The sequence below is a fragment of the Enterovibrio gelatinilyticus genome, assembly GCF_028683095.1.
Taxonomy (GTDB): domain Bacteria; phylum Pseudomonadota; class Gammaproteobacteria; order Enterobacterales; family Vibrionaceae; genus Enterovibrio; species Enterovibrio gelatinilyticus.
Genome location: NZ_JAJUBC010000009.1, coordinates 1 through 115,343, shown reverse-complemented (window position 1 = coordinate 115,343; position 115,343 = coordinate 1). Strand labels below are relative to the sequence as shown.

The following is a 115,343-nucleotide window of genomic DNA, read 5'->3' as shown; positions in this document are numbered from 1 at the left end:
TGAGGGCAAAGAGACAGCGCTTGCGAGTTCAGGCGGCTTAAGTCGCGCTGTACAGGCAGAGGCAGAAATGCTTAAACCTATGTTGTCGGATGAAGTCAATGTGAGGTTAATCGCATCCAAACATCGTTTACAAGGTGGTAATGGTTTGTTTTCTCCCGCCGTGAAATATCTCGCCGCCAAGTATAAGGTTGATTTATCGGTGATAGCAGGCCGTGGTTACGATGGGCGTATCACCAAGCGAGATATGCAGGCACATATTCAGCAGATTTCTACTCGTCTAAATCAAGACGCTTTTCGTGATCAAGAAGCATTGGCACTAGAAGATGACGTGCTGGCACAGTTGTCTCCGTCGGTGCGTCGTTTGGTCACGGAACATGGCGTGAACATCAATCACCTTGATGGCACCGGCAGATACGGGCGCATTACGGAATCTGATGTTTTATCTTATCTTGATGGTGACGCGGCACTGGCTTCACGCGCAACGCAAGCCAGTCAGACAAGTCCGGTTTCATCGTTGCCAATATTGATAAAAGGAAAAGCGGTCGCTTTCACCTTAATGCGTAAGCAAATTGCACGTCAGATGGCCTCATCGGTGCAAAATGCCGTGCATGTCGCGCAAGGGATGGAAGTCAGCTTTGATGCCGTTGAAGATGTCAGACAGGCTAACAAAATGGCGTTTAAGAAGCGTTATGGTTGCAGTTTGACGCCGCTTGCCTTCGTTGCTAGGGCTGTTGTGAAAGCACTGCAAGCGTTTCCACATCTTAATGGGCAAGTGGGGGCAGACAAGTTGGTATTGAGTGTGCCAATCCACTTGGGTATTGCTGTGGACCTTAGCCATCAAGGCTTGGTGGTTCCTGTTATTAAACATGCTGACACAATGAATGTGTTGGGATTAGCAAGACAGATTGCTGAGCTTGCCACGAAAGCACGTGAAAACCGGTTAACGCCGGATGATATGAGTGGTGCAACCTACACGCTTTCTAACAATGGCGGTTCAGGTACCGCGTTTACCACGCCGATTATCAATCACCCTGAAATTGCGATTTTGTCTATCGACAGTATTGTTCGCAAACCCGTGGTGGTGAATGTGAATGGCAGAGAAACACTGGGAATAGGCAGTGTGGGTATGCTGGTGCAATCGTTCGATCATCGGGCGGTGGATGGCGCGTATTCCGGTGCATTTTTGCAGCAAGTGAAATCAATGATTGAGTCCCACGATTGGCAGGGTGAGCTCTAGGTTGAGTATTCGATAGGGCAACAGTAACAAGCATGGGTAACAAGAGAAACAATATAGGGAGCGTGAGCTCCCTTTGTTGTTTCTAGCTTTCGGACATAAGCCTTAAACTAACATTAATGCTCATGGTGGTGAGACGGTACGTAGTCTGGATCTGTATCACCGACCAGCGCTTCTGTGGTGAGCATAAGTGCCGCGATGGAACTCGCGGTTTGCAGTGACAATCGTGTCACCTTGGCAGGGTCTATCACGCCCATCTCCAGCATAGAACCAAATTTACCATTGGCCGCGTTATATCCGAATTCGAAGGGTTGATTGCTGACTTTTTCGAGATAGACACCAGCATCGAGCCCTGCATTTTTCACAATCTGTCTAAAGGGCGATTTCATTGCATCTAGCGCGATTTGCATACCTGCTTTTTCATCATCGCTCGAGGCATCGGGCAGGGCCATGGTTTCACAGGCTCGCAGCAGGGCAATGCCGCCGCCAGGTACAATGCCTTCTTCAATTGCTGCTCGGGTGGCGTGCAAAGCATCTTCAACGCGGGCTTTCTTTTCTTTGACTTCGGTTTCGGTCGCGGCGCCCACTTCGATGAGAGCAATACCACCTGACAAACGGGCGCGTCGTTCGGTCATCTTCTGCATGTCATATTCAGAATCGGAATTTTCAATCTCGGCGTTGATTTGTGCAATGCGATCAGCAATTCGCGCTTCTGAGCCTAGGCCTTTGATTAAGGTAAACGAATCTTTAGAGAGTTCGATTTTTTCGACCTGACCAAAATCATGCTCGCTTATCTGAGCCACATCATGACCTGTTTCAGCTGACATGACGGTAGCGCCTGTTAGCGCCGCAATATCATGTAAAATCTCTTGTCGGCGAGGGCCGAACCCCGGTGTTTTTACTGCAACCACCTCTAAGGTTTTACGCATGTGGTTAACAACGAGGGTAGAGAGGGCTTCACCTTCTACATCTTCGGCCATGACAAAAAGCGGTCGTTTTTGCTTGGCAGCAATTTCCATGGCAGGTACAACTTGATCAAACTGACTTAGCTTGCCATCAACCAATAAGATCAATGGCATAACATGTTCAACGCGCATTTTTCCTCTCACGTTGACGAAATGTGGTGAGAGATAACCGCGATCAAATTGCATGCCTTTTACCACATGTAATTCGGTGTGAAAGCCTTTGCCTTCTTCAATGGTGACAACGCCATGCTCACCGACGGCACGAATCGCCTCGGCGACGATTTTGCCAATACTAGTGTCATTGTTAGCGGAGATGGTGGCGACATGTTCAATGTCTGCTTCCTGATCGCAAGGTACAGCTTCGTCTTTAAGTGCTATTACAGCGGATTGAATGGCCTTCTCGATACCGTGCTTAATATCGATGATGTTGTAGTTCGCCGCTTGCGCTTTGAACCCTTGATTAAGAATGGCTTGTGCAATCACGGTCGAGGTTGTCGTGCCATCACCCGCTTCATCGTTGGCTTTCGACGCGACGGCGCGGATCAACGATGCCCCCATTTCTTCCATTTGCCCTTTAATCGCGACCTTGCGTGCGACGGAAACACCATCTTTGGTAATGATGGGCGGTTGGTCGAAATTGCGCATGACCACATTTCTCCCTTTGGGACCGAGCGTCACCTTAACGGCATCAGCTAAAAGGTTCGCACCTATCAGTAAGCGCTTGCGTGCGTCTTCGCCAAATTCCAGATGATCTTGATGCATAGCTATCCCTCGCTTTGTTTCTTTCATTTGTATCCTATAACGTTAAACCTTTTGCAAACGTTTGCAATAAAATTGCCGTTTTTTTGCAATAAATGTGCATTTGAAAGGCTTTGTAGCAAAGTGGGTTTGTGATCAATCTTGGGGTTTTGGAAGGAATATTTATTCAATGGAAATGACGTGCTTTGAGATATTTTCTCGTTCTAACAAGGTAGTAGTAACATCTTGTTAAATATACCTACTGTTAATTCTCAAAAATGGAGCACGACAGGCTATTTTTATCGTGCATTTCTTGTTCTATGCTTGTTGCTAAATGTAAATCATACGTTAACGGAAATTCATTGCAAACGTTTGCTGTAATCGTGATGGGCAAGTATTGATTACAGCAAAATAAGGAGGGCAACTTGGATACATCGAGACTAGCGAAAAAACATGTGCTGATCACAGGGGCAGCGCGCGGCATGGGCGCGGCGATTGCTGAGAATTATGCAGAGCAGGGCGCGAAAGTTTGTGTCGCAGATGTAAATCTTGATGGCTGCCAAGAAGTTGTTGATCGCATTAAAGCGAAAGGTGGTGAAGCTATCGCCGTCAAAATGGATGTGACAAAACGTGCTGATATTGCAGCTGGCGTGAAAGCAACCGTCGATGCATTCGGTTCAATTAATGTGATGCTCAACAATGCAGGTATCAATAAGCCTCTGATGTTCCTTGATATTACAGAGGAAAATTGGCAGAAAATCATGGATGTAAATGGATTGGGTTGTTTGATGGGCATGCAAGAAGCTGCCAAGCAAATGATTGCTCAAGGCCCTGAAGATGAGCCATATAAAATTATTAACGTCGGCTCGATCGTTTCTCGCATGGCATTTGATGACGTGGTGCCGTACTCATGCAGTAAGCATGCAGTGCTTGCCATGATCAATGGAGGAGCGAAGGCATTGGTGAAACACAACATAACAGTGAACGGCTATGGCCCCGGCGTGGTGCGCACCGAACTTTGGGAGCAATTGGATAAAGATTTGGTCGCCATTGGTAAGTTTGAAAAGCCTGGTGAATCCATGGACACCTTGGCGCGTGACATGATTCTTCTCGGTCGCTATTCCTACCCTGAAGATGTGTTGGGCACTGCCAGTTTCCTCGCAAGTAAAGACTCAGATTATATGACTGGGCAGCTCATCATGATTGATGGCGGCATGGTCATGCAGTAACAGGCCGGGAAGGTCTGTCGCAACTTGAAAGCACTCTCTCATTGGGTGCACAGCAACGGAGCGGTAAGGATGAAAACAATCAGTAAAACCTTGTTAGGTCTGATGATTACGGCAAGTGCAACAGCAGTCAACGCCAAAGATTTGGTCATTGGTATTACCCAGAACAATGTTGGTGTTGATTCATACCAAACCACCTATGAAAAAGCGTTTAAAGAAGCAGCAGGAAACACGGAAGGTGTGGAAACTGTGGTTCTGGATGCTGGCGGTGATGTCGCACGTCAAATCGCGCAGATACAAGATCTCATTCAACAAAAAGTCGATGTGATCATTATTTGGCCAACCAATGGTAAAGCGGTAGTGCCTGCTATTCGTAAAGCGAAGCAGTCGGGTATTCCGGTTGTTGTTACAAACTCCAATGTAGCAGAGGAAGGCCAACAGTTTATTGAATCGTTCTCTGGGCCAAACAACATTGTTCAAGGTGCGTATTCTGCCGAGATGATGTGTGATGCATTGGATGGTAAAGGTGAGATCGTGCAAATTTCCGGTCAGCCAGGCTACACCACTGCCATCGAACGTCAGAAAGGTTTTGAAGACAGACTGGCTGTTGCGTGTCCTGATGTGAAAATTATGGAAACGCAACCGGGTGATTGGAACCGCGAGAAGTCGCAACGCGTGATGGAAAACTTCCTGACCAAGTATGACAACATTGACGGCGTTTATTCCGGTGATGACAACATGGGCGTAGGCGCATTGAATGCGGCGAAAGCAGCTGGGCGTGAAGGTATTGCGTTTATTGGCGCTACCAACTTTGCGGTTGGCTATGAGGCCATGGGCCGAGGCGAATATTGGGGCTCTGTTTACCAGTCACCGGTCGATGATGCGGAAAACGCGTTAGCGACGGCCATAGCTATCGCAAATGGCGAAGAAGTGGCGAAACTTAACTACTTTGATACACCAAAAATTACGCAAGAGAATATGGCAAATTTCACCAAGCCTGTTTTCTAGAAAGCCTATCGCCTCTCTACTCTTACTTTAGAGCGTTAATGTTGCATAAGAGTACAGAGGTGTCATTCAGCTTCTTTCTGCCTTCCGCCAAATTATGTGGGCAGAAAGGCACCTTTCAGCAAGGATTGCGACGCTCTTTCTATTCATCAAGGGATATGTATATGGCTTCAGGAACTCCAACTGATGCCACCAAAAAAGGTGGTGTGGTGGACGGGAACACGCAAGCATTCTCGGTGAAAGCACTGATGGCGCGACACGGTATTTTGGTCGCGTTCTTTATGTTTATTGTGGCGTTCTCACTTTCATCTGATCGATTTCTCAGCACGGATAATTTCATGACGGTGATCCGTCAAGCGTCCATCGTTGGCACGATTGCGCTGGGTGTCACCATTGTTGTTATTGGCGGAAATCTTGATCTGTCGGTCGGTTCGCTACTTTCTTTCTCCACCGTTCTGGTGGTTGATTTGCACGATAAGGTCGGACCCGGACAAGCCATTCTATTGATGTTCCTCTTTACGCTTCTGGTCGGCATGGTGAATGGCTTTTTGGTGGGCTATTTGCGGCTTAACTCGCTCATTGTCACTTTGGGAATGCTTTCTGCGATACAGGGCTTAACTTTGATATACACCGGTGGGCAGAACGTGGATATCGCGAACCAAGAAGACACCTGGTTTGCGTTGTTCGGACGAGGTTTTCTTGGGCCCATCGCGGTGCCTATCATCATCTTTTTAGTGCTGGCAGTGATTTATGAATTGCTGTTAAAGCGGACTGCTTATGGGAGAAAGATCTTTGCTGTGGGCGGTAACCCTATCGCGACCGCGTACTCGGGCATTCGTCGTAACAAACTGGTATTCAGTACCTATCTATTGTCGGCCTTTTCGACAGGTTGTGCCGCACTTATCTTGGGCTCGCGGGTCATGGGTTCACAGAATAATGTGGGGCAGGGCTATGAATTGCTCGTACTTGCAGGCGTTATTTTGGGAGGGACCAGTTTGTTAGGTGGCTCAGGTAGCATCACAAAAACAGTGATTGGTGTATTGATTCTGGGCTTTATTCAGAACGGCTTACTGCTGTTGGGCTTCCCGTACTACGCGCAATGGCTAGTGACATGGGCTGTGATTATTCTTGCTGTTTGGCTCGATGTGGGCACGAAACGTGGCAGTTTCTTCACCAAATTTTGACGGAAAGCCGAAGGAGATTAAATGATGGATGGAATTGTCCGCTTTCTGAAAACGCAACCGATATGGATATTCGTTGTGTTTTGTATTGTGTTGTTCAGCTTTTCGTCAGAATACTTTTTTGATATCACCAATTTTCAAAACATCTTGATACAAACCTCCACGATTGGCTTCATCGCGCTGGGGATGACGGTTGTGATGATCAACGGCAACATTGATCTGTCAGTCGGTGCTGTCGTGGCATTGGCAGCCAGCCTTGCTATTGAGTTACAAGGTTCAATCGGTATTCCTGCGGCTGTTTTGATTGCTCTGGCATCGGGCGCGTTGTTGGGAATGCTTAATGGTGTGATTGTTTGGAAGACAGGGGTGGATGCATTTATCGTGACTTTGGGGGCCATGATTGGCGTGCGCGGTTTAGTGTTTGTGTATACCGGCGAGCAATCTTTCTATGCCAGCGATTTTGCTTATTCAGATTTCGGTTCAAGTTCTGTTTTTGGTTTCCCAACGTTAGCACTGCTGTTTTTGGTCGCTACGTTAATTATGCATTTTGTTATGAAATATACAGTTCATGGACGTAACTGTTATGCCGTTGGAGGAAATCGGAAATCAGCGATTGATGCAGGGATACGAGTTGGGCCACACATGATGGTCAATTTCATGCTGGTGGGTTTTCTTGCGGCGCTTGCGGGAGTGACGCTCTCAACCCAAATGGGCGCGTCAACGCCTAATCTAGGGCGTGATTTCGAGCTTTGGACAATCACCGCAGTGGTACTTGGCGGAACCAGACTAACAGGGGGCGCGGGCAGCATCATGGGTACACTCGGCGGCGTGCTTGCTATTGGTATTTTACGAAACGGGTTGAATCTACTCCAAGTACCGGCTTTCTACGTGCTGGTGATCATGGGCTCGATACTCATTCTTGTTCTCTTTATCGATAAGAAAGTTAACCAAACTGAGCGTGGAGGCGTAAGCGCATGAATATGACAGCAAAGACAAACGCTGAAGCCGCTTCAACATCAGTCGCATCGACGCTGGAATTGAAAAATATCAAAAAGGTGTTTCCCGGTGTGGTTGCTCTGAATGGCGTGAGTTTTGATATTCGAGCAGGTGAAGTTCATGCACTGCTCGGAGAAAACGGCGCGGGTAAATCAACCCTAATGAAAGTGATGTCCGGCATTTATCAGGCAGAAGAAGGCGATATTCTGATCGATGGTGGGGTGGTTAAGCTTAAAACCCCGATGGATGCTAAGCACCACGGCATTTTGATGATCCACCAAGAGTTATCATTGGTGGAAGACATGACGGTGGCTGAAAACATCTTCCTTGGCATGATGCCCACCAAGCTGTTTGGTGTGGTGGATTACACCAAGCTTCGCGCGCGCGCCGCAGAAATTCTCGAACGTTTGAATTGCGATTTTGGGCCTGATGATCAGGTTTCGTCGTTGACCATTGCAAAAAAATACATGGTGGAAATTGCGCGTGCTTTGGTGTTCACACCCAAAATCGTGATTTTTGATGAACCAACGGCATCGCTGACAGACTATGAAAAAGTCGTGTTGTTTGAGGTGATCAAAGAGCTTCAAACCCATGGTGTCGGTATTGCTTACATTTCCCACAGAATGGAAGAAATATTCGCCATTTCTGACCGTTTATCCGTGCTGCGAGACGGTGAGTACCGTGGCACTTTGATCACAAAAGACACCAATGAACCGGAAGTGACGGCGATGATGATCGGTCGTGAACTTGAAGCGGGCAAAGTGGTTCAAATGTCGGCAAGTGGAGAGATACGGCTGGAAGTGGAAGGGTTGTCGCTTGAGCGCCACTATCAAGATATTTCATTTTCGATCCATGAAGGCGAAGTTCTCGGTATGTATGGGCTGGTAGGCGCTGGGCGTACTGAAATCGCAGAAACCTTATTCGGTTTACGTCAGCCTGATTCCGGCACTATTCGATTCGAAGGGCAAGAAACAGTAATCAATGACAGTCAAAAAGCGGTAGAGATCGGCATTGCTTTAGTGCCTGAAAACCGCAAAGAGCAAGGGTTGGTGCTGCCCATGAGCTGTCAAGACAACATCACCATGGCACAACTTGATCGCGTGTCTGTCATTGGTTGGCTCCTCGAAGGAAAAGAAAGCAAAGTCTACAAAAAATACGCCGACCAACTGTCCATTAAAGCACCAGATGGCAGCTATCCCGTGGGTAATCTCAGCGGTGGTAACCAACAAAAAGTGGTGATTGGCAAGTGGCTGTCTATTCATCCTAAAGTCCTCATTCTTGATGAGCCAACACGCGGGATTGATGTTGGATCCAAATCAGAAATTCATGCCCTGATACGAGAGCTAGCTCGTTCTGGCCTCGCTGTTCTGGTGATTTCTTCGGAAATGCCAGAGGTACTGAGTGTCAGTGATCGAATACTCGCCCTCTATGAAGGGAAAGTGATGGAAGAGTTTACGGCTGAAACGGTCACTGAGAATCGACTGGTCACCGCCATCACAGGTCAAACAGCTGAGGCAACAAGCAACCTCAGTTAACACTAAGTTTCAATTCAGTTCGTCAACAATCAGTTCAGCAACTTAGTACGTAGGTATCGCATGCACATTGGCTTTATTGGATTAGGCCGGATGGGGTGGCTGATGGCCGCCAATCTGGCTCGCGAGGGCGTTCGCCTGTCGGTTTGGAACCGAAGCGAAGACAAGTCCCGCTCTCTAACTGACGCATTTTCGAATGTGATCGCCGCGAAAACACCTGCTCAAGTCGCGTCGACCTGTGATGTGGTGTTTACCATGCTTGCCAATGATGACGCGGTGAAATCGGTATATTTGGATGAACATAGCGGCTTGGCGGCGGCAACGACTCGACACGCTACCCATTGGGTGGAAATGAGCACCATCAGTCCCGCGTTGTCAGAAAAACTTTCAGACTTTGCGAAAACAAAGGGCGTTAACTACATCGATGCTCCAGTTTCCGGCAGTTTAAACGCGGCCGAAGCGGGCGAGTTGGTTTTTATGTTGGGTTCAGATAATGCTGTGCCAGAGCGTGTTCAACGCTGTTTATCGATCATGGGGAAAGCGCAGTTTGTGGTAGGTCGCGCGGGCAGAGGACATGCGGCCAAGCTTCTCATTAACAGTGTGATTCACAGCCAGAATCAGATTGTAGGAGAAATTTTAGCCTTGGCCGCTTCTTGTCATATTGATCAGAAAATGCTGATGACGTTGTTGGGAGAAAGTGCGGCGGGTTCGCCCATGATTCGATTTCGGACACCACTTTACCTTGGTGAAAGTGACGCTGTCACTTTCTCGCTTAACTTAGCAAAAAAAGATATGGCACTTGTGGCTGACATGGCAAAGCAAAATGATTGGTCGCTGGCGCAAATCAATACGAATTTGCAGCAATTGGAAGCGGCAGAAGAACAAGGCTGGGGTGAAAGCGACATGGCGGCTATCGCCCCGTTCTTGGCGAACCAAAAGAATCAATAACTGTGTAATAAGGGAAAGGCTATGGCAAAGAAAGCGGCGTTGTTTGTGGGTGGTTGGGAAGGACATACACCTACGGTATTTTGTGATTGGGCAACACAACTGCTAGAAGAGGAGGGGTTTGAAGTCACGTCATATGACACGTTCGAACCCTTGTTAGATGCTGAAGTGACAGCCTCACTAGACCTCATTGTACCTATATGGTCTAGCGCCCGCAGTAGCCATCAGGATGAATTTGGTAATATTACGCGTGAGCAAGAGCAAGCATTGCTGAATACGATTGCAGCAGGTTGTGGCATCGCGGGTTGGCACGGACACATGGGCGACGCCTTTCGTGACCATCCTACGTACCATTTTATGATTGGTGGCCAATTTGTTGCGCATCCGCCAGGCTGGCCAGACAACCCGATTCCGTCTGATGATTTCGTCGATTATCGCGTCACGTTCACTAAAAATGACGACCCATTCATGGCGGGGTTAGAAGATTTTGATATTCATGGCGAGCAATATTACATGCTGGTCGACCCAAGTAATGATGTTCTCGCCACCACGACATTCTCTGGGGACTACCTACATTGGATTGAAGGCACTGTGATGCCGATTGCTTGGCGTCGTAGGTGGGATGAAGGAAAGGTATTTTATTGTTCGATTGGTCATACGGTCGAAGAATTGATGAACCCAATGGTGGATAGGTTAATGCGAAAAGGCTGCGTTTGGGCGGCGAGATGAATAACCACGAGTGTTCACATAACACGTTTCGGTCAATGGGCAACGCTGGCTTTTTTTCTCGCCAATGTAAGGTATGCATTGTGTGCCGTTGTCTGTGAGGTGGGCTTTCTCACCCATTCGGAATATTGCCTCATAGTTGATTCATCAAGTAAAACGCCACGCTGCATGGCGAATAGGACATCTATACTCTCGAGAATTTTGCTGAATGGTTAATAGTCGCAGTAGGAGCTACTTCGGCAAATTCTTAGGGAGGTTTGATGAAGACGAAACTATGTACATTGAAGGCCAGTACGCTTCTCGTAACCGTACTGTTGGCTCCGTATGGGCATGCGATAGAAAACAATTTCTCCGGACATCGAGACAATTATCTATTGCCTTACTATAAAGAAAGCAACGTTAATCAGGCACGTTTTGCTCCTCTAAACCCCAACAATACCCGCGCAAAAGACACGTTCGTACAATTTCAATTTAGTGTGAAGTATCAGATTTTTGAGTTTGACCAACATGGTTTATATATGGCCTATACCCAACGTTCCAATTGGGAGGCGTATGACAGCTCAGCCTACTTTCGTGACAGCAGCTATAATCCCGAATTATTTTATCGGCTGAATGTCGAGATGTGGCAATGGTCACTAGGCGCTGAGCACGAATCGAATGGTGCGGGTGGCAACAACGAAGTCAGCTGGAATCGCGCGTATGGTGAGGTGAAACGCAATTGGGAATGGGGCTACTTGAGGTTCAAGCCTTGGCTAAGGGTTGGAAGTGTTAGCTATAACCCAACGATTTCTGATTATTTGGGGTTTGGTGAAGTTGAACTTGGATGGCACCCCACGGATTCACAAGAAGTCAAAGTACTGATAGGCAATCTGTTTGCTGATGATATCGATCGAACGCTCTATAGACTGAGTTGGAATTTTCCAATTTACCAAGGATTACGAGGGTACCTCAAAGCAGAAACAGGTTACGGACTAACTGTTTCCAATTACAACTTTGATGACAGTGCTTATGGACTGGGCTTTGCGTTTAACTTTTAGACGATAATTATTCCCCAAAACGTTATCAAACTGTTGTCAATCGAGCAATTTGTTGCTTGATGAGCAAGTTTTCATCAGTTCATAGGCAATATATTGCTCGATCATTGCTTGGAGGTTAGCTAACTACTTGAAAATACATGTGTAGCTGTTGGCTTGTTAATTGCATCATGGATGTGTATCGAACAACCGCCATTACTGTTGCCCAGTAGAGGCGGTCTCATTGAACAAGGATGATATTTTATGGGAAATGCTGTTGTGCTAGGTAACATTGGAACAGATCATGATGGATTTCATCCTTCTCCGGTTATATCAGCCTCCCCAGATGTCAAAGTCGATGGCATCCCTCTTGCCCGTCAAGGTGATGCATTGGCGCCTCATGACAAACCCAAAAATCCACCTCATGGAAGAAGCATTGCTGCAGGCTCAGGGACTGTTTTCGCGAACGGAAAAGCGGTGGCGCGGACAGGCGATGCGGTTGGTTGCGGCGGAGTCGTGATAGGAGGAGGAACTGTCAATATTGGCTAAATGATGCAATAGAAAAATTAAAATGGCCGAGATTTTATTTAATATATTTTTGGTGTTTTAATAAGTGTAACCTTTAGTTTAACATAGTGATGTCAATTCCAATTAATACACCATGTCATTAATGTCTGCTTACATTATCCATTGTGATGATAAAAGTACTAGGTAATTAGCCCGCCCCAATTAAATATCCTTGTTGTCAGTAGTGAATTTCTTATGTCGTCAGATTTTAACTGTGTATTATCTCAATTATGAGATGATTGTTCTACTGATGAATATTATAGATGTAGATCTTATTTCTATATTTTTCTATGCAAAATTTCACTTCTTTTTCTTGTGGTCTGTCGGGGTCATGTTTCATGATGTGCCCAGACAAAGAATAAAAAAGTTAGTATTGGTTTTGGCAATAACTAGCTAAATAAATATAACTAAAATTAGAATGTGCTTAATTACTGTTGGGATAGAGATTTCCTTACCTGTAGTTAATGGCGCAAATTACAAAATTTAAACGTTGGTTGGCAAAGTTCTACGGTGGCACTCTTAAACATTGATGGCGATCAAAGGCATCAGTTTCCTTGATTTTTTTGAACTTGTTCTGTGGTTCAAGGTTAGCTGTTGTTTTGGTTCATCTTTTTCTGTTTTCCCTCCTGTTGTTCTCTGCTTTTATTGATAATTATGTTCGCTAGAAGTTGCTTTCTTGGTGTTGCCATGTAAGTGGGTTTCTGCTTCGTATTTTATCTAACTCAATCGCATAGTTTCTATTTTGAGACGAGTGCTTATGTTTCTAAATTATTTAAGTTGACTGATTTATTTGTGTTGAAATTGGTGAATTAAAATGTAGCAACGATTCCGTTGTACGACATCTCTAAAACGTAAAGGAGAGCAAGATAATGGCGAAAGAGGGCAGTGTTGCACCAAAAGAACGTATTAACATTAAGTATGTTCCTGCAACAGGTGACGCGCAGGCAGAAATCGAACTTCCGCTAAAAATGGTGGTTTTGGGCGACTTTAAAGGACACCCAGAAGATACATCAATTGAGGAAAGGGAAGCTGTTTCTGTAGACAAGAATAATTTCACATCAGTGATGAGAGAGAGTGGTCTTGCTATTAAAACCTCTGTTCCAAATGTTATGACTGAGGAAGAGGGACAAGAACTTCCTGTGGAATTGTCTTTTAAATCTTTGGCTGACTTTTCACCAGATGCGATTGCGAAACAAGTACCAGAACTTAATAAACTTGTGGAACTTCGTGAGGCATTGGTCGCATTGAAAGGCCCTCTTGGAAATATTCCTGCTTTTCGTGGACGTCTCCAAGAGTTGCTTGCATCAGAAGATTCCCGAGAGAAATTATTGGCTGAATTAGACCTAGTAGGTGCTGACGATAAACCAGCTCCTGACGCTTAACTCACGCAGAAGAGAAAAGGATTTTGTTAATGTCCGTACAAGAAAAAACGCTTGAGAGCTCTGTTAGCGAAACTGGCAGTCTGCTCGACGAAATCATGGCGCAAACCCGTCTTGCTCCGAGTGAAGAAGGTTATGACATTGCCAAGAAAGGCGTGGCTGCTTTTGTTGAGAACCTAATTGGTTCCGACAAAGAGCAAGAGCCAGTCAATAAGGCGCTGGTCGACCAAATGTTGGTAGAGCTCGACAAAAAAATCAGTGCTCAAATGGATGAAGTACTTCACAGCGAACCTGTGCAAGAAATGGAATCTGCTTGGCGTGGTTTGAAGCTGTTGGTCGACCGTACTGACTTTCGCGAGAACATCAAAATCGAAGTGTTGCATGCAACCAAGCAAGAGCTTCTAGATGATTTTGAATTCGCGCCAGAAACCACGCAGTCTGGTTTGTATAAACACGTTTATTCAGCAGGCTATGGACAGTTTGGTGGTGAGCCAGTGGCGGCGCTTGTGGGCAACTATGCGTTTACTCCGTCAACGCCTGATATGAAACTTCTACAGTATGTCGGTTCAGTGGGTGCGATGGCACACGCGCCATTCTTATCATCCGTTGCTCCAGAATTCTTTGGCATTGACTCGTTTGAAGAGTTGCCAAACCTGAAAGACGTGGCAGCAACATTCGAAAGCCCTCGTTACACCAAATGGCGTTCGTTGCGTGAATCTGAAGATGCACGTTATATCGGTTTAACAGCACCGCGCTTCTTGCTTCGTGTGCCGTATGACCCAGTAGAGAACCCAATCACTTCGTTTAATTACCGTGAAAATGTGAGTGAATCTCATGAAAGCTACCTGTGGGGTAACACTGCATTTGCTTTGGCATCACGCTTAACGGAGAGCTTCGCCAAGTACCGCTGGTGCCCGAACATTATCGGTCCGCAAAGTGGTGGTGCAGTGGAAGACTTGCCGGTGCATTTGTTTGAATCTCTGGGTGCATTGCAAGCCAAGATCCCAACCGAAGTGCTCGTTACTGACCGTAAAGAATTTGAACTGGCGGAAGAAGGCTTCATTTCTCTGACCATGCGTAAAGGCAGTGATAACGCAGCATTTTTCTCGGCTAACTCCATCCAGAAGCCGAAAGTCTTCCCTAATACCAAAGAAGGCAAAGAGGCCGAAACCAACTACAAGTTGGGCACTCAACTGCCGTACATGATGATCATCAACCGTTTGGCGCATTACATTAAAGTGCTACAGCGTGAGCAGATCGGTTCATGGAAAGAGCGTCAAGATCTTGAGCGTGAGCTTAATACTTGGGTTCGTCAGTATGTGGCAGATCAGGAAAACCCACCAGCAGAGGTTCGTAGCCGTCGTCCACTTCGTGCAGCGAAAGTCGAAGTATTGGACGTAGAAGGTAATCCAGGTTGGTATCAAGTGTCTTTGTCTGTGCGTCCGCACTTCAAATACATGGGTGCAAACTTTGAATTGTCACTTGTTGGTCGTTTGGATCAGGCGTAATCGATGGCAATCCCTGATGCAGATGACATCGCGTACGGCGTCAGTTTCTTTCAACGGTTAGAAACTGATGCGCCGCAACGCTCTGTGACACAAGGTCCAGATCCGGCCGACGTGCTCGACTCATTGAAAGTCAATGTTTCGAATCTGCTTAACGCGCGCATTGGGGAATCCCTCAGTGCGCCCGATTTAGGACTGATTGATTTTAACGATGCTGCACTGAGTTCACACGATCTGGCATTGCAAATTCGCCGTGCGATTCGCCGATGTATTGAGACGTATGAACCGCGTATCAAGAGCATGGATATTAATGTGCTACCTGATAACGGATCGCCGCTCAATTTACGATTTCAGATTTCAGCGTCGGTCAACCTCGGTGCAATGCACCGCAAAGTACAAATTGACCTTCTTTTAGACAGTAATCGCAAATACAGGGTAGTTTAGGTGTCAAGGAATCGATATTTCAGGGATGAACTTGCTTTCTTAAGAGAGCAGGGACTCGAGTTTACGGAAGTTTATCCGCAGCTTGCCCGTTTTCTAAATAGCCGTCACACCGACCCAGATGTTGAGCGTTTGCTTGAAGGTTTCGCGTTTCTGACAGGGAGACTTCGCCAGAAAGTCGAAGATGAATTTCCTGAGTTAACGCATTCCATTATTAACATGCTTTGGCCGAATTACCTTCGTCCAGTGCCGAGCATTAGCATTGTACAATTCTCACCAGATGAAAAGGCGCTGACTTACGCTCAAACCATTGAAAAGGGCACACAGTTGGATGCCAATCCTGTGTTTAGCACGGTTTGTCATTTTAGAACTTGTCGAGATGTCAGCATCTACCCTTTACGTCGTAATAGTGTCAGTACGGTTCATACCCGTGAAGCCTCTTTAGTCGATGTGGAACTAGGGATTTTGGGCGACCAAAGTGTCGGACAAATTGGCCTTAAGTCCCTGAGATTCTTCTTAAGTGGCGAAACTTACAGCGCTGAAATGCTGTACCTATGGCTCAGCCACTACCTTGAAAAAGTGGAAGTGGTTGTGGGTGATAAAATCGTCACCTTACCAAAGAATTGCTTCAGAGCGGTTGGCTTTGAAGGGGATGATGCGATTCTCCCGTACCCTAAAAATGTCTACGAAGGATATAGGATTTTACAAGAGTACTTGTCGTTTCCAGAGGCATTCCTCTTCTTCGATGTGGCAGATTTAGGGCGTTATGTCCCTGCGGATGTGACGGGGAAATTCACATTGCGCTTTAGCTTTTCGAAGACCTTGCCGCCAGATGTCAGAGTCAAAGATGAAACGTTTGAGCTCAACTGTACTCCCGTGATCAATCTGTTTGAGCATGACGCCGATCCAATTGATCTCAATGGCAAAAGTGCAGAATACAAAATCACGCCATCGAGCCGCTACGCTGCGCATTATGAAATTTTCAGTGTAGATACTGTTCAGGGATGGCAAGAAAATAACGTTGGGCGTATACGCGGTCAAATTCGAACCTATACCCCGTTTGAAAGCTTCCAACACGAAATTGAACGTGCGCGAGATCGTAAAGCGCTTTACTACCGAGTTCGTGTCAAAGACAGTATTCACAACGATGGTTTTGACCATCATATTTCGTTTGTCCGCAGCGACGAAACGGAATGCACAGGGTTTAGTGAAGCCATTTCACTGTCGTTAACCTGCACTAACAGACAATTGCCGGTTGAGTTGGGTAAGGGTGACATTTGCGTACCGACAGATTCGTCGCCAGCTTATGCCAGTTTTAGCAATTTGACGGAACCCACTGCGCCAATGCGTCCCATGTTGGACGGTACGTTGTTATGGACGCTTATCTCGAACTTATCTCTTAATTATTTATCTTTGCTTTCAAAAGATGCGCTGTCTTCAGTGTTGCGTGCTTACGACTTTCGCGCCTTGGTTGACAGGCAAGCCGAGCGTGTATCACGCCACCGACTAGATGGCATTGTTGAGATCAATTCCTCTCCAATTGAAAAGCTTATTCGTGGCTTACCTGTTAGGGGCTTAAGGTCAGAAATTACGTTGTCTCAAGCCTCTTTTGGCTCAGAAGGTGAACTCTATATTTTCGGCACAGTGCTAAGCCGTTTTTTCTCGCTCTACGCCAGCATTAATTCGTTTCACGAACTTGTCGTGATAAACGCAGACAACCAGGAAAGGTATACATGGGGTCTACAAAACGGACAACAGCCACTGATTTAGAGGCTTCCGTCGCTCCAGGTATATCTGACGATATGGGGAGCGACAATGTCGATAGTTTGCTGCCCAAAAATGTGCGTGGCTACAACTTCTATCAATTGGTGGAATTGCTGCACAACATTGGCGACCTCGATCCAGAAGACGAGGTTTCGACATCGAGCAAAATTTTGTTTGGAGCCAATCCAGGGTTGGGGTTTGCAGCCAGTGATGTTTCTGCACTGGATGCGGTAGAAGGCGACCGTTTGCGTCTTGAAACCACGTTCTTTGGTATGAGTGGTGCTCAGTCACCACTACCGGGTTTTTTCATTGAAGACATCCTGACAGAAAGCGAAGAAACGGGGCTGAGAAAACCGTTTTTGGATTTTTTCAATCACCGTCTTTTGACCTTGGTTTATCAAGTTTGGCGCAAGTACCGCTACTACATTCGTTTTCGTGAAGGCGCGACTGATGCCTTTTCCGCGCAGCTTTTCGCATTGGTGGGTTTGGCTGATGAAAACCTACGGGGTGAGACCCCCATTAACTGGTGCAAGATGCTTTCTTACGCTGGTGTATTGGCCGGAAGAAGCCGTTCACCACAGGTAGTGGCAGGCATCATCGCTCATTGCTTCGATCTCGACGATGTGTCTATTCGGCAGTGGGAATTGCGTCATGTTGATATTCCAGAAGAACAAAAAATGCGCTTGGGCATGGCCAATGCCGCCATTGGCATGGATTCAGTGATCGGCAGCAAAGTGGGTGACAGGAGTGGAAAGTTTGTCATTTGTATCAATGGTCTTACTCAAGCTCGTTTTCGTGATTTCTTGCCATCAGGCAAGGAATATCTGCCGCTTATCACGCTCGTAGAATTTGTGTTGCGAGAGCAGATGGCATTCGATTTAGAGCTTGGTATTAAGCATGACGAAGCTCCACCCATGCAACTAAGCCAAAGCAAGCCTGCATCATTGGGGTGGTCATCATTCACGGGTGTGACTGATAAGCCTCGTATCGTGCGTATCCAAATCAGGCAATAGAGGGAACTATGTCACAACACTATTCGGGCACGGAAAGTGAACGTCAAGAAGCACGTTTGCAAGCGACGTTTGTTGTTACGAACACTCAGCACCTTGAGGCGGGTTTGTCGGCCTCTCACACGTTTTCACAGAGTGGTGGAACTCTGGGCGCTAGCCCTTCAGATGATTGGCACCTTCGTGACCGTGAAGGTCGCGTGTTTTCTCATCATGCCGAGATTGTTGAAGTGGATGGTCAATTGTGTCTCTTGGATGCCCGTGGTGCGAGCTATATGAATGGGGCAACCATGCCAGTTGGTGCACGAAGAACAGTGCGTCTGAACGATAACGACATGGTCCTTATTGGCCCTTACGAAATCCGGATTCACTTAACTGAAGAAGGTATGGCCGTCGGGCAACATGGCTTGGAAAATGTGTTCTTACATCAGCATCGAGCAGAAGACATTGGTTCTGATATAGAAAACGATGACGATGAGATACAAGAAGATGATGCCATTGACGACCCTCTTGCTGCACTAGACGCCATACAAGCATCTAACACGTCCACGATCGACCCTTTGAGCGATCAAACGGAATCACCAACCCCACACCAAGAACGCGAAGACTATTTGCTCGCTCGTGACAAAGAATGGCATGGAAGTGAAAGGACTGTTCACGCCGACAGCGAATATGAAATGAGTTCTGCCATCACTTTGAAAAAGACTTTAACCAACGAGGATTCCCTTATGGATGACAAAACACTTGAGCGCCTTGAACGAGCAGTCGGGCAAGACTATGCAAAGCAGGACGCCGCGGAACAGGGTCATGGTGAGCAAGCGTTTACTGGTTACTCAGGTAGTGATTACAGTGCAAACGTATCCGCTGATGACACTAACCACTTAGTGGTTGGGCCTATGTTAAGGGGGTTGGGTGCGCAAGCTGGAAACACCAACAACATGGCTGAAATGCAAGCACTATCAGAAGAGTTAGGAGCGTCACTTCAAGCTGCGGTTCGAGGTTTGTTGGAGTTGCATGGTCAAGTGCAAGAAAGCCGCTACGGGGTGATGAATAAAAACCTTCAACCGATTGAAGACAACCCACTTCGTCTTGGTCTGCCATATCAAGAAACGGTTGAGACGATGTTCGACCGTGATCGTAGTGCCGTACATTTGTCTGCCCCCTCGGCGATTAGTGAGAGCCTGACTAACGTGCGTCATCATAACGAGGCCGTTCAAATCGCGACAATCGAAGCACTCGGTCAGATACTTCGTGCCTTCTCACCCGATGTGTTGATGCGTCGATTTAGTGCATATCGCCGCCCTGGACAAGTGACTCCAGAGTCCGCTGATGCATGGGCGTGGAACATGTACAAAAGCTATTACAACGAATTGACGTCAGATAGGCAGAAAGGGTTCGAGAAACTGTTTTGGGAAGTGTTCGATCAAGCCTATGACCGCAAGCTTCGTGAGAAGCAGTTGGAGGTCTAACGTGATGTTACGTCTGATTGCCTTACTGGTCTTGCTACAACTCGCGGGTTGTGCGGGGTCAGATCTCCCGCAAGATCAGCCGACTACGGTGACATTTAGCATCGTGGCGACAGGGAACGTAAACCCAAACATTAGTGGTGACGCGACGCCAGTTGAAGTGCAGGTCTTTGAGCTAGAAGACGACTCCATGTTCTTGTCGTCAGATTTTGAGCAATTGGCGGAAGACGCTGAGGGCGCACTGAAAAGCAATTACGTCGACCATCGTGATTATTCAATGGTTCCGGGCCAGTTCAAATTCGTCGATGAATTTGAGATTGAAGATGACACCCGCTACATCGCCACCATGGTGCGGTATTCCGACCCTGATGTGAGTGAATGGAAGAAAGTCGTCAAGATCCTCCCAATCGGCAGGAAGTATCACCTGCTTTTCTTCATCGACACGAACGAAGTCATACTCGATAAAGTGGAATAAAGATGTCAGCGAGAAACCGTGTTGTATGGAACGAGGGGCTGTTCGTTAAGCCACAGCATTTTCAACAGCAACAACGCAATATGGAATATGTGTTAGACGAAAGGATTTCGGCGGTTAGTCGTTACCTCTATGGTATTTCTGAAATGACGTTAAATGCGGAATACCTAAGCTTTGGCCGCATCGCGTTGGACAGTGCGACAGGCATTATGCCCGACGGCACCGTATTTCGAATTCCTCAGGAAGACATTCAACCTGAAGCGTTAGAAGTGGCAGATAGCTCACTCGCAAATCAGATTGTTTATCTGGCAATCCCACTGCGAAGCGATTCGATCACCGAAGTCAGTTGGCCAGAAGGCGCGGGCTCTGGCCGTTATGTGTCGACGAGCCAAGAAGTACGAGACATTCACACCTACCAAGGCGACATGGCTCCAATTGATGTCAGCCCTGTTAGCCTGCGTTTGATGCTGGAAAAAGAAGATCGCAGTGCGTATGCGTCAATTGCGATCGCTCGTATTCTTGAGAAACGTCCTGATGGCAGTGTGCTGCTGGATGAAAGCTTTCTTCCTTGTCACATCAATGTGAGTGCCGTGTCAGCTTTACACCGCTTTATCGGTGAAATGGCAGGGCTAATGCGTGAGCGAGCCAAAAACATCTCACAGCGTATTGGTGCGCCAAGCCAAGGCGGGGTTGCCGATGTATCAGACTTCATGTTGTTGCAATCACTTAACCGTATGCAACCTCAACTTCAGCACCTTTCACGTTTGCGAAGCCTTCACCCAGAGCGTCTCTATGAAGCCTTGTCGTCTATGTGTGGTGAATTAGCGACCTTCACGGATGAAAGCCGAATGGCTCCGGAGTTTGGTAGCTATCAGCATGACTTGCCCGTTGGTTCATTCCGACCTGTGATGACACGTCTTCGTCAATCGTTGAGCATCGTGCTTGAGCCTAGAGCGGTATCGATTCAACTGCATCAACGCAAATACGGCCTCATGGTTGCGCCGCTTCAAGATCCATCAATGGTTCGCGATGCTGACTTTATATTGGCTGTACGTGCACGCATGCCGATGGAAGAATTGCGCAAGTTGTTTGTTCAACAAACCAAAGTCGCTTCGGTTGAGAAAATCCGCGAGCTGATTTCGCTTCAATTACCTGGGATTCCCATCTCGCCATTGCCAGTTGCACCGCGACAATTGCCTTATCACGCGGGGTACACCTATTACCAATTGGACAAAACCAGTGCTGCGTGGGGCATGTTAGCCAACGCCAGTGGTTTCGCCTTCCACGTCGCAGGGAACTTCCCAGACATCGATCTGCAGTTCTGGGCAATAAGGAGTTAAGTCATGGCTGAAATGTATATCGATACCCCCGATCGCGAACGCCATTACGACCATCTTTTGTTCGATGAAGCCGCAAACATCGACGCTGATCAGGATTACTGGTTCAAGTTACGTGGCGATAACATCAACCCATTGATTGATGCTGCGACACCGTTACTTGGTATGGCACTGCGAGTGAGAAAGTTATCCGAGTGCCACAACGTGGACGCTATTTACAAACAAGCCGTTGAAGAAGTGAAAGCCATTGAAGTTGAACTGACGGAAAAGAACTACGACCACGCGGTGATACTTGCATACCGCTATGTCCTTTGTTCGTTTGTGGATGAAGCGATCATGAGCACACCTTGGGGCGCAGACAGTGTATGGGCTGAACACTCATTGTTAACGCGTTTTCACAACGAGACGTGGGGCGGTGAGAAAGTGTTCACGATCTTGTCGCGTTTGGAAAGTGAACCAGAACGGTACAAGCCCCTTCTTGAGTTCATTTTCTTGTGCCTAACACTGGGTTTTGAAGGTCGCTACAAAGTGATGGAAAAGGGCAGAGAAGAGTACGAAAAGGTCATCACCAAACTTCATCAATTGTTACGTCAGTTGGAAGACAACGAACCATCGTCACTCACCAGCGCTGCCGACAATGTGGTTTCGACCAAATATCGTCTAAGTAAGCAAATGCCGGTTTGGACGATCTTTGCAGGCTTTGCGACCTTATTGGTGGTGGTGTTCATTGGTTATTCACTGGCACTAAATAGCAAAACATCTGGCGTACTCGCACAACTTAGTCAACTTCTTCAATAACAGGTGAATCCGTGATTCGAATCGAACTTCACACGCTAATTGGCAAACTTAACCCGCAAACCAAGCTGGCATTAGAGCAAGCGGGCGCATTGAGCATTGAACGTCAGAACCCTGAAGTAACGACGGAGCACTTACTGTTTGCTCTACTTGAAAACCCTCTGTGTGATGTGCGCATGTTGCTCAATAGCGCCGAGATCGATCACAGCCATATTCGCCAATTGACCGGCGATTCCATGAGCCGAGAAATTGCCCATGAAAGCACGCCTTCGTTTTCACCGCTTTTGGTGGAATTGCTTCAAGATGCATGGCTTTTGGGTTCAACAGAGATGGGTCATGTCGAGATTCGTTCGGGCATCATTTTTCTGGCGGCACTGATGCGCCCAGACCGTTATTTACCGTTTAACGTGATTCGACAGTTAGAATCGGTGAATCGTGAGACAGTGAAAAAGCACTTTGACCGTATTACTGAAACATCTTCTGAAACCGCGGTTAAATCCTCATCAAAATCCGGTAACACCCCGATTGCAGCCGAAGCTGAGACCGCGATAGCGCGTTTTTGTACCAATTTTTCTGCTATGGCGAGGCAAGGGGAGCTTGATCCTGTGCTTTGCCGAGACGATGAAATAAACCTGATGATCGATATTCTCTGCCGTCGTCGTAAGAACAACCCGATTGTGGTTGGCGATGCGGGCGTGGGTAAAAGTGCGGTCGTGGAAGGTTTAGCTCAGCGCATTGTGGATGGGAATGTCCCGGAATCTCTGCTAGGCATCGACCTTATGTCTCTCGACTTGGGGTTATTACAAGCAGGTGCATCGGTGAAAGGCGAGTTTGAAAAGCGCCTCAAAGCCATTATTGACGAAGTGAAAACGTCCCCAACACCGATCATTCTATTTATTGATGAAGCCCACACTTTGATTGGCGCAGGTGCGCAAGAGGGCGGTGGTGATGCGGCTAATTTACTTAAACCCGCACTTGCCCGCGGCGAACTGAGAACAGTGGCAGCCACAACGTGGAAAGAATACAAAAAGTACTTTGAAAAAGATCCTGCACTGAGTCGTCGCTTTCAATTGGTGAAGTTAGATGAACCGAGCAGTGCGCAAGCTGTAGATATTATGCGTGGTCTTCATGGTGTTTATGAGAAAGCACACAAAGTACTTATCAGCGATGATGCTTTAGTTGCGGCCGCCGAGCTTTCTGAGCGTTATGTGTCAGGACGACAATTGCCGGATAAAGCCATTGATGTGCTAGATACCGCCTGCGCCCGAATCGCGATAAATCTCACTTCTCCGCCGCGTCGTCTAGCGGAGCTTGAAACCAAAACTGTTCAGCGTCAGCGTCAAATAGATATGTTAAGTCGCCAAGCGCAGCTCGGCTATGACGTAGATAACGAACTATTGGCGTCGCTGGAAGCTGACGAAGCAAATGACCTGCAAGAGCAAGCGTCATTACGTGAAGCGTGGCAAGATCAAAAAGCCTTAGTACATGACATCGTCGAGAAACGCCAGCAGATCCTTGCCGTGCCAGCCGACGATGAAGAGCCGCTGACCGAAGAGCAACGCGACGATATTCGCTCGTCATTGCAAACCCTTTACCGAGAACTCGATGCGATTCCACACAACCATCGCTTGGTTCATCCTCACGTTGATGCACAGCAAGTTGCCGAGGTGATTGGTGATTGGACCGGTGTTCCTGTTGATCAAATGAATACTGATGAACTAAGCCGAATTACGCATCTACCTGATCTGCTTGGCGCTCAAATTAAAGGGCAAGATGTTGCGCTCAAATGTATTCATCGTCACTTGCTGACAGCTCGCGCTGATCTGCGTCGTCCTGGTCGCCCGAAAGGTGCATTCTTACTGGTGGGGCCAAGTGGTGTCGGTAAAACTGAAACCGTGGTGCAACTCGCTGAGTTGTTGTACGGAGGAAAGCAGTTTTTGACCACCATCAATATGTCGGAATACCAAGAGAAACACACGGTCTCGCGTTTGATTGGGTCGCCGCCAGGATATGTCGGGTATGGAGAGGGCGGTATTTTAACCGAAGCAATTCGTAAAATGCCTTACTCGATTGTACTGCTAGATGAAGTCGAAAAAGCGCACCCTGAGGTGTTGAACCTGTTCTATCAAGCATTCGATAAGGGCGAATTAGCCGATGGCGAAGGGCGTGTTATTGATTGCCAAAATGTTGTCTTTTTCCTCACGTCTAACCTGGGCTACCAAACTATTGTGGATTTTGCCGAGCAGCCCGATGAACTCGAAGAGCAACTGTATCCAGAGTTGGCAGCGTTCTTTAAGCCTGCACTTCTTGCTCGTATGGAAATCGTTCCTTATCTGCCACTGAATGGCGATACGTTAAACGCCATTATCAAAGGCAAGCTTCAGCGTTTGGTTAAGGTATTCGAGCAACGATACAAAGCGGAAACAGATATTGATGATGCATTGATTGGCGAAATTCAGCGTCGAGCGACCCGCGCAGAAAATGGGGCGCGTATGCTTGAAGCCATTATTGAAGGCCAATTGCTGCCACCTGTGTCTTTGGCATTGCTCAATAAATTGGCGGCGCGTGAACCTGTTCAATGTGTTCGCTTGACAGCGGAAGACGGCGAATTCGTTAGCGAGGTCATTTAAACAATGGTTGATTGGCTTTCCATTGCAGCGTCTATCACCCACTCGCGGGATAAAGGCCAGTTAACGGCCGCATTCTCGCGACAGGTGGAAGCGGCGCTTGGCGTTTCACATGTTTGGGTGATGTTTCCTTGCGAGCAGGGAAGAAAGCTCTGTGCGCAAGGCAATGAAAGCCGATATCAGTGGGAAGTAGACGATTTCACACATCCGTTTGCCCATGTGTTTCAATCGGCTTCTGCCATGCTACTTGACCCCGCGAAGCTAAATTATTGGTTAGAAAACCCCGCGTTTATAGATCTGATGTCTTTGCGTTCGAAAGGGGAGAGTGTGTTGATCATGCCTCTACCCCCTGGCGTGAAGCGCATTAATGCACTCATGGTGATGACAGGGCCTGCATCCGTGTTAAGCAGTTTATTGGCTGATCATCAGTGGGCGCGTACCTGTGAAATATTTACAAACCAATGCCAGATGATTACCGATCTTGGTGAGGAGTATCGTCAGATTTCGGTGCTGAGTACCTCAATCGCTGAAATTCGTCGAGATGAAAAGGACAGAGAGAAAGCGTTTGAACTGAAAAGCGTCTTGATTGGTGAAAGTGCACAGATGCAGGAAATGCGGAACAAGGTGGTGACGGCTGCGCAGTCGTCTCTCAATGTGTTGATTTGTGGCGAAACAGGAACTGGAAAAGAGTTGGTTGCGCGTGCTGTTCATGAACTGTCTGACCGTAAGGGCAACGCATTTGTGGCGATCAACTGTGCGGCAATCCCTGAAAACCTTCTGGAAAGTGAACTTTTTGGTCACCAGAAAGGGGCATTTTCTGGTGCCGACCGCAATAAGTCCGGCCTTATCGCTGACGCCGATGGCGGGACTTTATTCCTCGATGAAATTGGAGATATGCCGCTCGCATTGCAATCCAAACTACTGCGTGTTTTAGAGACACGTAGTTATCGTCCTGTGGGTGGGTCTAAAGAAATTCGTGTTGATTTTCGTCTTGTGGCAGCAACCCACGTCGCAATGCAAGAGAAGACGGAGAGCAATGAATTTCGTCGTGATCTTTTCTATAGACTCAATCAGTTTCCGATTTTTGTGCCTGCTTTGGTTGCTCGCAAAGCGGATATACCAGAGCTATGTCGCCACTTCATCAATACCTATAACCAAGCTGCTGGTGTGGGTATCACTGGTATTCGTTATGCCGCTATCGACTTGCTAAATCGTCATGACTTTCCTGGCAATGTTCGTGAACTTCGTAACCTTATTGAATATGCCTGCGCCATGACACCTAACGGAGAAGAAATTTCCGCTGAGAGCTTTGGTGAGCATGTTTTTGAACAACGCACCACGTCGTTACCCAATGTTGATGAAGTGGAAAATGAGAGTTTTATCGGCGTTGATCTCACCAATATCAAGGACCTAAGAGCCGCTGTTCAACACTTCGAAATCAGTGTTATTCGATCGCGCCTAACTAGCTTTGATGGCGACCGTACAAAGGCCGCGGAGAGCTTGGGGTTACCTAAGCGCACATTGGCACATAAGTGTTTGAAAATGGAGATAAGTTAATCATGCGTCTGGCCAAAACGATGGTAGTGGGTTCATTTGTATTCGCGTGCTGGCTTTCCCCCATAACGGTGTCTGCAAAAGAGGATTCTGACGGCAAAATGGCTGCGAGTGAGGTGTTGGTTCAAGCCAAGGTGTGTGCGGATATTTTTGGACGCTTAGAAAGACTCGCTTGCTTTGACAACCTATTCAATACGCCAGTGAAGAAAGCCACGGAAACCACATTTGTGGCACTTAAGCCAGAAGCATGGCAGCGCGCCACTCGCAGTGAGCGTGACAGAGAGGAAGATGGCGGGTTTGTTTTACGTTATGTCGATATGAAAGAACCCAAATCAGGGATGTGGATGACAGCGACAGCTCTGCCTGATCGAAACCAACAACGGTCTGAAATGCCCATTTTGATGTTTAGCTGTATCGATAATATCAGCCGAGTGGAGTTGGTGTTACCGACTGCAACCTCGGCAGGAAAGGCCGCGGTAACCACATCGGCAAGTTCCAGTGTGACGCAACGATGGCTGAGCGATGACACTGGTAACATCATGAGGGCAGGACGTGGCTTGCCCGCGATTGAAGTGATGAGCGCTTTGATGTCAGGACCACGCGCCGTTGTTCGTTCTGATTTGGATGCGATTGGGAATTTGACCTTCGATACATCGACGCTCAAAAAAACGATAGCCCCAATGCGCCAAGTCTGTCGCTGGTAGGAAATGCTAATGGATATGCAAACGTACCGTCAACGTATTACCAAGCCTATAGCCGGTGACAATCCCGTGGGAGAGCGCCTACTAGAGGATGTGCTTTTAGATTTTGTTGAAGGGCAAATGATGAAGGTCGGCTCGTTATCCCACACGGAAGTGCAGTGGGGAGAAGCCGAGCAAAGTGCATTGAAGCTGATGGAAAATAGTACAAAAGACCTCAAACTGCTCACGCACTTGTTGCAATGCCTCCAGTATCAAGCGTCACCTGAGCGATTTACGCTGTCACTGTTTGTACTGGCAGATTTTATCCAGCATTACTGGGAAACCTGCCATCCAGCACCGGGTCCTCGAGGTGTTTTACCTCGTAGGAAATTCTTCTCGCAGATTATCCAGCGAACAGAAAAAGCGGCGGAGAAAATTGATGCATCGATGTTCGATGCAGAACAAAAAGAACAACTCAACACGGCACTGGGTGAGTTGGAAAGCGCTGCCAGTGCGCATGATCTGCCTATCGAAGGGGTAGAGGATGTTGCGGCGCTCATGAAGCGTCGGCTCACGCAAAACGAACGCGTCGTGCAAGCTACGACCAGTGCGGAATCCTCGCCGACATCGAATGCACCTTCACCGGCCGCAAACGTTGGAAAACTTGAAATTGATGGCAGTTCAGATCGCGCCGTGAAGCAAACGCTTCTTAAAGTGTCTGAGTTTGTGTCTGAGCTAGACGGCGGCGGCATTGCGCTGTCGCTGCGATTACGTCGCTTTTCGGTATGGTTTTCTATCACCTCCGTACCCGAAGCGGAAGCCAATGGCGAAACCCAATTAATGCCAGTATCGCTTGATCGTATCTCAGAATATGAAGAGCAGCTAAATCGCGGTGCTGATCATGCTCTTTGGCGCAAAGTCGAACAGAGTCTCACTGTCGCGCCGTATTGGATTGACGGTCATTTTCTCAGTTATCGCATCGCGCTCAAACTGGGTAATGCTGAATGGGCAGACACCATTGCCAGCGAAACCCGTGCTTTTGTAAAACGCCTTCCTTTGGTCGCAGAGCTCAAGTTCAAGGGTGGGGCGCCGTTTGTCAATGATGAAACGCGTCGTTGGTTAAATGAGGGAGAGACCTCGAGCACAGGCTCGTCTGGGATTTCTGATTGGGATGCAAAGCGAAAAGAAGCCTTTACCTTGGCGGACGAGGGCGGTCTGTCTGTTGCACTCGCCATGCTTAACGATGGGTTGTCAGCATCAACAGAACCACGAGATCAATTTTACTGGCGCATGCTATCTGCTGATGTCATGCGTCGTCATCAACTGTCTGCCATGGCAGAGCAGCAATATCAGATTTTGTTAGAACAGACGACCAGAACGTCGTTGGTTGACTGGGAGCCATTGCTGATTCAGCGGCTCGAAAATATAGCGAAAGCACAATAAAAATCAGGGATCGAAACATTATGTTCAGCAAGTTCAAATCGCTTCTACAGAAAATGCTGCCAGCTATGAAAGCGGGGCTACCAATCTTATTGGTGGCTATTTTTGTGTTGCTCAATGTCGCTATATGGTGGGCCGGCCCTTGGCTGACCATTAACGACAGTCAACCACTCGCGTCGATCACTGCGCGTGCTATTACCAGTGTTATATTTTCCCTTGCTTGGCTAGCGCTCTGGGGCTTTTTGCAGTGGCGAAAACTCAAAGGCTACCATGCTGACCAAGCGCGAGAGCGTCAGCTTCAAGAAGATCCCATTCAGCGATTTGAAGAACGTCAAGAGTCAGAACTAAACCAAGTGATGACGGCGCTGCATAAGAGCCTAAACAAGCGTAATTATTTGTATGCATTGCCTTGGTACTTAGTGTTGGGTCCAGAAAATGCAGGCAAGACAAGCCTAATTAATCGCTCCGGTCAGAATTTTGTTTTCTCATCGGTCATGCGTGCCTCAGGTAAGAAAAGCGAAAACCCTTTCTCCTTCGATTGGTGGATTGGTGACGATTCTGTTTTGATCGACCCAGATGGTGAACTGCTGACACAACGTGCTACCAGTAACGATGGGGAAGGTGAGCTTGAGCGTCGTTTATGGCTCCACTTTATCAAGTGGCTAGAGAAAACGCGTAGTCGTCGTCCGTTGAATGGTGTGGTGATCGCTCTGGACGTAGCAAACTTGGCGACATCCACAACCAGCGAGCGTCGCGCGTATGCCAATTTGCTGAGGGCACGTTTACGTGAACTCATGGAAACACTTTCGACACGTTTGCCAGTATATGTCTCGCTCACTAAGCTCGATCTTTTGCATGGCTTTGAACCCTTCTTCCGTCATTGCAGCAAAGCAGAACGTGAAGAAGTGCTGGGCTTCACGTTCACCCTAGACTCGGTTGATGATCTCGACAGTTGGCTGAATGAATTTGATAAAGATTTTGGTGGGTTTGTAGAACGCGTTAACGCGATGTTGCCTTCCATTCTGATGCAAACATATGACAGCGAAGATCGTACCGCGATATATAGCTTCAGTCGTCAAATGGCGGGTCTTCATGATGTCATGAAGCAGTTCCTGCAAGATGCATTTGGCAGTGATCAATTCTCCACGTCTGCGCTCGTGCGGGGCGTGTATTTTACCTCTGTGTATCAGCAGGGCGTGCCGACCAATGCATTTATTGATTCCGCATCGCGTCGTTACGGTATTTCTCATGCCGTAAACAGTGCGCAAAACGCGAATAATTCGACAACCTACTTCACGCAAAAACTGTTCAGCAAAGTGATTTATCCCGAAGCAGGCTTGGCGTCAGATAATTTTCGTGTGGCAAAAACAAAGCGCCGAGTTATGTTGCTTTCTGTGGTTGCGTGCTCGATAGCCTCAGTATTGCTGATTGGTTCATGGCATCAATATTATTTGAAGAACGTCAACCAAGCTGATGCGGTGTTAACCAAGGTGAATGAATACGAAACCAACTACACCTCTGATGTCGTGATTGATGATGGTGCCGATATTCTTGCACCTCTTGATACCATTCGACAGGCAACGCTGGAATTTGGTTTCTTTCGAGATAAGCCAGAGCATCTCTCTGACTTGGGTTTGTATCAAGGTCATGTTATTGGTCCAGAAGTGGAGCGCACATACTTAAGCTTGCTCGAAAATCGCTATTTGCCAGCATTATTGAAAACGGCAGCAGCAGAAATTGCAGACGCGCAGGACGATGAACAGAGGTTGACTGCATTGCGCGTGTTCCGAATGATGACCAATGACGAGGGTCGTTATCAAAACATGGTGCAAAACTTCTTCGCGGCAGAGTGGCAAGAGCAATATCCTGGCGATCGTCAAACTCAAGAGCGCTTGATGCAGCACCTTGATTACGCGATGCAGCACACGGATCTAGAGGGTGATCGCTTAGATGGGCAAGATGACGCTGAAGCTATTCTTGCTCCGTATGATGGGTTGATTGCATCGACACAACGCCAACTTAGTCGAATGCCAATAGAACAGCGGGTTTATCGTAACCTCAAACAGGCGTCTACATCAGTGCTTGGTGCGCCAGTCAATTTGGCAACTGCTATTGGCCCAGTGTTTGACGTGGTGTTTACGCAGCGAACAGAAGAGAGTAAAGACCTCGAAATTCCGCGCATTTTGACCAAGAAAGGTTTCACCAGTTTTTTCATTCCTGAATCAGATTCCGTTTCAGAGTTAGCGCTGGTGGACAGCTGGGTACTTGGCCAGACTGAATCAATCGATTTTTCAGACGAAGATAAGCGTGTGCTTCGCGAGAAAATTCGCAGCCAGTACATTGCTGATTACTCCGACAGCTGGCGTCGCGCAATGAATGACGTAGACATCAAATACTTCCCAGACATCCACAACGCGGTATTGGTGCTAGAGAGCATTACGGGCAATAACCAACCATTGCACCGTTTACTCGAAGAAGTGACTGACAACACGGATTTATTTCCGCCATTGCCTGACAACGATGCCGCGCGCGATGAACTTGTTAAATCGCCGCGATACCGTGTTGCCGCATTGGTTGATAATCAATTTTCAGAGCTAAACGGCTTGGCGACGACGGAGCCGGGTAAGCCTATTTATCTTGATGAAGTCGTGGATGCGGTGTCTCAACTTACCGCTTACATGAAATCAATCAATGATTCTCCTGATGTGGGTAAAGCCGCGCTTGAAGCAACAAAGGCGAGACTGACGTTAAACAGCGCTGACCCTATCTATGTGTTGGAGCGCATCGCGACAGGTATGCCACAGCCTTATGATTCGATGCTGAAAAAGCTGGCGGATGAGAGTTGGTATGTGATTCGTCAAGAAGCGATTCGATACCTTGAAGTGCGTTGGACTAATGATGTGTATAACGAATTCCGCACCAAGTTGGCATCTCGTTACCCGTTCAACCCAGCATCATCGAAAGACGTTGCGCTGGAAGACTTTGAGTCCTTCTTTGCGCCGAATGGCATATTGACCAAGTTTTATGAGAACAATTTGAAGATGTTCCTTGAAGATGCGGGCGATTTTGATACAGCCGAAGGTGAGAAAACATTGATCCGTGCTGATGTTCTCAATCAGTTAGATTCAGCCCGTCAGATTCAACAAGCCTTCTTCAATCGAAAAGGTGTACTGGATGTAGAGTTCACTCTGGAACCTGTTGAACTCAGTGCCAATAAACGCCGATCAGTCATAAATATAGATGGTCAGTATGTTGAATATAGCCATGGGCCGCGTAAAAACGTCGGTTTGATTTGGCCAAATACGCTACGTGAATCTGCGGTCAGCAAACTGACCTTGGTGCCTGTAGCGGCTAATTCTTCACCCCGAAGTATCAGTATTCGTGGCCCGTGGGCATTCTTCCGTTTGCTTGAAGAAGCGGAAGTGGTGGGTTCAACATCCACCAGTGTCGATTATCGCTTCAATGTTGACCGAGGTAACGTGATGTACAGATTGCATTCGGAAGCCGATAGCAATCCGTTCACGGCATCCATTTTCAGAGGCTTTAAGCTCTCTCGTACGCTCTACTAACGTCATGACTAAGGAAGTATAAACATGGCGCAATGGATGTTGACTGACATCGACGGCATAAAGTTAGCGGCAGATGACTCTCGTTTGAAGGACTCTGCCGACTATCAAGCCATCCGCAGTGAAATTAATCGTCGTTTTAATCCGCTGGGTGGGTCTGTTGATTGGGACAAAGTACGTACTCTGTGTGAAAAGGTCGCTACCTCTGATGGTGCTGATTTGCTAGTGGCTATCTACTACACGGTTGCATCACTGAAAACTCAAGGTCTTTCAGGCTTTGCCAATGGTCTTGAATTGCAAGTGGCGGTGCTTCGCGACAAACACGTAGACCAAAACATGCCACAGGCAAAACGGGTTGAATTGTACCGTTGGATGTTGGGGCGCATGGGTGGAGAGTTGCGGGCAATGCACCCGCAATTGAGCCAGCTACGAGATTTGTATCGCTCTGAAAGGGCATTACAGGCGATTGACCGTAATCTTTCACTGCGCGGAAGTGAAAAGGTGGCAGACCTCGATGTGCTCGGCTTTACTGTTTTTGAACATATTGATCGCTTGGAGAACAGTTCACGAACGGGCGTAGTCGTGCCGCCACCTGTTGAAGTGAAAGTTAAAAAACAGAATGCCAGCGCATTGGTATTTGTTCTAGGCGTTTTATTAGGTGGTGCGTCTCTTTATGGCTTGCAGTATGTGCAAGGCAGCAGACCGTCCCCCGCGTCAGAGTTAACAGTCGCGCTCACCGAGCCAAAAATCATCTCGGTCGATGAGGCGCAGCAAATCCGCGAGGAATTTGGCGCTCAGGGATTGAAGCACTATCAGTCGCAGTTGTTTACTCGATATAGCGAAAAATTATCTATGCTGTCTGAGGAAGATGTCGCGGATTCTTTTCGTTCTAGTATGGAATTGGCAGATAGTTTCCAGTATCTATTTCCGGACTCTAAAGAAGCATTGGAACTGAGCGAGTCTGTTCAGCGTTGGCAGTCAAGTGTTGTGGCGGACTTCGATGAGTTAAATGAGCGTTTCGTTACGGCAAGAACTCGCGCAGCAAATGTGAGCCTTATGGTAAGAACGGGAAGACTTGAACAATTACAAACGTTGGCTGTTGGGCTTGAGAACTATGCGATAAGTCTTTCACCTGTCATTGCCCGAATTACCTATGCAGAAAGGCTGATTCAAGAAGGAAATGTCCAACAAGCCGAAGAGGAGCTTCATATCGTCGACAAGAACCTCAAATCTATTGTTATGAAGAATATGCTGCTTCAACGAACGCTACGAAAAAGCGATGAACCCGACTAGCACGAACTTTTTTGCATGAATCTATTCGATATCATTATTTAAACCCTTCAAACATACGACATAACTGGCTAACAATAGCCAGTTATGCTCTTAAAAATACTACCATCAAATATTTATCATCTGTTTTTAATTACTCACCCTGCTACAAATAAAGACAATTCATCCTTGCAATGGTTGCCAGGTGAGATTATTTAAAGGTGAATAGATTCCCACAGTAAATAGGTTCTTTTCATAAAATAATGAATGGGTACTTTTATTACTCTCTCTGTGAGATGGTATTTATTCGCCATTATAAATGTCACGTTTAAGTCAGAATTCTTGCAATAAAATTACATTCCTTATTGAAAATTTAGATCTTTATCCAGATAATGCGCGCCATTGCTTGGTTGTCTTGACTCATTAAAATATATGCCATTAGAGACTCTCTCTAAATGAGAGCTAATTGTCATGGTTCGAGATTCACCTTGGATTACTAAAGCGACGATGACTGATTTCGTCTATCTATTAACCTCTGAGTGGTTTCTTATAAAAATGATTAAAAAAATCTACGCAGTATTGTTGCCGTTAGTATTGGTTGGCTGCCAATCAACGACACCACCAGATTGGTATAACGTCGAAACGGTGAATGACCCTAACTATATTTATTCGGTTGGAGAAGGCCGTAGCTTGAATTTGGCTAAGAAATCCGCGCTAGGTCAAATCAATGAACAGCTATGGACTCAAGTGGACTCTTCTTTTACAAAAAATGATAGTTTCCGAAAAATTAATGATGGTGCGCTAAGCTACGAAAATGTGAAAAGCACCGTCAATGCGAAGTCCGCACAATTGACACTTATTGGCACTGAGTATCTGCGCAGTGAGCAAAATGATGTTGCCTATTATGTTCAAGCTCGAGTGAAGCGAGACAACGTTAAAGCGCAAATTTTGACTGAGATAGATCAAATTGAAAGCAATGCCGAAGTTGAACTTAAGAACTTGTCACATCAAGACAGACTGACGTGGTGGTTGGAAAATAACAACCTCGAAGACGAGTTAGCAGACCTCTATGTTCGCATAGGTATCTTGTCAACGATGAACGAAAAAAGAGCAGTTGATATTACTTATCTTCCTACGCTAGTTGCAGAGGTAGACCAAGTTAAGTCCAGTATTCTTGTTTATATTAAGCCCGATGTGAACGATAAAAAAAGTGCTGCATTTATAGCGGAAAAATTCGGCGCTGTAGGTATTAATACAACCACTCGAAAGTCGCGTTCGATTTCACATATTTTAATAATGAATTCTGACTATCGTAAAAACATGGTTGGTGATGCATTTATCACCACAAAAGTCACTGAGTTGTCTCTTAGAAATATAAATGGACAAACATTGTCCACGAGCGAGGTTATCTCGACAGGCAATTCAGTATCAAACTTCAAACTTTCCCATGAAGGTGCCGAACGTCATTTCTCTTCACAAATAGAAGAGAAAGGTATTTGGACAGCATTGGGACTACAACTCTAAAAATAATATTACACTGGAGTATCAAAAGTGTTTAAGAAAGCGTTAGTGGCAGTGGCAGTAAGTTCAATGTTATCTGGTTGTGTGGGTGGTCTGTTTCAAAGTGTCGATGAAGTTTGTATGCCAACAGGCCAAGTTGATATTGAAAAGTCTCCAGTTGCTGGGAAAAAAGCAGAAGATATTAAAGTGATCGTATTGCCTGTTGATATGGCATTTGATGACTCGGCAAAAGGCCGTCTTCAAACTGTATACCGCAACGATCTTGAAGCCACTATTGAAAAAACCGGCAGTAAACTGGTTGATCGTAAACTTGCGAACAAATTGAAAGGTGAGATCAAGCTTGCTGAGCAAAGCGGTCGCTACAACAAAACTGGTGTGCCAATCGCCGACCTAGCCATTATCACCGAAGTGACGGCAAGCGATCTTACTTACAACTTCACTGAACGCCGTGAAAAAACCAACGACGAGGGCGAAACCAAGGTTTACCCTGCTCACTGTGATTTCCGCACTGAAGTGAAAGCGGTTGCTAAAGTGGTGTCTCTACCTGATATGAATCTGGTTCAGCGCATCGAGCTTGGAAGTTATGACACATTCACTTCTGAAACCCGCAATTCTAAGTGTCCTATCTCTAAAGCACAGTACACCTCAATGGCCAGCGAAGCGGCGATGAAATCTGTGAAGTACAACTTTGAGCTTCAAAAACTGCTAGCGCCTTCTGCACCAGTGATGGAGATGCGTCAATGTGAAGCTGGCACCATGGTGAAAGTGGCAATGGGTTCTAACAAACGCATTCAACCTGGTGCGGACATCTCATTCTCTCAAACCTTTAAATCAGACGAAGGCGATCTAGAAACGTACACCGTGGGTGTGGGTTACGTTGTCAATCATGAGAACGATGCGGTTAAACCAACGTTTTCTTGGGTTGCTATCGACGAGGAGATGTCTCTGAAGTTGCGCAAAGGTGATACCGCTAAATTGGTTCCTGAAGAGTGTGCGATTTGGGATGTAGCATGTATGACCAACAGTTGGGGCAACTAATGATTAAAAAATCCCTTGTTGCTGTTTCTCTAGCATTAGTTCTTTCAGCGTGTTCTAACAACGCAACGGTTGAGCAAAGCCAGAACTTTGCTGCTTGTACTTTCCCTGATTCTCCAAAGGATGAAGCGCCAGGTTGGGTATGTGATGTGATGCCATCAGACATTGGTATTGCTGCGACAGGTTATGCGAAGAAAAGCGCAGCGGGCATGAGCGTGATGCGCAAAGTGGCAGCGAATGAAGCGCGTGTTGCTTTGGCCTCACAGTTTCAGATTGACGTGAATAACATGTTCAAGCAGGCAGTAGAAGCATCTGTTACCACAAATACGACTGAAGGCGTGAATGAGTCTGTGATGGAAACGTTTGAAAACGTCACCAAAACAGTCGTGTCTCGCTCACTAACAGACAGTCGCGTGCTGGTTAGCCAAGTAAGTCCAACAGGTGGATTGTATGTGCTTGTTGGTATGGACCAAGAAGCCTACAAAGCCAACCGAAACAGTGTGATTGACGCTGCGGGCGAAGATGCAACGTTGTGGAATCAATTCAACAACGAGCAAGCGGCTGACGATCTGGCGAAGACTCTTGAGTCTCTGAAACAGCTTTAAGCGCAATACGTAATAAATGAACCCTTCTTATGAGGTTATCGCGAGATAACCTCTTTTTTATGGTGCTAGGTACCGGAAATGGCGACGAATAAAATAAAAGCGTTGGCAGTGTGTATCGCTGTCGTATTGAATGTTGTCCCTGGATTGGCGACAGCAGATTCTTTTGCTGAGCTAGATCGTGAAGCAAAACGAGTGAATCAACCTCAACAAGAAAAATTCGCTGAATTTTACCAATGGCTCGATAACTATCTCTCTGAGTACGAAGCGTGGCGAGATGAGTACACCTCGAATTTGGATAAAGAGCGTGAATTGCTGATTGATCAATGGGGCAGTGGTGAAGTGTCTGATTCTACCAAATCGGTTGAATATTCAGACAGTAACACAGTGAAGAAAGTTGTTGATTACGAGGGCAATACGGCGACTATCTCGGTGTTGGTCGATATGGATTCTGATTCGGCATCCGCGTTAAATGGGTTGTCTGAACTGGAAGTCGACGGTCAGATACTATCTCTGGAAAACGCTAATGAAGCCATCGCTTATGTTGATTACTCTCCAGAACAAGAAAAAACAGAAAAACAATTCATCATTGATCAAATTCAGATGCAAATGCGTGAGCTTGACGTTCAAGCCGAACGTTTAATTCGTTCAAATACAGGGATTCCAGAATCCTTTATTTATGAACGTGCGTACAAGAAAAAAATTGCTCTCCTCCAAACTGCGGCTCCGCGCATAGCGTCAATCAGCGAACAGTTCAAAGCGAAGCGCAAAGAATTGGGTATTCCTGAGCCAGTAAAAACGGAACCTAAAAAGGCCGACGACGAGAAGGTCGGAGGAACCGCTGTCATTGCAAACAAAGCCGATGTCGAATCTTCGGCGAAAGTCGAGCAGGTGGTGAGCGTTGAATCGGATGAAACCAAAGCTAATGTGATGGCGGATGCGAGTACGATAACTAAAGCTAACGCGAACGTTGAAGCGAAGTCGCCTGGCGTAGTTGCACCAAAAGAGAGCGCAACCCAAACAGAAGTGACGGATACCCGTAAACCTTCACTCTCCGTGGAAGAAACACCGAAAAAGCAAACGGCAACGGAGTTAGCTGAGCAGTCACCAAAACCACAGCCGAAACCGCAGCTAACACAGCAGCCAACACCCACAGTCGTGAGCGACGTCGAACCCGCCAAAACCGTTACAGTGCAAGCTTCTAAACCAAGTAACAATGCCGCTAAAAAAGTGGTGAGCTACAAAGTGAAGCTACCTGAAAACGCGTTAAAGACACGTGCTTCTACTTATCAGCCGCTTGTAGAAAAAGAAAGTGAGCGTTGGGAAATTGATGCTGCGCTTGTTATGGCAATTATGCATAGCGAATCCTCTTTCCGCCCAGATGCGAAATCACATGTTCCTGCTTTTGGTTTGATGCAAGTTGTACCAAACAGTGCAGGTCATGACGTGAACAAATTGTTCCGTAAGATCGATTCGCCAATGTCACCAACAGACCTATACGTTCCGCCTATTAACGTGGAAACAGGTACGGCTTATCTCAATATCTTGGACAAGCGCTACCTTAAGTTCGTGACCAATGATGAAGCGCGTCTTTACTGTGTGATTGCCGCTTACAACACAGGTGCAGGTAACGTAGCTAAAGCGTTCAATAAAGACAGGTCGACCAATATTCGTAAAGCCGCTGTGGTGATTAACAGCATGACGCCGGATGAAGTGTATAACCACCTGCTTGAAAATCTTCCTTACGATGAGACTAAGAATTACCTACGAAAGGTAAAAGGTCGAATTTCGATGTATCAATAACACTGGAGAATCAGGATGTTTAGGCTTTTTGTCTTTGGCCTTATAGGCTTTGGCGTTTTTATTGGTGTGCGATTTTCCGACGATATTAAGCAGTATGTGAGTCAAGACGAGATCGAGGCGATCAGTGAGCACGTTATTGAAACAGCGATTGAAAAACTAGAAGATTTGAAGGGGTAAGGCATGTCGGTGGTTGAAGTCAATGAGCAAAATGAAGCTCTGGCGCTTGAAACAGCACAACAACGAAATTTGAAAGATCGTGTTCGAGAAAAGTGGGCAAAAACCATTGCGTTTGTCTCTATTATCGCGATTGCTCTTGGTGGATTGAATGACACCATGGATGCGATTGATAAGGTATATAACCTTACGTTGTCGCAGTTTACTGATATTCCGTCACACAATAATTTGGAGCGGATCTATATTCGTGCTTCAGAAGATGTGCTGGAAGAGACATTTGGTGCGCCAGTTTACATCAAAAAATCGATGGCTGGTGACGTCATTAAATATTATGACGACAGACGTTTCGTACTATCAGCGGTAACTCGTGACGGTGCAATATCAGCATTTCTTGTTTTCCCGAAAACAGATTATAAGCCAAACACTATTGAACATGCGGGTGGGGATGGCTTGTTAGAAACTGTCTTTTCAACCAATGAAAGTGTGAGCGATATTCGCGTCAATTTCTCGCGTTCAGTGAGCTACTACATTGAAGAGAACACGACAGGAACCTTCAGCAATCTCTATAGCTCTGTTGCGGGCTATAGCGAATTTATCGAACCATTGGATGACCAAAAACAGCGCCTGATGTCGGAGTTATCAGATGGATTGATGCTAGGTGATGACATTACAGACTTGGTAGTGAATTTGAGAGATGCGGTGACGCCAAATTTCTATGGTTATACAAACCAAGGCTTGGATGTTCTGGAAAGTGCCATTTTGACGCTGACGGAATATAGACTTATTACAAAGCAATAAGTCTATAAATTAAAAGGGAGCTTGTAAGCTCCCTTTTTGTTATTGCTTGTTATTGCACTTGATGAAGACGCTGTTACTGGTGTGCGGGAGTGCCGACCGTCACCGAATCAATGTTCAGCGGGTTACGCATTGGAAGCGGTAGATTCAGCGCTTTCACTGCTGCTCGTCCTGCATCGCTAATACCACCGCCATACTGAGGCTGGCTTTGACCCGGCAATATGCTTGCCACGACGCCAGGGTTCCATGCGTCAAAGAACGCCGTCAAGTCTGTTTGTGCAGCGTAAGATGCACAAAGTAGCAAAGCGTCACTCTTACCTAAGTTTGATTGGTAACATTGGTTCTGACCCACTAATCGCATCCCATTTTCAGATTGGTTACGTGTGAGGCGATGCATTAATTTGTAAAGGTTAAAGCCATTCATGCCAAGTTCTTGATTGTAGAAATCTGGCAGTTCGCCTTCGTACCATTGGGTGATGTCCAGCTCTGTGTCTGCCCACTCTTTTAGTTGTGCAAACATCAGCAAACGTTCACCTGCGCCGCCAGCGCCCCATGCGTGACCGTTCTCCGCATTCACGAACTGTGGAGCAATGCGAATATCGCGTTCCACACGAGGCATTTTCCCTAGGTATTTTTGCTGCATGTAAAGGCCAAGCACGTTGTTAGCAACTTCAGTAGCACCTTCAACAGTGAGTGGGGCTTCAGCAGCGTTGTGACCCACTTCGTGCCAAATTAGCCAATCGTTGAGTGGCGTTGTCGGCATGTGTTCGCTGTCGGCATTAAAACTGCTGTTCATCACCGGATACCCAGAGTGCGCAGCGCCAATACTGATGGCGACATCATTCACAAACGCATGGCGGTTGTTTGGCGTGTCGGCGTGAGTAACAGCACGGTTGTTTTGACCGTTGATGCCTTCGTCTCTCGCATAGAACTCATTCATATCCTGGGCAAAAGTATCTAAGTCTGATGCAAACTGTGCCATACCGCCGTCGAAGTTTTTCGCTGCCATATTGGCTTTTGGAGCGGTATAGATGAAGCTATTTGACACTACATCACCCATTGGTGCAGGGGAGTGCTGCGGGTTCACCCATTCATTGGTCGTTCCATCAAAGAGCGGGGCTGCAACACTGCCGTTGAACTTGATGCTAACCGCTTCGCTGTTGCCACCTTGCACGTAAATCAAACCACCGTACGGCACGGTAAATTCACCGCTGCTTTGAATAGAGTAACTTTTTTGCATGCGCGGTGGGCGTTTTAGACCAAGTTCGTGCTTCTCACGACCGGTGAGATCGTCATGCAAGCCAATTGTGAAGGTAACAGGGGTACTGTTTCCTGCCACATTAACTGTCACGGGTTGATGAGCAACCGCCCATTGACCAGTCGCCTGACGGTTGCCCGCATAGTACGCAACTGGATTATTGCTCATGTCGAATGTCAGTTCTTTGCCCGTAGCAAATCCATCTGGCTCTCCGGGGAATTGGCGAATATCGACAATGACATCATAATCCCAGAACGAGCGGCCTAGCATTAAACGAGTCAGCGGTTTTTCCATGTAATTGAGCGGATAACTCGGGTTCATCTGGCCAGCATATTCACCCGCGTCTGGGCCATAAACCATCTCCATGACGGTGAGCTGGTTGCCGAGTTCTTGTGAACACTGTGTGCCTTCTGCGCCAATGTTATTGGTGTAGCAGTTCAGAAATTCAGTGAACTTTTCGAAACCAAGATCATCGTCTTTTCCTGATTCATAGCGATAATCTAAATCGTTCCAAAGCCACACAGACATGTTGGTGTAGAGTCGGTTCAGATCGATGCTGCTTAAGCGTTCACCCTGTTTACCGTTAGTACGGAAATAGCGCTCATGCTGATACAGGCGCTCAATGTTGGTGCCGAGATCCGCTGCCTTGATCATGGCGCGAGCTTCTTTCTCTCCCAAATCGAGTTTGGTGTAGATAGGGCGAGACATACCGCCAGTTAGCGGAATACCATTGCCCGGACGATACTCGAGGCAGTTGATTTCATAGTGGTAGTTGTAATCAGTACACTGTTCATAGGTGCGCTGACCATTGACTTCGAACTTTTCGAGCAAATCGTCAATGGCTTTGCGCAGTGATTCAGTATCAACGACGGGCTCGCCATTAGATACATCGATATGACCCTTGTCGTTGCGTACAAAATGATCTTCCTCACGGATGAATGCCTTGTGAGCGACTTCCTCTCCGTTTTCCAATTTATCGAAGTAGTACGCGGTTTCTAGCTTCGGCGCTTTGTCTGGCTTACCTGCAATGATGTGATCCCACGTCACCTCACCTGTGACTTTATCAATGTTATACGGCAGTTTTGGCTGTTCGCCATTCTCACCGTCGATAGGTGCATAACGTTCGATAATGTAGAGACCATACTCGCGGTTTGAGCGTACGCGATCGGCGTAGCCATCATTGGGACCATTCCCTGTCGGTACGACAGACTCGCCCATGCCAAATGCGATGCCCGCTGCATCCAACAAACGACCTAGCTCACCAGCATTGTTTGTTGCACGCAAGGTTTCCATCACCAAGATACTGCCACCGTCAGAAACGTACTGAATGAGTGCAGTGACATCGTCTTGGGTGAGCTTAGGGCTGTCAGTATTGGCGGTATGAGGTGGCAAATAGACATCACCCGTTGGGCCGTTATAGTCAAACCCATTGAGGATAAGCAGCGGCATATCGATAGGGGAGATATTTGAAAACGATGAGATTTGCTCTGTTGTGACATTGAAGTCATCAGCAATCACATACGCTTCTTTGTGGCCCAGCGTGATGCCGGCACGAGTAAAGTAGACGTGAGGTATATTGGTGCCAACATTGATGGAAGCATTCTCGGCGCGGTTGGTGAGATAGCGAATAACATTGTTGAAGAAATTCTTCATGTCATCGCCGTCTGTCCCATTTTCACACTGACTATTGCCACCCCAAGAATATCCGGTTGGGCATACCAACACAGAGTTATAACGGGCGTTGCCCATCACCATGATCTTGCCGCTACCCAACTCGCCAATGCTGACAAAAGGCAAACCATAGGTGGCCGTGTTTCCGCCTGCTAAATCGGGTGTGATGACTGGGGATTCAGTAATGTATGCCAAGCCACGTTCGTCATAGGCTTTAGGTTTATCGAACTCAATCCAGTAGTTATTGTCGTTACGTGCCATCACCACAGGGAATGCGCGGTTCGAAATGTTAACGGCCGCTTGTCCACGAGCCGTTCCTACGCTTCCATAAAACCACGTTGCATCCGCAAAGACATGGAATTTATCGACGGGTTTCCAGCCTTGTGATACCGCATCATTGATGCCCCATAGCTTATTGATGTCGGCCTGAATGTTGCTCATCTCATCGGTTGCGACACGCACGTCCGGTTGGATATCAAATTGAGAAGCTGATTGATCGCAGTTTTCACCACAAATGGCTTTATCGATTTGTTGCGCGATGCCTGACGTAAATTGAGTCTCGAATTCTGCCTTCACGGTTTGTATTTGACCCGCTCCAACGTCGAGAGGAATGTCCTTGTCGTTGAGCGATAACGAAATGGCTTCGTTGATGACGTTAGGGTACTGAGAAAATACCTTTTCAACGTCAGTATTGATGGAGAGATTGCCAGCGTTTGTCGTGGCGTAGCGTTTCACCAACGCTTCCGCATTTCGACCGCGTTGTTCTACGCCCAAGTCGCGAAGCGTAAATTGGGTTTGGTTTCCGCGCAGTCCACCAAGTTCAAATGTCTCGATACCAAATGAAATGGTTTCGCCCCAAACAAATTCAAACTCGCCGAGCTCGTTGGTTTTTCCACGAGACGATCGGCTGAAGTAAGACAAGCCTTGCACAGCTTTACCGTTCGAATCAGTGATAACGGCTTTCGAAAGAATGCTTGTTTCTGGCTTGTACTGATAAGCCTCTTCAGCGTTGGCGGAAACAAACGGCGCGTTTAAGTCAGCGACTGCGCCTTCTGTGACTTCCGGCTCAATATCAGGAACGTGTGTACTCGGCAGTTTATCGACAAGGCTTTCTTCTACGGGTGCTTCTTCTTCCAATAGCTTATCGAAGTCTGCTTGTGGCAAGTCTAAGTCGTTATTGTACATGGCAGAGAAGGCCAACGTGTCACTCGTGGACAAAGTTGGGAAATCGATTTGCTTGTCGTGACTTGGCGCAACAGCAGTGATCAAGGTGCGAGCATTTCGCAGTTTCTCTGGGGAGTCGATAAACTCGGATGCGTTTTCAAGTGTTAATCTCAGCCGAGTAGGCGTGTCAACTGAGCGCTGTTCTTTCTCTGCAAAGATGTCGCTGAATGTCGCTAATACCGTGCCGTCGAACTCACAGACAACGGCATCATTTTGCGAGAATTCAAACGCATTGGCTGCTTCACCATTACAGGTTACTGAAGGGCCAAACACCAATGAACCATCGAGGGAAAATTCTCCCGCGATAATAGGGTCTGGCACACCTATATCTGGAGAGCCATCCGTTCCTTCTTCTGGAAGAACGGGCGCATGTGTTTCTGTGTCTATATCTGGTTGAATAATGGACGTGTCTTCGTCGTTGCAGCCAGCAAGTGCCGCAAGGACTAAAATGGAGAGGAGTGTTTTCTTATACATTATTATTCTCGATAGCCGATACTCGGCAAAACGTTAATTGCTTCTTATACCCAAACAACCTGAAGGCCTCTGAAATCGAGCATCTTCAGGTTGATTGGGTATAACTTGTAACTAAAAGAAAAAGCGGCACGTTTTACTGAAAAATTAAGGGCGAAATGAGAATAAAATGTGGAAATCTGAACGAATGCATCATTTACGTGCAGTTTGTACAGATAATGGCCGTATCTCTCTGTCTGGATTATGTTTTTTCTAAAAACTTTTCAGGTTATATCTCGAAATTCAGTGGTGAAGCGAAAGAAGACTATTGACGATAGAAAGGCGTGAGAGAGAGGCGCGAGAGAGAGGGGAAACTGTAAGTTGTCGGCTTCCATTGACCATCCTCAAAACGAAAAAAGCCAGACACTGTCTGGCTTTTACAAATCACTTTATCTTAGTTGGCGCTAGGGGTCGCTTTCGCTGTGTTGCCCGAAGGGCGACGGCGTTGTTGGCCACCTGGTTTTCTGTTTTGGCTTCCTGCTGGCTTCTGAGCGCCATTGCCTTGTGGCTTATTGCGTGATGGCGCTTGACCTGATGCATTCGCACCACGATTACCCGTATTGCTGTTGCCATTGCGGTTACCGTTACGACTATTAGCGTTGCCGTTGCGAGCAGAACCTTCACGACGTGCTTGGCCTTCACCGTTGCCTTCAGCTTTCTGAGCTTGCTGACCACCACCTTGACGAGATTGACGATTTTCGAAGACCGCTTTGTCACCGTTGCCTCTGTAGCTAGAAGAACGACGACCACCTGTTGGAGCGCTTGGTCTTTTTGGTTTCTTCGCTTTCATGGGACGAGTGTCTAGTGCACGTTCAGGGACAGCGATGCTTGGCTTGAAACCTTTTAGTTCTATGCGTGGCAGTACTTGCTGAATTAAACGTTCGATACCGAATAGATCATCCGCTTCGTCAGCACAAACCAACGAGATCGCTTTACCTGTTTCACCAGCGCGGCCAGTACGGCCAATACGGTGAACATAATCTTCAGCAACGTTTGGCAAATCAAAGTTAACCACTTGTGGAAGCTGTGGAATATCGATACCACGAGCAGCAATATCGGTTGCTACCAGTACACGTACTTCACCTGATTTGAAATCAGCCAGTGCTTTGGTGCGAGCACCTTGGCTCTTGTTACCGTGAATCGGTGCCGCAGTAATGCCTTCTTCATTAAGGAAATGAGACAGCTTATTTGCGCCGTGCTTAGTGCGACTAAATACCAACACCTGACGCCAGTTACCTTCTTTGATCAACGTAGAAAGGATGGCTGGTTTCTTTTTCTTGTCAGCAGGGTAAATGCATTGTTCAACGGTACGTGCGGTTGAGTTTGCAGGCGTGACTGAAATCTCAACAGGATTGTTAACCAAGCCTTTCGCTAGTTGACGAATCTCGTCAGAAAACGTTGCAGAGAACAGCAAGTTCTGGCGATTCTTCGGCAAAATATCGAGGATTCGTTTGATGTCACGGAAGAAACCCATGTCTAGCATGCGGTCAGCTTCGTCCAAAACCAACACTTCAAGCTGTGAAAACTTCACTGCATTCTGGCTGTAAAGATCAAGTAAACGACCCGGTGTAGCGACCAAAACGTCGGTACCTTTGCGCAGTGCCATAAGTTGTGGGTTGATTTTAACGCCACCAAAAACAACGGTAGAACGCAGGCGCGTGTGCTTGCTGTAAGCCTCCGCATTTTCGAGGATCTGAGCGGCTAGTTCACGAGTTGGGGTCAAGATCAAAGCGCGAACGTGGTTTGGACGAGCGCGATCGCCATGGCTCAGTTTTTCTAGGATTGGCAGAACAAAGCCAGCGGTTTTACCTGTACCGGTTTGTGCTGCAGCCATGACATCCTTGCCTTCAAGTACAGCAGGGATAGCCTGCGCCTGAATCGGAGAAGGCGTATCGTAACCCTTCTCTTGTACCGCTTTAAGGATTGGTGCAGAAAGACCTAACGAGGTAAAACCCATATGTATAATTCTCAATAAGATTACGCCCTAAAATGGACGGCTGGTGGCAAGTGCGCCAACTCAGTAGGGAAAGGGGCGCTATTCTGAGGCTTTTGGTGTTTATCATCAACGACTATCGTTATTTAATTTGTAATACTTAAGCGCCATAATTGAGGGTTAGCATAAATCAGTTAGTTGAAAGGAATGAAGGTATAACAATGACACATCCAACATGGGAACTGCCTGTTGAAGCGGGTGCGTTAATTTTAACACCATGCCCAGGCACCAAAGGCACGTCGTTAAAAGAGAGCTTAGATCAACTTAAAGCACAAGGCGTGACCATGATTGTCACCGCGCTGAGCCAAGAAGAAATGGCTGAAAAAGGCGTTGCTGAACTTGGTGAACTCGCCCAAGCTGCCGGAATCACATGGTTCCAAACCCAGATTGAAGACGATGAAGCGCCAAACGCCGCGTTTATTCAGAGCTGGCAACAATGCCAATCACGCCTGCATGATGCGATTGCAAAAGGTGAGAAGGTCGCCCTTCATTGCATGGGGGGATCAGGCCGCACTGGTTTGATGGCTGCGCATTTGCTATTAGAACGTGGCTGGGAATTGGAAGATATTATTCGTGAAGTCCAAGCTTTGCGTCCGGGGGCATTTACAAAGCAACCTCAAATTGACTACATCCACGAGTTTGTCAGTCAATCATAAAACTGGGTGTATTACCGGTTTTTGCTAGCCGCTGATGAGCTGTCGGCGGCTAGATACGACCGACAACGAATAACTGCCCCGCAGACACTTTCTATTTTTGCTATTCGTCTTCTATCTACTCTGTTTCTACCTATTCAGCTTCTACCTATATATGTCTACTTGATGGGCTGTCTTCACTCTGTCTTGGTTTTTTCGTTTTTCTTTTTCATTGTCATTAATGAACAATCAAACATTCACGTCAATCTGCTCTCACTCGTCAGCAAGCAAAAGACCGAAAATTCACTGATATGCATCGGGGGTATTATGGTTGGAATGAGCTGTCTCGCCTGAGCAATTAGGCTGCCTGTCTATTTCGTTGGTCTTTTCGAGTTTTCTCAATATTAATTCGCATAAAAATAAGGGTGTTTAGTAAGAACGATTACATTGTGCTTAACATGCTGAAAAATCGTTAATAAAACGAACGTACTTTTTTAAGCATAACACCCTCTTAATGTGTATCGTCTTGTGGTTGCGACAAGCAACTGGTTGAAAGTTGACCATCCTCATTACTGTGTATTGTGACATCAATACTGTACTCACCCTTCGATGTTGTCGAATTTTCCAGTCGACGGCATCGCAATACATTGACGCCAGTTTTAATGGATCCATCGTCTTGCTTGAGGAGGTCACCCATGCCAGTCGCACTGACATATCCCGGCGTTTATATTCAAGAAATTCCTAGTGGTAGTCGCTCATTGAGTGGCGTTGCTACGTCAATCGCCGCCATTGTGGGGCGCTTTTCTCGCGGTCCACTTAATACGCCAGTGCGAATGTTTCACATTGGTGATTTTGATACTCACTTTGGTGGCGTGCACACTGATAGCGAAGCGAGCTACGCAGTGTCTCAGTTTTACCTTAATGGAGGAGGCCAAGCCGTCGGTATTCGCGTAGGCGGAGGAACGAATGGCAGCATGACAGCAGAAAGCTGGAGCGGTGCAACCACATTGAGGTTTGATGCTGGACGTCAATTTCAGAACAATCCAGTCGAAGATCCCGGTAATTGGAATAACCATATACGCGCTGATGTTGACTATCTCACCTCTGATCCCACGTCTTTGTTTAACCTGACGATTACCGAGATCCGTCATGTTGATGGTTTAGAGTTGCCAGTGCGTAACGAAATTTATCGTAACGTGTCGATGGTAGAGACACACCCTCGTTATGTCGTCGATGTTGTTAACGATGATTCAATGCTTGTTCAGTTGTCGTTGGGCGGTGCGGGTACAGCGATGCCTGCAGCGACGGGTTTTTACTCTGATGTGCAAGACACGACGCAGTATGCTGGGGTCGCGGATGATAATTCGTTGCTCGTGGATCTAGGGACGGGGGCTCACGATGTATTTATTGATGCGAGCATCAAACCCACCACAATTGCAGAAGCGGCGCTCATGCTGCAAAACGCAATCCGAGATACTCGTGCGGCAGATCCACTTTGGGCGCAATGCCAAGTGGTTGTTCGTGGCTCACGTATGGCGATTTTCAGTGGAAGAAACAGTGCCGAATATCGTGCAGGACAAGTCATCACCATCGCTGAATCGCTTGTGCCCCAGGGAGACTTTGGCGAATTCATGAGACTGATTAATAGCGCGACGGTGCAGGTACAGCCAAATGTTCAGCAATATGCCATGAATACGGTTGCTCCAGCGGGACATCAAACGCTCGCCACCGCAGGGGCTGATGAGGATATAACGCTCCTAACCGACGCTGAGCGTGCGGCACCATTGAGAGGAAACCGCTCACTTCGAACTGGGCTTTATGCACTGGAGGATGTTGATTTGTTCAACATCTTACTGATCCCAGAAGCAGCAGATCTTGGATCTGCGGATACCTTTAGTGTCATGAGTCCGGCGCTGACATATTGCGAAGAACAACGCGCATTTTTATTAATTGATCCGCCCGCTAACGTGAATAGCGTTGAAGAGGCACATGATTGGCTTGATGAGGTAGCAGGAGCCGGTCTTCGTCACCGTAATACTGCTGCTTACTATCCTCGGGTTCAGGTTCCTGACCCGAACAATGAAAATCGTCTACGAACCATCGCGCCCAGTGGCACCATCGCGGGACTCTATGCGCGCAAAGATACCGAATCAGGTATCTGGACTGCGGCGGCTGGCATCACGGCAAATCTTCGTAATGTCATGGGCTTCAATCAATCCTTAACCAATAACGAAATAGGCCTGCTAAATCCTGTGGGCTTGAATTGCCTTCGCAATGGTGGCATTAGCGGCAATATCGCTTGGGGCGCTCGAACTCTTCGCGGTGCGAATGAGTTGGCGTCGGAATGGACTTACATACCTGTTCGTCGTACCGCATTGTTTATTGAAGAGTCTTTGTTTAGAGGTTTGCAATGGGCAGTGTTCCAACCTAACGATGAGCCGCTTTGGTCAGAAATTCGCATTGCAGTTGGTGACTTCATGCAAGGGTTATTTCGCCAAGGTGCCTTTCAAGGCAGTTCGCCTGAGCAGGCTTATCGCGTGAAGTGCGACGCCGAGACAACCACACAAGCTGATATTGATGCGGGGGTGGTGAATTTACTGGTGGGCTTTGCGGGGCTAAAACCTGCGGAATTTGTCGTTGTTAGCTTGCAGTTGATGAATAACAGCAACGGTTAGATGTCCTCTCTGTCAGCTTTTGCTGGCAGAGGCTCTCTGCATTCGTTTTTGTTTTTGCTTTTGCTTATTTTTGATAGTTAGCGAGGGGGACGAGATGTCTCAGCTTAACGTGAATGGTCAACGTATTGTGCCTTATCCCGGCTACAAATTTATTGTCAAAGAAGCGGGTGGTGACGTACTAGCAGCAGTACAAAAGGTGTCGGGACTCAGCCGCACCGTAGAAGTGATGGAATACCGAGAGGGGGCAGACCCTTCACACACCCGTAAATCGCCGGGGCAAGCTAAATTTGAAGCCATTACGCTCGAACGTGGGGTGACTGAAAATCTTCAATTTGAGCAGTGGGCCAACAAAGTGTGGCGTATTGGCACGGGTTTAGGCGGTGAAGTCTCGCTGGCAGATTTTCGCAAGACATTGATTCTTGAAGTTCTCAATGAAGCTGGGCAAAAAGTATTGAGCTACACCCTCTATAACTGTTGGGTCTCGGAATACAAAGCGATACCTGCGCTCGATGCGTCTAGCTCCGCATTCATGATCCAGTCAATCAAACTAGAGAACGAGGGGTGGGAACGCAACGACATCACGGTGCCAAAAGAACCTAGTTTTGTGCATCCAGAACAGTGAGTGAATGCCAATGCGTGTTGCGATATCGGCATTGACCAACAATGAACGTGTTGAGCTTTGGGAAAGAGCCGCTGACATGTTGCCACCTCAACGTGCGGTTGCCTTGGTGTCTGCATACCTTTCAAGTCAATACGAAGGAGACGTTGTTGATTGGACGTTAGCTGGGCGAGATCATTTCCTGCTACTGGCTTACCGCGCTGAGTTTGGTGAGTCTATTGCAGTGGTTTGTGCTTGCTCTGAATGTACAGCCAAAACCCAATTGTCTTTTACTGTTTCACAGGTGTTAGCGAGTGGCTCGGAGCGCTTGAAGAGCAACACAGAAGCTACCGAGATCAACACAGAAGCGTACTTACCTTATTACGAAACACTAGACACGGAACTGGGCATGGCGGCGTTTAGTGGTCGTTTCCGGTTGCCGATTGTCCGTGATCTGTTTGTGCTCGCATCGTCAAACTCTCCGCTGTCAAAACCTCATACGCAGTCTGAATTTGCGCAATGCGTACTTGACCCCGCGAGCTATCGGGACGTGTTGAGTTGCATTGATAAAAGTGAAGATGCGGCTTCTGCATGGCGAGCCTTCTATCTGGCGCTTGAAGCGAGAATGCTTGAAATCGAACCGTTGACCATCGTTTCTTTGAATTCTGCATGCACGGAATGTGGGGCTGAAACAGCGCACCAATTCGATATTGCCAATCAGTTTTGGTCTTTGCTGACATCAGATGTTGAGCGTCAGCTGTGGGATGTTCACCTTCTTGCTTCAGCTTACGGCTGGTCAAGCCACGACATTCTCGCCATGAGTCCCGCACGCCGTCGCCAGCACATCGCCATGGTGATCGACTCATGAATATTTGCCAGAGTGTCATAAGGGAGCATTTATGAATCGTTTGTTAGGGGATTACATTCGCCGGAACATTGATGGAATGCAGACGCTAAAACCTGTTGCGTCGTCATATTATGCAGGGGCGACCCGAGTGACGCAGGAGCCAGGCTATTCCAGTGGGATAAATAGAGTTAATCAGTTTGACGCTGATACATTGACTATCGATGCATGGCATAACGTTCCTTCGAATGCCCCTTCATTCGAAAACAGTAGCCATTCAAGTGACGGTGTCACTTATGATGAGGGTGATCGTACTGGGTCTGAGTCGTCAGGAAAAGAATCAAAAGATGCGTTCTCAAACAAAATGGGCAGCACTGAAAGAAATGTGAGTGATTCAGGGGCTGATTTACTGTCCAGCGATCACGCCCAATCTGTATCTCCGATTGATGGTCGAATGGGGGAGTCATCGGCAAACACACATTCCCAGCAACTCAACGAACAAAAGCGCTCGGCGGAGATAGTTAACGAAGCCAATCGAGAACGTGATAATCCACGAAGTGCGAGTTGGCAAAACGCTGATCCAAATATCGAACGGGTGCACAATGAGCATGTTGCAGCGAGTCAGCATCAAGCTCATTCTGACTCACAGTTGCACGAAGTGACTGAGGATGCCGCAAATAAAGCCGCCAAAATCGGGCCCAAAGTGGGGAGCCGGAGGCAAGACTTCACCCAGCAAGTGGCGGCGTCCATATTGGGTCAATCTCAAAATCAATCTCAAACTCACACTCAAACGTCAACACACACCTCATCGTTTGCCAGTTCTCTATTGAGAAGCAAGGATAATGAGCCATCGAGTGCGCCTAGCTCGTTTCGTCGTCAAAAGGCGCGGTCAGAAGGTTCAGTGTCAGTGAATGTGACAATAGATTCAGTCACGATTGTGTCCAAGCAAGCCCCCATTCAGAATCCACCTCAGGCAGAGCGCATGGTGAAGTCGACATGGAAACCAGATCTTTCCTTGGCTGACTATCTACGCCAACGTCAGGAGGGAGAGCGATGAGTTCCGCACTGGCACTGGCTGGCGTCACGCAACTGTTGCGCGACCTGCTCAACGATGGATTTGTCGACCATGATGTCGCGGCAATCGTTAATACAAATGTGCCTGTTCACGCGTTACCTCCTGATCAAATGCTGGCACAAGAGGACAATACCGCCCCTGCACTGAACGTGTTCCTTTATCACACAGAAATCAATGGATCGTGGGCCAATCAATGCGTGCCGACTCGTAACACCGATGGAGACAGAATCAACAATACGCCGCTGCCATTGGATTTGTACTACTTGGTGTGTGCCCATGGTACGGCGGATTTACATAGTGACGTTCTATTAGGTTATGCCATGCAAATCCTGCATGAGCATCCTGGTTTTACGCGCACCGAAATTCAAACGGCGTTGACACCTTCTCCTGCTATTGCAGCGGGCTTACCGCCATTGCTGCAAGCTCTGTCCGATACAGGGCTGGCAGATCAAGCGGAAGCGCTGCGAATTGCCCCTCACACCATGCCAATTTCGGAGAAAACGGGGCTGTGGAGTGCATTGCAAACTCAGTATCGCCCGTCGATGGCCTACCGCGTTTCCACGGTATTAATGGAAGCAGAATATGGCACATTGAACGCGTTGCCAGTGTTAACCATTGGCACTGACAACAGTGGACCAGATGTTTTCCCTCAGCTCATTCCTTCATTGCCTCAGTTGTTGCGAGTGATCCCTCCTGCGCGACAGGCGAGCGCAAGGTTGGGGGATACCTTAGATGTAGAAGGGCGTTTTTTAGAAGGGGGAAATCCGCGGTTCTCCTTCTCGCATATTTCACAGGATCTTGAACAAACGGTCAGTGTTGATGCGGGCGGTTCCGCACTTGGTCATGCGGTGACCTTGCCAAATGCCCCTGCCAATTGGGCTGCGGGCCATTATGCATTGCGGTATTCTGCGGAAATTGATGGCGACACACGACAATCTAACCAAGTCATGGTGCAAGTGTCGCCTGTGATGACATTGCCGCCTGCTAGCGTGGTACGAAATGGGCAAACAGTCACTGTGACGTTGAACGTGACACCCAATGTGCATGCAGGGCAGCAAGCCAGCCTTTGGCTTGGTAGCGATGGAGCGCAAGCAGAGTCAGTGACCGTGACAACCAACACGCTTGTATTTGTTTTCGGTCCTTTACCTGCTGGTGTTTATCCTGCGCGATTACGCATTGATGGTGCAGACAGTTGGTTTATCGAAAAAGACCGACCGCCGATTGCACCTGACTTTACGCCGCGCGCGCCAATTTACGATCCAACACAAATAGTGGTGGTGCCCGTATGACAGAAATCGTAGGTGTGAACAATTCAGCACAGCTTTCGTCAGACCCAGCGTTGGATGATGATCATGATGCGATGATATCAAAGCAGCGCGAGTCGACGGCAATACATCAAGCCACGGTAGGGATGAAGGGAAGTCAGCAATCCCTTGATGCGTTTGCGCATTGGCAAGCAACCAATCAAGCGCATATTTCACGATTGATTGATTGGGTTCTTCAGTCGTTGGATGCAGTGCGGAACGATCAAACGGGTCAAGCTCTATTGGCTGACATTAATCGCGGATTTGTCAGCGATCCGCCAACTGCATTTAACGTGATGTGCAATCAGTTTGAATTGACCGAAGGCGATCAAGCGGTATTGGCTTTATTGATGGCGGTGTCATTAGATGAACGCGTTGCTAGAAAGTGTGCCGATGTGATGGGTAGCGAAACATTTACGCACCCCACAGCTTCATTGGCGATGTCTGTCTCTCACTCCTGTGGTTGGGGATGTTTTTCGCCTCATAGTCCACTTCGATATTGGTTGTTGCTGGATTGGCATCCTCTTGGTGGAGGGGATGCGACGCTGACGCTTGATGAGCGGATTTTGAGCTTCTTGCGGGGCGTCAATTACCTTGATGAGCGCTTGAGCGTCATGTTTGAACCGTCGCCGAGTTTAATCAAGCGTGACGAACCATCGCTTTCAGCGTCTCAGGTGGCTCGGTTGAAAGCGACGTTGAACTATGTGCATCAAGCAAGAGAGCGACAAATCGTCATCGAGCTTCACGGTGAAGATAAGACGAGCAAAACGCTGATGGCAACAGCGTTGGCCAATGAAGTGTGTGCGAACTTACATGTGTTGCATGGGACGAGTTTACCCTCATACCCCAATGATTTAGATGCATTGGCAAGGTTGTGGCAGCGTGAAGCGGGACTGATGCCGATCATGCTGCTCATTGAAAATGGGGATGATCCGGCAAACTTCAGAGTGCTACAGCAATTCACCGGACGCATTGGGGGGTTGGTACTGGTGGATGCAGGGGCGATGCCCATCGGGCTTACTGCCAACAGTTTTCCGTTGCTGGTGGAGCGTCCTACTGTTCATGAACAGGCGAGCTATTGGCATAGCATCTTGAATGGCGTTGATGACGGCCTCCCTGCGCGGTTGTCTGAACAGTTTTCATTGAGTTTGCCTGACATCGTACAAACCACGCTTGTCGCGCAATCAAGTGATAGCGATTGGCTGGAATATGCAGACCCTAGATTCGAAAAAGCGCTGTGGCGAGCTTGTCAGCGTCGCGCATCCAGTGAATTAAGTAAATTAACGCAACACATCGAGTGCAAAGCAAGTTGGGATACTTTGGTGTTGCCGCCGGCACAAACCAACATGCTAGAACAGTTGACGGCGCAAGTTAAGTTGAGAAGCCGCGTGTATCAACAGTGGGGGTTCCGTGATCGTATGAGCCGTGGAATGGGGATCAGTGCCCTGTTTTGTGGTGATAGCGGAACAGGGAAAACCATGGCCGCTGAGGCTATCGCTAATGAGTTAGGGCTGGATCTTCATCGCATCGACCTTTCGGCAATTATCAGCAAATACATTGGTGAAACCGAAAAGCACATGCGTCAGCTTTTCCTTGCGGCTGAACGCTGCGGAGCCATCCTGTTTTTTGACGAAGCGGATGCACTGTTCGGTAAGCGGGGCGATGTCAAAAGCAGCAATGACCGGTTCTCCAACATCGGAATCGATGATCTATTACAACGCATCGAAGCCTATCGTGGTTTGGCGATACTCTCCACCAATCTCAAAACATCCATTGATAAAGCGTTTTTCCGTCGTTTTCGTTTTGTCGTCGATTTTCCGTTTCCAGGCCCGCTTGAGCGAGAACGCATTTGGCGCAGCGCATTTCCGTCTAAAACACCGCTGGCGGCAAATATCGATCCGGTACGACTAGCCAAGCTCAATCTTACGGGCGGCAGTATTCACAATGTCGCTTTAAATGGCACATTTCTCGCCGCACAGCACGATGAAGAGGTCTCCATGCGCTGGCTGATGGAGGCCGCAGCGGCGGAATTGCAAAAGCTCGATCGTCCGATTAAGGCGGGAGATTTAGATTATGGCTAAAGACACCACGACAGAAGTTGCTCTTCATATTCGCCAGATAGAAATCGACAGCGACGCGAGATATGTGGATGTGTATCGCGCCATGTCAGCGGCGGTCTCTCAGAACTGGCCTGTTTTGCATTCAGTGAGTGAAAGGCAGCAAGGTATCGCGAAAGAAAAGGCCATTGTGGATGCGACTAACGCATTGATGAAGCAACTTGGTGGCAATGGACAGTATCGTCGCCAAAACCAAAACCAAAACCAAAACCAAAACCAAACGCACAGGTACATGGAGAGGAGGCGCTAAATGTTATCGAGCCAACCGAATTACCTCAAAGCGGGCATTGTGTTGCTAGACCAACAAAGTGGTGAGCCGATTAGCGCTATTCCTTTGCTTATCAACCCGTCGACGCTCAACACCCAATTTGAAGTGAAATCACAACAGGGTTCTCAAACGCGTACCGAAACGATGAGGCTAAACGGCCCACCGACAGAATCCATCAGTTTTGAAGCAACTCTTGATGCGACCGACGCGTTAGAGCGGGGGGATGAAGATGCCGTCAAGTATGGGATTGGTCACTACATCGCAGCGTTACGCAGCCTGATTTCGCCCACGAAACGCCAGTTATTGGATAACGATGCTCGCGCTAGACAAGGCAAATTGACCATTATTCCAATGACGCAGCCATTACCGGTTTTCAGTTGGGGAATGAATCGCCGTGTCCCTGTAAAAATGAAGAGTTTGTCTCTAGCCGAAGAGTTGTTTGGCGCGCATTTGAATCCATTGCACGCCAAAGCGAGCATTACGTTGCAGGTATTAACCGTTGATGATCTTGGCTTTGACCACCCTGCATCGTCGCTGTTTTTGCATTATTTATCTGGACTCGAGCGGCAGGCAGACAAAGTGATTAAGCCTGCAACGGGTTTTTAATACCTCATTTTCTTTGTACGGGTAAAACGCGAAAGCGAATACGTGAAGCGAGTACATAAAAGCGATAAGGAATGTTCGATGACTGATCTCACGCAATATCTTCTCAGCAATACAGAAGAAACAGCAGATTTCACATCAAATAGCCGCTATGCGGGGGCGCCTTTGCAGGTGATGGCAGATGCTAACGGCACGGAGCGCGTGTTCGTGAGTCGCCGATTCCTTCCTCAGCCAGCCAATATCGACAATGTACAAAGTCTGACGGTGAGAGATGGTGACCGATTGGATCTCCTTGCGGCGGCGTATTTTGCTGACCCCGCATTATGGTGGTACATCGCAGACGCCAACCTCGTTCAGTATCCCAGCGCGTTGCTGGAAGGCAACGAGCGAAAAATCGCCTTACATGGCGAGGAAGGAGACCGCTGATGTCAGATGTGGTGATGAGTCTCTATATTGGCCCTGTTGCGCCTGTGCCCGTATCGAAAGTCGTGATCAATGCGTTTATCTCTTGTGAGGTCAGCGCCAAGACACGGGATAAATCTGGCTTTCAGTTAGTCTTTGAAATCGACAATAGCTCGCCACTGCACACGGTATTTCTGCTGTCTGCGAACAATCCCATACCTATGGTTCGCACCGTGATTGCAGTAGAAATGTTTGGTCGGAAATCTGTGCTCATGGATGGGGTAGTCACGGATCATCGTGTCAGTCCCGGCAGCGCCCCCGGAGTGTCTCGCCTAACTCTAACGGGTGAAGACTTGAGTCGTGTGCTTGATTACATCGATTTTAGTTTTATGCGTTATCCCGCCATGCCTGATTTTGCGCGTATTAACTTGGTACTGGCAAAGTACGCATTTCTCGGTTTGATTCCCAAAGTGATCCCATCGGTGCTGATTGATGTGCCAGTGCCTACTGTTCGTATCCCTTCTCATCAAGGAACCGATCTTAAATACATCATGTCGCTCGCGGAGCGCGTCGGTTATGTTTTTTATATCGAGCCGACGGATAAAGTGGGGGTGTCGACGGCGTATTGGGGGCCTGAGGTAAAAGTGGGTGTTCCACAGCGACCACTCAATGATGATTTGGATGCGAATAGAAATGTACTTACGTTATCCGGCAGTGTGGATACACAGAGTGCGATTGTTCCAATGGTTACAATTCAAAACCCTCAGACAAAATTGCCTATCACTATTCCAATCCCCGACGTTAACCCGCTCAATCCGCCGTTGGGCGTGTTACGGCCCATTCCGCTTAAGCCCGGCGTGCCCATTACGGGTGCGGCCAAATACTCCCCTGTGCAAGGTGTACTGATAGGGTTGGCGAAAGCCGCTAAGTCAGCGGCGAGAGCGGTGAAAATGAATGGAACGCTTGATGTCTTGGCCTATGGCGCATTGTTGGAAGCGAGAAAAACGGTGACGGTCAGAGGTGCGGGAGCTGCGTTCAATGGATTGCACTATGTAGAAGCGGTGACCACCACCATGAGTGAAGGCGAGCTAAAGCAAGAGTTTCAGTTAAGCCGTGATGGGTTGCTTTCAACATTTAGCAGGGTGCCAGTATGAGTGACAAGTTCTACGGCAAGTATCGAGGGACGGTAGTTAACAATGTTGACCTCACGCAACAGGGACGCATTTTGGCGACGGTGACCGATGTGGGAGGGATCCCTCCCGGAACGTGGTGTATGCCATGTTTGCCGGTGTTGGGGCTTAACTCTGGTGTATTTGCAGTACCGCCAGTTGGCGCAGGTGTGTGGATTGAGTTTGAACAGGGCGAAGTGGATCACCCCATTTGGACAGGGTGCTATGCAGGATCAGCGGCAGATATACCGCTGATGGCGAAGACTGCACCCGCGCCAATTTCAGCTATTACGCTACAAACTATGGCAAAGCACGGCATTGTGATTAGCGATGCGGGCGGACCAATGGCGCTAGGTGGGATCACGCTGCAAACCGCGACCGGCGTGACGTTGTCCGTGACTGATGCGGGTATTTTCATCAACAACGGAAAAGGTGCACAAATTTCCTTAGTTGGCCCAACAGTGGACATTAATACAGGCGCACTCACTATTACCTAGCCGCGATTACCTAGCCGTGATCATTGAGTCGTTTTGATGAGGCAGTTGGTGATAACCATTCACACACAGTAGGAGGCACACATGCCCGGACCCTTACTCCATGTCGGTGCGACCGTCATGTGTTCACACGGTGGTCAGGCAACGCCAAGTTTGCCGAACCCTCGCGTGTTGGTGTCTGGTTCTGCAACTGTGCTGCAGACCTCGCCGTACTTAGTGGCTGGGTGTGCCATGCCGCCACCAACCGCTGGAAATGGGCCTTGCATTAGCGGCCAATTTCTCTCCGGGAGTATGCGGGTTTTGTCGATGGGACAACCTTTTGTGTTGTTTGCCAGTCAGTCTGTTTGTGCCCCGACAGGAACACCGTTGGTTCCCGCTGTGGCTCAACTTCGTGTTATCGCAACGTAAGCGAGTGGAGGAAAGATGAACTATCCAGATTTTCCTTATCGCATTGATACTCAAGGGCGAAGCGCCACTACGCATCGTATTGACGTGATCCGTGATCGTATCGAACAAGTGCTGTTCACTGAACCCGGAGAGCGGGTAATGATGCCGACGTTTGGTTGTGGTTTGAATCGACTCCTATTTTTAGGGATCAGCGATGCGGTGATAGAAGACACGAGAACATTGATCGCAACCTCACTACAAAACTGGATGCAAGATGACATTGAATTGAACGATGTCACTGTGCAGTTCGATCAAGGCGCGTTGTTCATTGATGTCTCATATTCCCTGCTGCCATCCGGTGATCTCCAGCAAGCGAGCTTTGTGCGTGAGGGGGCAGCATGATCTATTTCTGCTGTGATCAGCGCCGACGAGAAGCAGTACGCAATAGCGCACTTAATGGCATTGATTTTGTTGAGGTGGTTGACTTAGAGGCTGCCAATCCTGCCGACCGTCAACGCTTTTTGCACCTCTATCTTGTTAACGACCCCGGAGGAATGGTTTACACAGAGGACAACCTTCGATTTGAAGGAGGGGCGCCAGTGGACGTGGTTGCTGTCACCATGGGGCTCGACGGACAACAAAACGTGATGGTGATTGAACTGGTGCAAGCGGGGGATTTCGGCCCGTATCGGCTTAACCTCGTCACCAGCCATCTGAATCCCGCTCCGCCTCCAGAGATAGACCCAACGCTGGCGTCCGTGACCTTCTCATTTAAAGTGGAATGCCCATCTCCGTTTGATTGTTTAACCGATTGCGAATGCGAAACACCACAACGCCCAGAAACTGATATTGATTACACCGCGAGAGACTTTCACTCCTTTCGCCGCATGATGTTGGATCGCATGTCAGTGTCAGCGCCTGAATTTGCCACAGGGCATCCCGCCGACCTTTCAACCGTGTTGGTTGATATTCTGGCTTACACGGCTGACCAACTCGCTTATCAACAAGACGCAGCCCAAACTGAGGCATACCTTAATCGCGCTCGTTCACGTATATCCCTCAAACGCCTGACGCGATTGCTCGACTACGCTGTTGACGAAGGTTGCAATGCTCGCTGTTTTTGCCACTTTACCGTCTCATCCGATATTTTACCCATGGCGCCACAAACGGTTGTGATTCCCCAAGGAAGCGCAGTGTGTACTCGGTTAAACGAGATGCCCGTAACCTTCATGCGAAATAATGCTTTGCTGGCACAAAGTGGCGCCGTTTACGAAACCTGCCACCCGATAACGTCATTGCATGTCGCTCACAATGAAATGCGGTTCTATACGTGGAGCAATGGGCGATGTCATCTCCCGAAAGGGGCGACAAGCGCCACCTTGGCGGGGCATTTTCCTGATTTACATGCATTCACCTATTTAGCATTTGAAGAAATTATGGGGGCGACGACGGGGAACCAAGCAGACCGTGTGCTTGATCATCGTCAGATCGTGTTGCTGGTGAACGTACAGGTATTAAACCGTGACAATGAGCCGCTGACCGACCCCATTACAGGTGAGGAAATTACGCTCATAGAGTGGCACGAGAGAGATGCATTGCGTTTTCCAGTGTGCATTTCCTCTGAAACCGCCATTGAAGAAGGCCGACGCTTCATCGAGCCTATCAGCGTGGCGCGAGGCAATATGGTATTGGTCGACCACGGACAGACCCTCGATGATGACGAGTTAGGTCAGGTGCCAGCCTCCCATTTACGTTGGGCCCCCGGTAAAGGCTTGGTGGAATCTCTGCGCAAAAGTGCCGCCTGTGCGGATAAGCAATGTGAGCAAGAACAAGCCGAGACGATTCCAGCAGTGTTTCGCCCCACATTAACGCGCGCGCCGCTAACCTTTGCACCTCGCTATTTGGCAGGTGAGCCTGCAGTTGATGCTCTGCAAATCCCTTTGCCCAGTGAAACGTTCCCCGCGATAACGATTGAGGGTGATGATGGGGTGGAGGTCTTACCTTATTTACCCGTTCCAGACTTATTGGCGAGTGACGGTACGTCGAGGGTGTTTGCTGTTGAAATCGAACGTGATGATCGTGCCTACTTGCGCTTTGGTGACAATGAGTTTGGTCGTCGTCCTTTATCTGGAACGACATTCACGGCGCGTTATCGAGTGGGAGTCGGTACTGCCGGACACATCGGCGTTGATAAACTGCACCACCTTGCGCTCAACATGCCGGAAGTGACCGGAGTACGAAACATCACCGCAGGTAAAGGGGGACGCAATCGAGAAACCCATGCGGCGATTCGTAAGCGTGCCCCATTCTTGTTCAAAACTCAGGAGCGGGCAGTAACGCGAGAAGATTATCAAACGTTGGGCAGACGGGTGGAGTGGGTGCAAGACGTGAGCTGTGCTTATGTCCATACAGGAAGTTGGATAACCACGTTTGCTCTGCCTGATCCCAAAGGACGTGTCGGAGTGGGAGATGGCCAGCGTGTGGCACTGCGAGAACACTACGAAAAATTCCGTTTAGCCGCGCATGATGTGGATGTATCGACGCCTGTATATGTGCCACTCGAAATTACTCTGCACGTGTGTGTTGCGCCGAATGCGTCGAAGTCACACGTTCGGCAACGTTTACTTTCTTTGTTTTCACCGAAAAGACAAGCCAATGGGGCATTGGGGATCCTACATCCCGATCAATTCCGCGCTGGGCAAATCTTGCATCTTTCCCCGCTGTTAGCGGCTGCACAAAATGTCGATGGTGTGATCGCGGCCAAAGCCACGCGTTTTCGTCGCTTTGGCGATCCGCGTACCAGTGGGTTGGAAGAACGGAAACTGCTGTTTGGGCGTACAGAAATTGCCCGCGTTGATAATGACGCCAGCCATCCTGGAAATGGTGTGTTCTTATTCGATTTAGAAGGAGGGCGCTAATATGACCGACTTCAATGATCAATCTCACTGCGGTGCATGCAAGGGCACGAGTGTATTAACTCCCCAAGCGCCAAATAATGCCACGGGTTTGGCTCGTGTCAGCTTTCGGGCTGGGTTGCACGAAGACTTCTACCAAAGCATGGCAGCAAGGTTATCGTCGTCAGAATACGGCTCGCTAGGGATACTGACAACACGTTCGCACGACGATTTCACCATGGCGTTATTGGATGCGTGGGCGGCGAGTTGTGATGTGCTGACGTTTTACAACGAAATGTGGCTGAATGAAGCCTATGTGAGAACGGCGCAAATCCCTCAGTCACTGCATGAGATGGCGACCTTGATTGATTATGTGCCGCACCCTGGGGCAGCGGCGAGTGCCGATTTATCATTTAGTATCGCCGCTGGACCTGGGATCCCTGAGCAAGTGACGGTTGCTGCGGGAACCAAAGTACAAAGTACACCAGGACAAGATGAAACCCCGGTCATTTTTGAAACCTTAGACGATCTCGACGCACGGGCAGAATGGAATGCGATTCGTCCTAAGTTAACAGCGCCACATCCACTCACCGCATCAACCACTCAATTGCCGTTTGAAGGTATCAATACTCGATTAAAAGCGGGGGATGGCATTGCCTTTACAGCGGATGATGGGACCTCCGCGTTTGCGGTGGTGAATGCAGTCACTCCTGTACTTGCGGATGTATCAAAAGATCCCGAATCGAAAGATCTGACGTGGGTCACCGTGTCACCAATTGGCAACCCTCCTTTGTCTGAGCCTTCATCCCCAAGCGGTTTTTCTGCGGCGGACAGTTTCACGTCCTTGGTGGAGGAAAAACTCGGTGAGACGTTAAGTGAAAGTCAAATGTTCACCTTGTTGACTGACGCCAAAACGGATGAAAAAACCTTCATTGCACCGCTGAAAACCGCTACTAGCGAGATTAAGCGGGCACAAGTGTTTCGTGCTTCTGCCGCCATTTTTGGTCATGCTGCACCACCACTGTCAAGCCTTCATCATTCACTTACAGGTATGGTGCCTGTGTATAGCGTTGATGATAGCGACGTGGTGGTAGAGAGCCTAGAACAAGGCCCCTATTTCGGAAAAACCGATGCAACATGGGCAGACCAAGGCACGCTGGCATTAATGAATGGTGGTGGCAACCAGCTCTTTCTAGAGCGTCCGGTCGCTGAGATTGGGGTTGATAGTGATGTGATCGTACGAGATGGCGACAATTGGGCGCAGTACAGCGTTTCAGAGACGGCGGATGTGTCGGTTTCCTTCTTTGCAGTGACGGGAAAGAGTAGCCGTTTGTCATTAGATCGCAGCGACCACTTTAATCAGTTTACGATTCGCCAAACCACGGTGTTCGGCGCAAGTGAATGGCTCTCATTAGCCGATCCGCCAATCACCCAGCCCTTGAATGCTGACCATGTAACCGTCGTTTTAAACGACTGGTTTGTCGGGCTAGAAGAAGGGCGGAAAGTGATACTGAATGGCTTGGCTGAAGGCAGCGGTGACACGCCAGTGATTGCAACGAGAACCGTCCAATCTATCAGCCATGATATTTCGCCATCAGGAGGAACATCACTCACGCTTACAGAACCGCTGGGGGCAGACTATTTTCCACAAAGTTTGAGGATTGCCGCCAATGTGGCAGGGGCGACGCAGGGTGAATCCGCGGTGGAAGTGCTCGGAGACGGAGGCGCAAAGCCACATGTCACATTATCCACTCGTCAAGCTCCTCAAACCTTTGTGCCTGCGGCAACCCCGTCTGGCGTGAAACCGACGCTTGAGGTCAGGGTAAACAAAATCCTTTGGCATCAAGTACCGAATTTCCTCAACTCTCAGCCTGCTGATCGTGTTTACACATTGCGTGTGGATGAACAAGGTTACAGTCATGTCACCTTTGGTGATGGCGTACAAGGCGCGATGCCGGGGAAAGGGCAGCAAAATATTCGAGCCAGTTACCGCAAAACCCATGGCTTAATGGGAAGAGTCAAACCCGGACAGCTCAACATGCTGATGTCACAGCCGCTCGGTGTGCAGGGTGTGGACAATTTACTGGGTGCCAGTGGTGGCGCAGATCCCGAAGGGCGTGATGCGATTCGACTGAGTGCGCCCTTATCGTGCCGCACCCTTGGGCGAGTGGTCTCCATCACAGATTATGCAGATTTTGCTCAAGGCTACGGCGGTATCGCGAAAGCAAGTGCGCAGTGGCTGCATGTCTCCGGTGGCCCACAAGTGGTTGTGACGGTTGCTGCCGAAGCGGGAGCTCAAGTTGATGAAGACAGTGATTTGTATACCTACTTAACGGATGCACTCATTGCCGCGGGTGACCCATTTGCACGATTCATTCTTCGCAGTTTTCGTCACACCTTTTTCAAGCTAGGAGTGCGGCTTGAAATTCACTCTGATTATTTAAGCGATGACGTGCTTGCCAAGGTTGAGCAAACGCTGAGAGCGGCATTGTCATTTGAAGCGAGACGCTTTGGTCAGCCTGTTTTTGCCAGTGAGATCCTCGCCCTGATTCATGATGTGGCAGGGGTTGAAGCGGCAGTGATTGATAGGCTTTACGTGGGCAATACACCCAAACGGCATGACGGTATTGCTGCCGCCATGGCGGAGGTGGGAAGCAGTGGGGCAATTGCTGATGTATTGGGAGCGTCAATGTTGAGTTTGCACCCCGGCCCGTTGGATTATCTGGAGGTTAGCGAATGAATAGCTTGTCACCGGAAGCCTTGTATCAGCTACTTCCAGAGGTTTATCGCAAGCGCGATGAAACACAGGGATTTCCATTAAAGGCATTGATGGCGATCCTCGCCGAACAAGCGGCGATAGTGAAAAATGATACAGACAGACTGTATGACAACCAGTTTATTGAAACCTGTGATGAGTGGGCTGCGCCTTATATTGGTGAGCTGGTGGGTTATCGATATGGGCCGCCAATTCCCAATGTCAGTCAACGTGCTGCTGCGGCAAACCATATTCGTTTAACAAGACGCCGTGGTGTGGCACTCGCGTTAGAACAATTGGCAACCGACACCACGCGTTGGCCTGCAAGAGTTGTCGAGTTCTTTCAACGCTTAGCGCGTCCTGAGCACTTAGCATCACTTCGCCCAGAGAATCACTACACCTTGAATGTGCGTGACACCGTAAAATGTGAGGCCATTGGTACTGCATTTGATCGCGCCAGTTACAGCGTGGCGACGGGGCGAATTAGCCAAAGTGAAGGCCAACATCATTTTCGTCACGTCGGCTTGTTTTTGTGGCGATTGGGCCATTATCGCCAATCGTTAACGCCCGCCTATCGCCATGCCGAGCGGAGATATCTGTTCCATCCGATGGGGATCAACAGCCCGCTGTTTAATGCGCCTCAAAGTGAACCGGACATCAATCACCTCGCGCAAGAAGTGAATCTGCCTATTCCTTTACAACGGCGCAGTAACCTTGGGCATCGGCTCGAAGATTACTACCCTCATGCCTTTACTGTGGTGCTTGATGGCATCGTGCAAACAGTTGATCAAGTGCAGATCTGCAACCTCAGCGATGACGGTGCAGATTGGGCGCATTCCCCTGTAGACAGAGTGTCGATCGACCCTGAATTGGGGCGAATGTCCTTGCCCGCCAGCATGGACGAGCCCGAGGATGTAGAGGTTACGTTTCATTACGGTGCTTGTGCCGACATTGGTGGTGGCGCGTATTCGCGTAGTGAAGGGTTTATCCAGTCTTCTGGCAATATTGAACACATACACGCGGGGGATGACATTCAAGCCGCGCTTGATTTGACCGTCTCAGGTGGTGTGGTAGAGATTGCGGTCTCGCATGGGTTTACCATTGCACCTGCTATCTCAGTGAATACCGACCAAACCTTATCGTTACGTGCTGCTGACGGGCATCGTACGTTTATCGATCTCGATGGCGATGATTTCACCGTGGTGGGCGGCGGTGAAGCTGAAGTGGTGATTGATGGTTTGGTTGTGCATGGCGGCAGGTTGGTTGTGCCAGATACTGGCGACAATCAATTGCGACGCTTGGTGCTTAGAAACGTCACTCTCGTGCCCGGTCAATCATTGCTAATAGACCGAACTCCTGTATCGCCAAACGCCCCCTCGTTGGTGGTGGAAATTCCAAATGTCACGGTGGAAATTGAGAACAGTATCGTCGGCGCGGTGCGTACTGTTGAGGGAGCCGCGGTGTCGATAACCAACAGCATGGTCGATGCGACATCCCGCGATGGTATAGCGTTTTCTGCTGAAGATGAAATGAGTCATGGTGGGGTGCTCACCTTGTGTGAAACGACCGTGATAGGCAAGGTTGCGGCGCGGTCATTCCCTTTGATTTCTAATTCATTGATAGATGCAGCGTTGCTACAAGCCGACTCGTGGGACTCCCCCGTGTGGGCATTGCAGCGTCAAACGGGCTGCGCGCGATTTTCCTATATTCCTCCACAATCTCGTGTTCCTCGTCAACACCGTTGCCAGCCTCAGTTTGCTTCTTCGCAAGCCGTCGATGCCGCGGAAACGCACAACCCATTTATTACCGACACCGAGAAAGAACACATTGTTCGCGGTGTTGTTGCTCGTCTTGTACCCGCGTTTACGGCTCGACGCTACGGCGATCCTGCTTACGCACAATTATTGCTTTCATCTCCCCAAGAAGTTCTCCGCGGCGCAGACAGTGGCAGCGAAATGGGGGTGTATCACCATCTTTATCAGCCGCAGCGACACGACGCGTTGCTGTTTCGTCTCAGTGAATTCTTACCCATCGGCCTCGATGCGGGTTTGATATACGTGACTTGAAGGAGAACGTCATGGCTGTCGATATTTCAGGAAAAACGTTTGACCCTCGCCATAACTATACGGAAATGGTCACCATGCAGGGCAGAGTGGTCTCTGACACGCCACTCAACGAAGGCGCAGCGATCGTCGATCGCCGTTTTCGAGCAGAGACTATTGATTTAGCGGGTTTTTGTGGCTATCCCGCCCATTTGCCCGACAGCTTCCGTATTGATGTATCCGCGGGTGAGCTGATCATTCACCCCGGTCGCTATTACATTGATGGCTTGCTGGCCGAATCATTCGGCGGTGGCGAACACCGTTTCTCGTTACCCCTTGAAGAACTACATAGCCTCGAACCTACCTCTTATCTCGATCAGCCATATCGCCCGATGTTAGGCAGTCTGGAGGATGATGCCGATGCGGGCATTGAGCCTGCCGATGGGCGCTATTTGGCTTATCTCGATGTATGGAAGCGCTCAGTCACCTTTTTAGAAGCCCCAGACTTGATTGACCCCGCCATTGGCATTGATACCAGTGCCAGAATTCAAACCGTGTGGCAGGTTCGTCTATTTGGTCCTGTGGGGGAGGATGTCACCTGTAATACTGATGATCAGGATATTGAGGGCTGGCAGTCGTTCATTGAACCGTCAACGGCACGTTTAACAACTCGTGCCAACCCAACGTCTGCGGTGAGCAATCCCTGTAAATTGCCACCAGAAGGTGGATACCGTGGGCTGGAAAATCGAACATATATGGTATCGATACACGATATCAATAACGATGGTGTCCCTTTGGCGAAATGGTCGAGGGTGAACGGTGCATTTGCAGGGCGAATATTGGCGCAAACCGCCAATAACATCCTGACATTGGAACAGGTGGCAAAGGATGACTATCTAAGATTTAACGCGGGGGATTGGGCTGAAATTACCGATGACGTTCGCGTTTTAGAAGGCGTGGCAGGCACCATGGTGCGAGTGTTAACGGTGGATGATGCCACCAATACCGTGGTGCTGGAACACCCTATAGCGGCAGGCACTCTAACGCTTATTCCCGCATCGACGGTTGCCGACGCTTCTATTCACCCTGTGTTGCGTCGCTGGGATCAATTCGGCGTTGTGTTGGACACGGATGGCACAGAAATCATCAACCTTGATGCCCCAGGCAGTGATGGCGTAATTCCCTTTCCGGAAAACACGTTTATTGCACTGGAAGACGGGGTAGAAGTCGCCTTGTCTCGTCAAGATGGTTCGGGTAATTATCATGTTGGTGATAATTGGAGTTTCATTACTCGCTATGCCGACAGTTCAGTTGAAACGCTGACTCAGGCGCCGCCGCAATCAGTGCATCATCATCGCTGTCGTTTGGCTGTGGTCGATGCGTTGAACGGCGAATTTGTCGGGCCAATCTTTCAAGATTGTCGAGATCCCATAGGCATGGCGGGGTGTTGTACCGTTGTGGTGCGTCCCGGCGAAGACATTCAAAACGCTCTTGATAGCTTGTCACCCCAATTCGGTGGTTGTGTCTGTTTGAAAACGGGCATGCACATTATTCGTCGTCCACTTCGCATCCGATTTCCTAACGTGACGTTACACGGCGAATCTCATGGCGCTCAAATTCGCAATTTGGGCGCGGAAGCTGCGCTTATTGTGCGCTCCGATCAAGGTGAAACCTTATCTGGTATTCATGTCTGCACCCTCGCGATTCAAACAGAACTTCGCACCGAAAAGCCAGAAGGTGTTATCGCATTTCGTAACGTTCAAGACAGCCTTCTCGAAGATTGCCGAGTCACGTCGCTGCAACAGAATTTGCAGTTTACGGATAACCCCGCCATTGGTTTGTTTGATTGCGAAAGAGTGCGCGTGAGCCGCTGTTCGTTGTCAGGCACGCAGATTGGCGTTTGGATGGACGATGGTGGGCAAGATTTGGAGATTGAGAACAACCAAATTAATGCCAACGTCGAACAAGAGAGCGGGATCGCAGGTGTCGTCGTCGCTCGACTAACGGGGCGCGTCAGGGTATCTGGCAATGATATTCAAGGATACCTGCGTGGGATTATCGTGAACGACCAACCGCTGGGTAGACCTTATTCAACGGCCTCTTTTAGCGAAATCACCCGCAACCGAATTGCACTGCGTCGTCTGCAAAGTCATCAAGATGCAGCTGCAATAGAAGTGGCGTGCCCATTTGCTGTGGTGTCAGAAAATCAGATCATGCTTGCCGCCGAAGACAGCAGAGGCATTGTCGTGCATGGGTTAGGGACATTGGTGGAACGAAACCGTATTCAAACCCAAGAGCAGATTGAAACGCAGATAGCCATTGTGATTGGTAGTGAAGAGGATGTATTCACGGGTGGTATCACCGTGGCCCAAAACTGGGTTCAAGGGTGCTCTGGCGCGATTGTGGCACAACAGGTTAATGGTCTGCGGATTAAAAACAACGATGTAGCCGGGGATACGGGCATTGAATTGTCAATATCTGTCACGGAGTGCAGTTTGGTCAACGTGGACGACAACACCTTGGCTCGCTGTACATTGGCGGTGTTTGCAAGCCAATGTGAAGACATTCAAATTCAAAATAATCACATTGTCGACGGCAGCGCCGCAATGATGTGTGAGCGCTGCGTTCGACTGGACATCATCAACAACCAAATCAGCAAGTGTACACATGGCGGTATTTTCGTTGGTTTGTGTCTCGCTCGCGCTGCGGTGATTGGAAATCGTCTCAATTATGTTGGCGTGGCGGGAGACGGGATCTTTGCGACGTCCATAGCTTGTTTGTTCCAACTGGGTGAATGCCATGTGGAATCTAATGAGGTGCTCAACACGGGCGTTGATGACGACGACCAAGTGAACTCAGCCAGAACCGTCGGAATTGCTGCGCTGTATGTGTTGGAAGCGCGTATAGAGAGCAATCTGGTGTCATATTCAGATTTGCTGACACGAGAGAGGGTATTGGAAGACAGGGCTTTATTGTTGCAAGGGCTCATTGAAATTGCCTTTCCCTTGGGTGATACGGCGTTACGCATCGGTTATGCCGCACAGATCAGCAATAACAAGTTTCTTGGTCGCGGCGCCGATACTGTTGTGGAAATTCTCTCTACCTCAGTCATTGATAACCTCAGCATTCGGTTCGAGCGAGTGTTCTTTAATAACAATTATGTCGAGCACGTAGGCTTTGTGCCTGATGAGGTGGGGCAAGATGCCACTGTGATTTTACGTGGCTATCGCGCGGTGGTAATGGGGAACCAAGTGAAAGCCAACACGCGATTTTTACCGTCATTCGATTTTAACAATATGCAGGGACCTTTTGTTGGCAACATCACCAGCGGCTCAGTGATTAATCACACTGAATTTCCTGCGCCACAAAGTGCGTTTAATCAGCAGGCTTGATAGAGGATTTCATCATGGCAAAAGCAAATGAAATATTGAAAAAGCACCTTTCTCTGGTCGCTGAATTGCAAAAGGTGGCAAAACCCAATAACAACCCCGATCCGATTGGAACAACGCAAGAAAACGCGGCTGCACAAAAGTCACGTATTGAAGGTCGCATTGCGTCATTGGAGCAGCAGCGGGCCGTGTTCAATAAACAAATTGATGAGTCGATTGAGCGTGAGAAATCACAGTTAAAAGAGATGGATAAGTTACAAGATTCTGTTGCGCAGCAACAAAAGCCAGAACCCAAACCAAAGCCTAAACCTAAACAAGAGACAAAACCTAGAATGGCGCCCAAGCCGACGGTGGACGTAAAGCCGCAGACGGAAGAAAAGCCTAAGCCTCGCCCTAGAAAAACAACGCGGGTGGATGCAACCTTGAAAGCGACGCCTGTTCGCCGACGAGCAACGGCTACGCAAACGACCAAAAGAAAAACGCCCAAGAAGTGACAACGAGAATCACGATGAAAATCTGAGACTTAGGACGTTGCACCTAAGAACAAAAACAAAGCAGCAACTTGGCATAACGATGTGACGTTGTTCAGGTAGAGAAGGACTGACGATGCCTAGCTTGGCACCCACTCAGAAACACGCTGATACGGCGAAAAATGAGCGCGGCACTCAGCGGAGTGGTAAGCGCAATAGCAAACCTCTTGCGCCCCAAAAGGCTCAGTCACCTAAGGTGATTCAGAACCTCGGGGCGATGCAAACGGCGGAACCTTTTTCGTTCATGTCAGTGGAAAGTGATGTATTGAGCAGAACCGAGTCCTCGATACTGGATCGGAAGCCTGAGGGGGCTGCTACCTCGGCACTGCCACCTCGTATTCTTCCCGGTGGCAGTGATACTCGCCCTTTAGACATGGCACGTGTCATTCGTCGTTTTACATCAGCGTCAGAAAATATAAGCCAGTCCACGGCGCCAACTTCTATGGCTGCTGCACCGCCCGTGCCACGTTCCGTTTCTTCAGCCTTGGGGACGTGGGGTAATGCGTTGCTGGGTGCGGCGACGGAAACAAAACAGCATGACACGTCGAGTCCAGTAGCAAAAACTTCTGCGTCTGTTCCTCAAGCTACACGTCTGCTCGGTCAAGAAAGCGGCGTTCCCATCCCGTTAGATATCCGAGCACCGTTCGAACAATCTTATGGATACGATCTGTCGCCGATTCGTTTGCATCAAAGTCATGCTGCGCGGCAATCGCTGAAAGCGCTAAATACGGTCGCCTTTGCCCTCAACGACCATATTGTGATGGACAGCAGTGTCGATTTACGAAGTCGAGCCGGGCAGCACGTGTTGGGGCATGAGTTAGCACACACGGTGCAGGGCCGGCTAGGATCTGGCATGCCGAGTGCTGGCAACGTGCGAATTAGCCAGCCATCGTGGTATTCAGAGCATGAGGCTGAGTTTGCAGTGAGTGCCGCGTTACGTGGTCGGCGCTATGAGATTCGACGCGGTGTTGACCAAGATATCCATCAAATTGCCCCTTGGTTGATTCTGGCAGGGATTGGCCTTGCTGCTGGGCTGGTTACATGGGCGGCATCCGATAGCCCTGAAGAGAACCGAGCCCGTCATGCGTCGGGAGAGCCTGATCCATCCCGCAGCCTTTGGACTCTGGTGCCCATTTACGGCTCTATTCAACAAATCAGAGAAGCGGAAACCTATTTCCAGCGCGTGTTAGGTGTCGGGTTCTTGATGTTAGACATGGCGACGCTTGGCTCGGCAGGGGTAGCAGCGAGAGCCTTGATTCGCGCACCAGCGGCGTTAGTTCGAACAGCGGTGCAGCGGCAAGGTTCTCGATTAGTAGTACGCGAAGGTGGTGAAATTGCCACGGAAGCCGTGTTAAGAGAAACAGGCGAAGCGTTTGTTCGAGAAGGCGGTGCTGTGTTTGCCACTCGCACTGCAGCGACGGCTGAAATGATGCAAGCCCTGCAGCGTGGCGCCATGATTCTCGTGACAGAAGGTGGGATCAATCACGCTGTGATGTATGCGCGCAACGCCGCCGGTCAGCTAATCAAAATTCATGGTGGACCACTTAAACTGCTGTTTGAGGTCGTGCCAAGAGAGATCACGGAAAGAGCAGTGGCGGGAATGGGACAGCGAGCGAACGCCTATGTGGTGATAGAAGCGGCAGAAGCGGCGGTGGATATCGAACGAGCCACTTCCCTTGTGCAAAACAGTGCACCAGCCATTGTGCGTTGGTTAGGCGGCAACCCAACCAGTTGCGGCATCATGCAAGGTGCTCTGCTTGAGGCTTCAGGGCTTTCAGCCGAAGCGCTAGCGCTATTGATGCCTGCTGGTGCGGCGGCAAACCGACTCGTTCCCATTACGATTTTGGACCATGTGGCACAATCCGGTGCGGGCTTGCGCCTCGTTGAAGGGGGAATGGCAAATATTATTGGAGGAACTGTGGTGCAAGAATCTATGTTAGCGGCAGGAGGAGTGATGCCGACCATTGTATCCACGCTGATGCGGGTGATGTTAACGCCAGATGGCGACTCCTCGGGTGCTGGCAGCAGAACAGCTAGCCCTGCGCCAGGAGCGGGCAGTCCGGTTACTGGTGGTGAGCCTCAGGTGATTACCGTTGAGCCAGTGCCTCAGTCGCAAATTGATACCACGGTTGGCGTGTATGTTGACGTGCTTTCCGATGCCGACAGGCAAGGTTACCGACGCGTGGTGTTTACCCTTCGACGCACCGCCAGTGAGATTTCACCGGGATTTGAAAAGCTCGATCGCGCTTCGCCAATGACGGAGCAAGGCGAAAGCATGCGCAGTATTTTACGCATTCTTGTCGGTCAAGCTGCACGTGACGAAATGGGCGAGCACCAAATTGTTGCTACCCGCTCTGCGGGTGGTTGGAGTGTCGCCTATCAATAGTGTGTTGATGATGGGTTACTTGGGTATATACACTCTGCCATGAGCGACGAAATCGCCTTCGTTAAACATGGTTTTTGATATACGAATAATGGATTTAGCGAATGCAGATTCTGCGTCGCGATAATAGAGTCGAACCTCAAATGGCACATGCCATCGCTCATCCCCAGCAATGCACAAGTCACCTCGCAATAATTCATCACTCACAAAAGAACGGGGCAGCCACGCTAAGCCATATCCAGCCAGCACCATGGATTTGAGCGTGTGAGCAAAGGGGTTTTCGTAACGTCGATTTAAGAAGCCTTGCTCTTTTTCAAGCAACTGGTCTATCGCCTTTCCAAACAAGGATTGATGGGTATATGCCACCAAAGGTATCGGGTTATTTTCCGACCCCGGAAGTTGATGTTGAGGATGCCCATTCATGTTAAGCGACACGGGCACGAGCGTTTCCATGCCGATCACGCTGCTTTGAAAGCGTTCAGAGTCAATCGCTATGCCGAGCGTGTCGTGGGTATAACACAAAAGATAATCAACGGACCCGTTTTGAAACATTTCGATGCAATCTGACAGCCTATCTGAGGAAAGACGCACATAAACCGGCCCAACCGCTTTCTCAATGTACTGCATCCATTGCATGAAGAGTGTTTGCACAATGGAGTTTTGCGCCGCGACAGATATTTCATTCTTGGCTTGTTGATTCAGTGAACGGGCAGAATCTCGCGCCATGTACAATCGATTCAGAATCTCTTCTGCTTCAATAACAAAGGCTTGCCCCTGCGGCGTTAACTCAAGCAACTGCGATTCTCTGTTTACTAGCTCCGTTCCCACCCACTGTTCAAGGGCTTTGATACGTCGACTAAACGCGGGTTGTGTAACAAATCGTTCTCTCGCCGCTGAGGTAAAGCTGGTGGAATGGGCGAGACACACCAAATCTTCCAATAGTTTAAAGTCCAAACATCCTCTCCAAACCTGTAATGCATCCAAGTTGCTCGTAGCGATGAGGTTGTTTTTGAGTCCCCCCACATTGCAGACTACAAAGCCTTTCATCACATTCCTTTGTGTGAACTGCGTTCCGCATATCGCTTCTTTAAACTTAACAAAGCGCATTCGTTGTTCAGGCATTAAAGATAAGAAAATGCCAAATCAGCAAAAAATCTTTACGTGAAAACCCTTTTCTTTTTCAGGGGTATAGGGGGTGTTATTGCCCCAACTCTCTGATTATTCGCAATACATCTTGTGCCCTTAAAAATCGGCATGCCGACCAATCGAATTGGCATAACGCATAAAGACGGTATGTGGTCATGCTTATTACTAGCACCTGTTATAGACCTCGCCGCAAATCACCAACGGGCGGCCTCATGTTTTAAACGTTCCAATCTGTGTCGAAAGAGACAAGGAGAAGTCACATGAATATTGCAAAAACTGCCAACGCCTTCCGCCTCACCGCAATCACCTGCGCCCTCATTGGCGCGATGCCAATTGCCGCCCAAGCTGCGGAGACTATTCGCTTGTCGACCTATGTGAATGAATCTGATGTTCGCTACCAAGGCTTCAAGAAGTTTGCTGAGCTGGCCGCTGAGAAAAGTAACGGTGATTTGAAAGTTCAGATCTTCCCATCATCGACCCTGCATGGTTGGAGTGAAGGGGTGGATGCGATGCAAGGCGGCGTGTCAGATATCAGCTGGGTGCCAGCAGATACACGTCTTCCATGTTATCGCGTGACCTCTTTATATCCCGTCGCCATTGATTTGGAGAAACAAATTGAGCTTGATGCCGCATATGCCAGCTTGATTGAAGCGGAAGCGGCGAAGTCTGATCTGATCCCTTTGATTAACTCTAACTATTCGTACGATCAGGAATGGTGGTTTGAAGATCCAGTATCAGACATCGGTAAATTGAATGGAAAATTAGTACGCTCAATTGGCCCATTGGTGAGCTTGATGATTGAAACGTGGGGCGGCAAACCCGTATTCGTTGCACCGAAAGAAGTCTTCCAATCCGCAGAGCGTGGCGTGGTAGATGGCATCAACATGGGGGTGGCGACGTACAGTTCTTGGAAGTTGTGGTCAGTGATGCCGTACATGGTCAACGCCAATATGTTCTACGGCAACATCATCTACATGATGAACAAAGATAAGTTTGATGATCTCAGCCCTGCCAATCAGAAAGCATTAAAAGAAGCCGCAGTAGAAGCCGAAACCTGGTTGAAGCCTCGTTATGAAACCTGGGTAAACGAGCGTGTGGGTGACGCGGTCATGGCGAACGGTGGTTCGGCAGTTTCTATGTCGGAAGAACGCACAGAAGCTTTGCTAGAGGGCATTGTTGAGAAATGGAGCCCAGAAGTGAACAAAGCCTGTGGTGTGCCACTCGCCGATGAGATCCGGGGCCTGTTCGCGGCGCACGCTAAGTAGTTGATGAGGTGCGCTTGATGAAAACAACAATATTTCAACTCTTGCGCACTGTGTCTCTGGCGTTGTTGTATGTTGGCGCTGCCATCGTAGTGATCCAGGCTGCCTGGATCACTTACGGGGTGGGAGTGCGTTACATACTTAACAGTCCAGACGGCATGGTGACAGAAGCCACCGCACTTTTGCTGGTGCCCGTGGCTTTCCTTGGCGTCTCTTATGCGCTGCTCAACCATTCTTACCCGAAAGTGAGCCTGATCAGAGACAGGCTGCCAAAGGGCATCCAGTTCTGGGTCGATAAATTCAATATGTTGATGATGCTGCTTGTCGGCAGCTTCTTTTTGGCTGCGTCTGGCAAAGCCATGTTCAAGTCTATTGATTCTGGCTCTGCGTCTGAAATTCTCCTCTGGCCGCGTTTCTATTTTTGGATTCCCGTGGTTATTGCGCTGCTGAGTTTTTGCATTACCGCGCTGTGCATGCTCATTTTCGGTGACCCGCCAGAAGAGGAAAAAAGCACATCTCCTCTTGACGGTGACATTCACTCGCAGGATGCGGCGTGAACAAATTGTCATTGCGTGAACATGCTGTCGTTCCGTGAACAGATAGTCGTTCCGCGAACACAGTCATCTCGTGGCAACAAACGTTTAACTGAAGACTAAACAAAGAAAACAAGGATCAGTGATGGAATGGTATGTCGTTGGGTTGGGGATGTTGGGTTTGCTGATGGGGTTTATCCTCATTGGTTTGCCGATCCCTTTTGCGCTAGCCGCTGCTTCAATCCCTTTTTTGCTCGATATTCTAAGTCTCAAGTCGTCTCTCGTGACGGTCGAGCTAAAACTATGGGGCGTGTGGTTTAATTATATTTTGCTGGCAGTACCATTGTTTGTGTTTCTGGGAGAGCTAATAGGGCGATCCTCCATTGGGCCAAATCTCTATTGGTTCATGCACAGTAAACTTCCAATTCGCGGGGCTGCCGCCTACGGCAGTATTGGTGCGTGTGCTGGTTTTGGAGCGGTTTGTGGCTCCAGCATGGTGGGTGCGCTGACCATTGGTGGTGTTGCTTTGCCACAAATGCTCAAACTTGGGTATGGCAAGCGTCTATCAAGTGGTGTGCTCGCCGCAGGGGGGACACTCAGTGTCTTGCTGCCACCAAGCTTAATTTTATTGTTCTACGGCATTGTGACCGACCAGTCGATCGGCGCATTGTTTATCGCAGGTGTGGTGCCCGGCCTGATACTGGTAACCATGTTCTTCATCATCGTGTTTATTTGGGGCAAGGTGAATCCTGAGGATATTCCAGGGCATGAAAATGCAACGCCTATTCCTTGGTTAATCGCGCTCTCTGCATTGCTTCCTATTGTCCTTGTTGGTTTGGTGATCACCATTTCAATCTATGCAGGTATTGCAACGCCCACAGAGGCGGCAGGTGTCTCGGCGATATTTATGCTGGGTCTTGCCTTCTCTTTCGGCGGGTTGCGACTGAAAGGCTTGCTAGAGGCACTGAAAGCCACTATGCAAACAATGGGCTACTTGGGTTTATTGCTGTCGTCCGGTGTGTTGTTTGGTTTCGTGATGACCTACCACCAGATCCCGCAACAATTCACAGAATTGTTTGTCGACATGCAGTTATCACCTTATGCCGTGCTCGCGATGATCATTGTGTTTTATGTCATTCTCGGCATGTTCTTGGAACCTGTTTCCATGACATTTATCACCTTACCGACCTTGTTCCCTTTGATACATGCCGCTGGGTTCGATCTTATTTGGTTTGGCGTGGTGTACACCATCACCATGGAGATTGCTGTGCTAACACCTCCCGTGGGGTTAAATCTGTTTGTCATTCAAAGTCTCGCCCGAGACAAAGTGACCATAGGCGACGTGATCATTGGATGTATTCCGTTTATCGCCGCTTTGGTTGTCTTGTTGTTCGTGCTGATTGGCATGCCTGATACTGCGCTTTGGCTCCCTGAATTAATGGAATAAATACGATGAATTGTTTACGTGTCGGTACAGGGCCCACGTTGGTACTTGTACATGGTTTTCTAAGCGGTCTGGCTTATTGGGAAAAACAGATCGCGTTGTTTTCCTCGCGCTTTGATGTCGTCGCATTCGACTTGCCGGGCTATGGTGGCAAGGCCGATGAGGTTGGCCTTGATAGCGTGAATGGGTTTGCGGATTACGTGTTGAGTCGACTTGATGAAATGGGCATTGATCAGTTCCATTTAATGGGTCACTCCATGGGAGGGATGATCGTGCAAGAAGTTGCGATCAAAGCGCCCGAACGTGTCATTGGACTTGTGTTGTATGCCACTGGGCCTATGGGCGATTTGCCGGGCCGTTTTGAATCGATTGAAGACAGTATTGTTCGTGCTGAAACCGAAGGAACAGCGCAAGTGGCTTTCGATACGGTCAAAACGTGGTTTTCTGATGGCGTGGAAGATCCGGATTTCGAAGGGGGAATGGAGCTGGCCAATCGTGTTCAAACGCAGACGTATATCAATGGACTGCGTGCAATGGCGGGGTGGCGCTCGCTAGAGCGGTTAAACGAGATTCAGGCAAAAACCTTGGTGCTTTGGCCGGATAGTGATCGGTCCTACATGTGGACACAAACCGAGTCGTTATGGCGCGGAATCATAGGGGCAAACCTCGCGGTTGTTCCTCAAGCCGCCCACAATATTCACTTAGAGAAAACGCAGGTGTTTAACCTCTTGGTGCTCGATTTCTTGCAAAGTGATGTGGTGAAGCAGCGTCGATTGGCGTTGAACGAATGTTTGTGACGGATGAACAGCTAGCACTGTACCAGTGACGCCGTGATACTTGCCTGTCGCTAACAACATAAGCTCAATAAAATAACAATGCCCCGACACGGTCATCCGAGTGCGGGGCATTGTTATGCCAAGCAACCTTAATTGTGCATCTTCCGGTTGCTCGGGTGCATAGGCGATTGCTCGGGTATATAGGGCAAAATCGGTGTTATTTCTTTCTTAGCGAATCGAGATAGGCGATGTGCTCTGGGAAAATCGCGCAGCACCCCCCCACCATGTTAGACCCTGCATCCAACCATGCTTTTACATACGCCGCGTATTGATCGGCGGACAGCTCACGCACTGTTGTCAGCGCATCGTTGGCTTGGTGTTCCTGTTGGATCACGGAAAACCCGTTTGCATAAGCGCCCAAGGAAATGGTGTTGGAGTGCGTATCGATAATCACACGCGCAACGGCAATCGCATCCAGCATGACTTCAGGTTGAGAGCAGTTAAACAAGATACCATTCACATCGCGCTCACACGCCGCTTTCACTGCATCTACAACCGCTTCGCCAGAACGAAGTCGCGGCTGATCCATCACGGAGTCCATGAGAGAGAAAGCAAAGTAAGCAGGCTTATTGGATGTGGCGGCCGTTAAGGCATCACAAATGGTGTGAAACTCTTCAATAGACCCGATGGTTTCAGCCAACCAAAAGTCGACGTAAGAGCCTTGCGCTTCAATCAAGGTTTGAATAATGGGCGTCGCCGTTTCAGTATTGAACAGGTCAGGACGATAAGAGCCCAATACGGGCGGAATACAGCCTGCGACATGCACATCTCGCTCGCTGTCTTCCGCGGCGCGTTGGGCAATTTGAGCAGCAAGTTCGGCGAGTTCAAAACCTTGTTCTTGATAGCGAGTATCACCAAGGTGAAAGGGGACGCAGGCGTAGCTGTTGACGGTAATGACATCACAGCCTGCATCAATAAAATTCTGGTGCGCTTGATACACCGCATCTGGCGCTTCGATTAATGCTTGGGCGCTCCAAAGTGGCTGAGAGAAAGGAGCGCCAATGCGCTGAAGTTCTCTTCCCATGCCACCATCCAATAGTACAAACATCCGTTTCGCTTCCTTGTCACGTTGATGAGCGAGAAAATCGCACATGTTGACAGTATTGTCGATAGAATTTCGGAAGCGAATGTTTTGATGCAAAAGTTTATATGCATCAGGTTACAAGTTAACGGCTTTGCGATTGTGCTTTTTCCCTTGCAGCATGAGCAAACCAAATATCGTGAGGGCATAGAGCATTGACCAGCCCAAACAGATAAATACAAAAGTACATAGCACCAGAGATAAAGCGGCGAGCCACTTAGATGCGCCTTGGAGCAGTTTGAAAGCGGCTAACATTGCCATCAAATACACCAGTACAAAAATGCTGTTGGCGAGCTTAAGGAAAAATTCCAAATTCAGCCCAGACAGTTCACCAAAGACACATGAAATAGCCAGAACGGCACCTACTCCCAGAGTGGCGTTTATCGGTACACCTCGTGCGGATACTTTAGCCATTTTCCCCGCGGGTTTGTATTCACGTGCTTGCGCCCACACCATACGTGAAAGGCTCTGTGTATAGAGATTCACGCTGGCGAAGCAGGCAGAAAATCCCACCACGCTGACCAGCAACTTAAAACTAGGACCAAAGAGCTGTTCGCTCAAAAAAGGAATGGAGGCACTGTCAAATTCCACACTGCCATAAGCATGGAACTTGAGGATGACGACTGACGTTGCCCAATAGGTAGCGCCTGCGACAAAGCAACCCACGATAATCGCGATGGGAAAATCGCGCTGTGGGTTTTTAAATTCCTCCCCCATGTGAGCAAAAGCCTCAATGCCAACAAAGCACCAAAACATCACGCCTAACGCCGCGCCGATTGGCCAGATGGAATCGCTGGTGAGTACAGGCATCGTTAAGTCAGCGGTACCCACTTCACCGCGCCATAAAAATGCACCCACAAGCGCGAAGATGCTGATTGCGATAACAGTTTGGAGTTGGCCTGAAGACTTAGCGCCCATCAGGTTCACGCCAATCAGCAACACAACGGTGATCAACTGTGCAAGTAGAAAGTTATTTAACCCATCGGGCAGCAGTTGTTGTAAAAAACCAGCAGCTAACGCAATGGCGGCAGGGACACCAACAGGAATAACGCTAACAAAAAGCCAAGCGACGCTGCGCTCTAAGCGAGGGTTGAATGCCTGACGGACAAAATAGGCGGTTCCGCCAGCATTGGGGTAACGTTTTCCAAGTTGTGCAAAGGTCAGCGCGATCGGACAAATGGCGACAAACAGTAATAGCCACGCCCACAATGACAGCTCACCCGCGATGCCAGCCGCAATGGCAGGGATCATAAACAGGCCTGTGCCTAACAGAGTGGTGGAGAGTTGCCCGATACCAGATAACAGGGTGATTTCTTTTCTAAGCTGATTCATCGTCACTTCTATGTGCAGCGGAATGGATTACACGCCAAGATTAAAGCGGACAGGCTGAAAAAGCATCGCTCAAAGTGTCTTTGTTAAGCGTCAAATTAACGGTTTTCTGCATTAAAGGTGACAATGTGACGGTTTTTCGCGAACTCTCAGTGTTATCTGAACAATTTTGCGAGCAGCAGAGCGTGTCTAGCGATAAAGTGTTAGGCGTGATAACTATCCAGATAGACATGCCAATGGGATTGGCAGTTAGCAACGAAGAAATGGAAGTATAGAGATAAGCAATGGACAAATTTGATAAGCAGATCTTAAACATATTGCGCGTTGACGCCCGTCGAACCGTCAGTGAGATAGCACGAGATGTTAGCCTCTCGCGATCTGCCGTCACCGCCAGAATTCGAAAAATGGAGCAGGATAAAATCATCCTTGGCTATCATGCGGACATTGCCGAAGAAGAGACGGTTCAAGGTGTCACCGCCTATTTGGCCTTGAAGTTTGATACGTCATCCAATGGGCATCATTGTGAGTCTTACGCTGCTGATATCTATACGTTAGATGGCGTCAAATGGTGTCATGCTATTAGTGGTGAAACCGACATGATGTTGTACGTCGAAGTCCCAAACATGGCACGGTTAAATGAAATCCGTGAGCACATTCAAGCGTACCCTGAATTGACACATTTGATCACCCATACAGTGCTCACCGAGTTCTTCAATACTAAGTAGTGACGGCGAATGGTGAGAGTGAAGAGCAGTGACGAGAGCGATCGCCACTATTCCTTGCCATAAAGCTCATTGAGATAGATCCAAAACCTTTCCACTTCAGCTTTTACGCTATGCCGATTGCGATAGAGTAAGATGCGTAAGTCTATTCTTGGCAACGCTGCATCCAATTCGACGAGTCGTTTTTCTTCCAACTCTTGTTTGACCAAACTTGATGGTAACCATGTTGCGCCAAACCCTTGTGTTGCCATTGCTTTTAACCCTTCCGCCATTTCGTTTTCACACACCACATCATACTGATAATGTGAGGGAATCGAGCTTATGGCCGACTTCTTGATTAGCCCACCGAGATACGTTTCCTCGGGAAAAGCGAGCAAACGGCAGGGCACTCCATTGTTGAATCGATGCAAGGGATCTCCATGTTCATCCGGTGCAGATACAGGAATAAGACGATCGCGTCCCACCTGAATGGATTGGCTTTTTTTCTTCATTTGCGGGCTATCTAATGCCTGCGAAGCGAACGTTAAAAGAAAATCGCCAGACCCAGCTAAGAAGGCTTCGTTGAGATTATGTATATTTCCCGGCACTAGCTTTACCACGGCATCCGCAACTAACGGGCTTAAGGTTTGAATCCATGCGGGAAAAAAGGAAACAGCCGTTGAATGTTGAGCCAGAAAAATCAGTGAGTGAGGGTTCTTTCGTTGCTGAAGTCGATTTCTCACTTCCGTGATGTCATTGATCAGCCGTTGAGCTTCTTCGACAAATTCAGTGCCAGCGTCGGTCAAGCTCGTGGGGAGTGCATCACGATTCACTAAGACAATGCCAAGCCAATTTTCCAGTGAACGTATACGCCGACTAAATGCAGGTTGAGTCACATATCTTGCGTTAGCTGCTTTGGAGAAACTTCCGTTCTCACTCAGCGCAATAAAATCCTCAAGCCATTTCAATTCCATGAATTCAATCCTTTAGCGTCCTGCTAGAACAGTTATGCCGAAAAGTAACCGGCGTTTGTTCAATATAGGTATTGGCGAAAAAGATTGTCGTCTCACAGGCTGTAATCATTGCAAAAGCTTCTAAGTTGATGCTTAGACAGCCCATTAAAAGACCACTTGATAAGGATATAACTCATGCATCTTGCCCGTTTCCCGCGTCTTCATTTCGCTCATCTTGCTACGCCGTTAGAACCAATGCCGAACCTGTCAAAAGCGTTGGGTGGCCCCACGTTGTGGATTAAACGTGATGACTGCACTGGCTTGGCTGGCGGGGGAAACAAAACACGTAAGCTGGAGTTTTTGATGGCGGATGCCGTGGCACAAGGTGCTGACACCATCATCACTCAAGGTGCCACACAATCAAACCATGCTCGTCAAACCGCCGCTATTGCTGCGAAATGCGGCATGGCTTGCCACATCTTGCTTGAAGATCGCACGGGATCTGACGATCCAGATTACGTGTTCAACGGAAACGTCATGTTGAACCAATTGTTTGGTTCTTCACTGCAAAAATACCCGGCAGCGACCGACATGAATGCAGCTATGGAAGATGTGGCAGCGACGATGCGTGCGGAAGGCAAAAAGCCGTACATCATTCCTGGCGGGGGTTCTAACCCGATTGGTGCACTGGGCTATGTGAACTGCGCGTTGGAATTGCTCACTCAAGCGAATGACCGAAGCTTGAAAATTGACCACCTCGTTCACGCCACAGGTTCTGCCGGTACGCAAGCGGGGCTGGTGACAGGCCTATGTGCATCAAACAGCCTCATTCCGCTGCTAGGTATTGGTGTGCGTGTGCCGAAAGAGCAACAAGAAAATAACGTGTTTGCGCTGGCCGAGCGTACTTGCGATCTACTAGGTATCCCAGGTGCTGTGCCGCGTGAAAGTGTGGTCGCTAACTGTGATTACGTCGGCGAAGGCTACGGTATTCCTGCAGAAAGCACGATTGAAGCCATTTCATTATTCGCGAAGCACGAAGGCATTTTATTGGATCCCGTTTACTCAGGAAAAGGCGGTGCAGGCTTGATAGACCTGATCCGTAAAGGCCAATTCAAAGAAGGCGAGAACGTTGTGTTCCTTCACACTGGTGGTGCGCAAGCTCTGCCGGGCTACCGCGACGCATTTGGTTTTGACGCGTACTGCTAAGCCACTCAGCTAGCCCTGTGGCTAGCTGACCCTTCTCGGAGCGAGCTTACCTGCTCGCCAAGGCTAACTTTGGATTTCGGTGAGTAAAAACAATGGAATATCTAAAACGGGGTGAGCGTGAGGCTGACGTGCAAACGGATGATGAGCGCATCCAGCAGGTGGTGAAAGACATGCTGGCGAAGATCCGACGCGAAGGCACCAGTGCCGTAGAAGAGTACGCCAAACACTTTGATAACTGGCAGGGTGATTTTGTCTTATCAGATGAAAAGAGGGCGACGCTTATTGCATCTGTGCCACAGCGAGTAAAAGACGATATCGACTTTGCATACCGACAAGTTCGACGCTTTGCTGAAGCGCAGCGAGCAAGCTTACAAGCATTTGAAATTGAAACCGAAGAAGGCGTGAAACTGAGCCAACGCGTGATCCCCGTAGATTGCGCAGGCTGTTATGTACCCGGTGGACGCTACGCCCATGCAGCCTCTGCACTAATGAGTGTCGCAACGGCGAAAGCGGCGGGTGTGCCGACGGTGGTTGCGTGTTCTCCACCTCGCGGTGATTCAATTAACCCCGCAGTGGTATACGCCATGGATCTTGCTGGTGCAGACATCATTCTCGAAATGGGCGGCGTGCATGCTATTGCCACCATGGCATTTGGCTTATACACCGGAAAGTCGGCCGATATCCTTGTTGGCCCAGGAAATGCGTACGTTGCTGAAGCCAAGCGCTTGCTGTTTGGCGAAGTGGGTATCGATGTGTTTGCAGGGCCGACAGAATCTGCGGTGATCGCGGATGAGACTGCAGACCCAATGACCATTGCCGTGGATTTGGTTTCGCAAGCTGAACATGGTCCGAATTCCCCTGTCTGGTTGTTTACCACCAGCAAATCGCTAGGCGAGAAGGTCATTGCGTTGATGCCACATGTGATTGCAGATATGCCAAATGCAGAAGTGTGTGAAGCCGCGTGGCGAGACTATGGCGTTGTCATGGTGTTTGAAGATAGAGAAGAGGCCGCCAAAGTCAGCGATGAATGGGCGTGTGAGCACGTTCAAGTTCAAGCTGCTGACCTCGATTGGTGGAAAGACAATCTCACTAACTATGGATCGTTGTTCTTGGGTGAAGGCAGCACCGTGACTCATGGCGATAAGTGCTCAGGAACCAACCATATCTTACCGACCAAAAAAGCCGCGCGTTACAGCGGCGGATTGAACGTTCAGAAGTTTCTGAAAATCCTGACCACTCAAGAATTGAGCGTTGAAGCGAACCTTATGTTTAGCACTGCAGGTTCTCGTATTTCGCGTACAGAGGGTATGGAAGGTCATGCACGAGCCTGTGACTGGCGCTTAACCAAATATTTCCCTGATACCGAATGGGATTTCGAGGTCTATCAACAAAAACGCTATGACTGATTCTTCCGTCATGCATAGGTTCGACTTAGATCGCGTTGATGACACGCGAGCCGCGAGGAAAACGAAAATGCACACGTTCAAAAAATCGTTTACTCAGCAAATGCCTATCTCTGAAAGTGCGATTGCCAGTGCAGTAGAAGTGATGCGTACAGGGCGGCTTCACCGCTACAACACGGTAAATGGAGAGCTGAGTGAGGCTGACTTGCTCGACAAACAGTTCGCTCAATATCTTGGCGTGAAGTACTGCTTAAGTTGCGCGTCTGGTGGCTATTCCCTTTATATCGCCTTGTTGTGTGCGGGAGTGAAACAGGGTGATGGCGTGCTGTGCAATGCCTTCACGTTGGCTCCTGTTCCGGGCGCAATCAACAATGCTGGTGGTGTCCCTGTGTTGGTTGAAACAACAGACGATCTGACTATCGATCTTGAAGACTTAGCAGACAAGATTACGTTGTCTGGTGCTCGGTTTCTGTTGCTTTCCCACATGCGCGGCCACATTGCTGACATGGATGCCATCATGGCAATTTGCGAACAAGGTGGTGTGGTATTGATTGAAGACTGTGCCCATACCATGGGTGCAGATTGGAATGGTAAGAAGAGCGGCACGTTTGGGCTAGTGTCGTGCTTTAGCACACAGACTTACAAACATATCAACTCTGGCGAAGGTGGGTTTCTGGTCACCAACAATGATGAAGTGATGGCGAAAGCCATTATCTATTCAGGTTCATATATGTTGTTTGACCAACACTCCACATTGCCGCCCATTGAAACCTTTAAAGACATTGCTAAAGGGACGCCCAACTTCAGCGGAAGAATGGATAACCTTCGTGCCGCGATACTGCGCCCACAGTTAGCCGCGTTAGATGCACAGTGTGAGCGTTGGAATGAACTTTATCGTGCCATGGAAAAAGCACTTTCATCGATTGAAGGGTTGCGTTTAACCGACCGTTCCCCGAGCGAGCATTTTGTCGGGAGCTCAATTCAATTCTCTCTTCCGAATGTCCCCAAAAACCAATTAACCAAGGTTGTGGTTGGCTGTGCGGCTCGTGGAGTAAGTGTGAAATGGGTGGGAGACAGTCAGCCCTCAGGTTACAGCAGTAAATATAACCATTGGGAGTACTTGGAACAGCTAACGCCGCTTCCCAGCACCGAGCGCGTTCTCGCGTCTCTGTTCGATATGCGAATCCCGCTCACCTTTAACCGATCTGATGCAGACAGTATCGCTCAGGTGATCTCAGAGGTGCTCGATACGTTGTAGATATCTAATTCCAGTCGGATACAGCAGCGACATAGCAATCAGCAACGCCAGGAAATTTTACTACCAGAAAACCAGCAACACAGAAGTGTGGCAACACCGAGCAACGAAAATCTTGTATAGGCAAATCCTTAGGTACACGAGTACATAAGCATTCACGGATGTTATCGATTAAGAGGTAAAGGGTATGAAATTAAAGCAGTTGGCAAAGTTTGCAGCCATTTCCATCTTGGCTCTCCCCGTTCTTGCAAGCGCCAAAACCATGAAAGTAGGAATGGGCGACCCGATTGAATCTGATCAGGGCGCGTATGCAATTCGATTTCAGGAGTTGGTAGAGTTCTATTCGGGCGGTGATATCAAAATCAAACTGTATCCAGGTGGAGCATTGGGCAGTGAAACCGAAATGGTGCAAAACACCCGTTTAGGTTCATTGGACATGGCATTGGTTGGAATTGGCAACGTGACCCCGTTTTCTAAAAAGCTGGGTGCATTGACCATGCCTTATTTGATCACTAACTCTTCTGACGCTGTGCTTATTACCACGGGAGAGCTGGGAGAGTATTGGAACGAACTCGCGATAAATGAAGCTGGGGTTAACATTTTAGGCTGGACGTATTCTAACTTCCGCCATCTGACCAATTCAAAACGCCCTGTTAAAAATCTTGAAGACGTAAAAGGCCTAAAAGTGAGGGTTCCGCAAAACAGCATTATGTTGAAATCGTGGGAAGTGTTTGGTGCGAATCCAATCGCGATGGCATGGACAGAAACCTTCACGGCATTGCAACAGAAGGTTGTAGACGGACAGGACAATCCGTACATCGTGAACAACACCATGAAGTTCTATGAAGTGCAGCCGTACTTAACGGAAGTGCATCATCAGTATTCTTTGCAACCGCTTCTGATAGGAAATCGAACCATGGGTAAACTGAGCGACGAGCAACGTGCGATTTTGAATCGAGCGGGCTTGGAAGCGCAGCAATACGCGTTGGTTTTCCAAATGACGGAAGCTGAGAATGCCAAGCAAAACATGATCGCGAATGGTGTTGAAGTTTCCACCTTGGAAGATGAAGACAAATGGATTGCGTTGGCGAAAGAGAAAGTTTGGCCTGAGTTTTATGACGATATAGGCGGTAAAGAAAGCTTTGACGACGTGCTGGAAAAATTGCAGCAGTAGCGGCTGACGCTGTGTTTGTGATGAGCTGACTCAAAGGCAGCAGAAGCAACCTCTCGGGGAGTCAAAAAACTTCCCCTAAAAAGGGCGATCAAACAATGGTCGCGCTTTTTAACCTTGTACAAAAGGGCGCTGTCATGCAAAGCGTATTACGAAAATTGGACAAATTTGAAAGCTATGCGTGTCAAGCGCTGCTGTGTCTATTTGTCACCTTACTGTTTATCCAAGTCATTATGCGGGTGGCTTTCAATTACGGCATTCCTTGGAGCGAAGAGCTATCTCGCTTTGCTTTTGTATGGTTCGTGTTTTTGGGCGCTTCCTATGCAGCCCGTCTTTCCGCCCATAATCGTGTGACCTTTCACCTTAAACTGTTGCCAGTGAAAGTGCGGCAAGGCATTGAACTTATAGCGGACATGCTTTGGATTGCTTTCAACACCATGATGACCATCAAAAGCATCGAAGTGATTGAAAGTTTGATGGAATACCCTTTTCTGTCTCCCGCTCTCGACTGGTCAATGGCGTTCCTTTATTGGATCTTCCCGATTTCGTTCACCCTGACGTCCATTCGAATTATTCAGGTCAATTACCTCAAATTGGTGAAAGGTTATGAATTCAAAGATATGGATGATCCACAAGCAGACTGATGCGTTAATGGGCTGCTTCACTACGCCCAATCGCTATTAGCTATTAATGCGAGTCAATCACCGCTTGGGTTGTGATGTTCGTGGCCACAGGGCAGGCAGCACGGAGTGTTGTCACCAATTAGAAAAGGAGCCGTCATGTCGGCATCGTTAGTTCTTTTCGGCTCATTCTTTGGGCTTCTCTTTATCGGCGCTCCCATCGTGATTGCGCTAGGTGGCTCCGCCATGTTGGTGTACTTGTTATCCGGTGATGACTATGTCTCTCTGGTACAAACCGCATGGAACGCCGTCGATTCGTTTCCTATTATGGCGCTTCCCGCGTTTATTCTTTCTGGCGCACTCATGCAGGCGTCGGGTATATCCAAGCGTCTTGTTCATATTGCTGAATTGATGGCAGGACCAATGGCAGGTGGGCTTGGTTTTTCAGCCATTCTCGCCAGTATGTTCTTTGGCGCGATTTCAGGCTCTGGCCCCGCAACTACCGCAGCGGTGGGCATGTTGATGATCCCCGCACTGGTTGATAAAGGCTACAACCGAGGGTATGCCGCCGCGCTAACGGCGTCTTCCGGTGGTCTTGGCGTGGTGATACCGCCGAGTATTCCCATGGTGATCTATGGCGTTACAGCGAGTGAGTCGATCGGGAAATTGTTCATTGCAGGCGTGATTCCGGGAATCATGCTAGCCGGTGGTTTGATGATGACAAACTATGTCATCAGTAAAAAGAAAGGGTACGTTGGCGCACCCAATCAAGAACCCGGTGAACTGCGTAAAGCCTGCAAAGACGGTATTTGGTCTATTCTTGCGCCTTTTGTGATTCTCGGTGGCATATATTCAGGCCTCTTTACCCCAACAGAAGCGGCTGTGGTTTCAGTGTTCTACACCTTGTTTGTCGGCAAGTTCATTCACAAAGAACTGACACTAGACGGATTGAAAGGATCCCTGAGTTCGACCACATGGTTAACAGGCCGTGTTCTCATCATTATGTTCGCCGCCACCGCATTTGGTCGCATTCTTGTCGAAAATGATACGCCTACTGAGATAGCAAATGCGTTACTGTCGATGACAGACAGCCTCGCGCTGATCTGGTTGGTGGTTATTCTGTTTTTGATATTAATCGGCATGTTCATGGAGACGCTTGCCACCATCATGATTGTCACGCCAGTGCTATTACCTGTAATGGTTCAGTTTGGCGTTGACCCAATCCACTTTGGTGTGGTCTTGGTGTGTTGTTGTGAAATTGGATTTTCAACGCCGCCTCTTGGCGAAAATATGTTTATCAGTTCTAGTATCGCCAAAGTCACCATCGAAGAGATATCGGTTAAGGCATTGCCTTTCGTACTGGTTGAAATTCTTGTGGTATTCATCATGAGTTACTTCCCAGACACTGTGCTCTGGTTACCGAATATGATGGGATATTAGAGGGGGAAGGTAGTGAGCAGTAAGGAAATGACCGTAGGGATCCTAGGCGGTATGGGTCCAGAAGCCACGGTTGATTTGATGCGTCGTATAATCAAAGCGACGCCCGCGAATGATGATGCAGACCACATACGTCTGCTGGTTGATAACGACCCCAAAACACCTTCTCGCATTCAATATCTTATTGAAAATAAGGGGAAATCCCCCGCACCTCACATGGTGAAAATGGCGCTTGGATTGGAGGGCGGTGGCGCCGACATTTTGGTGATCCCCTGTAATACCGCTCATATGTTTTATGGTGAGGTGTCGCAAGCGGTGTCAGTGCCAGTGCTTAATATTTTGGAACTGTCTGCTGAAAAGATTCATCGACTTTACCCAGATTTCAAGAGGGTGGGGATATTGGGTTCAAGTGCCTTACAAATCACCCAACTCTATGCACCAGCATTTGCCGCTTGGGGTGTTGATACTGTGTTTCCTGACAATGATCGACAAGAGGCGCTCATGGCGCTTATTCGCGCCGTGAAAGCGAATACGCATACCAAGGAAATGACAGATGCGTTCAACTTAGCGGCAGAAGATTTAGAAGATCAGGGCGCGGCCTGTTTACTTATTGCCTGCACGGAATTATCCGTGATTGCGGGAAAATTGAAAACCGGACTGCCTAAGCTCGATGCTTCCCAGATACTGGCGGAACACATTGTAGAAAGAGTGAAAGGTTAAGTGTGCAATTGAAATCAGCACGAGGGTTATCCTCGCGCTGTTGTTTTAGGACTAGATAACACTTCTTCCAAACGCACTCAGCATCAAAGAGACCGCACGTTCTGCAGAGATGTTTCCTTTATCTAGGAAGGGATTGAGCTCGACAAGATCCACGGAAGTAATTAGGTTGGTTTCGGCACATTTCTCCAACAGCAAATGCGCTTCACGATAGGTGACGCCGCCGGGAACGAGCGTGCCAGATCCTGGGATGAACTCAGGGTCACACCCATCCACATCAAAGCTCACGTGGAAACCGACCGTGTCTTTGGTGACAATCTCGATGATTTCATCACTGACTCGACTCATGCCTAATTCGTCGATATCACGCATGCTATAAACCTTCACGCCGGATTGTTTGATGAGCTCTCTTTCTTTCTCATCAATGTCTCTGACCCCTACAAGTGCCACGTTTTCAGGCTTTATCTTAGGGTTTTCGCTCATGATGCTAGTGAAGTCTTTGTCTCCATAGCCCAGTAAGTGTGAAAGCGGCATACCGTGAACATTGCCAGAAGGAGAAATACCGGGAATGTTCATGTCGGCGTGTGCATCAAACCAAACCAAGCCGATGTTTTGGTTTTTCTTTTGGTAAAAGTCCGCGATGCCAGAGATGGATCCCATCGCGATAGAGTGGTCGCCACCCACCACCAAAGGAATGTCGCCGTTGGTGAGCGCATTATTGGTTGCGATGGCAAGATCGCGACAAACTTGCAGGATTTCATTTCGAAACCGCATGTTGCCGCCCGTTTCTGCAGGACGAGATTCTTGGGAAGGTACATTTATATCGACTTCTTGCGAGATGTGAAAACCCATCTTCTTGAGCTGCTCACCTAGTCCCGCGATACGAACGGCTGAAACACCCCCATCAGTGCCTCTGCGTGAAGCACCCAAATCCACTGGCACGCCGATGATTTGGATAGATTTAGATACGCATTTTTCTTCCATGACTTAGACCTCTAAAATTAGCCTCAGAGTGAGGATTCTTTCACATACCGTTTGTCAAAAACGTGCTTTAGCTACATTTAAATAACATAGCAGGGTTCATAAAAGAGAGCCTGAATAGAAAAAGAAGTCTTTTGCTAAAACTTATACGCCGCGCCAATGCTGAATTGCCAGCCGAGATCTTGCTGTACCAGCGGGCTTTCACTGTCGTGGTGTTCGAGCTCTAATTTGGACAAGCCGATAAATTCATCAGAGAAGTCGTAGATACCGATCAATCCAGACTTGTAGACCCAAGTGCTGTCTGCTTCGAAGTCAGCAAGACCGGATGTTCGGCTTTCATTGGCTGACACACTGTATAAATGATTCGATAATTTGGCGTCGCGATAATCCACCTCGACATACGGAGAAAGGGTGAAATTGTCAAAAGGGGTATCGAACGCTCGTCCTAAATGCAGTTGCACTTCGAAGCCACTATGCTCGTCGGTAACATCATGCAGGTAGGTTAGCCGAGCGCCGACAGTGCCTATGGTGACGCCTAATTCGCCGTTACCGTCGCGATCGTTAATGCCATTTGGAATATCATCGAAATCATCAGAGACTTCGGCAAATCGCCACTGACCTGAAATACCAACCCAAGGCAACACGGAATAATTCAACAAACTGCCATCAATAAACCCATATTCACCGTTGTAGAAAATATTGGGTTCTACACCGCCTTTTGACCCGTCATTGGAAAAAACGGACTCTCCCACCGTAACACTGCCACCGACAAAGCCGTAGTCGTCGTATTTGTCGTTGGCGACGACATTCATTGATAGCACCAACAAGGTAAGTCCAGACATTGGCGCTAAACCGAGTTTCATCATGAATTGCTTCCCATCATCTTCTATGCATTGAACATAAAAAGAACGGATGGGATTCGAAAAGATGACGCGAATTTTGAATTGTTCAGATATTGAGAGATTTTATGAGGTATTGAGAGTGCATTGAGAGTTGATTGATAGAGATTTGTGAGGATTAGAGGCCGATGTATTTCGCCGCGTGTTCAACCTACGTGGGCAAATATCTATCAGGTGAGTTATAGCTGGCATGTTGATGATGAGCAGTGTGTCATTTGCTGACAACCATGAACAATAATCCATGCAGGTTGAAGATGATGTAACCTATCTAGTGAAGCAGATGCTAGAGTCTGACTGCATTTTCAGCGCAAAGAAAACCGATATAGTCGCCAAGAAGCGATGGAGCATCTCCAGAGCAAGTGGGATTTAGCATTAAAACGGTCTAACGAATAAGAGGATTCGCCATGAGAGATGAACAAGAACTGAGTGAAGCTGAGCTTGGCAAGATTTCAGAGATCCTCGAATTGCAGCAAGAACAGATGCTCAACGACGTGAAGGCGATTATCCATCAGCGAGTCAGTGCCGCGAAAGCTGAGCTAGAGAGCTCGGATTTAACCTTGTCCGACATTGAGCCAGCGAACGAAGAGTATTTTACGGCAGTGTTGCTAAGTGAACTGTTCTCCCGCCTTCACAGCGGTGATGATGATGTGGCGGAAACCATCCTCTATAACCTTCGAGGCCAAGCAGGGCTGATTCTTTGAGTTGATGATGACACCTAGTACCAGCTTCTAACTGCAACTGCAACTGCAACAGCAACAGCTAACACCAGTTCGATCGTGGCGGTCAGGTTAGGCTCCTCATCAAAGCGCAATGGAAAAGAAACGACGCCAGTAGCGTCGTTTTTTGGTTTCCGAATTACCGCTTGTTACCTCAAAACGGATACAAATCCCCATTCGGTGACAGCGAAAGATAGCTGCTGCGAAAGCCGTTATTCCATTCGTGGAGCATGTAGCCACCAGGTTTTTGAGTAAAACCGACCGGTGCGTTAGGACGATGATCGGTCATGAAACTACTGGCGACAGCGGGGGATGACAACACCGTTGCATTACCCATGCTACAGACAATACTGTTATGCAAATGTCCACATATCACACGTACTTCTCGTGTTGTTAGCTTCAACAGCGTTTCCATTTCATCCGCGCCGTTCAAGCCAATGTTATCCATGAAGCAAATACCTGATTCAAACGGGGGATGATGCATCGCGATCAACGCGGGTTTGTCGGGGTTCTCCGCTAACGCCTGCGCGAGAAATTGCAGTGTTGAGGGAGACAAGGCTCCTGCACCTTGATGTGGGATGACGGTATCTAATCCAATCACATCAAATGCAGAAAAACTTCTTACCCAATTGATTTCACCGTTCGTTGAACTTGCCGACAGTTCAGGAAAACTCGTTAACATGGCCTCTCGGGAATCGTGATTTCCGGGGATCACCAAATAAGGGATATTTAAACGAGAAATCTGAGTTTTAAACAACTCATAGCTTTCTACGTCGCCATGATCCGTGATGTCTCCTGTCGCGATAATGGCGTCAATATCACCGAAAAGCGGCAAATCTTGCTCAATTTTGTCGATAGCTTTCTCGAACAGCGCGTGAGTATTCAACTGACCGGACACCTTGTGCGGCGGTACGGTCAGGTGAATGTCTGTGATCTGAATAATTCGAGTCACCTTGGCTTGCTCCTATTTCTCTGTTCGCCTATTTAATGCCTGCACGCAAGAATGCTTGCACAAATTGACGTTGGAAAATCAAAAACGCGATGAGCAATGGTGCAACGGACATCATGGTCGCAGCCGATATGACCGAAATATCAACGCCATTCTCTGGAGCGCCGAAAATCGACAAACCCACAGTTAATGGGCGAGTGTCGTCTGAATTGGTGACGATCAACGGCCAGAGGAAGTTATTCCAGTGCGTGGAGACAGAGACCAGTGCGTAAGCCAAATATGTCGGTTTTGCTAATGGCACATACACCTTCATCAAGATCCCGAACAGTGAGCAACCTTCTACACTGGCGGCTTCATGCAATTCATACGGCACAGATTTGAAGGATTGTCGCATCAGGAATATCCCGAATGCGCTCGCCATATAAGGCATGCCCACACCCAGTATGGTGTCGAACAAACCGAGCTTGGATGTGACGGCGTAGTTTTCGACAATCAGCACTTCCGGCAAAATGAACAACTGAAGTAACACCAGAATGAACACAAAATCTTTGCCGGGAAACGAGACCTGCGCAAACGCAAATCCCGCTAGCGTGGTAATCACAAACTGCCCAATCAACACAATGGTGACCAAAAAGAAGGTGTTGATGAAGTATTTAATCCAAGGCGCACCCTCCCATGCCACCCTGAAGTTATCTAATGTCCATGCAGACAATAGATTGAAGTTCACCGCATCAGACGTGGTGTGAAAAGCAGCCCAAAACGCGAAGAACAAAGGCGAAATCCAGATAACCGCAAGTAGCGTTGCACCAAACGAATCAAGGTATTTCTCAATACTCTTGATTGAAAATACAGGTTTCATTGGTAATGCGTCCTTTTATCTAGGTACATGAACTGGACGGCGGCAGCGATACCCAGCACTAACAGCACTAACACTGTCATGGCGGCGGCATGTGGCGCATCAAAGAAGGCGAACGCCATTTCCCAGATGTAGTAAAGAATGAGTTTGGATGCGTCTGACGGCCCGCCTTTGGTCAGTATGAACAAGTGGTCAATCAATTTAACTGAGTTGATCATCGCATTCACGGTAATGAACAAAGTGGTTGGCATCAGCAGTGGTAGCACGATGCGACGCGTATATGTCCAACGGCCAGTGCCTTCAATATCGGCGGCTTCTTTGTAGTCCGCCGGTATGGTCTGCAACGCCGCCAGATAGAAAATCATGAAGAAACCAGCTTCTTTCCAGATGGTCACAATGATCACTGCCCACAAGGCAGTTTCAGGGCGTCCTAGCCAGTTGACCGATTCAAAGCCAAACAGCGCACCAATTTGATCGAGCACCCCAAGATCGGGTGTGTAGAAAAACAGCCATAGGTTAGCGGCGGCAATCATAGGCAAGACGGTTGGCGTGAAATACGCCGTTCGCACAAAGCCTTTGCCAGAGATCTTCGAGTTGGCCCACAGCGCCATGATCAGCGCAATGGCGATGGAGATTGGAATTGTCATGGCGGCGTAAAATAGATTGTTCTTCACCACAATCCAGAACGTAGGATCGTTAAACAGATCCGTATAGTTCTCTAAGCCGACGAACTCCGTGGGTCTGCGTCGTGTACCTTTAGAAAACAAACTTTCCCAGAAGGTCGCCAACGAGGGATAAAACGCAAACAGTGTTAATAGAATCGCCGCAGGCGTGAGGAGAAACCACCCGTATAGGTGTTGCCGACGACGTTCCATTTCCGCGTAATGATTCATAATACTGCTCGGTATGGGAAACGAACCCCCACCACTCATGCGGTGGGGGGAGTACATATTGCTTATGTTGAGTTAAGGCTTACTGCTTTTGATTACTGCGTGTTAACTAACAACTATTGACTAACAGCTATTGATAGTTACGCAGCAAACGTACCGCTGAATTTTGCGCTTCGCCCAATGCATCTTCCGGTGTTTTGGTTCCGGTCAGTGCGGACTGAATGGCATTGTTCAAGCCTTCACGAACACGTGCTGTTTCATACGTCGAAAACTCAGCGACAGCATGTTCCAATTGGTTACGAGCAACCAATGCTGGTGGGAATTCAACGGTGTAGTTTTGCAGTGCTTCCGTTTCATACGCGTCTTTAGACACGCCCATGTAACCTGTCGCAATAGACCATTTCGCTGCTTGCTCTGGGGCTGTCATGTATTTGATGAGTTTGAGTGACGCGGATTTTTCTTTGTCAGACGTGTCTTTGAAAATGTAGAAGTTACCGCCGCCCGTTGGTGAGCCAAGACGCACATTACCTGGCAACATCGCGACACCAAAATCAAACTTCGCAGCATTCTTCACTGCGGTGAGATTGCCTGTCGAGTGCCACATCATTGCGGTATTTCCTTCAAGGAATGCCTGACGTAACGTGCCCCATTCCACAGTGCCAGTTGGCATCACGCCGTGCTCTTGAGACAGCGACTGCCAGAATTTCAGCGTATCAACGACGTCTTTGTCATCAAAATACGTGGTCAAGCCATCATCAGACATCAGCTTTTTGCCGTTCTGAATCGCCAAGGCTTGGAACATCCAGTATGGGTAGCCTGTGGATGGGATCATGATGCCGTAGGTATCATCGTTGGTGAGTTTTTTGCCCATCTCGACCAATTCAGCCCATGTTGTTGGCGGCTTTTCTGGGTCAAGACCTGCGGCTCTAAACATGTCTTTGTTGTAGTAGGCAACAATGGTAGAACGTTGGAACGGAATGCCCCACGTTTGGCCTTCGGCTTGACCGTTTTCCATCAGAGCAGGGTAGAAGCCTTCCAGCCATGCTTTGTCAGCGTCGCCATCAATCACCTCATCAAACGGTGAAATGATTTCTTGGTCAATCAAGTCATACACATCAATGGAGAACATCACTGCCAATTGTGCAGGTTCGCCAGAGTTAAGTGCAGATAGCGCACGAACGCGGGTGTCATCATAGTTACCCGAGTAAATCGCATTCACTTTGATGTCAGGGTTTTGAGCTTCAAAGTCATCCACTAACTGATCGACCACTTTAGTGAGCGAGCCGCCTACCGCAATGGGGTAGTACATATTGAGCTCGGTGACCGCTGCGGCAGAGTGTGTGGCTAAAGCAAAAGTACCCGCAAAGGCACAACTGAATAACGTAGAGAACTTCATAGTTTCACCATTGATTTTGTTGAACATTAATCTCAAGTTAGATTCCCAAATCGCCATCGACACTTGGTGAACAGCGAAGCGGGAACAGCGGCTCAGCATGCTTTGCTAAGACATTCGGTTACCTTTGTCATCAAAGTAGTGCAGTACGGAATCGTCAAATGTAATGTCGACGACGCTGCCTTCGGTTAATGACGTGTAACCTTGCATTTTCACCACCAGACCTTTCGCATCTGGGTGTTCCAACAGCACGTGGGTTTCTTCGCCAAGGTATTCACTTTCTGCCACTTTGCAGGTTAAGCGACCTTGGCCAGCTTCTACGACACGCACGTTTTCTGTTCTTAGGCCAACCTTGGTGGCATGGTCACTGCCAGAAATCACGCCGCCTTTGATCAGCGCCATAGGTGGAGCACCGATAAACTCAGCAGCGAATGTATTTTGTGGTTGGTTATAGAGTTCTCGCGGCGAACCGGTTTGCATGATGTGACCGTCTTTCATCAAAATGATGATGTCTGCCATGCTCATGGCTTCGGTTTGATCGTGGGTGACATACACCACTGTCATGCCGAGGTCGCGTTGCAGTTTCTTGATGTCTTTACGCACCGAATGGCGCAGCTTGGCATCAAGATTCGAAAGGGGTTCATCCATCAAACACAGAGGCTGACGTGCCACGATGGCACGCGCCAATGCCACGCGCTGACGTTGACCCCCAGAGAGTTCACCGGGCTTTCTGTCTTCGTAGCCCAGCAAGCCCGTGATTTCGAGAGCGTCTTTTAGCTTCTCTAAACGCTCTTGCGTCGGGACTTTGCGTACCTTCATGCCGAACATCACGTTCTCTGCCACCGAGAGGTGAGGGAACAGCGCATAAGATTGAAACACCATTGACAGGTTTCTTGCTGACGGCGCTAGCTCTGTCACATCAAGACCATCAATATGAATCTCACCTTCATCGGGAATTTCAAGCCCTGCCAGTAAGCGCAAGGTGGTTGATTTTCCGCAACCTGACGGCCCGAGTAATGCTACAAATGACCCTTCAGGGATTTCCATCGAAATGTTTTCGACGCCCAACTGGCCGTTCCAGCGCTTACCAATATTGTCGAAAATCACAAATGGCGCTGCGTTCATTAAATCTCGCCTCCAACTAACTTCAGACGATCTCCAACACGCTCGCTGAGCGCAGAGAAATCATCACCGGGATGCTGATCCATGATGATCTGGTCAACATCGAAAATACTGCCACCCACGGCGGGGGCGGTGCGTGTGAGTTTGGTGCTGTCCATCACCAATACTGAGGTTTTGCAATGGGTGCGAATGGCTTCGCGAACGCGCACTTCAGACGCGTGAAAATCCAACATGCCGCCATCTTCCGAAACGCCAGCTACCCCAAAAATGCCAAACTCTGCCCGGTAGCTATTGAAGAACTCCAACACGCCATCACCTAAAATATCGCGGTCAGGCATTCGCACTTCGCCACCGGGAATAATGATGCGGTTAGACGGTTCGTTGCTTAGTGTCATGGCGGCATTTAGGTTGTTGGTCATCACCGTGAGTTCGGTCTTTTTGGAGAGCGCTTCAGCCACAATCGCAGGTGTAGAACCAATCGAAATAAATACCGTGGAACCGTCAGGGATAAGATCAGCAACGGCACGCGCAATAGCATGTTTCGCTTCTGAATTGGTGACTGCTCGCTGTTGATAGGGGTCATTGAGTTGACGCTCAAAACTTTCTACACCGCCATGGCGTCGGCGAAGGAGGTTATCACCGCAAAGCTGGTTAATGTCTCGACGCACTGTTTGCGCAGACACACCCAGAAATTCGGTGAGCATTTCCACCGACACATTTCCCTTGGCTTGGGTCATTTCGATGATGAGTTCACGGCGAATCTCGGTTTTAGATTTGAGCTTTGAATCTAGAGTCATACGACGTGTTTCTCCCTATTTCACTCAACGCCACTTCAACCACCGTAGTGATAGATTTAACATTACGCCAACATTTTTTGAGCATTTGAATATAAAAAAGATCAATTATTGACCAATCGCTCATTAATGAGCATATTTATGGTCAAGTGCTCATTTAGGTGAGGGAATCCTGCAATAATGAGCAAATGGTCATTTCGGTGTTGCTGGTGCGTATTGTTAGCAAGCGAATGTGAAACTCTGGTTTCAGTCAGATGAAGAATTGGTGCGCTGGGAGTCTCAGCAATAGCGATAGATAAGTTGGCTCGACTGATTTAGCCTTGTGCTGCCTTTTGCAAAGGGCAGCATGAGCACAATAAAAAAGGAATCGTGATGACGGTATTCAACAATACCTATTTGGTAATGCGACACGGACAAAGCCAAGCGAATGTGGCAGACATTGTGGTGAGTGACCCCGCCATTGGTTGTGAGCAATATGGGCTGTCGCCATTAGGTGAGCAGCAAGCCAAAACCGCCGCAGCGCAATACCAAGGTGCGCCCATCACTCATATATTCGCATCGGATTTCAAGCGCACTAAGGAAACTGCCGCCATTGTTGCTGATGCGCTAAACATGTCTGAACCGAAATATGACATTCGGTTACGTGAGCGCTACTTTGGTGAATGGGAAGGTAAGACCTCCGCCGCCTATGAACAAGTGTGGGCGAAAGATGCACTCACGGCGGACAACAATGAAAACGGCGTAGAAAGCACCGCACAAGTTAGAGCACGCACACTGAACTTGATCAATGCGCTCGAAGTGAAATATCAAGGTGAAGTGATCCTGCTGGTGGCGCATGGCGACATATTGCAAATACTCGCCACGGTGTTTAACGACCTACCACCTAATCAACACCGCACCTTGCCCCACCATGAAACCGGCGAACTCAAGCTGCTGGTTAAACAAGGTGACGACGTGCCGTTCTAACGCCCGAACCACAATTAACCTGTTTTGGCTACTAAATGACCGCCATGCTAACTTCAATCGAATGGAGCAATCCATGATCACAACAAAAAACCTAATCCTTAAGCCTATCTGTGAAGACGACATTGATATCTATTCACAAATATTGAGCTGTGACGATCTCACTAAGTACCTTCCAAAAGGGGCGGCATACACGCATGATGAAATCAGGCTTCATGTCCAAAACCGCATAAAGCATTGGGAGCATGGCTTCGGGTCGTACGTGATTTGTTTGAAGTCCAACCCGGCGGTCAAAATGGGTTACGTTGGTGTAGAGCACTGTGAAAACCCAATACATAGTGACATTCGCTATGCGCTGCTCCCTGAGTATCAAGGTAGTGGTTTTGTTCTTGAGTCGGCGAAGGCTGTTTTAACCGAAACGTTTAAAAGCCGCGATCTCTCAAAGATTTATGGTGTCGCGCTAAGAGAAAACATTCCGTCGTTAGTTATTATTAAAAAGCTGGGTATGCAGTTGGAGACTGAAACAAGGTTGTATGCCGACGTTGAGGGGCTTGAAACGTACTCAATCGAAAAGTTCGTATGACACTTGTTGCCACTCGCAAATCCACTCACCAAAACCTCCGCCAAATGACCTGTGTCGTAGTTCAACTGATTGTTTAAAGACAACTTATTTCGGTAAACCGATACTGAAGAAACCACTCTTCACATAAGGTTTCTGACAAAATGACACTCACTTCTCGTAAACTCTTTCTATTTGGTGCGCTTATTTTCGGCAGTTTAGCGATGCCTATCGCTCAAGCGGCTGACGAGATTAAGGGCGTTAACTTACTGCATACGGCGAATTGGAAAGCAGCGACAGATAACTTTGGTTCTAGCTTTAAAGCGAACAGCCCATTGGTTCAAAATGATGAAATCAATGTTGAGTTCACCTTATACAAAAAGCAGGAAGGTAAAAACTGGCCGTTTGTCGAGTTGGTTTGCGCGACGGATACTGCGCTAACTGGCGTGTCTTTTGTTGAGATCACTTACCGTTCTGGTGCAGACGTTTCAGTTAAGTTTAACCAGTCTGATTTCGGTTCAAGCGGTGATGGTTCCTACGCGCACTACCAAACTGTGATCCCTGCGTCTGATGAGTGGATAACCGTTAAACTGGATACCAGCGATTTTGCACAACCAAGTTGGGCACCTGAAAGCACGAAGAAAATCGCACTCAATCTCAGCAATGTAAAAGACATTTACCTCTCGCCAAAACTTAACTTTGAAACGGGCGAAACAAGCACCTTGCGCGTGAAAAGTCTAAGAGTGTTGTAATTTCGCGTTCGACCGCGCTGATAAGGCTTGCCGTTCGGTGATAACAAAAAGGCCTAACCACATGGTGGTTAGGCCTTTATTATATTCGCTATTCGCTATTCGCTATTCGCTATTCGCTATTCGCGTTTACTTTACTGTCCAGGTGATGTTTTCACCGGCGCGAATTGGCACAACAACATCAGAACCAAATGGCATGGTTGCTGGTACTGCCCACTCTTCTTTGGTGAGGGTAACGGTATCGCTGTTGCGTGGCATGCCGTAGAAATCTGGGCCATTGAAACTTGCGAACGCTTCGAGGTTTTCCAGTTTGCCTTCTTGCTCGAACACTTCTGCGTAAAGCTCAAGCGCGGCGTGTGCCGTGTATGAACCCGCACAACCACAAGCCGATTCCTTTGCACCTTTCGCATGCGGTGCCGAATCAGTGCCTAGGAAGAACTTTTTGCTACCGCTCGTTGCTGCTTCAACCAATGCTTTTTGATGCGTGTTGCGCTTCAAAATTGGCAGGCAGTAGAAGTGCGGCTTAATGCCACCAACCAGCATGTGGTTGCGGTTGTACATGAGGTGGTGAGCAGTAATGGTGGCTGCTACGTTCTCGTTGGCATTTTTCACAAAGGTAGCTGCGTCAGCGGTTGTGATGTGCTCAAGAACAATTTTCAGCTCTGGAAAATCGTTAACGATTGGCGCTAACACGGTATCTAGGAATTCTTTCTCACGGTCAAAGATATCAACATCATGGGAAGTGACTTCACCGTGAACCAGTAGCAACATGCCCACTTCCTGCATGGCTTCAAGTACCGGATAGATATTACGTGCAGACGTTACACCCGAATCAGAGTTGGTGGTTGCGCCAGCAGGGTAGAGCTTAGCTGCAACAACGGTACCAGATTGTTTGGCTTTTTTGATTTCTTCTGGTGTGGTGTTGTCGGTGAGGTATAGCGCCATCAACGGTTCGAATTGTGCAGATGGCTTCTCTGCCATGATGCGCTCACGGTAGGCAATGGCCATTTCAGTGTTGGTCACGGGTGGAACCGTGTTTGGCATGATAAGTGCGCGACCGTTGTAACGGCTGATGTCTTGAACAGTATGGGTAAGGACTTCACCATCACGAAGATGAACGTGCCAGTCGTCTGGGCGAGTAATAGTTAGTGTGGTCATTTAAGGCGTCCCTCCATAGAAAAAATATCGGATTGGCGCCTGCAAGCAAGGATTGTAAGAAAGAAGCAAACGCTTGCGCTCAGGCGGCAGGATGATAGTAGAAAAGCCGATATATTTCATCTTCTTTCTGCTGAAAATGTCTGACGCCCTCAGTGCGAACGAGGGGGCACTGACCCGAATGCGATTGTTTTCGCCCGTCTCTGTGGTGTTCATGCTTAAGGTGGGTACGATCTACTCATCGTGTTTCTCTTTATCTTCCTATTCCTATTCCTGGTCATCTTCATCTTCGTGTGACGGTGGCGCTGCTTCTTCTACGTTATTGGCTCCACCATTTAATTTCGCTGTTTCTTATTTGGAGCAGTTATCTCCACTGTGTGGGTGTCTCTCATTATTTATTAATTGTGAGTTGGGTTTGTAAGATGCATTTTTCACTATTTTTTAAATATAAAGTATTAGGAAGTGTTAGGTCGAAGTATGGGGTTGATTTAGGTGTATGGCTATATCGCCATTGTTCTTTATTGGTTTTCTTTATATTTGTTCAATATTAATTTTTCGCGTGTATTGAAAGGTAGACGTGGTGAATCTTTTATAAGACCAATGAAAAGTTGGCGTTATTTTGGTTCGTTCTAATGCTTTTTATTTCTCTATATTTCTGGGAGTGTATTTGTAGTTTAAAAGTTATGAGTATTGGTTGGCTTCTTTGTTTTGAATGTTTGTAATGCTGGCGGGTAAATAGTGGTTAAGTAAAACCATATTATTTAAGTGGTTTATTGTGAGTGCATTAATTATTTGCTATCACGCATTAACAGCATTGAAACTGAGTTTGTCAATTGGTCGCGCATAACTTTTTGAATAAATTAAATAAATAACAATACTTCTAAAAGGGTAGGTTGGCTATGGACCGCTTTACAAACCGTTTCTCTGCGGTGGTTGCTTCTATTGTTATTAGTTCGTTGATTTTCTCAAGCAGTGCGCTTGCTATTCATAATGTTGCACTTCTTTCTAGTTCTGGAAATATTAATAAAGTAATGCCAAGTTATTTTGATATTTCATCATTAGAAAAGATGGAGAGTCAGAGAGCGTTTGAGGATGCTTATCCAGGGCAAGCCAGTTTGTTTGATGGCAATGTTAATCAGGGTTTTTCGCGACAGGCATCATTGTTGGTTGAGCGATATTTCGATGCTCTAAAGTCTGTTTCTGATTTTCAGATTTATGGAAATGCAGACTACCTAATTTCGGTGGAGCAAAAAGTTAATAACCTTTGGACGGAAGTGGATGCATGGACGTCGATTTCATTGCAGTCATTACCTCAACAACAATGGAATACGCTTTCCCTAGAATCTCCCATTGTCACGGGTGCGGTGCGCATTCAACTTATACCCCTGAGTGACCATCCTAAAGCGCTGTCTGAGATCAAAATCAACGCGGATGATGCGACAACATTACCTAGCTATTTACTCACTGCGCCTATTGAGGTTGCGATAGAAGCGACACATGTTTCTTCGGAAAGTGAGAAGGCCTTACTCGGTGCGGCACCGGGTAAATATCGCGATGCCAAGCATGACAACCAATTCAATATCAGCCTGCCTTATCGCCCAGAGCAGTTGAAGTCTGCCACGTTGCATTATGACGTGAAAGGCTTGTCTGGCGCAGCAAGTGTTGTGCGCGCAATCAATAGCAGTTTCTCGCAGGGTGGCTTGATTATTCAGGCTGAAAATGGGGAGTTGGCAACGTCTGTTAGTGAACCAATTAATCTTGATGCGCTGGTGGCGGGTAATAACCTTATTCGATTTAATCCGTTTGCATCATCCGATTCTCACTTGAAGTATCAGGTTGAAAATCTTCGACTTTCTTTTGCGTTGAATCATGCCGCCGTCAATGCATCGTCTTTACTGACTTCTCCGGCTTTGGTGGTGTTTGAGCCGCAAACAGATTTACGTTATCAAGACCATGCCTATGTGCGCGGGTTTGTGCAAGGCGACGGCAATGACGCTGTCACTTTCCAAATTGGCAACACCGTGGTGCAGACCGTTGATGGCAACTTTGAAACGCTAGTGCCTGTTGAAGGGGACGCGATTCACATCGAAGCCGTATTGGAAAACGGAAAAACGCTCAGCCAAACACTGACTTTTGCACCAAAAGAACGTGCAAGCGCCAAGGGTGTGATGATCACTGCGGCTGGCGTGAAAGCGCTGCAAGGTGATAATGCCTTGCCAGAGCGCGGTTACGCCCGACACCTTGCGACCACAGAAACTGACACCATTGTCGGCTTCGAAGATGCGTCACTCAATGTACTGAAAACTTCGCTGTCAGCGGAGCGTGATATTGAAGTCTTCACACTGGAAGAGCGGGATATTCCGGCGCTTGACCAAGGCATGGTGAATGTCACCCATGGCGATGTGGCGGCGTATCGCTTTCTGCCTCATGGCATTAAGTTCAATCAAGAGAATGACCTTTCTCTTGCGTATGACAAGAACAAGATCCCTGAAGGGTACTCAGAAAAAGATGTTCATACCTTTTTCTATGACGAAGAAACCAATCGCTGGGTTCAGCTTGCGCGTGCGGATGTGGTCACGAAAGATGGCGTGATCGTTTCGAAAACCGATCATTTCACCGACATGATTAACGCCGTTATCCAAACACCGGATTCACCGGAAACTCAGGCGTTTGGCACCACCCAACTCAAAGATATGAAAGCGGCGAACCCTGGTGCGTCGATCAATCTGATTCAGGCACCCAAAGCCAATGCCATGGGTGACGCCCGTACCGGTTACCCGATAGAACTGCCGGGTGGCCGTCAAGGTATGTCGCCACAACTGCAGGTGAGCTATAGCTCAGCAGCAGGCAACGGCTGGATGGGCATGGGCTGGAACCTTAGCCTACCCACGGTTTCTCTTGATACCCGTTGGGGTGTGCCGCGCTACGATAGCGCAACCGAAACCGAAACGTATTTGTTTGCTGGGCAGCAGTTAGCCCCTGTTTCACACCGTGCAACGCCCGTTGCCCGTACTAGCGAGAAACGCTTTTACCCGCGCGTGGAAGGAAGCTTCAACCGCATTATCCGTCACGGAACAAGCCCGACCAATTACTGGTGGGAAGTGACCAACAAGAACGGTACTCGTCACTTCTTCGGTGGCGACGGTACCAGCATGCTAACGGCCGCCACACTGGCAACAGCCGACGACAATATTTCTGATTGGGCGCTGGTGAAAACCATCGACACCTATGGCAATACCGTTACCTACAACTACGAAAAAGTGTTCGATGCCGGTATTGGTAATGGCGAAGGCGATGTTCAGGGTCAGCAACTCTATATCAAGTCCATCAACTACACCGGATTTAACAGCGCGGCAGGGGCTTATTCTGTCAACTTTACCCGCGACAGCGATCTTTCTGAGGTACGTCGTCAGGACGTGATGATCGACGCACGTACTGGCTTTAAACGTGTCACCGCTGACCTTCTACGCAAAATTGATGTCAGCTTCCAAGGGCAGTCTGTTCGTTCCTACGCGTTTAACTACGCCGAGGGTGCATTCCACAAAACCCTGCTGGCTTCTATTCAACAATTTGATGCCAACGGACAGTTGTTCAATACCCACTCACTGAGCTACTACGACGATGTGCGTGACGCCAATGGCAATTATCAGCCATTTACGGATACGCAGACGTGGACCATGAGTGATGCGTACGACATGGCAGATGGCCTAAGTACCCGCACCGTCGAATCAACCCGCTTGCAACAAGCTGACTTAGGTACAAGCGAAACTGAAATAACATCGTCGCCAACGACGCTGAATGCAGATGGCACAGAGGCGTGTTACGTGAACACGGCACCCACGCTGCTGGCAATGGCGGACATCAACGGTGATGGCCTTGTTGATAAACTGAGCGTGGATTCCGATGGCATCAGCTACCGCGCAGTGACTGTGAGTTCTGACGGTTCTGTCAGCTATGGTGCAGCACAGTTGATGGTATCAGCACAGGAAGCGTTCTACACCGCAAGCGGCGACTGTAAAGCATCGCCAGAGATGATTGCAGGCCAGAATGCGCGCCTGTCAGTGACTGACGTTAACGGCGATGGCATTGCCGATCTGGTTTACCTCGATAAGATTTTCCTTGGCTCTGGTGATGCGCAAAACGGCTTTGTGTTCACCGACAGCAGCAATGCGGCTGATGCCTTTGCCAACCTCGATAGCGTGCGTGTTTGGAAAGCGCCATTCACAGGTACCGTGAAGGTTGATGCGCCAGTTTCTTTAGTCGCAGGCTCAGGTGACTACAGCGGAAGCGACGGTGTTCGCGTCTCGGTTCAGCATCAAAACAGCGAGCTTTGGGCTACGCAAATCGCGGCGAATGACTACACCGCGAAATCCCCAACAGCGCTAGATTCCATTGCGGTTAACGAAGGCGATCTGGTGATGTTCCGCGTCAACTCGCTGGAAGATGGCGCAAACGATCAGGTGGTGTGGGATCCAAACATTCGCTACACCGATCGCGCTTCTGACGAGTTAGATGCCAACGCATTGAGGCTCAATGTTTACCAATCGTCTGCAGATTTTGTTTCTTCAAACAGCACTCAGTTAGTCGCACCATTTAGCGGCACAGTCGCGGTCAGTGGCACGCTGACTAAGCCAGCAACTTCCGATAATCTCACCGCAACTGTAGTGAAAACCGCCGCGAACGGCAGCGAGTCTGTCGTGTGGCAGCAAAGCTATGCGGCGGGCGATAACCTGACTGCCAGCACTATGGCTGTCGGCAACGTTTCCGTGACCGCAAGCGATAACCTGCGCTTGGTGATCAGCAGTGATACCAACGTGGATTGGACAGGGTTGACGGGTGAGCTGAACATCAATTACGTGTCAGCTAACGACAGCGATATCACCGCTGACATGCTTTACCTCAGCGATGGCACGCCACGCTTTGATTACACGCTAAACCCTGACATGGGGCTGTATGGCTACGCAGTAGAAAGCAGTGTGGTGGCGAGCGAAAGCGGCAGTGTGACGCTCCAGCCTAACTTGCCCGCAGGTTTGCCAGCTTCTGGCACCGTGACTTTTACAGCAAAAGCCAACAACCAGACGCTGGCAAAAGAAACCTTGGATCTTTCCACTGGCAACAGTTTTAATGCGGTGGCGCTGGATGTGACCGCTGGCGAACCCGTCTATTTCGAATACCACCTCCCGCAGGATGTTGACCAAACCGTATTAAGCGCATGGACGCCAAGCGTTTCTGTGGTGGAACTGGGCGTGGATGCGTCTGCAGGTGTGCATGTCGATAGTGATGATGCCAACAAGCAGCTTTATCGTCAGTGGGGTAACTTCCTTTATGACAGCTCGCAATCCTCGCCGGGCGATACGATTGACTTCGGCGCACTGAAACCTGCAACCAACAATACGTTGGCAAATTCTGGCTTTACGCCGGTGGCAGATGTGGATTCGTCTCTGCCGATTGCCTCAGCGGACGGTTCAACCCAAACCTCATCAGGCGATATCGACGCGCTGAATGCGCAACTGGCAAACGCCGCCATGTCTGCACGAAGCAGTGACACCCAACTTGCCAGCCAGGATCTTTCTCCAGAAGCCACGGTTGAACGCCTGGCTGCGACCGCAGCGGCAGATTCTTTTGCAGGCAATGGTGCAAGTTCTTTGAGTGGCACTGTGTCTGACAGTAGTGGTGCCCACTTTGGTGTCAGCTTTGGTATTTTCGACGGCAACATGGCCTGTAAGTCGATGACCATTGGCTTCCAGCGTGGTTTCAGTAAGTCGGAAAGTGACGGCATCCTTGCGATGTCAGACATTGATGGCGATGGCCTCGCAGACAAGGTATTGATCAGCGGTGGCGTGATTGGTTATCAGAAGAATTTGTCGGGCCCGAGTGAAGGGGAGAGCTTTGCCTCTTTCCAAGCATTTACAGGGTCGGCTGATGCTTTCTATCACGATAAAGGAAAGAACAAGAATTCTGGTTTCCAAGCTGTTCTTGGTGCATGTAGCTTCAGTGGCGATTTAGGGATTACCAGTGGCGGGGGCACAACCGTCAACGACATCTACTTCAGTGATGTTAACGGCGATGGCCTGACCGATATCGTGGCGAATGGTCGCGTGCTTTATAACCAACGCACCAATGCTACGGTACCGCACTTTGTGTTGTCGAGCGCGAACACACCAAACCCGATCAATGAATCTGGTACTTTGGTGACTGACGGTTGGTTTGAAACCGACCCGAATGAACTGGCGAACTTTATTGCTGAGAACCCGTTGCACGATACGGTGCGTACGTGGAAAGCGCCTTATGACGGTGTTGTCAGTATCAACGCCCCTGTCAATCTGGTGGAAGATACCAGCGCTGATCGTCAGACTTATACCCAAGCAGACGGTGTTCGTGTCGCGATTCAACAAGCGGCCTCTGAGCTTTGGGCAACCACCATCGATGCTGATGACTACAGCGTAAAAACACCAAGCGGTGTGAACGCAGTGAGTGTCAATAAAGGTGATCGCCTCTACTTCCGTGTTCAGTCGATTTTCGACGGTAACTACGATGAGGTTTCGTGGGCGCCTGTCATTACCTATACCGACAAAGTGGCAGAAACCGATGCCAACGGCCTACCTGTATACAGTGTTTCAGCAACCGATGACTATGTGCTTGCGGGAGGTGACTTGGGTGTACCCATTGATGGCACCGTTCAAATCAGCGGCACGCTAACCAAACCTGTTACCAGCGATAACGTGACTGCAAAAATCACCAAAGTGACCTTTGATGGTACCAACACCACAAACGCGACGGTGTGGGAAACCAACTACGGTCTTGCTGCGGCGCAACAGAATATCAACCTAACGTTAGATGTTTCTGCGGGTGATACTTACCGCTTTGAGATAGACGCGGATACCAATGTGGATTGGGCGGGCTTTGATTGGGAGCCAGTCGCGACCTACATTGCTGCCGATGATCCAACCACTAACGATCAAATTCAGGACGGTTCAGCTGTCCTCGCATTCAAAACGGTGGCGTCGCTAAACATCTTCAATGAAACAAGCCGTGTAACACAGCGCTGGGTGGCTGATGTGGACGGCACAGTGCTGATTACGCCAATGATCACTGCACCTTTGGGCGCCGAATCCGGCACTGTCACCTTTACGGTGAAAAAAGAAAACGAGCTTCTGGCGAAACAGAAGTTTGAAGTGACAAACGGTAATTTGAGTGCTGCGCCAACGGACATCTCACTCGATGTATTGATGGGTGATGTGCTGTTCATCGAATACCACACGGACACGCCAGCAATTGCGGATTTACTGGCACTGGATACTGGTGTGGAAATTGACAATCAAGGTGTGGTTTCTGCGTGGAATACCGGTGTTTACACCTACTCTTACACCTTCATTTTTGGCTCCGAATATCGTGGCTGGGGTCAGTTTGTTTATAACGGTAATGGCACCCGTGCCGAGCAGCCGATTATTGAGTCTGAACTGAAACTGGATGATGCACTGACGGATGCGCTGAATTCGCCGCCAGATCTCACCAATATTGACCAGAACAATCTGGCGGATAACGCCTACGATCCGACCAATAGCATTTTCATCATGATGCTGCCGATCGCGCAGGTTGATGCGTGGCGTGGTTATGACGAGCTTTCTCTGCTCGATGAAACAACGATGTCGAGCTCCCGTTTTGGTGAGGATGAATACGCCCCATCCGGTGCGGTTCCTAGCGGCACTGATGGCAGTCAGGCTATTCGCGCCATTAACAAGCTGACAACGCTTTCCTACAGCGGTTACTCCATTGGTGGTGGTGTGCCTGTGGGCGGCTTTGGCGCGAGTGGCAGTTACAGTGAAACCGATCAGGATATCCGCATTCTCACTGATTTCAGCGACATGAACGGTGACCGTTATCCGGACATCATCGGTCAATCACAAGTGCAGTACACCGACATGTTGGGTGCATTGGAATCGGGTGCCAAAAACAATGGATTAGGTCACCCAAGTACTTCGCAGTCTGAAAACCAAGGCGTCACGCTTGGTGGCAACTTCAGCATGGGTAGCAGTGGTGCAGCTAACAACCAGACAACTAAAACGTTCAAAGAAGCATTTGTTGAAGCCAATACCTCTATGCCGGGCGCGGGTATCTCTGGCACCAGTGGTAAAACCAAAGACCATGCCAATGTCAGTTGGCGCGACATCAATGCCGATGGTTTGCCTGACCGTGTGTACGAAAACGGTACGGCGCAAATCAATCTCGGTTACGCATTTGCCGCACCTGAAAACTGGGGATTTGCTCAGATAAAACAAGGGGAAAGTGAAGCCGAAGGTGGTGGCTTAGGTATCAATATTGGTGCTTCCAGTATCAAGGTAGGTATCAGCAAGAATTCCAGTGAAACTCATCAGCTGCATACGCTCTATGACGTCAATGGCGATGGTTTGCTGGATGAAGCCAAATTTACCGGCTCAGACATTCAGGTTCGTATCAACAAAGGCGGCAGTTTTGCTGGTTGGACGAACTGGACTGGCGCAAATGAGCTTCAGGTCAGTAGCAGTGAATCTACCTCTATCAATGGTTCATTCACTGTCTGTATTCCTTTAGTGCCACCAATCTTAGTGATGAAGATTTGTATGAATGCCGGTGCGTATTCATCGGATGGGGAATCGCAGGAAAATTATTCGATTAACGACGTCAACGGCGATGGCTACCCTGACGTACTGCAATCGGGTGCTGAAACCGACCTTCGTGTGAAGAAGAGCACGATTGGCCGCACCAACATGCTGAAATCGGTTCAGCGTCCGCTGGGTGCAAGTTTCACTGTTGATTACCACCGCGAAGGTAATACCTTCGATATGCCGCAAAACCGCTGGGTGTTGAGCAATGTAATCACCAATGATGGCTTTGCTGGCGACGGTGCGGACACCATGAAACAGCGTTTCGTGTATTCGAACGGTTATCACGACCGTCGTGAACGTGATTTCTATGGCTTCGCCAATGTCACCACGCTGGAGCTGGATACCACCAACGGTGATGCGCTCTACCGTTATGTGTCGACGGATTACATCAACGACAACTACTACGAAAAAGGGCTGGCACGCTACAGCGTGATGAAAGAAGGTAGCGGTAACACCTACACAGAAACCGTGAACAGCTACCAGACCGAAGACGTGTTCAGTGGTGTGATTCTGGATGTGGCAGGCAAAGAAAACGACTTTACTTCTGCCTTCCCGCAACTGGTGACGACAGAAACCTTCTTCTATGAAGGGACAGACACCGCAGAGAAGCAAACCCGCATCGACTACCAATACGATGATTACGGCAACGTGGTGGTGCAAACCGATCACGGTGATGTCGGGACATCTGACGATTGGACAGCCACCGTGGTTTACCACGAGATCGTCAGCGACTGGATTGTGTCTGCGCCGAGATCGATTGCGCTGCGTGATGCAGCGGGCAATGAGCTTCGTCAACGTGAAGCAGATATCAATGCGCAAGGCAGTGTGGAGCAGGTGCGGGTTTACGCCGATGCAACCACCGCGCTGAAGACCGATATCACTTACGACATCTACGGTAACCTTGAAACCATCACTCGCCCTGAAAACTACAAAGGTGAGCGCTATGTCCTGAGCTATGTGATGGATGATGCGGTGCAAACCTATGTGGCAAGCGTGACTGACAGCTTCGGTTATGCCTCATCCAGCACCTATGACTATCGCTTTGGTACGGTACTGAGCAACACCGACACCAACGCACAGAAGATCCATTTCACTCTTGATGCCAAAGGCCGTATCGAGACGGTTGCTGCCCCGTATGAGATTGAAAACGGTGTGACAACCATCGATTTCGCCTACTTCCCTGATGCCACGGTGCCGTATGCGACCACTGCGCACTTCGACGAAGGCAAGTCTGACACCATCGATACCGTCACCTTTGTAGATGGTCTGATGCGTGTTATCCAGACCAAGAAAGACATAGAGATCGACAACGGCCAGACCGGACAAGGTACGCCGATGATGGTGGCGTCTGGCCGTGTGCATTTCGATGCCTTTGGCCGCGATATTGCACAGTGGTATCCCGTTGAAGAAGCCGTTGGCACACCGGGCACCTTCAACAGTCAATACGACACGGTCAACCCAACCCGTAAGTCTTACGACGTGTTGAACCGTGTGTTGGTGATAACGTTGCCGGATGGCAACACCCTGACCAATGCCTACGGTTTTGGCAGTGACCGCAGCGGCGCGATGCAGTTTGAGCACCAAAGCATTGATGCCAACGGCAACGAGTCTGAAACCTACAAAGATGTGCGTGGACGTATCACGACTGTTGCGCAGCACAACCCGATTGGTGGACACGCCAACATTCTCACCAGCTACCAATACAGCGCGGTGAATGAACTGCTGAGCGTGACGGATGATCTGAATAATGTCACCCGCGTGATTTACGACCTGGCAGGCCGCCGTACTCACATCGACAGCCCAGATATGGGCCTGACCGAAAGCGTGTACGACAACGCCAGTAACGTGGTGCAGAAGATCACGGCCAATCTAAGCGCACAGAGCATGGCGATTAACTACGCCTACGACTTTGAGCGTCTAGCAGGCATCACTTACCCAATCAATGCAGTTAACAACGTCAATTACTACTACGGTGAACCGGGTGCTGCCGATAACACCGCGGGTCGTTTGTCCCGTGTGAGTGATGCTTCGGGCACCGAGTACTATAAGTACGGTGCACTGGGTGAAATCATCAACACCAAGCGTACCGTCACCACGCTGACGGGCAGTGCACCCAAGACGTATCAGACCAGCTACCGCTACGACAGCTGGAACCGCCTGCGTGAACTGACGTATCCAGATGGAGAGTTACTGGTACACGAATACGACAGTGGCGGCAGCATGAAAGCCATGAGCAGCACCAAAGGTGAATACACCTATGCGCCGCTCAAAGCGCTGACATATGACAAGTTTGGTCAACGTGTCTACATGCAGTTCGGCAATGACACGGTCATGACCTACAGCTATGAAGCGGAACGTCGCCGACTGGATGCGCTGACCGCGACCAATAGCAACCGCACCTTCCAGGACAACAGCTACCAGTATGACGCCATGAGTAACATTCTTGGTGTCAGCAACGCAGCCAGCGTGCCGTTGGACAGCAACCTGTTTGGCGGGGAAACCAGCCAGAGCTTTGCCTACGACAACCTGCATCAGCTGATCAGTGCAAGTGGTGACTGGACATCCCGTCAGGGTCATCAGGAGCGTTACAGCCTCTCGATGAGCTATGACAGCATCCATAACATCACCGCGAAGAACCAACTGCATGAACGCTTGCCGTTGGATGGTACGGGCTGGAATGCACTGCAAGGTACCAGCTACGACTGGCAATACGACTACGCGGGCTCTGCACAGCCTCATGCCGCCAGCAATATTGGTAACCGCACCTTCAGCTATGACGCCAACGGTAACCAGACAGGCTGGACAAACGATGACAACGGCACACGCCGCGACATCGTCTGGGATGAAGAAAACCGTATCCGCACCGTGACCGATAATGGACACACCAGCACCTATATCTATGATGCTGGCGGCGAGCGTGTGATCAAATCCACCAGCCAGGGTGAAACGCGCTACATCAATGCGTATCTGGTGGTACGTGCAGGCAAAGTGGCCACCAAGCACTACTACGCCGGTAGTCAGCGCATTCACACCCGCGTGATGGAAAACGAAAGTTCCACCTTGGTAACGGGTACAGACAGTACATCCAATACCTCGACAGAGACTGGCACGACGGAGAGCGGCACAGATACGACAACGGATGGCACAACAACCGACACCACAACGGAAGCACTGCCACAGGAAGTGTTGGATGCGCAGGCGGCGGTAGAAGCGGCGCAAGCGGCGTATGACCAATCGCTTGAAGCGTTCAAGGCAGCGAAAGGCCGGGATAAGAAAGCGGCACACAATGCGCTGAAAGTCTCCCAAAGCAATCTCGAAGCTGCAGAAGCTGCGCTTTATCAAGCGATGGTAGACGCGGGCCTTGACCCAGGCGGTAACGGAAATGGCGGCGGTGGTTCAGGTGGCGGCTCCGGTGGTGGCGGTAATGGCTCCATCAACTTTGAAGCCAAACAGTTCTACTACCATGGCGATCACCTTGGCAGCTCTAGCTACATCACGGACATTGACGGTGAAGTATACGAGCACCTTGAGTACTTCCCATTCGGTGAAACCTGGGTTCACGAGAAGAGCAATACCCAGCTAACGCCTTACTACTTCTCAGGTAAGGAACTGGATGAAGCGACAGGGCTGTACTACTTCGGAGCGCGTTACTATGACCCGCGGACAAGTGTATGGCAGAGCCCGGATCCGATATTGGGTGCATATTTGGGTGTTGACCCAGAACGACTACCAGGAATGGGAGGTGTGTATACACCGCAAAATTTAGCGCTCTACACCTATACGCATAATCGTCCAACTGTATTCATCGACCCGAATGGAGAGGCTATCGCTGAAGCGACACTGGCATGGATCGCTACGGATACTGCCGTGCCGGACCCAAGTGATGTCGCTTGGCCTAAATGGGCTGCATATGCGGTAGCTGGTTCCATTGCTGGCGTTGCAATCTGGATGAGGAGTGATAGTACTGAGCAGTCAACGACTCAAGATCGTGCAACCGCAACGGCGACAACCACGGAATCGACGAATGGAATGACGCTTTATCGAGGCGTGTCAGCCGGCCACCCTGATTACCCAAATGCGGTAAATGGCATGGCGATTCCTTCTGGACTTGAAGGTGGACATGATGATCCAGATCGTCACAATGCGGGTGATAACGATAGTATTTTTACCAGTTGGACGATGTCACGAGCCGTTGCAGACTATCATGCGAGTAAAGATGGCTCTGGAGGTGTAGTCTTATCAAGAGAGTTTGCTCCAGGCGAAACGGTGCCATCACCAGATAATTTTGCTGAGCTAGAAGTACTTGTTCCCGGAGTAGTTACCGGAGCGAGAGTGGAAGAACCTCTGGGGTCTGGTTCTCCCAGCGCATACTGATGAGTATTAAAATGACAGTAGATAAAAGAGCATTGATTGATGAAATTTCAGATGCCTTGTTGGTTAACCGAGAGTATGCGCTAGGGCTCATTACCTTGTTGAACCAAGAGGATAGTGAACTAAAAAGTTTAGCGACATTACCCATAGATAAGTTTGAATCTGTTTATTCTAGTAGGTTCAACATTCAAAGAGATGTAATGAAAAATAGGGATGTAACTTACTTAGATGCGTTTAGAGCCACTATTGAGCAAACTTTGGCGGTAAAGGATTCCGTTAAAGAAGTAAATGTGTTGCAGGTCAAAGATGAAAAAGGGAAAGGGTTTGTCGTTTTTGTTACTGACTCTAAATTGATGTTGGGTGTTTTACCTACTTTGTAGAAAGATGCAAAGCATAACTAAAATGAGTGAAGACGTTTAAATGACACAAGCAGTTGGTTAAAAATCAATAGTTTAGTTGTCTAGAGGGCAGGCGCCTGATGCTCTTCTACGCTTAAGAAAAGGCAAGGCTGCCTTAATCGAGGTTTCAGCACCGACAATGTTACCGGCCTCGATGTTCGATGTGGTTTTCAACCAAAGGAGTGGTTCAACGCCAAGGCGTTCGAGCAATGGCGGTAGCGTGGGAGGATTC

General features: G+C 48.6%; 86 protein-coding genes (1 of these 86 running past the window's edge). 70 read left to right on the top strand and 16 right to left on the bottom strand.

Annotated elements, in window-relative coordinates; genetic code table 11:
- Positions 1 to 1,237, top strand: the 3' portion of a protein-coding gene (locus LRP50_RS09755; RefSeq protein ID WP_274164275.1) for a 2-oxo acid dehydrogenase subunit E2. 248 nt of this gene lie to the left of the window's left edge; 1,237 of the gene's 1,485 nt are visible here — the last part of the coding sequence; its start codon lies off the left edge, out of view; its stop codon occupies positions 1,235 to 1,237.
- 113 nt (positions 1,238 to 1,350) lie between these two features.
- Here LRP50_RS09755 and groL read toward each other — a convergent pair whose 3' ends face one another.
- Positions 1,351 to 2,961 carry a chaperonin GroEL gene (gene groL / locus LRP50_RS09750; RefSeq protein ID WP_420791216.1) on the bottom strand — a complete coding sequence of 537 codons (1,611 nt, stop codon included), beginning with the start codon at positions 2,959 to 2,961 and terminating at the stop codon, positions 1,351 to 1,353.
- Between the two features lie 401 nt (positions 2,962 to 3,362).
- Between groL and LRP50_RS09745 the strand changes: the two genes are divergently transcribed.
- The 30 genes from LRP50_RS09745 to LRP50_RS09600 all read left to right on the top strand — a co-directional run bounded on the left by LRP50_RS09745 (position 3,363) and on the right by LRP50_RS09600 (position 39,363).
- Entirely contained in the window at positions 3,363 to 4,166 is an 804-nt protein-coding gene (locus tag LRP50_RS09745) for an SDR family NAD(P)-dependent oxidoreductase (RefSeq protein WP_274164273.1), read from the top strand.
- A 69-nt stretch (positions 4,167 to 4,235) separates the two neighbouring features.
- A complete protein-coding gene (locus LRP50_RS09740; RefSeq protein WP_274164272.1) occupies positions 4,236 to 5,171 on the top strand; it encodes a sugar ABC transporter substrate-binding protein in 936 nt (311 codons plus the stop codon).
- Between the two features lie 161 nt (positions 5,172 to 5,332).
- Positions 5,333 to 6,352, top strand: a complete 1,020-nt coding sequence (locus tag LRP50_RS09735) for an ABC transporter permease (RefSeq protein WP_274164271.1) — start codon at positions 5,333 to 5,335, stop codon at positions 6,350 to 6,352.
- A gap of 21 nt (positions 6,353 to 6,373) precedes the next feature.
- A complete protein-coding gene (locus tag LRP50_RS09730; protein ID WP_274164270.1) occupies positions 6,374 to 7,327 on the top strand; it encodes an ABC transporter permease in 954 nt (317 codons plus the stop codon).
- Entirely contained in the window at positions 7,324 to 8,880 is a 1,557-nt protein-coding gene (locus tag LRP50_RS09725; RefSeq protein ID WP_274164269.1) for a sugar ABC transporter ATP-binding protein, read from the top strand. Before LRP50_RS09730 ends, LRP50_RS09725 begins: the two co-directional genes overlap by 4 nt.
- A 60-nt stretch (positions 8,881 to 8,940) precedes the next feature.
- Positions 8,941 to 9,825: an NAD(P)-dependent oxidoreductase gene (locus tag LRP50_RS09720; protein ID WP_274164268.1), complete on the top strand. Its 885-nt coding sequence runs from the start codon at positions 8,941 to 8,943 to the stop codon at positions 9,823 to 9,825.
- A gap of 21 nt (positions 9,826 to 9,846) precedes the next feature.
- Entirely contained in the window at positions 9,847 to 10,551 is a 705-nt protein-coding gene (locus tag LRP50_RS09715) for a ThuA domain-containing protein (RefSeq protein ID WP_274164267.1), read from the top strand.
- A 257-nt stretch (positions 10,552 to 10,808) separates the two neighbouring features.
- Positions 10,809 to 11,585, top strand: coding sequence for a phospholipase A (locus LRP50_RS09710; RefSeq protein ID WP_274164266.1), 777 nt, complete (start codon positions 10,809 to 10,811; stop codon positions 11,583 to 11,585).
- A gap of 240 nt (positions 11,586 to 11,825) precedes the next feature.
- Complete coding sequence (locus LRP50_RS09705) at positions 11,826 to 12,110, top strand: type VI secretion system PAAR protein (protein ID WP_274164265.1); 285 nt, start codon at positions 11,826 to 11,828, stop codon at positions 12,108 to 12,110.
- An 887-nt stretch (positions 12,111 to 12,997) separates the two neighbouring features.
- Positions 12,998 to 13,510 (top strand): type VI secretion system contractile sheath small subunit, encoded by a 513-nt coding sequence (tssB, locus tag LRP50_RS09700; RefSeq protein ID WP_274164264.1) that lies wholly within the window; start codon positions 12,998 to 13,000, stop codon positions 13,508 to 13,510.
- Positions 13,511 to 13,539: 29 nt separating this feature from the next.
- Positions 13,540 to 15,015: a type VI secretion system contractile sheath large subunit gene (gene tssC, locus LRP50_RS09695; RefSeq protein ID WP_274164263.1), complete on the top strand. Its 1,476-nt coding sequence runs from the start codon at positions 13,540 to 13,542 to the stop codon at positions 15,013 to 15,015.
- Between the two features lie 3 nt (positions 15,016 to 15,018).
- Complete coding sequence (gene tssE / locus LRP50_RS09690) at positions 15,019 to 15,456, top strand: type VI secretion system baseplate subunit TssE (protein WP_274164262.1); 438 nt, start codon at positions 15,019 to 15,021, stop codon at positions 15,454 to 15,456.
- On the top strand, positions 15,457 to 17,223 hold the full coding sequence (gene tssF, locus LRP50_RS09685; protein ID WP_274164261.1) for a type VI secretion system baseplate subunit TssF: 1,767 nt from the start codon (positions 15,457 to 15,459) through the stop codon (positions 17,221 to 17,223).
- Positions 17,187 to 18,230: a type VI secretion system baseplate subunit TssG gene (gene tssG / locus LRP50_RS09680; protein ID WP_274164260.1), complete on the top strand. Its 1,044-nt coding sequence runs from the start codon at positions 17,187 to 17,189 to the stop codon at positions 18,228 to 18,230. The genes tssF and tssG overlap by 37 nt, the downstream gene beginning before the upstream one ends.
- 8 nt (positions 18,231 to 18,238) lie before the next feature.
- The gene (gene tagH / locus LRP50_RS09675) at positions 18,239 to 19,693 is read left to right on the top strand and encodes a type VI secretion system-associated FHA domain protein TagH (protein ID WP_274164259.1); all 1,455 of its coding nucleotides are present in this window, start codon (positions 18,239 to 18,241) and stop codon (positions 19,691 to 19,693) included.
- A gap of 4 nt (positions 19,694 to 19,697) precedes the next feature.
- A complete protein-coding gene (tssJ, locus tag LRP50_RS09670) occupies positions 19,698 to 20,165 on the top strand; it encodes a type VI secretion system lipoprotein TssJ (protein ID WP_274164328.1) in 468 nt (155 codons plus the stop codon).
- Positions 20,166 to 20,167: 2 nt separating this feature from the next.
- A complete protein-coding gene (tssK, locus tag LRP50_RS09665) occupies positions 20,168 to 21,502 on the top strand; it encodes a type VI secretion system baseplate subunit TssK (protein ID WP_274164258.1) in 1,335 nt (444 codons plus the stop codon).
- A gap of 3 nt (positions 21,503 to 21,505) precedes the next feature.
- Positions 21,506 to 22,297: a type IVB secretion system protein IcmH/DotU gene (icmH, locus tag LRP50_RS09660; protein WP_274164257.1), complete on the top strand. Its 792-nt coding sequence runs from the start codon at positions 21,506 to 21,508 to the stop codon at positions 22,295 to 22,297.
- Positions 22,298 to 22,308: 11 nt separating this feature from the next.
- Positions 22,309 to 24,924 carry a type VI secretion system ATPase TssH gene (gene tssH / locus LRP50_RS09655; RefSeq protein WP_274164256.1) on the top strand — a complete coding sequence of 872 codons (2,616 nt, stop codon included), beginning with the start codon at positions 22,309 to 22,311 and terminating at the stop codon, positions 24,922 to 24,924.
- 3 nt (positions 24,925 to 24,927) lie between these two features.
- Positions 24,928 to 26,478: a sigma-54 interaction domain-containing protein gene (locus LRP50_RS09650; protein ID WP_274164255.1), complete on the top strand. Its 1,551-nt coding sequence runs from the start codon at positions 24,928 to 24,930 to the stop codon at positions 26,476 to 26,478.
- 2 nt (positions 26,479 to 26,480) lie between these two features.
- Positions 26,481 to 27,179, top strand: a complete 699-nt coding sequence (vasI, locus tag LRP50_RS09645) for a type VI secretion system-associated protein VasI (protein ID WP_274164254.1) — start codon at positions 26,481 to 26,483, stop codon at positions 27,177 to 27,179.
- A gap of 9 nt (positions 27,180 to 27,188) precedes the next feature.
- Positions 27,189 to 28,598: a type VI secretion system protein TssA gene (tssA, locus tag LRP50_RS09640; protein ID WP_274164253.1), complete on the top strand. Its 1,410-nt coding sequence runs from the start codon at positions 27,189 to 27,191 to the stop codon at positions 28,596 to 28,598.
- A gap of 20 nt (positions 28,599 to 28,618) precedes the next feature.
- On the top strand, positions 28,619 to 32,164 hold the full coding sequence (tssM, locus tag LRP50_RS09635) for a type VI secretion system membrane subunit TssM (RefSeq protein WP_420791214.1): 3,546 nt from the start codon (positions 28,619 to 28,621) through the stop codon (positions 32,162 to 32,164).
- A gap of 24 nt (positions 32,165 to 32,188) precedes the next feature.
- Positions 32,189 to 33,454, top strand: coding sequence for a type VI secretion system ImpA family N-terminal domain-containing protein (locus LRP50_RS09630; protein WP_274164252.1), 1,266 nt, complete (start codon positions 32,189 to 32,191; stop codon positions 33,452 to 33,454).
- 447 nt (positions 33,455 to 33,901) lie between these two features.
- Positions 33,902 to 34,954: an LPP20 family lipoprotein gene (locus tag LRP50_RS09625; RefSeq protein WP_274164251.1), complete on the top strand. Its 1,053-nt coding sequence runs from the start codon at positions 33,902 to 33,904 to the stop codon at positions 34,952 to 34,954.
- 27 nt (positions 34,955 to 34,981) lie between these two features.
- The gene (locus tag LRP50_RS09620; protein ID WP_274164250.1) at positions 34,982 to 35,989 is read left to right on the top strand and encodes a hypothetical protein; all 1,008 of its coding nucleotides are present in this window, start codon (positions 34,982 to 34,984) and stop codon (positions 35,987 to 35,989) included.
- A 2-nt stretch (positions 35,990 to 35,991) separates the two neighbouring features.
- On the top strand, positions 35,992 to 36,591 hold the full coding sequence (locus LRP50_RS09615; RefSeq protein ID WP_274164326.1) for an LPP20 family lipoprotein: 600 nt from the start codon (positions 35,992 to 35,994) through the stop codon (positions 36,589 to 36,591).
- 108 nt (positions 36,592 to 36,699) lie between these two features.
- A complete protein-coding gene (locus LRP50_RS09610; RefSeq protein ID WP_420791215.1) occupies positions 36,700 to 38,391 on the top strand; it encodes a transglycosylase SLT domain-containing protein in 1,692 nt (563 codons plus the stop codon).
- A gap of 15 nt (positions 38,392 to 38,406) precedes the next feature.
- Positions 38,407 to 38,568, top strand: coding sequence for a hypothetical protein (locus LRP50_RS09605; RefSeq protein WP_274164248.1), 162 nt, complete (start codon positions 38,407 to 38,409; stop codon positions 38,566 to 38,568).
- Between the two features lie 3 nt (positions 38,569 to 38,571).
- Entirely contained in the window at positions 38,572 to 39,363 is a 792-nt protein-coding gene (locus LRP50_RS09600) for an ETEC_3214 domain-containing protein (RefSeq protein ID WP_274164247.1), read from the top strand.
- A gap of 73 nt (positions 39,364 to 39,436) precedes the next feature.
- On the opposite strand, the gene LRP50_RS09595 is transcribed toward LRP50_RS09600, so the two are convergent.
- Together LRP50_RS09595 and LRP50_RS09590 are read right to left on the bottom strand one after the other, a co-directional pair.
- The gene (locus LRP50_RS09595) at positions 39,437 to 43,987 is read right to left on the bottom strand and encodes an SslE/AcfD family lipoprotein zinc metalloprotease (RefSeq protein WP_274164246.1); all 4,551 of its coding nucleotides are present in this window, start codon (positions 43,985 to 43,987) and stop codon (positions 39,437 to 39,439) included.
- A gap of 430 nt (positions 43,988 to 44,417) precedes the next feature.
- Positions 44,418 to 45,980, bottom strand: coding sequence for a DEAD/DEAH box helicase (locus LRP50_RS09590; RefSeq protein WP_274164325.1), 1,563 nt, complete (start codon positions 45,978 to 45,980; stop codon positions 44,418 to 44,420).
- A gap of 197 nt (positions 45,981 to 46,177) precedes the next feature.
- Between LRP50_RS09590 and LRP50_RS09585 the strand changes: the two genes are divergently transcribed.
- The 20 genes from LRP50_RS09585 to LRP50_RS09490 all read left to right on the top strand — a co-directional run bounded on the left by LRP50_RS09585 (position 46,178) and on the right by LRP50_RS09490 (position 72,580).
- Complete coding sequence (locus LRP50_RS09585; RefSeq protein ID WP_274164245.1) at positions 46,178 to 46,672, top strand: cyclin-dependent kinase inhibitor 3 family protein; 495 nt, start codon at positions 46,178 to 46,180, stop codon at positions 46,670 to 46,672.
- A gap of 671 nt (positions 46,673 to 47,343) precedes the next feature.
- The gene (locus tag LRP50_RS09580) at positions 47,344 to 49,323 is read left to right on the top strand and encodes a phage tail sheath family protein (protein ID WP_274164244.1); all 1,980 of its coding nucleotides are present in this window, start codon (positions 47,344 to 47,346) and stop codon (positions 49,321 to 49,323) included.
- Between the two features lie 94 nt (positions 49,324 to 49,417).
- On the top strand, positions 49,418 to 49,945 hold the full coding sequence (locus LRP50_RS09575; protein WP_274164243.1) for a phage tail protein: 528 nt from the start codon (positions 49,418 to 49,420) through the stop codon (positions 49,943 to 49,945).
- A gap of 4 nt (positions 49,946 to 49,949) precedes the next feature.
- Entirely contained in the window at positions 49,950 to 50,789 is an 840-nt protein-coding gene (locus LRP50_RS09570; RefSeq protein WP_274164242.1) for a hypothetical protein, read from the top strand.
- 31 nt (positions 50,790 to 50,820) lie between these two features.
- Complete coding sequence (locus LRP50_RS09565; protein WP_274164241.1) at positions 50,821 to 51,822, top strand: hypothetical protein; 1,002 nt, start codon at positions 50,821 to 50,823, stop codon at positions 51,820 to 51,822.
- A complete protein-coding gene (locus tag LRP50_RS09560) occupies positions 51,819 to 53,129 on the top strand; it encodes a Pvc16 family protein (RefSeq protein ID WP_274164240.1) in 1,311 nt (436 codons plus the stop codon). The genes LRP50_RS09565 and LRP50_RS09560 overlap by 4 nt, the downstream gene beginning before the upstream one ends.
- Positions 53,126 to 55,225 carry an ATP-binding protein gene (locus LRP50_RS09555; RefSeq protein WP_274164239.1) on the top strand — a complete coding sequence of 700 codons (2,100 nt, stop codon included), beginning with the start codon at positions 53,126 to 53,128 and terminating at the stop codon, positions 55,223 to 55,225. Before LRP50_RS09560 ends, LRP50_RS09555 begins: the two co-directional genes overlap by 4 nt.
- Positions 55,218 to 55,511: a hypothetical protein gene (locus tag LRP50_RS09550; RefSeq protein WP_274164238.1), complete on the top strand. Its 294-nt coding sequence runs from the start codon at positions 55,218 to 55,220 to the stop codon at positions 55,509 to 55,511. The genes LRP50_RS09555 and LRP50_RS09550 overlap by 8 nt, the downstream gene beginning before the upstream one ends.
- Complete coding sequence (locus tag LRP50_RS09545; RefSeq protein WP_274164237.1) at positions 55,512 to 56,135, top strand: CIS tube protein; 624 nt, start codon at positions 55,512 to 55,514, stop codon at positions 56,133 to 56,135. It begins immediately after the preceding gene.
- 78 nt (positions 56,136 to 56,213) lie between these two features.
- Positions 56,214 to 56,558 carry a LysM domain-containing protein gene (locus LRP50_RS09540; protein WP_274164236.1) on the top strand — a complete coding sequence of 115 codons (345 nt, stop codon included), beginning with the start codon at positions 56,214 to 56,216 and terminating at the stop codon, positions 56,556 to 56,558.
- The gene (locus tag LRP50_RS09535; protein ID WP_274164235.1) at positions 56,558 to 57,688 is read left to right on the top strand and encodes a hypothetical protein; all 1,131 of its coding nucleotides are present in this window, start codon (positions 56,558 to 56,560) and stop codon (positions 57,686 to 57,688) included. Before LRP50_RS09540 ends, LRP50_RS09535 begins: the two co-directional genes overlap by 1 nt.
- Complete coding sequence (locus LRP50_RS09530; RefSeq protein ID WP_274164234.1) at positions 57,685 to 58,200, top strand: phage baseplate assembly protein V; 516 nt, start codon at positions 57,685 to 57,687, stop codon at positions 58,198 to 58,200. The genes LRP50_RS09535 and LRP50_RS09530 overlap by 4 nt, the downstream gene beginning before the upstream one ends.
- A gap of 81 nt (positions 58,201 to 58,281) precedes the next feature.
- Positions 58,282 to 58,605, top strand: a complete 324-nt coding sequence (locus tag LRP50_RS09525) for a hypothetical protein (RefSeq protein WP_274164233.1) — start codon at positions 58,282 to 58,284, stop codon at positions 58,603 to 58,605.
- A gap of 15 nt (positions 58,606 to 58,620) precedes the next feature.
- Positions 58,621 to 58,986: a GPW/gp25 family protein gene (locus tag LRP50_RS09520; RefSeq protein ID WP_274164232.1), complete on the top strand. Its 366-nt coding sequence runs from the start codon at positions 58,621 to 58,623 to the stop codon at positions 58,984 to 58,986.
- Positions 58,983 to 61,502: a baseplate J/gp47 family protein gene (locus LRP50_RS09515; protein WP_274164231.1), complete on the top strand. Its 2,520-nt coding sequence runs from the start codon at positions 58,983 to 58,985 to the stop codon at positions 61,500 to 61,502. The genes LRP50_RS09520 and LRP50_RS09515 overlap by 4 nt, the downstream gene beginning before the upstream one ends.
- Before the next feature lies 1 nt (position 61,503).
- A complete protein-coding gene (locus tag LRP50_RS09510) occupies positions 61,504 to 64,218 on the top strand; it encodes a baseplate J/gp47 family protein (protein ID WP_274164230.1) in 2,715 nt (904 codons plus the stop codon).
- On the top strand, positions 64,215 to 66,299 hold the full coding sequence (locus tag LRP50_RS09505; RefSeq protein ID WP_274164229.1) for a right-handed parallel beta-helix repeat-containing protein: 2,085 nt from the start codon (positions 64,215 to 64,217) through the stop codon (positions 66,297 to 66,299). Before LRP50_RS09510 ends, LRP50_RS09505 begins: the two co-directional genes overlap by 4 nt.
- Before the next feature lie 11 nt (positions 66,300 to 66,310).
- The gene (locus tag LRP50_RS09500; RefSeq protein ID WP_274164228.1) at positions 66,311 to 69,667 is read left to right on the top strand and encodes a DUF6519 domain-containing protein; all 3,357 of its coding nucleotides are present in this window, start codon (positions 66,311 to 66,313) and stop codon (positions 69,665 to 69,667) included.
- A gap of 14 nt (positions 69,668 to 69,681) precedes the next feature.
- Positions 69,682 to 70,158 (top strand): hypothetical protein, encoded by a 477-nt coding sequence (locus LRP50_RS09495; RefSeq protein ID WP_274164227.1) that lies wholly within the window; start codon positions 69,682 to 69,684, stop codon positions 70,156 to 70,158.
- A 112-nt stretch (positions 70,159 to 70,270) separates the two neighbouring features.
- On the top strand, positions 70,271 to 72,580 hold the full coding sequence (locus LRP50_RS09490; protein WP_274164226.1) for an eCIS core domain-containing protein: 2,310 nt from the start codon (positions 70,271 to 70,273) through the stop codon (positions 72,578 to 72,580).
- Positions 72,581 to 72,595: 15 nt separating this feature from the next.
- Here LRP50_RS09490 and LRP50_RS09485 read toward each other — a convergent pair whose 3' ends face one another.
- A complete protein-coding gene (locus LRP50_RS09485; protein WP_274164324.1) occupies positions 72,596 to 73,531 on the bottom strand; it encodes a LysR family transcriptional regulator in 936 nt (311 codons plus the stop codon).
- 452 nt (positions 73,532 to 73,983) lie between these two features.
- Between LRP50_RS09485 and dctP the strand changes: the two genes are divergently transcribed.
- From dctP to LRP50_RS09465, 4 genes are all read left to right on the top strand, one after another.
- Entirely contained in the window at positions 73,984 to 74,988 is a 1,005-nt protein-coding gene (gene dctP, locus LRP50_RS09480) for a TRAP transporter substrate-binding protein DctP (protein WP_274164225.1), read from the top strand.
- Between the two features lie 17 nt (positions 74,989 to 75,005).
- A complete protein-coding gene (locus tag LRP50_RS09475; protein WP_274164224.1) occupies positions 75,006 to 75,542 on the top strand; it encodes a TRAP transporter small permease in 537 nt (178 codons plus the stop codon).
- Between the two features lie 121 nt (positions 75,543 to 75,663).
- Positions 75,664 to 76,965 carry a TRAP transporter large permease gene (locus LRP50_RS09470; RefSeq protein ID WP_274164223.1) on the top strand — a complete coding sequence of 434 codons (1,302 nt, stop codon included), beginning with the start codon at positions 75,664 to 75,666 and terminating at the stop codon, positions 76,963 to 76,965.
- A gap of 5 nt (positions 76,966 to 76,970) precedes the next feature.
- Entirely contained in the window at positions 76,971 to 77,759 is a 789-nt protein-coding gene (locus LRP50_RS09465; RefSeq protein ID WP_274164222.1) for an alpha/beta fold hydrolase, read from the top strand.
- A 196-nt stretch (positions 77,760 to 77,955) separates the two neighbouring features.
- Here LRP50_RS09465 and LRP50_RS09460 read toward each other — a convergent pair whose 3' ends face one another.
- Both LRP50_RS09460 and yjeH read right to left on the bottom strand, forming a co-directional pair.
- Complete coding sequence (locus LRP50_RS09460; protein ID WP_274164221.1) at positions 77,956 to 78,846, bottom strand: homocysteine S-methyltransferase family protein; 891 nt, start codon at positions 78,844 to 78,846, stop codon at positions 77,956 to 77,958.
- Positions 78,847 to 78,957: 111 nt separating this feature from the next.
- Positions 78,958 to 80,211, bottom strand: coding sequence for an L-methionine/branched-chain amino acid transporter (gene yjeH, locus LRP50_RS09455; protein WP_274164220.1), 1,254 nt, complete (start codon positions 80,209 to 80,211; stop codon positions 78,958 to 78,960).
- A gap of 125 nt (positions 80,212 to 80,336) precedes the next feature.
- Here yjeH and LRP50_RS09450 point away from each other — a divergent pair, with 125 nt between their 5' ends.
- Complete coding sequence (locus LRP50_RS09450) at positions 80,337 to 80,483, top strand: hypothetical protein (RefSeq protein WP_274164219.1); 147 nt, start codon at positions 80,337 to 80,339, stop codon at positions 80,481 to 80,483.
- Between the two features lie 9 nt (positions 80,484 to 80,492).
- The gene (locus LRP50_RS09445; protein ID WP_274164218.1) at positions 80,493 to 80,933 is read left to right on the top strand and encodes an Lrp/AsnC family transcriptional regulator; all 441 of its coding nucleotides are present in this window, start codon (positions 80,493 to 80,495) and stop codon (positions 80,931 to 80,933) included.
- 47 nt (positions 80,934 to 80,980) lie between these two features.
- Here LRP50_RS09445 and LRP50_RS09440 read toward each other — a convergent pair whose 3' ends face one another.
- Positions 80,981 to 81,883, bottom strand: coding sequence for a LysR family transcriptional regulator (locus LRP50_RS09440; RefSeq protein WP_274164217.1), 903 nt, complete (start codon positions 81,881 to 81,883; stop codon positions 80,981 to 80,983).
- 174 nt (positions 81,884 to 82,057) lie between these two features.
- On the opposite strand from LRP50_RS09440, the gene cuyA reads away from it, so the two are divergent.
- From cuyA to cuyB, 7 genes are all read left to right on the top strand, one after another.
- Entirely contained in the window at positions 82,058 to 83,068 is a 1,011-nt protein-coding gene (cuyA, locus tag LRP50_RS09435; protein WP_274164216.1) for a D-cysteate sulfo-lyase, read from the top strand.
- A 92-nt stretch (positions 83,069 to 83,160) separates the two neighbouring features.
- Positions 83,161 to 84,474: a histidinol dehydrogenase gene (gene hisD, locus LRP50_RS09430; protein ID WP_274164215.1), complete on the top strand. Its 1,314-nt coding sequence runs from the start codon at positions 83,161 to 83,163 to the stop codon at positions 84,472 to 84,474.
- 67 nt (positions 84,475 to 84,541) lie between these two features.
- Positions 84,542 to 85,729, top strand: a complete 1,188-nt coding sequence (locus tag LRP50_RS09425) for a DegT/DnrJ/EryC1/StrS family aminotransferase (protein ID WP_274164214.1) — start codon at positions 84,542 to 84,544, stop codon at positions 85,727 to 85,729.
- 184 nt (positions 85,730 to 85,913) lie between these two features.
- A complete protein-coding gene (locus LRP50_RS09420; protein WP_274164213.1) occupies positions 85,914 to 86,900 on the top strand; it encodes a TRAP transporter substrate-binding protein in 987 nt (328 codons plus the stop codon).
- 134 nt (positions 86,901 to 87,034) lie between these two features.
- A complete protein-coding gene (locus LRP50_RS09415) occupies positions 87,035 to 87,541 on the top strand; it encodes a TRAP transporter small permease (RefSeq protein WP_274164212.1) in 507 nt (168 codons plus the stop codon).
- A gap of 135 nt (positions 87,542 to 87,676) precedes the next feature.
- Complete coding sequence (locus LRP50_RS09410; RefSeq protein WP_274164211.1) at positions 87,677 to 88,957, top strand: TRAP transporter large permease; 1,281 nt, start codon at positions 87,677 to 87,679, stop codon at positions 88,955 to 88,957.
- Between the two features lie 12 nt (positions 88,958 to 88,969).
- On the top strand, positions 88,970 to 89,674 hold the full coding sequence (gene cuyB / locus LRP50_RS09405; protein WP_274164210.1) for a cysteate racemase: 705 nt from the start codon (positions 88,970 to 88,972) through the stop codon (positions 89,672 to 89,674).
- Positions 89,675 to 89,725: 51 nt separating this feature from the next.
- On the opposite strand, the gene rocF is transcribed toward cuyB, so the two are convergent.
- On the bottom strand, positions 89,726 to 90,655 hold the full coding sequence (gene rocF, locus LRP50_RS09400) for an arginase (protein WP_274164209.1): 930 nt from the start codon (positions 90,653 to 90,655) through the stop codon (positions 89,726 to 89,728).
- 134 nt (positions 90,656 to 90,789) lie between these two features.
- Positions 90,790 to 91,518, bottom strand: coding sequence for a MipA/OmpV family protein (locus LRP50_RS09395; RefSeq protein WP_274164208.1), 729 nt, complete (start codon positions 91,516 to 91,518; stop codon positions 90,790 to 90,792).
- A 437-nt stretch (positions 91,519 to 91,955) separates the two neighbouring features.
- Here LRP50_RS09395 and LRP50_RS09390 point away from each other — a divergent pair, with 437 nt between their 5' ends.
- A complete protein-coding gene (locus LRP50_RS09390) occupies positions 91,956 to 92,252 on the top strand; it encodes a hypothetical protein (RefSeq protein WP_274164207.1) in 297 nt (98 codons plus the stop codon).
- A gap of 169 nt (positions 92,253 to 92,421) precedes the next feature.
- Here the strand turns inward: LRP50_RS09390 and LRP50_RS09385 are convergent, their stop codons facing one another.
- The 6 genes from LRP50_RS09385 to LRP50_RS09360 all read right to left on the bottom strand — a co-directional run bounded on the left by LRP50_RS09385 (position 92,422) and on the right by LRP50_RS09360 (position 98,274).
- The gene (locus LRP50_RS09385; RefSeq protein ID WP_274164206.1) at positions 92,422 to 93,219 is read right to left on the bottom strand and encodes a phosphodiesterase; all 798 of its coding nucleotides are present in this window, start codon (positions 93,217 to 93,219) and stop codon (positions 92,422 to 92,424) included.
- A 28-nt stretch (positions 93,220 to 93,247) separates the two neighbouring features.
- Positions 93,248 to 94,075 (bottom strand): carbohydrate ABC transporter permease, encoded by an 828-nt coding sequence (locus LRP50_RS09380; RefSeq protein ID WP_274164205.1) that lies wholly within the window; start codon positions 94,073 to 94,075, stop codon positions 93,248 to 93,250.
- Positions 94,072 to 94,965, bottom strand: coding sequence for a carbohydrate ABC transporter permease (locus LRP50_RS09375; RefSeq protein WP_274164204.1), 894 nt, complete (start codon positions 94,963 to 94,965; stop codon positions 94,072 to 94,074). The genes LRP50_RS09380 and LRP50_RS09375 overlap by 4 nt, the downstream gene beginning before the upstream one ends.
- A 127-nt stretch (positions 94,966 to 95,092) precedes the next feature.
- Positions 95,093 to 96,358, bottom strand: coding sequence for an ABC transporter substrate-binding protein (locus LRP50_RS09370; RefSeq protein ID WP_274164203.1), 1,266 nt, complete (start codon positions 96,356 to 96,358; stop codon positions 95,093 to 95,095).
- Between the two features lie 105 nt (positions 96,359 to 96,463).
- Positions 96,464 to 97,480 (bottom strand): ABC transporter ATP-binding protein, encoded by a 1,017-nt coding sequence (locus LRP50_RS09365; protein ID WP_274164202.1) that lies wholly within the window; start codon positions 97,478 to 97,480, stop codon positions 96,464 to 96,466.
- Positions 97,480 to 98,274 (bottom strand): DeoR/GlpR family DNA-binding transcription regulator, encoded by a 795-nt coding sequence (locus tag LRP50_RS09360; RefSeq protein WP_274164201.1) that lies wholly within the window; start codon positions 98,272 to 98,274, stop codon positions 97,480 to 97,482. The genes LRP50_RS09365 and LRP50_RS09360 overlap by 1 nt, the downstream gene beginning before the upstream one ends.
- Before the next feature lie 369 nt (positions 98,275 to 98,643).
- Between LRP50_RS09360 and LRP50_RS09355 the strand changes: the two genes are divergently transcribed.
- From LRP50_RS09355 to LRP50_RS09345, 3 genes are all read left to right on the top strand, one after another.
- Positions 98,644 to 99,237, top strand: coding sequence for a histidine phosphatase family protein (locus LRP50_RS09355; RefSeq protein ID WP_274164200.1), 594 nt, complete (start codon positions 98,644 to 98,646; stop codon positions 99,235 to 99,237).
- Between the two features lie 73 nt (positions 99,238 to 99,310).
- Positions 99,311 to 99,817, top strand: a complete 507-nt coding sequence (locus LRP50_RS09350; protein WP_274164199.1) for a GNAT family N-acetyltransferase — start codon at positions 99,311 to 99,313, stop codon at positions 99,815 to 99,817.
- Between the two features lie 140 nt (positions 99,818 to 99,957).
- Positions 99,958 to 100,545: a hypothetical protein gene (locus LRP50_RS09345; protein ID WP_274164198.1), complete on the top strand. Its 588-nt coding sequence runs from the start codon at positions 99,958 to 99,960 to the stop codon at positions 100,543 to 100,545.
- Between the two features lie 126 nt (positions 100,546 to 100,671).
- On the opposite strand, the gene pyrC is transcribed toward LRP50_RS09345, so the two are convergent.
- On the bottom strand, positions 100,672 to 101,700 hold the full coding sequence (pyrC, locus tag LRP50_RS09340; RefSeq protein WP_274164197.1) for a dihydroorotase: 1,029 nt from the start codon (positions 101,698 to 101,700) through the stop codon (positions 100,672 to 100,674).
- 896 nt (positions 101,701 to 102,596) lie between these two features.
- On the opposite strand from pyrC, the gene LRP50_RS09335 reads away from it, so the two are divergent.
- Positions 102,597 to 114,716 (top strand): SpvB/TcaC N-terminal domain-containing protein, encoded by a 12,120-nt coding sequence (locus tag LRP50_RS09335; protein ID WP_274164196.1) that lies wholly within the window; start codon positions 102,597 to 102,599, stop codon positions 114,714 to 114,716.
- A gap of 11 nt (positions 114,717 to 114,727) precedes the next feature.
- A complete protein-coding gene (locus LRP50_RS09330; RefSeq protein WP_274164195.1) occupies positions 114,728 to 115,093 on the top strand; it encodes a hypothetical protein in 366 nt (121 codons plus the stop codon).
- Positions 115,094 to 115,343 lie beyond the last annotated feature (250 nt).

What these genes read in the sequence shown, in the direction of transcription:
- dctP (WP_274164225.1), top strand. Translation starts at nt 73,984, where the DNA reads ATGAATATTGCAAAAACTGCCAACGCCTTCCGCCTCACCGCAATCACC.
- LRP50_RS09330 (WP_274164195.1), top strand. Translation starts at nt 114,728, where the DNA reads ATGACAGTAGATAAAAGAGCATTGATTGATGAAATTTCAGATGCCTTG.
- LRP50_RS09740 (WP_274164272.1), top strand. Translation starts at nt 4,236, where the DNA reads ATGAAAACAATCAGTAAAACCTTGTTAGGTCTGATGATTACGGCAAGT.
- LRP50_RS09545 (WP_274164237.1), top strand. Translation starts at nt 55,512, where the DNA reads ATGTTATCGAGCCAACCGAATTACCTCAAAGCGGGCATTGTGTTGCTA.
- LRP50_RS09630 (WP_274164252.1), top strand. Translation starts at nt 32,189, where the DNA reads ATGGCGCAATGGATGTTGACTGACATCGACGGCATAAAGTTAGCGGCA.
- LRP50_RS09465 (WP_274164222.1), top strand. Translation starts at nt 76,971, where the DNA reads ATGAATTGTTTACGTGTCGGTACAGGGCCCACGTTGGTACTTGTACAT.
- LRP50_RS09395 (WP_274164208.1), bottom strand. Translation starts at nt 91,518, where the DNA reads ATGATGAAACTCGGTTTAGCGCCAATGTCTGGACTTACCTTGTTGGTG.
- tssJ (WP_274164328.1), top strand. Translation starts at nt 19,698, where the DNA reads ATGTTACGTCTGATTGCCTTACTGGTCTTGCTACAACTCGCGGGTTGT.
- LRP50_RS09705 (WP_274164265.1), top strand. Translation starts at nt 11,826, where the DNA reads ATGGGAAATGCTGTTGTGCTAGGTAACATTGGAACAGATCATGATGGA.
- LRP50_RS09505 (WP_274164229.1), top strand. Translation starts at nt 64,215, where the DNA reads ATGAATAGCTTGTCACCGGAAGCCTTGTATCAGCTACTTCCAGAGGTT.
- LRP50_RS09440 (WP_274164217.1), bottom strand. Translation starts at nt 81,883, where the DNA reads ATGGAATTGAAATGGCTTGAGGATTTTATTGCGCTGAGTGAGAACGGA.
- tssA (WP_274164253.1), top strand. Translation starts at nt 27,189, where the DNA reads ATGGATATGCAAACGTACCGTCAACGTATTACCAAGCCTATAGCCGGT.
- LRP50_RS09595 (WP_274164246.1), bottom strand. Translation starts at nt 43,987, where the DNA reads ATGTATAAGAAAACACTCCTCTCCATTTTAGTCCTTGCGGCACTTGCT.
- LRP50_RS09625 (WP_274164251.1), top strand. Translation starts at nt 33,902, where the DNA reads ATGGTTCGAGATTCACCTTGGATTACTAAAGCGACGATGACTGATTTC.
- LRP50_RS09490 (WP_274164226.1), top strand. Translation starts at nt 70,271, where the DNA reads ATGCCTAGCTTGGCACCCACTCAGAAACACGCTGATACGGCGAAAAAT.
- LRP50_RS09575 (WP_274164243.1), top strand. Translation starts at nt 49,418, where the DNA reads ATGTCTCAGCTTAACGTGAATGGTCAACGTATTGTGCCTTATCCCGGC.
- LRP50_RS09580 (WP_274164244.1), top strand. Translation starts at nt 47,344, where the DNA reads ATGCCAGTCGCACTGACATATCCCGGCGTTTATATTCAAGAAATTCCT.
- LRP50_RS09720 (WP_274164268.1), top strand. Translation starts at nt 8,941, where the DNA reads ATGCACATTGGCTTTATTGGATTAGGCCGGATGGGGTGGCTGATGGCC.
- LRP50_RS09355 (WP_274164200.1), top strand. Translation starts at nt 98,644, where the DNA reads ATGACGGTATTCAACAATACCTATTTGGTAATGCGACACGGACAAAGC.
- LRP50_RS09555 (WP_274164239.1), top strand. Translation starts at nt 53,126, where the DNA reads ATGACAGAAATCGTAGGTGTGAACAATTCAGCACAGCTTTCGTCAGAC.
- LRP50_RS09375 (WP_274164204.1), bottom strand. Translation starts at nt 94,965, where the DNA reads ATGAATCATTACGCGGAAATGGAACGTCGTCGGCAACACCTATACGGG.
- tssC (WP_274164263.1), top strand. Translation starts at nt 13,540, where the DNA reads ATGTCCGTACAAGAAAAAACGCTTGAGAGCTCTGTTAGCGAAACTGGC.
- LRP50_RS09565 (WP_274164241.1), top strand. Translation starts at nt 50,821, where the DNA reads ATGAATCGTTTGTTAGGGGATTACATTCGCCGGAACATTGATGGAATG.
- LRP50_RS09600 (WP_274164247.1), top strand. Translation starts at nt 38,572, where the DNA reads ATGTCGGTGGTTGAAGTCAATGAGCAAAATGAAGCTCTGGCGCTTGAA.
- LRP50_RS09715 (WP_274164267.1), top strand. Translation starts at nt 9,847, where the DNA reads ATGGCAAAGAAAGCGGCGTTGTTTGTGGGTGGTTGGGAAGGACATACA.
- tssE (WP_274164262.1), top strand. Translation starts at nt 15,019, where the DNA reads ATGGCAATCCCTGATGCAGATGACATCGCGTACGGCGTCAGTTTCTTT.
- LRP50_RS09335 (WP_274164196.1), top strand. Translation starts at nt 102,597, where the DNA reads ATGGACCGCTTTACAAACCGTTTCTCTGCGGTGGTTGCTTCTATTGTT.
- yjeH (WP_274164220.1), bottom strand. Translation starts at nt 80,211, where the DNA reads ATGAATCAGCTTAGAAAAGAAATCACCCTGTTATCTGGTATCGGGCAA.
- LRP50_RS09470 (WP_274164223.1), top strand. Translation starts at nt 75,664, where the DNA reads ATGGAATGGTATGTCGTTGGGTTGGGGATGTTGGGTTTGCTGATGGGG.
- LRP50_RS09390 (WP_274164207.1), top strand. Translation starts at nt 91,956, where the DNA reads ATGAGAGATGAACAAGAACTGAGTGAAGCTGAGCTTGGCAAGATTTCA.
- LRP50_RS09540 (WP_274164236.1), top strand. Translation starts at nt 56,214, where the DNA reads ATGACTGATCTCACGCAATATCTTCTCAGCAATACAGAAGAAACAGCA.
- icmH (WP_274164257.1), top strand. Translation starts at nt 21,506, where the DNA reads ATGGCTGAAATGTATATCGATACCCCCGATCGCGAACGCCATTACGAC.
- LRP50_RS09735 (WP_274164271.1), top strand. Translation starts at nt 5,333, where the DNA reads ATGGCTTCAGGAACTCCAACTGATGCCACCAAAAAAGGTGGTGTGGTG.
- LRP50_RS09460 (WP_274164221.1), bottom strand. Translation starts at nt 78,846, where the DNA reads ATGTTTGTACTATTGGATGGTGGCATGGGAAGAGAACTTCAGCGCATT.
- LRP50_RS09590 (WP_274164325.1), bottom strand. Translation starts at nt 45,980, where the DNA reads ATGGGTTTTACCTCGTTAGGTCTTTCTGCACCAATCCTTAAAGCGGTA.
- LRP50_RS09350 (WP_274164199.1), top strand. Translation starts at nt 99,311, where the DNA reads ATGATCACAACAAAAAACCTAATCCTTAAGCCTATCTGTGAAGACGAC.
- LRP50_RS09360 (WP_274164201.1), bottom strand. Translation starts at nt 98,274, where the DNA reads ATGACTCTAGATTCAAAGCTCAAATCTAAAACCGAGATTCGCCGTGAA.
- LRP50_RS09585 (WP_274164245.1), top strand. Translation starts at nt 46,178, where the DNA reads ATGACACATCCAACATGGGAACTGCCTGTTGAAGCGGGTGCGTTAATT.
- rocF (WP_274164209.1), bottom strand. Translation starts at nt 90,655, where the DNA reads ATGGAAGAAAAATGCGTATCTAAATCTATCCAAATCATCGGCGTGCCA.
- cuyA (WP_274164216.1), top strand. Translation starts at nt 82,058, where the DNA reads ATGCATCTTGCCCGTTTCCCGCGTCTTCATTTCGCTCATCTTGCTACG.
- tssB (WP_274164264.1), top strand. Translation starts at nt 12,998, where the DNA reads ATGGCGAAAGAGGGCAGTGTTGCACCAAAAGAACGTATTAACATTAAG.
- LRP50_RS09415 (WP_274164212.1), top strand. Translation starts at nt 87,035, where the DNA reads ATGCAAAGCGTATTACGAAAATTGGACAAATTTGAAAGCTATGCGTGT.
- hisD (WP_274164215.1), top strand. Translation starts at nt 83,161, where the DNA reads ATGGAATATCTAAAACGGGGTGAGCGTGAGGCTGACGTGCAAACGGAT.
- LRP50_RS09495 (WP_274164227.1), top strand. Translation starts at nt 69,682, where the DNA reads ATGGCAAAAGCAAATGAAATATTGAAAAAGCACCTTTCTCTGGTCGCT.
- LRP50_RS09370 (WP_274164203.1), bottom strand. Translation starts at nt 96,358, where the DNA reads ATGAAGTTCTCTACGTTATTCAGTTGTGCCTTTGCGGGTACTTTTGCT.
- LRP50_RS09365 (WP_274164202.1), bottom strand. Translation starts at nt 97,480, where the DNA reads ATGAACGCAGCGCCATTTGTGATTTTCGACAATATTGGTAAGCGCTGG.
- LRP50_RS09550 (WP_274164238.1), top strand. Translation starts at nt 55,218, where the DNA reads ATGGCTAAAGACACCACGACAGAAGTTGCTCTTCATATTCGCCAGATA.
- pyrC (WP_274164197.1), bottom strand. Translation starts at nt 101,700, where the DNA reads ATGACCACACTAACTATTACTCGCCCAGACGACTGGCACGTTCATCTT.
- LRP50_RS09650 (WP_274164255.1), top strand. Translation starts at nt 24,928, where the DNA reads ATGGTTGATTGGCTTTCCATTGCAGCGTCTATCACCCACTCGCGGGAT.
- LRP50_RS09345 (WP_274164198.1), top strand. Translation starts at nt 99,958, where the DNA reads ATGACACTCACTTCTCGTAAACTCTTTCTATTTGGTGCGCTTATTTTC.
- LRP50_RS09515 (WP_274164231.1), top strand. Translation starts at nt 58,983, where the DNA reads ATGATCTATTTCTGCTGTGATCAGCGCCGACGAGAAGCAGTACGCAAT.
- LRP50_RS09410 (WP_274164211.1), top strand. Translation starts at nt 87,677, where the DNA reads ATGTCGGCATCGTTAGTTCTTTTCGGCTCATTCTTTGGGCTTCTCTTT.
- LRP50_RS09560 (WP_274164240.1), top strand. Translation starts at nt 51,819, where the DNA reads ATGAGTTCCGCACTGGCACTGGCTGGCGTCACGCAACTGTTGCGCGAC.
- LRP50_RS09475 (WP_274164224.1), top strand. Translation starts at nt 75,006, where the DNA reads ATGAAAACAACAATATTTCAACTCTTGCGCACTGTGTCTCTGGCGTTG.
- LRP50_RS09520 (WP_274164232.1), top strand. Translation starts at nt 58,621, where the DNA reads ATGAACTATCCAGATTTTCCTTATCGCATTGATACTCAAGGGCGAAGC.
- LRP50_RS09380 (WP_274164205.1), bottom strand. Translation starts at nt 94,075, where the DNA reads ATGAAACCTGTATTTTCAATCAAGAGTATTGAGAAATACCTTGATTCG.
- LRP50_RS09500 (WP_274164228.1), top strand. Translation starts at nt 66,311, where the DNA reads ATGGCTGTCGATATTTCAGGAAAAACGTTTGACCCTCGCCATAACTAT.
- LRP50_RS09445 (WP_274164218.1), top strand. Translation starts at nt 80,493, where the DNA reads ATGGACAAATTTGATAAGCAGATCTTAAACATATTGCGCGTTGACGCC.
- tagH (WP_274164259.1), top strand. Translation starts at nt 18,239, where the DNA reads ATGTCACAACACTATTCGGGCACGGAAAGTGAACGTCAAGAAGCACGT.
- vasI (WP_274164254.1), top strand. Translation starts at nt 26,481, where the DNA reads ATGCGTCTGGCCAAAACGATGGTAGTGGGTTCATTTGTATTCGCGTGC.
- LRP50_RS09605 (WP_274164248.1), top strand. Translation starts at nt 38,407, where the DNA reads ATGTTTAGGCTTTTTGTCTTTGGCCTTATAGGCTTTGGCGTTTTTATT.
- LRP50_RS09725 (WP_274164269.1), top strand. Translation starts at nt 7,324, where the DNA reads ATGAATATGACAGCAAAGACAAACGCTGAAGCCGCTTCAACATCAGTC.
- tssK (WP_274164258.1), top strand. Translation starts at nt 20,168, where the DNA reads ATGTCAGCGAGAAACCGTGTTGTATGGAACGAGGGGCTGTTCGTTAAG.
- tssM (WP_420791214.1), top strand. Translation starts at nt 28,619, where the DNA reads ATGTTCAGCAAGTTCAAATCGCTTCTACAGAAAATGCTGCCAGCTATG.
- LRP50_RS09420 (WP_274164213.1), top strand. Translation starts at nt 85,914, where the DNA reads ATGAAATTAAAGCAGTTGGCAAAGTTTGCAGCCATTTCCATCTTGGCT.
- LRP50_RS09535 (WP_274164235.1), top strand. Translation starts at nt 56,558, where the DNA reads ATGTCAGATGTGGTGATGAGTCTCTATATTGGCCCTGTTGCGCCTGTG.
- tssG (WP_274164260.1), top strand. Translation starts at nt 17,187, where the DNA reads ATGGGGTCTACAAAACGGACAACAGCCACTGATTTAGAGGCTTCCGTC.
- LRP50_RS09710 (WP_274164266.1), top strand. Translation starts at nt 10,809, where the DNA reads ATGAAGACGAAACTATGTACATTGAAGGCCAGTACGCTTCTCGTAACC.
- LRP50_RS09530 (WP_274164234.1), top strand. Translation starts at nt 57,685, where the DNA reads ATGAGTGACAAGTTCTACGGCAAGTATCGAGGGACGGTAGTTAACAAT.
- groL (WP_420791216.1), bottom strand. Translation starts at nt 2,961, where the DNA reads ATGCATCAAGATCATCTGGAATTTGGCGAAGACGCACGCAAGCGCTTA.
- LRP50_RS09425 (WP_274164214.1), top strand. Translation starts at nt 84,542, where the DNA reads ATGCACACGTTCAAAAAATCGTTTACTCAGCAAATGCCTATCTCTGAA.
- LRP50_RS09525 (WP_274164233.1), top strand. Translation starts at nt 58,282, where the DNA reads ATGCCCGGACCCTTACTCCATGTCGGTGCGACCGTCATGTGTTCACAC.
- LRP50_RS09510 (WP_274164230.1), top strand. Translation starts at nt 61,504, where the DNA reads ATGACCGACTTCAATGATCAATCTCACTGCGGTGCATGCAAGGGCACG.
- LRP50_RS09570 (WP_274164242.1), top strand. Translation starts at nt 49,950, where the DNA reads ATGCCAATGCGTGTTGCGATATCGGCATTGACCAACAATGAACGTGTT.
- LRP50_RS09730 (WP_274164270.1), top strand. Translation starts at nt 6,374, where the DNA reads ATGATGGATGGAATTGTCCGCTTTCTGAAAACGCAACCGATATGGATA.